This is a genomic window from Porphyrobacter sp. AAP60 (assembly GCF_001296025.1).
In the GTDB taxonomy this organism is placed as follows: domain Bacteria; phylum Pseudomonadota; class Alphaproteobacteria; order Sphingomonadales; family Sphingomonadaceae; genus Erythrobacter.
Genome location: NZ_LJHV01000002.1, coordinates 561,713 through 675,051, shown reverse-complemented (window position 1 = coordinate 675,051; position 113,339 = coordinate 561,713). Strand labels below are relative to the sequence as shown.

The following is a 113,339-nucleotide window of genomic DNA, read 5'->3' as shown; positions in this document are numbered from 1 at the left end:
CCGTTCGCCTTCAAGAAAAACTGGGGCTTTGACCCTGTGCCGCTGACTTATGGCGCATGGGCCGCACCGGGCGCACTGCCGCGCAATATCGATCCCACCGATGCCAGTTATTCCCGCAAGATCGAATTGTGGAAGAAGCTGCCTCTGCCTGTCGCCAACATGCTGGGGCCGTGGATCGCACGCGGGCTGGCGTGATGGGGGATATCCTGTTCCTTGCGCACCGGGTGCCGTTTCCGCCTGATCGCGGTGACCGCATCCGATCGCACAACCTTCTGAAAGCGCTGACGCAGCTCGGGCCGGTGCATGTCGGCTGTTTTGCGGAAGGTGACGATCGGGCAGGAGAGGGCGCTCTGGCGCAAATCGCCGCATCGCATTGCATCGCCCCGCGCACCAAGCCCCTGCCGCTCGCCGGGGTCGAAGCGGTGCTGGCGGGCAAGCCAGTAAGTCTTACAGCGTTTCACAGCCGCAAGCTGGAACGCTGGGTGCATGACACCATCGCAGCGCGCAGTATCTCTGCCATCGTCGTATTTTCCGGCCAGATGGGACAATACATTCCCGACGATTATGCGGGCCGTGTTGTGATTGACCTGTGCGATGTCGATAGCGCCAAGTTTGCCAGCTACGCCGAGGCAGGCGAACGGGTCTGGCTCAACACCCGCGAAGCGCGCCTGCTGGCGGCAGAGGAAGAAAGACTGGGGCAGCGCGCAGATGCGACGATCCTGATTTCCGATGCTGAGGCGGCGCTTTATCGCAGCCGTTTGTGCGAACCTGACAGGGTGAACGTGCAAGTGATCGGCAACGGGATCGATGCCGGTTTCTTCAACCCCGCTGGCGTCACCCCGTACCCTGTCATCGCGGGTCTGCCGGGGCCGCATTTCACATTCACCGGGCAGATGGATTATCGCCCGAACGAGCAGGCCGCGCTGTGGGTGATCGAAGCACTGATGCCCAATCTGCGCGCACGTTATCCGGGCGCGATGTTCCATGTCGTCGGGCGCAATCCCACCGGCCGGTTGATGGCCCATCATGGCACTCTCGGTGTGCAGGTGTGGGGCGAAGTACCTGATGTGCGACCCTTTCTCGCGGCCGCCGATGCCGTGCTCGCACCGCTGCTGATCGCGCGCGGCGTGCAGAACAAGGTGCTGGAGGCGATGGCGATGGCCAGACCGGTGGTGCTTACCCCTGACGCAGCGACGGGCATCGCAGCTGAGGACGATAAGCACTGGCTGATTGGGGAGGCTGATCCTGCCGTCATGTGCGCCCGGATTGAAGGCTTATTGGCCGAACCCGATGCCTGTGCCCGCATCGGCGCTGCGGCGCGGCAGTTCGTGCGCGATCAGCATGGTTGGGAAGCGATGATGGCTCCGCTTACAGGGCTTGCCGGTATCGGGGAAGGGCGCACACGCCATGCCGCCTGAACACGCAAGCTTTCCGGTTCAACGCGCTTCGGTGCTTGATCGTATATCCCCCATGTGGCGATCCCCGTTGCTGGCACTCGCGGCGGCGTGGGCCGCGTTGATCGCTGTTACTGTGCCAAGTTGGGGCGAGATGCTGCACCTGTGGTGGAACATCGACACCTACAACCATCTGCTGCTGGTGCCCTTCATCATTGGCTGGCTGGCGCTGCTGAAGGCCGGCGAACTGGCGAAAATCGTACCGGAGCCTTTTCTTCCGGGCCTCGCACTGGTGGTGGCTGGGCTGGGACTGTGGTGGGCAGGACGCGCTGCCGATATCAATCTCGTCGCCCACGCTGGCGCAGTGGGCGCGCTTCAGGGCGCGGTGATCGCCGTGCTGGGATTGCGCGCCGCATTGCTGCTCGCTCTACCGTTGGCGATGGGTGTGTTTCTTGTGCCGTTCGGTGACGAGATCATCCCGACGCTGCAATTCATCACCGCAGACATCACCATCGCGCTGACCCGGTGGAGCGGTATTCCCGCCAGCATCGACGGGATTTACATCGACACCCCCGCCGGATTGTTCATCGTTGCCGAGGCCTGTTCGGGCGTGAAGTTCCTGATCGCGATGGTGACTTTGGGCGTGCTGGTGTGCTTCACCCGTTTTGCCAGCTGGCGGCGGCGCGCGATTTTCCTCGCTGCCTGTGTGATCGTACCGATCCTCGCCAATGGGGTGCGCGCCTGGGCGACGGTTTATGTCGCGCAATATGTCGGGGCGGAGAAGGCGAGCGGGTTCGATCACATCGTCTATGGCTGGATCTTCTTCGCGATCGTGGTTGCCGCCATGCTGGGTGGCGCATGGCGCTGGTTCGAGCGTGAGCCGGAGGAATTTGGCTGGACGGCCGATGAAATGGCCGGGTGGGATTGGCTTGCTCGCTCGCAAGGCCGCAGCCTGACACCACCCGCAACCGCACTGGCAATCGCTGCACTGGCCGCGATTGCCGCGCTGGCTGCCATGCTATAGGTCGCCCGGAATGTGCGGAATTGCCGGGATCTTTCATGCCGAAACGCCCAAGCCGGTCGATCCTGTACGGGTTGAACGAATGTGCGATGCGCTTGCCCATCGCGGGCCCGACGGGGCAGGGGTGTGGACCGATCACGGGGTAGGGCTTGGCCACCGCCGCTTGTCGATCATCGATGTGGCGGGATCACCGCAGCCGATGCATTCTGCCGATGGCCGCGCGGTGATCGTCTTCAACGGCGAAATCTACAATTTCCGCGCCCTTCGCAGCGAGCTGGAGCAGGCGGGTTTCGCTTTCCGCACCAATGGCGATACCGAAGTTATCCTTGCCGCATGGCAGCGTTGGGGGCCAGACTGCCTGTCCCGGCTCGACGGGATGTTCGCCTTTGCGCTGTTCGATCGCGACAAACGCCAGCTGTTCCTTGCGCGCGACCGGTTCGGGGTGAAGCCACTTTTCACAGCAGCGCTGTCTGACGGCAGCATCGCTTTTGTCTCCGAGCTGAAAGGCCTGCTCGCGCATCCGCTGCTGCGCCGCCGCGTGAACCCGCAGGCGATCGAGGCCTACATGACCTGGGGCTATGTCCCCGATACCCATTCGATTCTCGCTGGTGTCGAAAAATTGCCGGCGGGCCATTTCTGGCTGCTGGAACATGGCCGTGCGCCGGGCCGCCCGAAGCGCTGGTATGACATCGACTTCAGGCAGCGGGAACGCGGCAGCGAAGCCGATCTTTCGGCGCAGCTCATTCACCTGATGCGCGAAGGCGTGCGGTCTCGGATGGTCGCCGATGTGCCGCTGGGCGCGTTTCTTTCGGGCGGGGTGGATTCGTCCGGCGTGGTTGCCCTGATGAGCGAGGCGAGCAGCCAGCCTGTGCAAACCTGTTCGATCGGCTTCGATGTCGCCGCCTATGACGAGACCAGCTATGCTCGGCAGGTCGCTGCGAAGTTTGGCGCGGATCATGCCGAGCGGATCGTCGCGACAGACGATTTTGCCGCCATCGACCAGCTTGCCGCGATGTTTGACGAACCTTTCGCCGATGCCTCCGCTTTGCCAACCTGGCGCGTGTGTCAGCTGGCACGAGAACGGGTAACTGTGGCGCTATCGGGGGACGGAGCGGACGAGGCGTTTGGCGGTTACCGGCGACAGGTGTTCCACCACCACGAAGAACGCGCTCGATCGGTATTGCCTGCAGGCCTGCGCAGCTCGCTGTTCGGCGCATTGGGCCGTGCATGGCCCAAAGCCGATTGGGCGCCGCGTCCCTTGCGCGCCAAGACGACTCTGCTGGCGCTCGCCGAAAGCGGCGAGGCGGGCTACGCGCGTGGGCTTTCTGTCACCACGCCCGAAGCGCGGGCTGCGCTTTATTCGGATAGCTTTGCGGCCAGTCTTGCAGGTTTTCGCGGCGAGGATGAGCTGATCGCGCTGATGCGCGCCGCACCGGGACGCTCCGGCCTCGACCGGGCGCAATATGCCGATCTCACCTTCTGGATGCCGGGCGATATCCTGACGAAGGTTGATCGCACCAGCATGGCGGTAAGCCTTGAGGCACGCGAGCCGCTGCTCGATCATCGCCTTGTGGAGTTCGCCGCGCGCTTGCCCGAAGCCATGCGGGTCAAGGGCGGCACCGGCAAATACCTGCTCAAGAAGTCGCTCGAACGCTATCTGCCGCAAGATATCCTCTACCGGCCCAAGCAGGGTTTCGTCACCCCGATCGCCGATTGGCTGCGGGGGCCGCTGGCAGGCGCTGCGCGGGGAATCGCATCGGGTAGTCTGGCGCAAACCGGATTTTTCCAGCCCAAGGCGATCACCGCGATGGCTGAAGCCCACATCGCAGGCCGCGCCGACCATTCGCGCACTCTGTGGCAATTGCTGATGCTGGAAAAGTCGCTCACGCGGCTTGGGCTGAGCGCCTAAGCCTCTGCCCCGTGGCCGAGCGCCATGTAGCCATCGGACTGCATTTCGTTCAACCGGCTGACCGTGCGCGCAAATTCGAATGCACCGTCGCCTGCCTGATACAATTCCTCCGGCGAGGACGCAGCAGTGGCGAACAGCTTCACGCGATGTTCGTAAAGCGCGTCGATCAGCTTCGTGAAGCGGATTGCCTCGTTGCGGTTCTCGGGGCCCATGCGCGGGATGCCGACGAGGATCACTGTGTGAAACGCCCTTGCAATCGCGAGATAATCAGCCGCCCCGCGATTTTCCCCGCACAGCTTCTTGAAGCTGAACACGCCCACGCCCTTCAGGCATTTGGGCACATGGAGAGTGCGCCCACCGCCCAGATCGAGTTCGCCGCTGGGCACGTGGGCTGCATCTTCCGGTTCGAAGTCGGTCAGGCGGAAAAACGCCTCGCGCACCTGCGCGGTTGCAGCATCGCCCATCGGCGCGTGCCAGGTTGCCAGTCCGCCGATCCGGTCGAGCCGGTAATCGGTCGGGCCGTTCAGGCTCAGCACGTCCATGCGGCTTTCCACCAGTTCGATGAAGGGCAGGAACAGCGAACGGTTCAGCCCGTCTTTGTAAAGATCGCGCGGTGGGCGGTTGCTGGTGGTGACGACAACCGTGCCATTCTCCATCAGCGCGGTGAAAAACCGGCCCATGATTGCGGCATCGGCAGTGTTGTTCACCACCATTTCGTCAAACGCGAGGCAGCGGACTTCTTCGGCCATCTGCTTTGCCACGGCAACCAGCGGGTCTTTCAGTTCGGCCTTGCGTGCTTCGGCAATCTTGCGGTCGACGTTCAGCATGAAAGAATGAAAGTGATCGCGGCGTTTGCCCTCGATGCCGAGCGTTTCGATGAACAGGTCCATCAACATCGATTTGCCGCGCCCGACCCCGCCCCAAAGGTAAACTCCACGAAGTTCGGCCGAGGCAGCAGCGCCCGTCAGGCGAGCGAAAAGGCCTTTTTTGGGCTGCGGTGCCTCAAGTTCGCGTTGCAATTGATCAAGCCGTTCCGCTGCACGGCGCTGGTCAGGATCGGCGCGCAGTTCTCCGCTGGCGATCAGCGCGTCATAGCGCGCCAGCAACCCGCTCACGGGCGCGGCTGCATCTTGCGCACGATGCCCGAGAAGCTGGCGACAATATCGCCCTCCTGCTCCACCATACCGCGCACGAACACCAGCTTGCCGGTCTCACGCACGATCTCGGTCACGGCGTCCAGAGGCCGTGCCGGATCGCCGCCACCCACGAATTGGGTCGAAAGCTCCAGCGTGACCGAGGGTCCGGCGTTGCCGCTGCCGATGGTGTGCATGGTAACGAACATGGAGATGTCGATCAGCGCAAGCGTCACCGCGCCGTGGATGATGCCTTGCAGGTTTTCATGCCGACGCTCGGGAAACATCCGCAGCCGCGCCCGACGTCCATTTGGCCCGTCCGGATCGACGCGGGTGATGAGTTTGCCCATCACCGCGCCGTTGAACAGTGTCGGATCCTTCAGGTTCCAGTGCCGCCAGCCGGGATTCTCCGGGTCTGGCCCATGCTCGAAAACATCGTCTGTCAAAGCCACCGGATCAGATGGTCCGCTCAGCCATCATCTTCTTGGTTTCGGCGATGGCCTTGGCCGGTGAAAGGCCCTTGGGGCATACGTTCGCACAGTTCATGATGGTGTGGCAGCGATACAGGCGGAACGGATCTTCCAGATCGTCGAGCCGTTCGCCGGTCATCTCGTCGCGGCTGTCTGCCAGCCAGCGATAGGCCTGCAGCAGAATCGCCGGCCCGAGGAATTTATCGCTGTTCCACCAGTAAGACGGGCAAGCGGTCGAACAGCAGGCGCACAGGATGCACTCGTACAGACCATCAAGCTGTTCGCGCTGTTCGGGCGACTGCAGCCGCTCCTTGCCCGAAGGGGTCGGCGTGACAGTCTGCAACCATGGCCGGATCGAGGCATATTGCGCGTAGAAATGCGTGAAGTCCGGTACCAGATCCTTGATCACGTCCATATGCGGCAGCGGCGTGATGCGGATTTCGCCCTTCAGATCCTCGATCGCCGTGGTGCAGGCGAGGCCGTTCTTGCCGTTCATGTTCATCGAACACGAACCACAGATACCTTCGCGGCAAGAACGGCGGAAGGTCAGGGTCGGGTCGATCTCGTTCTTGATCTTGAACAGCGCGTCCAGCACCATCGGGCCGCATTCGTCGAGATTGATCTCGAACTTGTCATAACGCGGGTTCTGGCCGCTGTCAGGGTCGTAACGATAGACCTTGAATGCCTTCACGCGGCCGCCATCGGCCTTGTGCACCTTGCCGGCGCTGTTGATCTTGGAGTTTTTGGGCAGAGTGAAGGTTGCCATGAACTGATCCCGTTTTGATTTGCACCCTATCTAGCGCCATTGTCCGGCCACGCAACCCGGTGCAGCGGCATCGATGTTGCGCGGTTTCGCACACTGGTTGAGCGGGGCGGTTGAATGCATCGGAGGTACCCGGAACCAACGGCGTGCCTGGGCGCTTCAGCACCATGACGAAGACGGGACAAGTATCGAAAAGCGTAAAGCCTTGGCCGCGCAAAGCCGCAGTGTTCGGCGCTTCGGGCGGGATTGGCCGGGCGCTGTGTGAAGCGCTCGCCGAAGGTGGGTGCGAAACGATTTATGCCGGATCGCGCAGCGGGGAGGGGCCAGAGGGCGGCGCCATCCGGCCCTTCGCCTTCGATCTCGCCAGCGAAGCCAGCATTGCCGCCGCCGCCGATGTGATGCGAAGCGACCCGCCCGAATGGATCATCTGTGCCACCGGCGTTCTGACATTGCCCGATGGCACCGGGCCTGAACGGACATACAAGCGGCTTGATCCGGCAGTGATGGCGCAGGTGTTTGCGCTCAACACAATCGGCCCGGCGATGGTTGCCAAGCATATGCTGGCCCTGATGCCGCGCGGTGAGCCATCTCTGTTCGCAGCGCTTTCGGCGCGTGTCGGTTCGATTTCCGATAATCGTTTGGGTGGGTGGCATTCTTACCGCGCGAGCAAATCGGCGCTCAACATGCTGCTCAAGAACTTCGCGTTGGAAATGGCGCGCACTCACCCGGAAAGCGTGATTGTCGGATTGCATCCCGGCACGGTGGACAGTGCGCTGTCTGCGCCGTTCCAGACCGGATTGCCGGACGGGCAATTGACCCCGCCGCGGCAGGCAGCGAAGAATCTTTTGGCTGTTCTGGCGGGCCTTGGCCCAGAGCAATCCGGACGGGTCTTCGACTTTCGCGGCGCCGAGGTTGAGCCCTAATCGAACAGGCCGACCGCCAACTCTGCCCATACGATCAGGAACACCAGAATCGCGAAAATCGCCGCACCAAACCGTTTCAACCGGGTGTCTAGCCCGTACCAGGCGGCTTCGATCGACAGGCTAAACACCGTCAACATCAACCCGAAGACAGCGAAATCCTCCAAGCCCCAGTTCATCTCCTTGGTCAGCAACATCGCTGCGGCAGGAGCCAGCAGCATTGCCGCCGCACCTGCCCAGAGCAGGGGGTGGAAGCGAAAGGCGGGGCGGTTTGCCGGAATTGTTGTCATGCTCTCGTCTTAGCCTGTTTCCCTGCCGCGCCAAGCATCGTTAGGTTGAGTGAGAAGCTTGCGGGGGGAGCAAATCGCGATGGGAATCAGGAACTGGTACGAAGCCAAGGTCATGCCGCGTCTGATCACCTGCGCCTGTTCGCAGGGGCAAGTGATGAAGCGGCGCGCCGCCGTCGTACCGCTGGCCCGCGGCGATGTGTTCGAACTGGGCTGTGGAGGCGGGATCAACCATGCCTTTTATGATCCGGGGGCGATTACATCCTACGCCGGGATCGATCCTCATGCCGTTCTGCTGGATAGCGCGCGGGAGGCAGCACAGGCAATGGGCTGGGTGGCAGATCTGCGACAGGGGCGGGGCGAGGCAATTCCGTTCATCGATTCCAGTTTCGATTGCGTGGTGTGCACCTTCACCCTGTGTTCGGTCGATGATCCGGCGCAGGTCATGCGCGAATTGCGCCGCATCCTGCGTCCCGGTGGGCAGGCCCTGTTTCTCGAACATGGCCGCGCGCCTGATGATGGCGTGCGCGGATGGCAGGAGCGGATCGAGCCAGTGTGGAAACGCCTTGCCGGGGGTTGCCACCTGACCCGCCCGATCGCCGGCGCTTGGCAAGGCGCAGGTTTTGCGGTCGAAACGCTGGGACAGGGCTACACGCCCAAGGCGCCGCGCTTTGCCGGGTGGATGGAGTGGGGCATCGCCCGTAAATCCGCCTGACGATAGGCGGGGCACAGAAAGGGCGGAAGCAGTTGCCTGCTCCCGCCCCGTGATCTTCTGTTAGCCAGACAGGCCCGGCTTATTCGCCGAAAGTGCGTTGCCACCAGCCACGGCGCGGCTTGCCGTCGCTGTCTGCAGACGCTTGGGGCGGCGCTTCGGCAGTCGGTTGCTCGGGCGTAGCTGTTTCAGCTTCAGGCACAGGGATTTCCGCGACTTCCGCTGCAGCCGGTTCAGCCACCTTGGCCTTGCGCGGAGCCCGCTTGCGCTTGGGCTTTTCTGCCGGAGCTTCTTCAGCAACGGCTTCTGGCTCGGCAGGGGCTTCGGCGATCGGCGGAGCTTCTGCTTCGGCCGCGGCGGCAGCTTCGGCTTCTGCGGCCAGCATCGCCTTGGTCTTGCGCGGGGCCCGCTTGCGCTTGGGCTTTTCGGCAGGGGCTTCTTCCACGGCGACCGGTTCGGCTTCAACTGCTGGGACGGTGTCGGCTTCCGGTTCAGCGGTGGTCACATTGTCATCACCGCTGTCATTGCTGCCGTCATCGCTGCGATCCTGCGGTTCGCCATCGGCGTTTTCGCCCTCAGCACCCTCGTCCGAGCGGCGCTTGCGGCCACGACCACCGCGGCGGCGACGCTTTTTGGGACGCCCTTCGCTATCGGTTGCGCCATCATCGCCATCGGCCTGCTGTGCTTCGTTGCCGGCTTGGGCGTTGTCATCACCGGCATCACCGTCGTCATTGTCGCCTGCTGCGTCGTTTTCGCCTTCGCCTTCAGCGCCGTCTTCACGGTCACCACGGCTGCGATTGCGACCGCCACGGCGGCGGCGGCGCTTCTTCTTGCGACCCGCCTCGTCATCGCTCTCGGCCGAATCGCGGCGTTCACGGCGCGCACGCGGCTCGCGCTGCTCTTCTTCCTCCTCGGCAGAATCCTCTTCTTCCTCCGGGAGCTCCTCGTCCTCGTCATCATCGATGATCGGCTCAAACTTGGGCGCCTCGGCAGGACGCGGTCCGGCGCTGGAGACGCTCATTTTCGCGCCTTCATCCTCGCCTTCGGGCACCACTTCGACAGCGACGCCATAACGCTGTTCGATCTCGACCAGATCGGCGCGCTTTTCATTCAGCAGATAGATCGCCGCTTCGGTGCTTGCCGCCAGACGGATCAGCGTGCCCTTGCCGCGCGCTGCCTCGTCCTCGATCAGCCGCAAGGCGGAAAGCCCGGCCGAAGAAGCTGTGCGGACAAGACCGGTGCCGTCACAATGCGGACAGGCGCGGGTGGTGGCTTCAAGCACGCCGGTGCGCAGGCGCTGGCGGCTCATTTCCATCAGCCCGAAGCTAGAGATGCGGCCCACCTGGATGCGGGCGCGATCATTCTTCAGCGCGTCCTTCATCGCCTTTTCGACTTTGCGGACGTTGCCCGAATATTCCATGTCGATGAAGTCGATCACGACCAGACCGGCCATGTCGCGCAGGCGCAGTTGGCGGGCGATTTCCTTGGCCGCTTCCAGATTGGTGTGCAGCGCGGTCGCTTCGATCCCGTGTTCCTTGGTGGAACGCCCGGAGTTGATGTCGATCGACACCAGCGCTTCGGTGGGGTTGATGATCAGATAGCCGCCCGATTTCAGCTGCACCATCGGGTCATACATTGCACGCAGCTGGTCTTCCGCACCGTAACGCTGGAACAGCGGGACGGGATCGGAATAGGCCTTTACCCGCCGTGCGTGGCTGGGCATCAGCAGCTTCATGAAGGCCTTGGCCGACTTGTAGCCATCCTCGCCCTCGACGACGACTTCCTCGATTTCCTTGTTGTAGATGTCGCGGATTGCGCGCTTGATCAGGTCGCTGTCCGAATGGATCAGCGCCGGTGCGACCGAGGCGAGCGTCTTTTCGCGGATTTCGTCCCACACACGGGCGAGGTAATCGAAGTCACGCTTGATCTCGGGCTTGGTGCGGCTGAGACCGGCGGTGCGCACAATCAGACCCATGCTGCGCGGCAGCTTGAGATCGGAGACCATGTCTTTCAGACGCTTGCGATCGCTAGTCGAGCTGATCTTGCGGCTGATCCCGCCGCCGCTGGTGCTGTTCGGCATCAGCACGGTATAACGCCCGGCAAGGCTGAGATAGGTTGTCAGCGCGGCGCCCTTGTTGCCGCGTTCTTCTTTCACGACCTGCACCAGCAATACCTGGCGGCGCTGGATTACGTCCTGGATCTTGTAGCGCCGACGCAGTTCCTGACGCTTGGCGCGCACTTCGTCGACCTGCTTGGCGCGGCTGCGGCCTGAACCATTGGCCCCGCCATTGCCCTTGCTGCTGCCCTGACGGCGACGTCCGCGGCGGCCCCGGCCGCGATCCTGTTCGCCGTCTTCGCCGGTTTCTTCGCCGGTTTTGTCGTCATCGCCGCTGTCGTCATCGCCGCTGTCGTCATCACCGCCATCATCATCCGACGCGCCATCTTCGATGGTGGCGACATTATCCTTGTCGGAAGTGTCGATTTCCTCGACCCCGTTTTCGGCCATGTCTTCGGCAAGTGCGCCGCCGCTTTCGTCTTCGGCGTCATATTCGTCGCCGGGGGAGATGCCTTCGTCTTCTTCCTCGGCGCGCAGGCGTTCTTCTTCTTCGGCAGCTTCGGCATCTTCAGCCAGCAGCGCGTCGCGATCAGCCTTGGGGATCTGGTAGTAGTCGGGGTGAATTTCGCTGAACGCGAGGAAACCGTGGCGATTGCCGCCGAAATCCACAAACGCTGCCTGCAGCGAAGGTTCGACCCTGGTTACCTTGGCGAGGTAGATGTTGCCTTTGATCTGCTTGTGTTCGGCAGATTCGAAATCGAATTCCTCAATCCGGTTGCCTGTGAGAACCGCCACCCGGGTTTCTTCCGGGTGGCGCGCATCGATGAGCATGCGCGTTGTCATTGAATAGTCTCCATGCGCCCGGCCGTGCCCGCAACGGGGCATCAAGGGAGCGCAAAATGTGGGATGGGCCGGCGTGACCGAAGGCTGCGCCGGAAGGGATTGTCGCGCCGGGCCCGCAAAGGGCAATCAGCGCGAAGCTCGTGTCTGCATTGATGGACGTGCGGCGCGTTGGCGAACCTTGGGCCGCGTTTTGGCCCGCAACAGCAATAAAGCGCAAGTTGCGCATCATGCTGATTTGCGGGGAAAAACGTCTCGTCACTGCATCAACCTGTTCTTGGCCGGATACCGAAGGAAACGGTGCGATCCGGCACAAGAGGCTGGCGACCATGACGCACATACGCCTGATTGCAGCCCCTCTGGCACTATCGCTAGCACTGTGGGGCAAACCCCGCAACTCTATTGCGTTTCTCCATGCCTAGAACGTAAGCAACCTGCCATAATGAGCTTTCGCACTCTGCTGCTGATCGTATTGCTGGTGCCTGCCGTGTTGCTGGGCGGGGCTGCTGCGTCGGGCACGATGATCCCCGTTCCGCAATGGGGCCGGGACTATGTGCTGCGCTTCGCGGTGGATGAAGCAGCCGACCCGGTCAAATTACCGCCCGTCGCCGGGCCTGATGATCCTGCGCGGCCGCTGGTGGTGATCGATGCCGGACACGGCGGGCGCGATCCCGGCGCGATCGGCACCGACCCGGAAGGGCGCAAGATCAATGAAAAGGACATCACTCTGGCCATCGCGATCGCCCTGCGAGACGAATTGCTGCAGCAGGGCGGCATCCGCGTGGCGTTGACGCGCGATGATGATCGCATTCTGCCACTGCCGCACCGCCCCGAAATCGCGCGGCAACTGAATGCCGACCTGTTCGTTTCGATCCACGCCGATTCTGCCGGAGAGCGCGAAGATGTCAGCGGGGCGAGCGTCTACACTCTTTCGAACGAGGCATCGAACGAGGCGGCGGCGCGCTTTGCCGCGCGCGAGAACGATGCCGACCGGCTGAACGGCATCGCCATCGACGGAGCGAGCGCGGCGGTCAGCGCGATTCTGGTCGAACTATCGCAGCAACGCACGCAGGAAAGCGCTTTGGAATTTGCCGGTCTTGTGCTGCGAGAAGGCGAGCAGCGGCTCGCCTTTGTGCCCCAGCCGCGCCGTTCGGCGGCGCTGGCAGTGCTGCGCGCGCCTGATGTGCCTTCGGTTCTGTTTGAGAGCGGCTTTGTCACCAACCGGTCTGACCGGGCGCGACTGACGACACAGGAAGGACGGGCGCAGTACGCCGCCGTTCTTGCCCGTGCGATCCGCGTCTATTTCGCGCGCCGCGCCGATACTGGCATGGACGGGGAATAGGAATGGAAACCGGCTAGCAATGTCTGCCACCTGCGTGCTAGTTGCGCCTCGCCCATGACCGAGCAGAGCCCTGTCACCGAAGCCCGCACCAACTGGGCTTACCTGCGTTACCGCATCAACCGCGATGTCGGCGGCGCTGCGGCGTGGTTTGCCGAAAAATGGCGTCAAAGCCTCTGGTTCAAGCTGATCGCGCTTGCCTTCGGGGCGGTCGTGGCGCTGTGGATCGCGGTGTTTGTCTGGCTCGCCAATGATCTTCCCGAGGCAGAGGCGCTCCTGACTTACGAAACCCCGTTGCCGACCGTTGTGCGCGGCAATGACGGCGAAATCGTCCACTCCTACGCCCGCGAACGCCGGGTGCAGCTGCAATATGCCGATTTCCCCGAGCAGCTGATCGAATCCTATCTTTCCGCCGAGGACAAGACCTTCTTCAGCCATGGTGGTGTCGATTTCTTCGGCACGGCCAATGCGGTGTTCGATTATGCCAGCAAGATGGGCTCGGGCGAGCGCGCCGTTGGCGGTTCCACGATCACCCAGCAGGTCGCCAAGAACCTGCTTCTGGGCGATGAATATTCGGTCACCCGCAAGTTGAAGGAAATGATCCTCGCCGGCCGCATCGAACAGGTGCTGACCAAGCAGGAGATCCTCGAACTCTACCTAAACGAGATTCCGCTAGGGCGGCGCAGCTTTGGCGTGCAGGCCGCCGCGCGGGCCTATTTCGACAAGGATGTCGGTGATCTCGAATTGCACGAGATGGCATTCCTGGCCATCCTGCCCAAAGCGCCGGAGCGGTATGGGCGCAAGGGTCAGGAACAGGCGGCGCTTGGACGGCGCAATTTTGTGTTGGGGCAGATGGAAGCCAATGGCTTCATAACCGGCTCTGATCGTCGGGCTGCTGCGGCCAAACCGTTGGGCCTCGTCACCCAGCGCAGCGAACGCAGCGTCGATGCTGGTTATTTCCTCGAAGAAGTGCGCCGCGAGCTGATCGAGCGATTCGGCGAAACTGCCGAGGATGGCGGCAACAGCGTTTATGCGGGCGGATTGTGGGTGCGCACTTCGCTTGATCCCGAAATGCAAATCGCTGCGCGCGACGCGTTGCGCGAAGGCCTGCTGCGCTATCACGGCGGACGCGGTTGGAGCGGGCCGATCGCCACTATCGATGTGAGCGCGGGCAATTGGGCCGGTCAGTTGGCCAGTTCACCGCTCGGCGTGAATTATCGCGACTGGCGGGTCGGCGTTGTCACCAGCCGCAGCGGATCATCCGCGCAGATCGGTTTTGCCGATGGCAGCCAATCACCTCTCAGCGGGTTGCCCAATGCTTTGAAAGCAGGCGACGTGATCGCAGCAAGCCCGCTTGGCGATGGCTGGCAGGTGCGCACCATTCCCGAAGCGCAAGGCGCATTGGTGTTGCAATCCGCGCAGTCGGGCCGCGTATTGGCAATGCAGGGCGGTTTCGATCACCGCATTTCCGATTTCAATCGGGCGACCCAAGCGATGCGCCAGCCGGGATCGACTATCAAGCCGTTCGTCTATGCGGCTGGGCTGGATAGCGGAATGACCCCTTCGACCCAGATCGATAACTCGCGGTTCTGTTACTATCAGGGCGCAAACCTTGGCGAAAAGTGCATCCGCGGCGGACGCGCCGGCCAGTTCCCGATGCGGTATGGTCTTGAACAGTCGCAGAATATCATGACCGTGCAGATCGGCATGAGCGCGGGCATGCCGAATGTCGTCAAGGGTATCGAAAAGCTCGGCATCGGCAAGTTTCCGGCCTATCCCTCGACTGCGCTTGGGGCGGGCGAGACCACCCTTGTGAAAATGGTTTCGGCATATAGCGCGCTGGCCAACCACGGGCGGCTGAACCAGCCCACTGTGATCGATTACGTGCAGGATCGCCGGGGCAAGGTCGTTTGGCGTGCCGACAACCGCGATTGTCGCGGATGTTCGATGCCGAAGTGGGACGGCAAGGCGATGCCGCGCCTTGGTATCAAGGGTCAGCAGGCGATGGATGCGCGCACCGCTTTTCAGGTCATGCACATGCTGCGCGGCGCGGTAAGCCGAGGGACGGCGACGGTGCTGAACCCTCTCAATCTGCCATTGTTCGGCAAGACGGGCACCACCACCGGGCCCAAGGATGTATGGTTCATTGGCGGCACCCAGCAGATGATCGCGGGCGCCTATGTGGGTTTTGACCAGCCGCGCAACATGGGTGGCTATGCTTTTGGCGGCACCATTTCCGCGCCAATCATCAAAAGCCTAATCGAAAAAACCAAGCCGAGGTGGTCCGATCTGCCAGCAGTCGCTCCAGAGGGCGTGCGGATGGTGCGGGTGGATCGCAGCTCGGGCAAGCGCGTGTATGATGGCTGGCCCACCGATGATCCCCGATCGGCGACCATCTGGGAAGCTTTCAAGCCCGACTCCGAGCCTGAACGTTACACTCGGCAGGACGCCATCGCTTCCAAGCGCAACGAGATCCTTGAATTGATCCGTGCCGGCCGCCGGAATGCCGAAAGCGCCGTGGTCGATCCGGTCGAAGAACGGCCGCCCAGCTTTGTCGAGCAGCAGGGCGGGGTATATTGAGCGGTTGCCGGAACCACGCTGCCGATCACGGGTTTGCCTGACATGAAACACACCATCTTGTTGGCCGCTACGGCGCTTGCTTTTGCCGCGACCCCTGCCGCTGCTGAATTGCCTGCCGGCGAAAAGGCACCCGCCTTTGCTACGCGCGCCGCCTTGGCAGGCAAAGAGTTCGGCTTCACGCTGTCCGCCGCCTTGGCCAAGGGACCGGTTGTGCTGTATTTCTACCCCAAGGCATTCACGCAAGGCTGCACGCTGGAAGCCAATGCCTTTGCCGAGGCAATACCGCAGTTCAAGGCAGCAGGCGCCAGCGTGATCGGCATGTCGGGCGACGATATCGAAACGCTCAAGCGCTTCAGCCGCGAAGAATGCCGCGATGCCTTTCCGGTCGGCGTTGCCAGCCCCAAGGTCATCGCCGCCTATGATGTTGCAATGGGCGGTTCCGGCCTATCGAACCGCACCTCCTATGTGATTGCCCGTGATGGCAAGATCGTGGCGGTTCATTCCAATGCGGATTATCGCGGCCATGTGGAAAAGACACTCGCCGCGGTGCGGGCTCTCGAAAAGTAAGGCAAGATGCACGGCGTGAACGGGCGCTCGTGCTTTACAATCGCGCCGCCGACGTTAAGCGGGGCCGACTTTTTGAGCGTGACTGAAGGATAGACCATGCGGGCCGAAGGCCAGGCATATATCAACCGGGTTGAAGCGGCGCTGGCGCTGGTGCGCCTGTCGCTGGACTGGGACCGCGCGCTGCGTCGCCTCGACGAATTGAACGCCCGTGTTCAAGACCCGACCCTGTGGGACAACCCCAAGCAGGCGCAGGCGATCAGCCGTGAGCAGAAGACGCTCGAAACCGCGATAAATACCGTCAATGAAATCGCCGCCGAAATGGCCGACGCGGTAGAGTTCATCGAAATGGGCGAAGCCGAGGGCGAAGACAGCATCGTCGATGATGGCTTGCGCACGCTGGAGCGCCTTGCCGACCGCGCAGATGCCGACAAGGTGCAGGCGCTGCTTTCGGGCGAGGCGGATGGCAACGACACCTACCTTGAAATCCACGCAGGGGCGGGCGGCACCGAAAGCCAGGATTGGGCCGAAATGCTGTTCCGCATGTATGGCCGCTGGGCCGAACGGCGCGGTTTCAAGGTTGAAACGGTCGAGTATCAGAGCGGCGATCAGGCCGGCATCAAATCGGCCACGCTACTGATCAAGGGCGACGGTGCCTATGGCTATGCCAAGACCGAAAGCGGCGTTCACCGGCTCGTGCGGATCAGTCCGTATGACAGTTCCGCCCGCCGCCACACCAGTTTTTCGAGCGTGTGGGTCTATCCGGTCATCGACGATTCCTTCGAGATCGACATCAATCCGGCAGACCTCAAGATCGATACCTACCGCGCATCGGGCGCAGGTGGCCAGCACGTCAACACTACCGATTCTGCCGTGCGCATTACCCACCAGCCTTCGGGCATTGTGGTCGCGAGCCAGCAGGATCGCAGCCAGCACAAGAACCGCGAAATCGCGATGAACATGCTGAAGGCACGGCTTTACGAGGCTGAAATGCGCGCCCGTGAGGCGGCGGCTTCGGGCGAATATCAGGAAAAGAGCGAGATTGGTTGGGGCCACCAGATCCGGTCATACGTCTTGCAGCCGTACCAGATGGTCAAGGATCTGCGCACCGGAGTGGTCTCGACGGCGCCCGATGCAGTGCTGGACGGGGCGATTGATCCGTTTATTTCGGCTGCTCTTGCCCAGCGGGTGACGGGCGAGAAGGTCGAAATCGAGGACGTGGAATAGGCATGGTTTTGGGCCGCGTTCTGGGATCGGGCGGTTTGAGCTTTGCCGCGCTGGCGCTGGCCGCTTGCGAACAGATGATGCCGGTTGCTGCTGACCGGCCCGAGACTGCGTTGGAGTTTCCTGAACCTGACCGTCCGATTGTCGAGGTCGTCTCCAACCAGTTTTCCAATGAAGATGCCCGTGACGAGCGCAACGAGGCCGTGGTCGTGATGGATCTCGCAAACATCCGCGCCGGGATGACCGTGGCCGATATCGGCGCGGGCGAGGGGTATTATACCGTGCGCCTGGCCGAGCGTGTGGGCGAGGACGGGCGAGTTTTGGCGCAGGACATCGATCCCGAAGCACTGGACCGCCTCGGTCGCCGGATCGAGCGCGAGCGGCTCGAAAACATCTCGATCAAGGCCGGAAATGCGGATAATCCGCAACTGCCGCCCGACAGTTTCGACCGGATTTTCATGGTGCACATGTACCATGAAGTCACTGAACCCTATGCCTTTTTGTGGAACATGTGGCCCGCTTTGAATGCTGGCGGGCAGATTATTGTCGTGGAAAGCGAAACCGCAGTCGGGCGCCACGGCTTGCCGCATAATCTGTTGTTCTGCGAATTCGAGGCGATCGGCTACGTGCTCGTGGAATACATTGAGCGACCTGATATCAAAGGCTATTTCGCGCGGTTCGAACGCGGCAAGGCGCGCACCAAACCCTCAGCCATCCGGCCCTGCAACGCTGGCTAGTGCCGCGTCGTCTCAATCGTTGCGGCGTGCGTAACTCGGCACTATGTGGTCAACGCAAGAATGCGCGCCATGGGACGGCGTGAAAGGGAGTTTTCATTGTTCAAGGGATTGAGCCCGATCATCTATGGCGGGCGTGAAGTCTGGCCGCTGGTCGAAGGCGGCAAGGGCGTATCGGCAACCAATCATGCCAGCTCCGGTGCATGGGCGGCAGCAGGCGGTATCGGCACAGTCAGTGCCGTCAACGCCGACAGCTACGATGAAGATGGCAACCCGATCCCGCAGGTCTACCACGGCCGCACGCGCGAAGAACGGCATCAGGAATTGATCCGCTACGCCATTGATGGCGCGACCACGCAGGTGAAGAAGGCTTACGAGCTTTCGGGCGGCAAGGGCGCGATCAACATCAATGTCCTGTGGGAAATGGGCGGGGCGCAGGCCGTGCTAGAAGGTGTGCTGAAAAATACCCGCGGCATGGTGACGGGCGTCACTTGCGGCGCGGGCATGCCGTACAAGCTCGCCGAAATCGCGGAGCGGTTCGACGTCTTCTATCTGCCGATCGTCAGTTCGGGCCGGGCGTTTCGCGCGCTGTGGAAGCGATCCTATCACAAGGTGCCGCATCTGATGGCAGCGGTGGTCTATGAAGACCCCTGGCTGGCGGGCGGGCACAATGGCCTGTCCAACGCCGAAGACCCGACCAAGCCCGAAGACCCGTACCCGCGCGTCAAGACGCTGCGCGACATGATGCGGGCCGAAGGTGTGTCCGACGATGTGCCGATCGTGATGGCGGGCGGGGTGTGGTACCTGCGCGAATGGAACGACTGGATCGACAATCCCGAACTCGGCAAGATCGCCTTCCAGTTCGGCACGCGTCCGCTAGTGACGCAGGAAAGCCCGATCCCGCAGATCTGGAAAGACCTGCTGCGCACAGTCGAGCCGGGCGATGTGCTGCTGCACAAGTTCTCGCCCACGGGCTTCTATTCAAGCGCGGTCAAGACCCCGTTCCTTTATGATCTGATGCACCGTTCGGAACGCCAGATCCCGTTCTTCAAGCGCGGCGAGGAAGAAGGCACCGTCCAGCTTGGCGAAGACGGCAAGGCGCGCAGCTTTTGGGTGAAGCCGGAAGACAAGACCAAGGCTGAAATGTGGATGCGCGCTGGTCATACCGAACCGCTCAAGACGCCGGACGGTACCATCGTCTTTGTGGAACCGGAAGCGCGCGACACGATCCGCAAGGATCAGCAGGATTGCATGGGCTGCCTGTCGCACTGCGCGTTTTCAAGCTGGAAGGACCACGACGACTACACGACCGGGCGCCTCGCCGATCCGCGCAGCTTCTGCATCCAGAAAACCTTGCAGGACATCGCCCATGGTGACGATCCCGACAACAATCTCGCCTTCGCGGGCCATGCTGCCTACCGGTTCAAGACCGATCCGTTCTTCTCCAACGGCTACACGCCGAGCGTAGGCGAGTTGGTCGAGCGGATTTTGACGGGCGATTGATCAGGCGCGCGGCATGACCTGCCGCTCGGTCGCCTTGCGGAAATGCTGGTCAAGCATCAAATCAAGCATTCCCAGCGCCATCATCAGGTAGGGCGAGGCGGTGAGGGTGGCGGTCGCGCCAGCCTCCCCCTCTTCCCGTCTCCAGCGGCGGGCATCGGTCAGTGATGAATTCGGCGGAAGCTGCTGCTTTACCTCGTCAAGGGCTGCAAGGGTCTGGATGATGATATGTGTGGCCTCGTCCAGCGTAGTGTCCTCGGCCTCGACTGCGCGCAGCAGTTTGCATTGGAATGCACGGCATGTCTGAGGGCGAGTGGAATAGACCTGGCAGGTAGCTGCTTCGAGCGCAGGGCAGGGCAAGGCGAAACCGTATTTGGTATTGTCTTCAAGCACTGAAAGCCCGTCGCGTCGGGCACCGGGCACTTCTTCAGATGCTAGCGGCCCGAAATCGAACAGCGCGCCGTTGCAACACAATCCGCATTGTGTGCACAGATCGCTGGCGATGGAAGGCCTCGTCATGGCGACCAATATGCCGCGAACCGCGCCGCTGTAAAGCAGGGCTCAGATAAGCGCAGTCAGCACCTGATCGGGCGGGCGGTGCCCGTCGGCCCACATGCGGATATTGGCGATCACCTTGTGACCCGAATCCTCGCGCCCCTCCGCTGTGGCGCTGCCGATGTGGGGTAGTGTCATCACATTGGGATGCGCGATCAGGCGCGGGTCGACGTTGGGTTCGTCAGGGTAAACGTCCAGTCCCGCGCCTGCGAGGTGGCCTGATTCCAGCGCTGCGATCAGCGCTTCCTGATCGATCAGCTCGCCGCGCGCGGTGTTCACGATGCTGCTGCCCGGTTTCATCAGCGCGATCCGGCGTGCGTCAACAAGATGACGCGTGTCATCGGTTAGCGGGCAGTGCAGAGTGAGGATATCAGCCTCGGCCATCAGCGCATCGACATCGGCAACATAGCGCGCGCCCAGCATCCGCTCCAGCGACTCTGGCAGAGGCTTGCGCCCCCAGTAGGCAATCTCCAGCCCGAAGGCGCGAGCGCGGTGGGCGACGGCTTGGCCGATGCGGCCCATACCGATGATCCCGAGCACCTTGCCCGCCAGCTTCCTGCCGAGCAGGCCCGAAGGTGCCCAACCGGTCCACTCGCCCCGGCGGACCAGCGCTGTGCCTTCACGGATACGGCGCGGAACACCGATGATCCCGGCCATGGCCAGATCGGCTGTGTCATCGGTAAAAACGCCAGGGGTGTTTGTAACAAGGATTTTCCGCGCAGCGGCGGCGGCCAGATCGATGTGTTCGGTGCCAGCGCCAAAGTTGGCGATCAGGCCCAGCCTTTTGCCTGCGCCCGCGATCAGATCGTTATCGATGCGGTCGGTCACGGTCGGCACCAGCACATCGCAATCCTGCATCGCGGCGGCGAGTTGTTCGCGGGTCAGCGGCACGTCGGCTTCGTTCAGCACCACATCGAACAATTCGCGCATTCGCTCCTCGACTGCGGGCATCAGATGGCGGGTGACGATCACACGCGGGCGTTCGAGCGGGGGGCGGGTTTCTGGCATGGGCATCGGCTAATGCCAGAGGGGCGGCGCGGTCAAGCAGCGATCCGGCATAGAGGTCTTGAATCCGCTGGCTGGGAGGCGCTATCGCTTCGGCCATGTTGGAATTCCGCAAACTTCTCGCAATGCTGATCGCGTTGGCTGCAATGTTCGCCGCGCCGCTCGCCGCGCAGGATCGGGCGCTGCCATACTGGGCTTCGCTGCGTTATGATGAAGTGCGCATGCGCGTGGGTCCGAGCGAGGAATACCCGATCGAATGGGTCTACAAGCGCAAGGGCCTGCCGGTGAAGGTGGTGCGCGTGCGCGAAGGCTGGCGGTTGGTGGAGGATCCCGAAGGTACGCAAGGCTGGATCGCATCAAGCCAGCTCAATCCGGCGCGGTGGGTGCTGGTTGCAGGCGAAGGCCTGGCCGATGTGCGGGCGGAAGGTGCTGCGGCATCCGCGCTCAAATGGCGCGCCCAGCCGGGCGTTGTCGCCGCGCTGCTGCGCTGCCGCGAGGCATGGTGCGAAGTCGATATAGCCGGCCGCAAGGGCTGGATCGCACGCGACCGCCTGTGGGGCACAGAAGCGCTGCCGGGCGACGAGTGATCCCCGCCCGGCGTTCACTTTGATCAGATCAGTTCGATTGCTACCGCAGTGGCCTCTCCGCCGCCGATGCAAAGCGAGGCCACACCCTTTGTCTTGCCCTGCGCCTTCAGCGCGCCGAGCAGGGTGACGATGATTCGAGCGCCGCTGGCGCCAATCGGGTGGCCAAGCGCAGTGCCGCCGCCGTTGACGTTGATCTTGTCGTGCGGAATGCCGAGATCGCGCATCGCGAACATCGCCACGCAGGCGAAGGCTTCATTGACTTCGAAAAGATCGACATCGTCGACGCTCCAGCCTGCACGGTCGAGCACCTTCTGGATTGCCGGGATCGGCGCGGTAGTGAACTCTGAAGGTGCCTGGGCATGAGCGGCGGTGGCGACAATCCGGGCTACGGGGGAGAGGCCTTTGTGGGCGGCCACACTCGCACGGGTCAGCACCAGCGCCGCGGCGCCATCCGAAATCGAGCTGGAGGTGGCGGCGGTAATCGTGCCATCCTTGGCGAAGGCAGGCTTCAGCTGCGGGATCTTGTCGGGGCGGCCCTTGCCGGGGGCTTCATCCTGTTCGACCACCACATCGCCAGCGCGGGTCGAGACGGTCACAGGCACCACCTCGTTGGCAAAGGCACCACTGGCGATCGCGCGGTTGGCGCGGGCGAGCGATTCGATGGTGTAGGCGTCCATGTCCTCGCGGGTCATCTGGTAAGCGTTCGCTGTGTCCTGCGCAAAGGTGCCCATGGCCCGGCCTGCCTCGTAGGCATCCTCCAAGCCGTCGAGGAACATGTGGTCATAGGCGGTGTCATGACCCATCCGCGCGCCCGAACGGTGCTTCTTGAGCAGGTAGGGGGCATTGGTCATGCTCTCCATTCCACCAGCAACGACAACATCAATCGTGCCGCTGGCAAGCGCCTCGGCACCCATGATCACGGTCTGCATGCCGGAGCCGCACACCTTGTTGACGGTGGTCGCCTGCACGCTGAGCGGCAGCCCCGCCTTGATCGCAGCCTGACGCGCCGGGGCCTGACCAAGTCCGGCGGGAAGCACACAGCCGATGTAGGCACGATCAACATCCGCACCCGCAACGCCAGAGCGCTCCACTGCGGCCTTCACGGCGACCGCGCCCAGATCGGTTGCGCTGGCATCGGCCAATGCGCCCTGCATCGCACCCATCGGCGTGCGGGCGTAGGACAGGATCACGATCGGATCGGCGGGGGAGAGCTGGCTCATGGTGGGGTTCCTTCCATCGGGGCAGAATGTCTGCGGCAGGCTCTAATGCTGCGATGCGGCATTGGCAATTGCGCGCAGGACAGGGCAACAAGCTTGTCAGCCGTGCGGCTTTGCGCGAAGACGAATGGCAAATCAAAACGCATCTATGTCTCACGGGAGAATGACATGGCCGATGATCGCCGCGAAGAACTCGAAGCCCTGCTTGCGCGCCAACGCGCCGCCTTCACCGCCTCGCGCCCCGAACCCTTGTCACAGCGCAAGGACCGCATTCGCCGCGCCATCGCGCTGGTGAAAGATCATGGTGATGAATTTGCCAAGGCGATGAGCGCAGATTTCGGCAGCCGTTCCCATGCGCAGTCGATGCTGACGGATATCGCCGCCACAGTGGGGGCGGGCAATCATGCCCTGAAGCACATCGACAGCTGGGCCAAGGCGGACAAGCGCAAGGTGCAATTCCCGCTCGGCCTGCTCGGTGCGAAGGCCGAGGTGCGGTATGAACCCAAGGGCGTGATCGGTATTCTCAGCCCGTGGAATTTCCCGGTGCAACTCGCCTTTGGTCCGCTGATGCAGGTGCTGGCCGCGGGCAACCGGGCGATGATCAAGCCCAGCGAATTCACCGAGCGCACCAGCGAGTTGATGGCGCAATTGACAGCGGAATATTTCGCGCCCGAAGAAGTCGCGGTGGTTACTGGCAGCCCTGAAGTGGCCGCAGCGTTTTCCTCGCTCCCGTTCGATCATCTGGTCTTCACCGGATCGACCGCGACCGGACGCCGCGTCATGCAGGCCGCCGCTGCCAATCTTGTTCCGGTAACGCTTGAACTGGGTGGAAAGTCGCCTGTGATCATGGGCCGCAGCGCCGATTTCGCCAAGGCGGGGGAACGGATAGCAATCGGCAAGATGCTCAACGCCGGGCAGATATGCCTCGCGCCGGATTATCTTATAGTTCCCGAAGACAAGCAGGACGAGGCCGTTGCCGGTGTAGTCGGCGCGGCCAGCGCGATGTATCCGCGCCTGCTCGACAATGACGATTACGCCTCGATCGTATCGGATCGCCATTTCGAGCGGCTGCAAGGTCTGGTCACCGATGCCCGCGACAAGGGTGCCGAGGTGATCGAGGTCAATCCGGCAGGCGAAGATTTCGGCAACGCCAACCAGCGCAAGATGCCGCTCACGATCCTGCGCAATGTCACGGATGACATGGCAGCAATGCAGGAAGAGATTTTTGGCCCGGTTCTTCCGGTCATGACGTACAAATCGGTCGATCAGGCTGTGGATTATATCAATGAGCATGATCGCCCGCTCGGCCTTTATTACTTCGGCGAAGACAAGGGAGAGCAGGAGCGTGTGCTGACCCGGACGATTTCCGGCGGCGTCACCACCAATGATGTGGTGTTCCACGTTTCGATGGAAGACCTGCCATTCGGCGGGGTCGGCCCGTCAGGAATGGGAAGCTACCATGCGGTCGAAGGCTTTCGCGAATTCAGCCATGCCCGCGCCGTTTATCACCAGCCTAAGATCGACATTGCCAAGCTGGGTGGGTTGAAACCGCCCTATGGCAAGGCGACTGAAAAAGCTGCGTCCAACATGATGAAATAAGCGGGCGCGGCCGCGCCAAGTGGGCGGCCCGCCGCAACGTATGTTCGATTTCCTGCAACACCACTAGGGACTTTTGACCGAGTCGCAGGCTTGCACCCTGCGTCCGACAGGCTTAGGGGCACGAGCGGGATTAATAGCTTGGACAACGTCGTGATCGACCTCAGCCAGTATCTGCCGATACTGTTATTCGTGCTCGTTGCCTTCGGGCTTTCGACGCTGTTCGTATTTGCGCCGATGGCGGTGTCGCGCCTTACCGGCACGCACAACCCCGATGCTGAAAAGCTTTCGGAATACGAGTGCGGCTTTCCGGCGTTCGAAGATGCGCGCAGCCAGTTCGATGTCCGGTTTTACCTCGTGGCGATCAGCTTTATCGTGTTTGATCTTGAAGCCGCGTTTCTGTTTCCCTGGGCTGTCAGCCTTGGCGAAACGGGCTGGATCGGATGGGGCGGCATGATGGTCTTCCTGTTCATCCTCGCTGTCGGTCTTGCTTATGAATGGAAGAAAGGAGCGTTGGACTGGGAATGAACACCATCGTTACTCCTCCCCAAGGTTTGCCCGATATTTCCGCGCTCACCACCGCCAAGGGCGGCGAAGTGCGCCAGCCCGATGCGAGCTATTTCACCGCTCTTCAGACCGAAGTGAATGACAAGGGCTTCCTCGTCACGTCGACAGAGGATCTGTTCCAGTGGGCGCGCACAGGATCGCTATGGTGGATGACTTTCGGCCTCGCGTGCTGCGCGGTCGAGATGATCCACGTGAACATGCCGCGTTATGATATGGAGCGTTTCGGCGCTGCCCCGCGCGCGTCCCCGCGCCAATCTGACGTGATGATCGTCGCTGGTACTCTGTGCAACAAGATGGCTCCGGCGCTGCGCAAGGTCTATGACCAGATGTCGGATCCCAAATATGTGATCAGCATGGGCAGCTGCGCGAATGGCGGCGGTTATTACCACTATTCCTATTCGGTGGTGCGGGGCTGTGACCGGATCGTGCCGGTCGACATCTACGTCCCCGGTTGCCCTCCGACTGCGGAGGCGTTGCTTTACGGCGTCATGCAGTTGCAGCGGAAAATCCGCCGCGTGGGCACCATCGAAAGGTAAGGGCTGTGGCTGTACTCCATTCCGCCCCGAAGTTCGCGTCCAACGAGGGCGTGATTGACGCGATCAGCGAAAGCATCAGCGTGTGGCTGATCGGCGCTGCCGAAACGCATGGCGAAGTGATTTTCCGCGTTCAGCGGGATTCGATGGCACGCGTGCTCGAAACGCTACGTGATGATCATGCCTATCAGCAGCTGATGGAAATCGCTGGCGCCGATTACCCCTCTCGGCCCGAGCGGTTCGAGATAGTTTATATGCTCCAGAGCCTGACGAAGAACCACCGCATCATGGTGAAGTGCTCTGCCAGCGAAGACACGCCTGTGCCGACCGTCACCACGCTGTGGCCCAATGCGGGCTGGCTGGAACGGGAGGTGTTCGACATGTTTGGAGTGACCTTCGCGGGCAACCCCGATCTGCGCCGTATCCTCACCGATTACGGCTTCGAAGGGCACCCGTTCCGCAAGGACTTCCCGCTGACAGGCTACACCGAGCTGCGCTATTCCGAGGAGGAAAAGCGGGTGGTATACGAGCCGGTCGAACTCGCGCAGGAAATGCGCAGCTTCGATTTCCTCAGCCCTTGGGAGGGCGCGGATTACGATCTGCCGGGTGATGAAAAATCACGTGGCACCCCGTCCGTTGCTGATCCCAAGGTAACCGAGAAGCCATCCGATACCGGTGCTGGTGCGAAGGCCAACGAGGCCGCGAGCAAGCCCGTCTCGCCCGGCTCCCCGGATCAGAAGAGCAGCGGCAAGGACGCACCGCCTGCGCCCGATGCGACCTCGAAGGAGGGCGGCCGATGAGCATGCAACTCGAAGAATCGCCCACCACCGATGGAGAGGTGATCTCCAACTACACGATCAATTTCGGTCCCCAGCACCCTGCTGCGCACGGCGTGTTGCGCATGGTGATGGAACTGGACGGCGAAGTGATCGAGCGGATCGATCCGCATATTGGTCTGCTGCATCGTGGCACCGAAAAGCTGATCGAGCACAAGACCTATCTGCAGGCACTGCCATACTTCGACCGGCTCGATTACTGCTCTCCGCTGGCGCAGGAGCATTCCTATGTGCTTGCCATCGAAAAGCTGCTGAACCTCGAAGTGCCGATCCGCGCGCAATATCTGCGTGTGCTGTTCGCCGAGCTTACCCGCATCTGCAACCACATGCTCAACATGGGCGCGCACATCCTCGATGTCGGCGCGTTTACGCCGAACCTGTGGATCATGGATCTGCGCGAGGATTGCCTCAACTTCTTCGAGCGGGCGAGCGGCGCGCGGATGCACAGCGCATATTTCCGTCCCGGCGGCGTCCATCAGGACGTGCCGGAAAAGTTGCTGGTTGATATCGGCGATTGGCTCGACAATCGCTTCTTCCAGCTGTTCGAAGACGCGATGAGCCTCGTGATGGACAACCGCATCTTCAAGCAGCGCAACGTCGATATCGCCGTGGTCAGCCGCGATGATGCGGTGGCATGGGGTTTCTCCGGCCCGATGATCCGCGCGGCGGGCATCCCGTGGGATCTGCGCAAGAGCCAGCCTTACGACGTCTATGACCGCATGGAATTCGACATCCCGGTCGGCACCAATTCGGACTGCTATGACCGCTTCATGGTGCGCGTGAAGGAAGTTTATGAAAGCGCGAAGATCATCCGCCAGTGTCTGCGCGACATGCCGCAGGGGCCGATTGCCTCAACCGACGGCAAGGTTTCGCCGCCCAAGCGCGGCGAAATGAAGCAGTCGATGGAAAGCCTGATCCACCACTTCAAGCTTTATACCGAAGGCTTCCACGTGCCCGCGGGTGAGGTTTATGTGGCGACCGAAAGCCCCAAGGGCGAATTCGGCGTCTACCTCGTCAGCGACGGCACCAACAAGCCCTACCGCTGCAAGATCCGCCCCACGGCCTTCTCTCACCTCCAGGCGATGGACTTCATGTCCAAGGGCCACATGCTGCCCGACGCGACCGCCATTCTGGGCGCGATTGATGTCGTTTTTGGTGAATGTGACAGATAATGGCTGACCGTACCCCCGCACCCGACACCCCTGAATTGCGCGCCCGTTGGAGCGCGTTCGCGTGGACGTCGGAGAACCAGAAAACCGCCGACTGGCACATCGCCAAATATCCCGAAGGGCGGCAACGTTCGGCGGTGATGCCGCTGCTCGATCTCGCCCAGCGGCAGGTCGGTGCGGAGACCGATACGCAGGGGTGGTTGCCGCTGCCGGTGATCGAGTATGTGGCGCAATATCTCGGGATGCCGGTGATCCGCGTGCTTGAAGTCGCCAGCTTCTACTTCATGTATAACCTCAAGCCGGTGGGCAAATTCCACGTGCAGGTGTGCGGCACCACGCCCTGCATGTTGCGCGGCAGCGACGACATCATCGCCGCCTGCAAAAAGCGCGGGATGGCCAAGGGTGAAGTCTCCGCCGATGGCCTGTGGACCCTGACCGAAGTCGAATGCATGGGCAATTGCGCCACCGCGCCGATGGTCCAGATCAACGATGACAATTACGAAGACCTGACGCCGGAACGCCTCGATGCAGTGCTTGATGCGCTGGTGGCGGGCGAGACCCCCAAGGCTGGCACGCAGGAGCCGGGGCGTCATACGTCGGAGCCTTCGGGCGGGCCGACCACCTTGAAAGAGATGGTCAGCGAGAACCACGATTACCGGGGTGAATGGTGACCGAAGTCGTCTCCATCCTCGGCGCGCTGCTGCTGGCCTTCATCGCCTACAAGGTGCTGATGGGTCTGGTGCGCGTGGGGGTTATCCTGCTCATCATCGCGGTGTTAGCAGGCCTGTGGCAATCGGGAGCGATTGGATGAACCCGGTGACGCTCGCCTTCGTCGCACTCGGTCTGACAGGTTTTGCGATTGGTGCGGTGTTGAGTGCGACCGGGCAGATCAACATGGGCGTGATCCTGATGGGGTTGGGCCTGATGTTTCAGGTTATTTCGCTGGTGCGCCTCAAGCGTGCCAAACAGCAAGGAAAGCAGTGATGCTTGGCGATAAGGATCGCATCTTTACCAACGTTTACGGCTTTCAGGATTGGGGCCTGAAGGCAGCGCAGGCGCGTGGCGATTGGGACGACACCAAGGCGCTGCTTGCACGCGGGCCGGATACGATCATCGAAGAAATGAAGGCCAGCGGCCTGCGCGGACGCGGCGGGGCGGGCTTTCCCACGGGGCTCAAGTGGTCCTTCATGCCCAAGGAATCGCGCGATGGGCGGCCCAGCTTCCTCGTCATCAACGCCGACGAGTCCGAGCCCGGTTCCTGCAAGGACCGCGAGATTCTGCGTCACGATCCGCACAAACTGGTCGAAGGCGCACTGGTTGCCGGCTTCGCGATGCGTGCGCGGGCAGCTTACATCTATGTGCGCGGCGAATATATCCGCGAGGCCGAGGTGCTTCAGGCCGCGATCCATCAGGCTTACGAAGCCGGGTTGATCGGCAAGAACGCCTGCGGTTCGGGCTATGATTTCGACGTCTTCATGCACCGCGGCGCGGGCGCTTACATCTGCGGCGAAGAAACCGCGATGATCGAAAGCCTTGAAGGCAAGAAGGGCCAGCCGCGTCTGAAGCCTCCGTTCCCGGCGGGCGCGGGCCTCTATGGCTGCCCGACCACCGTGAACAACGTGGAAAGCATTGCCGTCGCGCCGACGATCCTGCGGCGCGGGGCCTCGTGGTTCAGCTCCTTCGGGCGCGAGAACAACAAGGGCACCAAGCTGTTCCAGATCAGCGGACACGTGGAAAAGCCCTGTGTCGTCGAGGAAGCGATGAGCATCAGCTTTGAAGAGCTGATCGAAAAGCACTGCGGCGGCATTCGCGGCGGTTGGGACAATCTGCTGGCGGTGATCCCCGGCGGATCATCCGTGCCGCTGGTCCCTGCCGCGCAGATCCGCAACGCGCCGATGGACTTCGATGGGCTGAAGGAACTGGGCTCGGGCCTCGGCACGGCTGCCGTGATCGTGATGGACAAGTCGACCGACATCGTCCGCGCGATCAGCCGCCTCAGCTATTTCTACAAGCACGAGTCATGCGGCCAGTGCACCCCCTGCCGCGAAGGCACGGGCTGGATGTGGCGCATGATGGAGCGCCTACGGACCGGCGATGCGGCGATCGAGGAAATCGATATGCTGCACGAAGTGACCAAGCAGGTCGAAGGCCACACCATCTGCGCGCTGGGCGATGCAGCGGCATGGCCGATCCAGGGCCTCATCCGCCACTTCCGGCCTGAGCTTGAGCGGCGCATTCATGAGCACAACGCCCAGTTTGCGGAGGCGGCCGAGTGAAGCTGACGTCTGAAATGCAGAACGAGATCACGAACGCTTTGTCGCGAGCGGCAGCGTCGCGTGCGGCAGGTGATATCGACGCCGCCTGGAACGCCTTGCAGCGGGCTCATGTGATTTCGCAACCGGCGCTCCTTCCTCACCTGGTCGTTCACCGTGCGATGCTGTCGCTTGCGGTGGCCCAGCGCGACGGAAAGGAAGTTTCTGGCCAGTTGCTTAGGTTGGCACTTGCGCCCGTTGGGCACATGCTTGGAAGGACGCCATGGGGCAATCCGGGAAGGTCGAATGTCAGTAAGTTTGCCCGCGCACCACTGCCTGATGATGTCGCGCGGCTGTATGCCCAAGCCGGCGTAGAGGTGAAGTAATGCCTAAAGTCACCGTAGACGGTCAGGAGATCGAAGTCCCGGCGGGCGCGACTGTGCTTCAGGCGTGCGAGCTGGCGGGGAAGGAAATCCCGCGCTTTTGCTATCACGAACGGCTCAGCATCGCGGGCAATTGCCGCATGTGTCTGGTCGAGGTGAAGCCCGGGCCGCCCAAGCCGCAGGCCTCCTGTGCGCTGCCGGCGGCTGACGGTCAGGAAATCCGTACCGACAGCCCCATGGTCAAGAAGGCTCGTGAAGGGGTGATGGAGTTCCTGCTCATCAACCACCCGCTCGATTGCCCGATTTGCGATCAGGGCGGCGAGTGCGATCTGCAGGATCAGGCCGTCGCCTATGGCCGCGGCGGCTCGCGCTATCACGAGAACAAGCGCGCGGTGACCGAGAAATACATGGGCCCGCTGATCAAGACGATCATGACCCGCTGCATCCACTGCACCCGCTGCGTACGGTTCTCGGAAGAGATCGCGGGCGTGGACGAAATCGGCGCGCTGTTCCGCGGCGAGGACATGCAGATAACAACCTACCTTGAGCAGGCGGCTGCGCATGAGCTTAGCGCCAATGTGATCGACCTGTGCCCGGTCGGTGCGCTGACCTCGCGGCCCTATGCCTTCGAAGCGCGGCCGTGGGAGCTGAAGAAGACGCTCAGCATTGACGTGTCGGATGCAGTGGGGGCGAACATCACGCTCCATTCCAAGGGCCGCGAAGTCATGCGCGCGCTGCCGCGCATCAATGACGACGTCAACGAAGAGTGGCTGTCGGACAAGGGCCGCTATCAGGTCGACGGGCTGACCAAGCGCCGGCTCGACCGCGTGTGGGTGCGTCGCGATGGCCGGTTGCAGCCTGCCGACTGGGCCGAAGCTTTCGGCATGATCTCTGGCGCTTTGGAAGGCGACAAGGCCAGCATTGCGGCAGTGGCGGGCGACCTGCTAGATGCCGAGACGATGTTTGCCGCCAAGGCGCTGGTCAATGCCTGCGGTTCGCAGCTCACCGAAGCGCGCCAGACCGGCATGACCTATGACGTGTCGAACCTGGCAGCGGTGAACTTCAACTCGACCTTTGCCGGGATCGAGACGGCTGACGCGATCCTGATCATCGGCAGCAATGTCCGTTGGGAAGCCGCGCTGCTCAACGTCCGCCTGCGCAAGGCGGTGAAGGCGGGGGCCAAAGTCTACATCATCGGCCCCGAATGGGATCCGACCTATCCGGCGACCTTCCTCGGCTCCGATCTGAAGATCCTCAACCGCGTGCCCAAGGAATTGGGTGACGTCATGAAGTCGGCACAGCGTCCGGCAGTGATCCTCGGCGCGGCGGCGCTGGCCAAGGGCGCGCTTCCGGCGGCGCTCAAGCTGGTCGACAAGTTCAATCTGGTTCGTGAGGACTGGAACGGGTTCAACGTGCTGCACATTTCGGCTGCACGGATGGCGTCGCTGATGCTCGGCTTCGCGCTTCCGGGCGGGATGGGCGACATCGCCGCTGCTTCGCCGAAAGTGCTGCTCAGCCTCGGTGCGGATGAGATGGACTACGCGCCCTATGCTGGCAGCCTCAAGGTCTATATCGGCCATCACGGCGACAAGGGCGCGCATCACGCGGATATTATTCTGCCGGGCGCATCCTATGCCGAGAAGGACGGGACTTACGTGAACGCGGAAGGCCGAGTGCAGTTCGCAGAAAAAGCCGTGTTTGCTCCCGGCGACGCGCGAGAAGACTGGACGATTATGCGTGCTCTCGCCGATGCGCTGGGTGTCACTGTCGGCTTCGATAGCTTTGACCAGCTTCAAGCCAGAATGATCGCTGCCGTGCCAGCACTGGGCGAAGAAGGCCTCGCAGATTACGGCGCGCTGCCCAAGGCGAGCAGTGGCGCCAAGGCCGAAGGCGAAGTCACGGGCTACCCGGTCAAGGACTTCTACCTCACAAACCCCATTGCCCGCGCAAGCGACGTGATGCAGCGCTGTTCAGATGAACTTCTGCACGGGGCCGAGGTGAAGGAGGCAGCGGAATGAACCGTCTTGTCGACAGGGTGGTCGATCTGACCCCGGCGATCCTCATCGGAGTGTTCGTGCTTGTTCTGCTTAATGCCCTTGCCAATGGGCAGAACTTCACGACTCAGGCGTTCCACGGCAGCTTCTTGCTCATGGCTGCCGCAGCCTTGACCTATTTCCGCAGGTTCCTGGAGACCCGGCAGTGACCGCCTTCTTCCAATCTCTCGGCCTCCCTTACGAATGGGCCTGGACCGTTGCAACGCTGACCGGGATCATCGTGATCTCGCTGCTCGTAATGTTCAGCGTTGCCATGGTCATCTATGTCGACCGCAAGGTGCTGGGCGCGATCATGATGCGGCGCGGGCCGAACGTGGTCGGACCGTTTGGCCTGCTGCAATCATTCGCGGATGGTCTGAAGGTGTTCCTGCAGGAAACTATCATCCCGAGCGCCGCGAACAAGGGCATCTTCCTGCTCGCGCCGATCATCACCTTCACCGTGGCGCTGGCCGCGTGGGCGGTTATCCCGTTCGATGCAGGCATGGTGCTGGCCGACATCAACGTGGGCCTGCTCTACATCCTCGCGATCTCCTCGATGGGGGTTTACGGTGTGGTGATGAGCGGATGGGCGTCAAACTCGAAGTACCCGTTCTTCTCGGCGATGCGCGCCTCTGCGCAGATGATCTCCTACGAAGTCTCGATCGGCTTTGTGCTGGTGTGCGTGGTGCTGTTTGCCGGCACCTTCAATATGAGTGGGATCGTCAACGCGCAGCAGGGCTTCGGCCTCGGCTTCATAAACGCCTATGTCGTGCATCCGTTGCTGTTTCCGATGTGGGTGGTGTTCTTCATCTCGGCGCTGGCAGAAACCGCGCGCGCGCCGTTCGACCTGACCGAGGCGGAGAGCGAGCTCGTCGCAGGTTACCAGACCGAATATTCCTCGATGAGCTTCGCGCTGTTCTGGCTTGGCGAATATGCGAACATTTTGCTTATGTGTTCGCTCAACACGCTGCTGTTCTGGGGCGGATGGCTGCCGCCGATCGACTGGGCGCCGCTTTACATGGTGCCTGGGATCATCTGGTTCCTGCTCAAGACTTTCATGTTCTTCTTCATGTTCAGCTGGATCTGGGCGACCGTGCCGCGCTACCGCTACGATCAGTTGATGCGCCTCGGGTGGAAGGTGTTCCTGCCGATGAGCCTTGTGTTTGTCGCGGTGACCAGCGGCTATCTGATGGCGACGGGGCATTTCGGATGAGCGCGTTGTTGGCTTTGACTGCCGCCATGGGCGGGCTGATGTTCGAATGCCGTGCCGATACGGCGTCGATCGAGGTGTTCGCCCCAGCCGAAGAAGTTACAGCCGAATATCAGGGCAATGTCCTCACGCTGTACAGTGTAACTGGCGACGGCGAGGTTATCGCACCGCAAATGCGGGTGCGTCAGGTTTTCGATAGCCTGCCCGAAAGTCTTTACATCAAGCTCACATCTCCTGAATTCGATGTCGAGCTCGAAATCACTGATTATGTTGCCGAGGCAGCGACGAGCGCCATCGGTATCACTGGCAAACCCAAAACGGGCGAGCCGCAAACCATTACTGGAAACTGCACCGTGACCAAGCGCGAGGAGGCACCAGCCTCATGACCACCGTCACTCACCTCATCAAGAGCTTCACCCTCTGGGAATTCCTAAAGGCGCACGCCTTGACGCTGAAGTATTTCTTCAAGCCCAAGGTGACGATCAACTACCCTTTCGAGAAGGCTCCGCTCAGCCCCCGCTTCCGCGGCGAGCATGCTTTGCGGCGCTATCCCAATGGCGAGGAGCGCTGCATCGCGTGCAAACTGTGCGAGGCCGTGTGCCCCGCGCAGGCGATCACCATCGAGAGCGAACCGCGCGAGGACGGCAGCCGCCGCACCACCCGCTACGACATCGACATGACGAAGTGCATCTATTGCGGTTTCTGTCAGGAAGCCTGCCCGGTTGATGCCATCGTCGAAGGGCCGAATTTCGAATACGCCACCGAAACCCGCGAGGAGCTGCTTTATGACAAGGCCAAGCTGCTCAGCAATGGTGACAAATGGGAACGGGCTATCGCTGCCAACCTTGAAGCCGACGCACCCTACCGCTAGGGCGCGCCGGACGAGGGAAACGGGGTCAATTGCATTCACGGTCACGGCGCGATGCCGGGGCCAATCTTGGACTAGGGATCACATTGCCGCTTTCTGAGCTCCGACACTGTTCGGGGCGGCGGATCGGCGGAGTAACATCATGATACAGGCCATCGCCTTTTATTTCTTCGCGACAATCGTCGTCGCCAGCGCTGTGATGGTCATCATGGCGCGCAACCCTGTGCATTCAGTGCTGTGGTTGATCATGACGTTCTTCAACGCCGCAGGCCTGATGGTACTGGTGGGCGCGGAGTTCATCGCGATGCTGCTGGTGATCGTCTATGTCGGTGCGGTCGCGGTGCTGTTCCTGTTCGTGGTAATGATGCTCGATATCGACTTTGCCGCAATGCGCGCCGGTTTCAGCCGCAATGCGCCGCTGGGGCTCGTGATTGCGGGTATTCTGTTGGCCGAACTGCTGCTGGCGGTTGGCGCCTACAACGCGGGCGGAATTACACTCGGCTCACCCGATGGCAGTGCGATGCAGACGGCTGAGACGAGCAACATCGAGGCACTCGGTGCGCTGCTCTATGGCAAGTATATCCTGCTGTTCGAAATTGCAGGGATCATCCTGTTGGTGGCGATGATCGGTGCAATTGTGCTGACCTTCCAGCCGCCAAAGCCGGGCGCGCGTGCGCGGCAGGACGTCGGCAAGCAGATCCGCCGCCGGCCCGAAGATGCAACCGTGATGAAGAACCCGGAGATCGGGCAGGGGATCGACCTATGATCGGCATCGAACATTACCTGACCGTCGGCGCGATCCTGTTCGTGCTTGGCGTGCTGGGGATTTTCCTCAACCGCAAGAACGTCATCGTCATTCTCATGGCGGTCGAGCTGATTTTGCTGGCGGTCAACATCAACCTTGTGGCCTTCAGTGCCTTCATGCAGGACTTGGTCGGGCAAGTGTTTGCGATGCTGGTGCTGACCGTGGCTGCGGCTGAAGCAGCTATCGGCCTAGCGATCCTGGTGATCTATTTCCGCACCCACGGCTCGATCGCGGTTGACGATATCAACCGGATGAAGGGGTAAGCGCCGGTGGCTACGCAAATCCTTATCATCGTTTTCGGGCCGTTGCTGGCTGCCCTGATTGCAGGGCTGGGCAACCGGATGCTGGGCAATCTGGCAGCAAAATCCATTACAACCGGCGCGCTGCTATTGTCGGCAGGCCTGAGCTGGCCGATTTTCCTGGGTTTTCTTGGCGGGACTGAAACCGCCGAAGTCGTGCCTGTTCTCAAGTGGGTCGAAAGCGGCACGCTGAGCTTCGATTGGAGCCTGCGGGTCGATACGCTGACCGCGATCATGTTGGTCGTGATCAATTCGGTGTCTGCGCTGGTGCATCTCTATTCGTGGGGGTACATGGACGAAGACCCGGATCAGCCGCGCTTCTTCGCTTACCTTTCGCTGTTCACCTTCGCGATGCTGATGCTTGTGACCGCCGATAACCTCGTGCAGATGTTCTTCGGATGGGAAGGCGTGGGCCTTGCGTCCTATCTGCTGATCGGGTTCTGGTTCAAAAAACCGAGTGCGGGTGCTGCGGCAATCAAGGCCTTTGTGGTCAACCGTGTGGGTGACTTGGGCTTCATGCTCGGCATCTTCGGTACCTATCTGGTGTTCCAGACGACCTCGATCCCCGAGATTCTGGCGGCGGCTCCGGGCATGAGCGGATCGACGATCACCTTCGTCGGTATGCGGCTCTACACTATGGATATCCTGTGCATCCTCTTGTTCATCGGAGCGATGGGCAAGTCGGCACAGCTTGGCCTGCACACATGGCTGCCCGATGCGATGGAGGGGCCGACGCCTGTGTCCGCGTTGATCCACGCGGCGACCATGGTGACGGCAGGCGTGTTCATGTTGTGCCGTCTCTCACCGATGTTCGAAACCGCGCCGACCGCGCTGATGATAGTCACCGTGATCGGAGCCGCGACCTGCTTCTTTGCTGCGACCATCGGCACGACTCAGTGGGACATCAAACGGGTGATCGCCTATTCGACCTGCTCGCAGCTGGGCTACATGTTCTTTGCCGCAGGGGTGGGCGCTTACGGGGTGGCGATGTTCCACCTGTTCACTCACGCCTTCTTCAAGGCGCTGCTGTTCCTGGGCGCAGGCAGCGTGATCCATGCGATGCACCACGAACAGGACATGCGCTATTACGGCGGCCTGCGTAAGGCGATCCCGTTCACTTTCTATGCGATGCTGGCGGGGACGCTGGCGATCACCGGGCTGGGGGTCTATCACCTCGGCGTTGGCTTTGCCGGGTTCTGGTCGAAGGATGCCGTGCTCGAAGTAGCCTTTGCGCGCGGCACGGCGATTTCCACGACCGCCTTCTGGCTGGGCGTGGGCGCGGCGCTGCTGACCAGCTTCTATTCGTGGCGCCTGATGTTCCTGACCTTCTGGGGCAAGCCGCGCTGGATCGAAAGCGAGCATATCCAGCATTCGGTCCACAAGACCCCGGCCGATGCGGGCGAGGATACCACTGGCGGTTACCACCCGCATGAAAGCCCGGTGTCGATGCTGGTTCCGCTCGGCGTGCTGACGATTGGTGCCATTGCCGCAGGGCAGGTCTTCGCTCCCGCTTTCCTTGACAGCGCGGCCTTTTGGGGCGGCTCGATATTTTACAACGAGAACCTCATTCACGCGATGCATGCGGTGCCCTATTGGGTAAAGTATTCAGCGCTGATCGTGATGCTGCTCGGCTTTGCGGGTGCTTACGTGGCCTACATCGCCAAGCCCGATATTCCCGGCAGGTTCGTCGCGACCTTCCCGGCGCTGCACAATTTTGTCTATCGCAAGTGGTATTTCGACGAGCTCTATGACGCGATCTTCGTGAAGCCGGCCTTTTGGCTGGGACGGCAGTTCTGGAAGATCGGCGATGTCGGCATCATTGATCGCTTCGGCCCCAATGGCATCGCCTGGGCTGTCGAGCGCGGCTCTGTTGCCGCCAAGTCGATCCAGTCCGGCTACGTCTACACCTACGCGTTGATCATGCTGCTCGGGCTGGTCGCCGCTATCACCTTCGTTTTGCTTTAGGAGCGCGCTTCGTAATGGAAGGCCTTCCCATCCTGTCTCTGATGATGCTCGTGCCCCTGGCAGGGGCAGCCGCGTGCCTGTTTTCAGGTGGCAATGCTGCCCGCTGGATCGCGCTCGGAGCGACGCTTGTTACGTTTGTTCTGGGCGTCGTGCTGTGGTCCAATTACCAGATCGGCGGCCCGCAGTGGCAGTTCACCGAGCGGGCTGACCTGTTTGCAGGCTTCAGCTATGCACTGGGCATCGACGGGATCGCGCTGATGCTGATCGTGCTCAGCGTGTTCCTGATGCCGGTCTGCATTCTGGCCAGCTGGGAATCGGTGCAGAAGCGCGTCGGTGAATACATGGCCGCTTTCCTGTTCATGGAAGTGCTGATGATCGGCACCTTCGCCGCGCAGGACCTGTTCCTGTTCTACGTCTTCTTCGAGGCTGGCCTCATTCCGATGTATCTGATCATCGGGGTGTGGGGCGGGGACAATCGTATTTACGCCAGCTACAAGTTCTTTCTCTACACGCTGCTGGGATCGGTCCTGATGCTGATCGCGATGTTCTGGATGGTGGCCGAAGCCGGCACATCCGACATCCCGACACTGATGCAATACAGCTTCCCGCCTGGGGCGCAGACGTGGCTGTGGTTGGCCTTCTTTGCGAGCTTCGCGGTAAAGGTGCCGATGTGGCCGCTTCACACCTGGTTGCCCGATGCTCACGTGCAGGCGCCGACGGCGGGCTCGGTTATTCTGGCTGGCGTGCTGCTGAAGCTCGGCGGTTACGGCTTCATCCGCTTCAGCTTGCCGATGTTCCCCGAGGCTTCTGCACAGTTCGCATGGCTGGTATTCACCCTGTCGATGATCGCGGTGGTCTATACCTCGCTGGTCGCGCTGGTGCAGGCCGACATGAAGAAGCTGATCGCCTATTCCTCGGTCGCGCACATGGCGATCGTGACCGTCGGCCTGTTCGCTTTCAATGTGCAGGGGCTTGAAGGCGCGATGATCGTGATGCTGTCCCACGGCCTCGTATCGGGCGCGTTGTTCCTGTGCGTGGGGGTGCTCTACGACCGCCTCCACACCCGCGAGATCGCGCGTTACGGCGGGCTGGCGATCAACATGCCCTATTACGCGCTGTTCTTCCTATTGTTCACCATGGCGAGCATCGGCCTGCCGGGCACCAGCGGATTTGTGGGCGAGTTCCTTTCACTGGCAGGCATCTACCAGACGTCGAGCCTCGTGGCGCTGATATGCACCACCGGGATAATATTGGGCGCGGCCTATATGCTCTACCTCTATCGCCGTGTGGCGTTTGGAGGTCAGGTCAACGAGGATGCCGCCGCGATGCGTGACATCAGTGCCCGCGAGTGGGTGATGATGGCGCCGATTGCGGCCGCTGTGTTGTGGATGGGGGTCTATCCCGAAAGCTTCCTCGCGCCGATGCGGGCCGATATTGCGGTTCTCGATGCCCGTCTTGCAGCTGCTGCCCCGGCAAGCGATGCAGCGCTGGCTGCGGGCGCTCCGCGGGCAGAGGCGGCCAATGCGATGCCAGAACATTCGAGCGCCAAGGAGGGCGCGCACTAATGGATTTCGCTCACTCCTTTGCACTCGTCTTGCCCGAGCTCTTGCTAAGCTTCACGGGTCTTGTGCTGCTGCTGGCTGCCGCATGGGGCGGCGACAAGGCCGCGCGGCAAGTCGCCATCGCAGCGGCTGCGGGACTGTTCGTCGCCGGCTTTCTGCTGGTACCGGGTCTGCATTTTGGCACCGATGGTCCGGCAACGCTGGCCTTTGGCGGGTTGCTCAAGATCGATAGCTTTGCGCTGTTCGCCAAAGCGCTGATCTACCTCTCCGCCATAGCTGCCCTGATGGTCGCGCCTGCGTTCTTCAACAGTGCGGCAGCCGGGGTCGAACGCGGCATGCGCGCCGAATACCCGGTGCTGATCCTGTTCGCGGCGGTCGGCATGAGCATCATGGTTTCGGCCAATGATTTCATGAGCCTTTACCTCGGGCTCGAACTCAACAGTTTGTCGGCCTATGTTCTGGCGGCAATCCTGCGGCGCGACACACGTTCGGGCGAGGCTGGTCTGAAGTATTTCGTGCTTGGGGCGCTGGCCTCGGGCATCCTGCTCTACGGCATGAGCCTGCTCTACGGCTTTACCGGTGGCACGGGCTTCACCGCTGTTCGCGCCGGTCTGACTGGCGAAATGGGCCTGGGTGCGCTGTTCGGTGTTATCTTTGTGCTTTCGGGCCTTGCCTTCAAGGTGTCTGCCGTGCCGTTCCACATGTGGACGCCGGACGTTTACGAGGGTGCGCCGACACCCGTCACCGCCTTCTTTGCCACCGCGCCCAAGGTCGCCGCGGTCGCTTTGACCGCGCGTGTGGTGTTCGAAGTGTTCGGCGCGCAGGTTCCCGCCTGGCAGCAGATTGTGATGTTCACCGCGCTCGCTTCGATCATATTCGGCGCGCTCGGGGCAATCGGACAGGAAAACCTGAAGCGGTTGCTGGCCTATTCGTCGATCAACAACATCGGTTTTATCCTGCTGGGCCTCGCAGTGGCCAATGCCGATGGTGCGAGCGCGATGCTCGTTTATCTGTTCATTTATGTCGCAATGAGCATCGGCAGCTTCACCGCGCTGTTGATGCTTCGCGACGATGATGGGGCGCTGTTTGAAACCTTCGCCGACATTCGTGGCCTCTCCGTCACTCGTCCGGCGATTGCATGGGCGCTTTTGGTGTTCATGTTCAGCCTTGCGGGCATTCCGCCGCTGCTAGGCTTCTATGGCAAGTTCGTGGTGTTTCAGGCGACGGTCGAAGCGGGCCTTGTGGCCTTTGGCGCGATTGCCATTGCAGCCAGCGTGATCGGGGCGTTCTATTACATCAAGTTTGTTAAAGTGATGTTTTTTGACGCACCCTCGGGTGTTGTGACGGGCAAGAGCGGCGCTGCGCATTGGTCGCTGTTGGGGCTGACGGCCCTGATCATTTCGCCGCTGGGCTATCTGCTCACGCCTTCCTTGACCGATCTGGCCGACAAGGCCGCTGCCTCGCTGTTCCTCGCGGTTTGATCGACGCATCCGTCAACACGCTGGTTGAGGAAACAGGCTCGACCAACGCCGATATCGCCAACGCGATACGTGCGGGTGAAGCTTGGCCGGAGGGCAGGTGGCTGGTGGCGCGGCGTCAGACTGCCGGTCGCGGGCGGCAAGGCCGCGAATGGTTCGATGGAGCGGGCAATTTCATGGGGTCATGTGCCGTAAAGGTGACACAGGGCGACCCGCCTCCTGCTACGCTCAGCTTCGTCGCCGCACTTGCCGTCTGGGATGCAGCGGGCGAGGCTTTGGGGGAGAGGGACGACCTCGCGCTCAAGTGGCCGAACGACGTTTTGCTCGGCGGCGGCAAGCTTTCGGGGATCCTGCTCGAAATGGTCAAAGGCCGGGTCGTGGTAGGCATCGGGGTCAACCTCGCCCGCGCGCCCGACTTGCCCGATCGCAAGACCGCCGCGCTGGCCCAAGTCGCCTCGCCCCTTCCGCCCGAAGATTTCGCCCGAAGCCTTGCAAGACATTTTTCGGCCCGGCTTGCCGATTGGCGGATGCACGGGCTGGGCGCGACATTGGGCCGATTTCTCGGTGCCTCGATCCATGCGCAGGGGTCGCCTGTGACCGTTCATGATACTGACGGGTCGCGGCTCTCTGGCTCCTTTGCCGGGCTTGAAGAAAGCGACGGTGCCCTGCGGCTGCGCTTGGCGGATGGCAGCGAACGTGTCATTCGCGCAGGCGACATATCCTGAATAAAGGAACGCCTCCAATGTTGCTCGCTGCCGATGTCGGGAACACCAATGTCGTCTTCGCCCTGTTCACTTATGACGAGGATGGCACGCACACCATCCGCGCGCGCTGGCGCATTGCCACCGATCCACGCCGTACGGGTGACGAATATGCGGTGTGGCTGCTGCAATTGCTCGCCATCGAAGGTGTGGCGCGTGAAGCGATCACGCAGATCATTGTCGCCTCGGTTGTGCCGCGCGCCGATCATAACCTTACCGTATTGTGCCAGAAATATTTCGGCATCACCCCGATGTTTGCAGGTCAGGGCAGGGCTGCGTGGCAGTTCGAGATTGATGTCGATCAGCCCTCGTCGCTTGGTGCCGACCGCGCGCTGAATATCCTCGCGGCGCATCACAAATATGGCGGCGATTTGATCGTGGTCGATTTCGGCACGGCGACCAAGTTCGAGGCAGTGGATTTTGCCGGTGCGTACAAAGGCGGATCGATTGCGCCGGGGATCAACCTGTCGCTCGATGCGCTGGTCGGCAAGACCGCCAAGCTGCCGCGCATCGCCATCCGCGCGCCTTCTTCGCGCAGTGTCATCGGCCGCAACACCGAAGATCAGATGCTGATCGGTGTGTTCTGGGGCTATGTCGCGATGATGGAGGGCATGGTTGCACGCATGAAAGCCGAGATCGGTCGCCCGGCCAAGGTTGTAGCCACAGGCGGACTCGCCATATTGTTCGATGACGCGACCGATATCTTCGATCACGTCGATGCAGATCTCACTCTTGATGGTCTCGCAATCCTGGCCCGTCAGGCTGAAACCGCCTGACTGTTCCCAACGTAAGAGAAAATGTGAAAAACGATTTTACCCCGGAAGACGAATTGCTTTTCCTTGCCCTCGGAGGCTCCGGCGAGATTGGCATGAATGTCAATCTCTATGGCTGTCAGGGCAAATGGATCATGGTCGATCTGGGCATGACCTTTTCCGGCACAGAATATCCCGGCGTCGATCTGGTGTTTGCCGATCTCGATTTCATCGAGGAGCGTGCGAAAGACCTGCTGGGGATTGTGTTGACCCATGCTCACGAGGATCACATCGGCGCTGTGCCCTATTTTGCGGGCGAACTCGGCGTGCCGCTTTATGCGACGCCGTTCACCGCCGATCTGGTGGCACGCAAGCTCGAAGAAGCGGGCCTGCTGGGTAAAGTCGAACTCAACATTATCGAGGATGATCACGGCGAGATCGAGCTTGGCCCGTTCACCGTCAGCTACCTGCCGCTGGCGCATTCGATCGCCGAAGGCAACGCGCTGATCATCGACACACCGCACGGGCGCATCTTCCACACTGGCGATTGGAAGCTGGACGAAGAACCGATCATCGGTGAGCCTGCGACAGAAGAGGAACTGCGCGAAATCGGCGATGAAGGCGTGCTGGCGCTGGTGTGCGATTCCACCAATGTGTTCAATCCCGAACCCTCCGGCTCGGAGGGCGCGGTTCACCGTGCGCTGATGGAAGAGGTCGCGCGCCACAAGGGCAAGCGCGTCGTCGTGACGACCTTCGCCAGCAATGTTGCCCGTCTGCACACGCTGGGCGAAGTTGCGCGCGAGACCGGGCGCCAGATTTGCGTTGCCGGACGATCGCTAGACCGGATTATCGATGTGGCGCAGGACAATGGGTATCTTGAAGATTTCCCGACCCCGGTCAATTTCGATACCGCAATGGGGCTCCCGCGTGGCGAAGTGCTGATCATCGCAACTGGCGGGCAGGGCGAACCTCGTGCCGCGCTGGGCCGGATGGCGGACAATAACCACCCGATCGAATTGGCCGCGGGCGATGTGGTGCTGTTCTCGTCGCGCCAGATTCCTGGCAATGAAATCCCGATCGGCAAGATCCAGAACCAGCTGGCCGCCCGCGGGATCCAGATGGTGACAGACCGTCAGGCCTTCATCCATGTTTCCGGCCATCCGGGGCGCCCCGAACTGGAGGCGCTCTACGAATGGTTGCGTCCGCAAGTGCTGGTGCCGGTGCATGGCGAGATCCGCCACATGGCCGAGCAGGCGCGGGTCGGCAAGGAAAGCGGCATTCCATCGCAGGTGCTGCAGAAGAACGGCGACATTGTCCGCCTTGCCCCGGGCAAGCCTGGCAAGCTCGCCGAGGTGCGCGCGGGCCGACTGGTGCTGGATGGCGATATCATCGCCCCTGCCAATGGCGACGCGATCACCATGCGCCGCCGGATCGCACAAGACGGCGTGCTTGTGGTGGTGCTTGCGCGGGGTGCCAAGCCGGTGATCGAGGTAATCGGCCTGCCGCTCGATGAGGATCTGCCCGCGTTTCTGGAAGAAGCATCCGGCGATGTGCTGACAGCGATCAACCGGCTCAAGGGCAAGGACGCGCGCGATACAACGGTGATCCGCGAAGCTGCGCGGCTTGCCGCCCGGCGTGCGGCGCAGCGCTGGTCGGGGAAGAAACCACAGGTCCGCGTGGTGATGCCCGGGGCTGCCGCCTGATGCAGATCACTTCGATTGCAGCGATTTACTTCCTGTTTTTCGTGATGAGTGCCTTCGTCATGTTGCCATTCGGTGTTCGTACCGCTGATGAGGCAGGGGTGGAAAAAGTGCCGGGGCAAGCCGAAAGCGCCCCGGTCGATTTCCGGCCGGCCAAGGTTGCTGCACGGGCATTGGTGGTAGCGGCTTTGGCGACAGCCCTGTTCGTCGCCAATTACCATTATGGCTGGATCACGGTCGCAGATATCGACATTCTGCCCAAGCCGCCCGCTGCGGCGGGTTAATTTCGGAAGCGCTGGATCGCCTGAGCTAGCGCAACGTAAAGCTTGCCCATCTCCGATCCCAGCACTGTCACGCTCAGAACGTGGCCGTCGCGGGTGGACAGCATAGCTCGTAGCATCGCTTCGAAATCGTGGATGTAGCGGCTGACGTTGGCTTTGAAGGTTTCATCTTCGCCATAAAGCGCAGCAATATCCTTGGCGGTGCCATTGTCGATCAGGCGCACGGCCCGGCGGGTGAAGATGCCGCGATCGCCTTTCAGATAGGCATCCCATGCCGTGTCCGTAACCTCGGTCGAAAGCGCCGACGTGATGTCAATCGCGGCCGAATTCAGGCTGTCGGTGATCAATGCCATCCGCCGCGAGAAATCGTTGTTCACCTGTTCTTCGGCCAGCTCGCGGGCGTGGGCAACGCGCTGTTCGAGATTGCCGGTGAGCTCGTTCACTCGCACCAGCTGATCGCGCAACTGGATTGTCGCTTCCCTGCCAACGCCCGAGGCATGGGCGGCTGCCTGTTCCAGCTTGCCGATGGTCGCTGCCGCCTCGCTGCGCAGGCTGCGCTCCAGCGCCTCTACCGCCTCGCCCCCGATGGTCTGGGCAAGGGAAATTGTTTTTTCGCGCGCGCCCTGATCAAGCGTTTCGAACGCGTGGGTAATGGCGTTTTCAAGCATGCCGAGCGCGTCCCGGAGCTGCTCTTGCGAACTGGTGGCAAGCGCGCCGCTCTCCTCGGCCAGCCGTGCAAACCCGCCGCGCAAGCCTTGCAGTCGGGCGAGGGCATCTTCGCTGCCTTCGGCAAGCTTATCCTTGAACCGGGCAATCGCACCTTCGGCCGCATCAATCTCGCTGCGAGTGTTAAGTAGATATTCCGACAGATCGCTGCCCTGCTGGCTTGACTGCAGCATCAGCTGGTTGACATTTTCTGCCCGTGCTTCGGCTGCAGAGAGTGCGGTCTGGGCGGTGACGATTGCTGCTGGCAGGTCTTCGCGGGTGGCGCGGGCGCCGGACTGGATAATCTCCAGCAGGCGGATGCCGCTTTCCGTCAGGGCAGACAACCGTACTTCTGTTTCGGCGAGGGCGGCGCGCTTTTCCGCGAGTTGTTCGCCAAGCGAGCCAAGCCCCGCGGCAAGGCTTTCGCGAGCAGCTACGCCCTGCTGGCCGATAGCATCCATCAATCGTCCTAGTTCATCGAGTCTGGCGACAATCGCCTCACCGTGAACCAGCAACTCGTTGGTATCGGCAATCTGTGCTTCACGTCGCTGCGCAAGTGCATCATCCAGGGCGGAAAGGCGCTGTGCCAGCACTTCGCTTGCCTGCGCTTCGTGGGTTTCGAATGCGGCCTGGCGCTGTTCGATCTGTTCGCCCAGCGCGAGGCTGCGTTCAGCCATCTGCTGTTCGAAGTCAGCCACTTCGGCACGCAGCTGTTCGATGCGCTTCTGCGACGCAGCGCCGGTTGCTTGGTCGATTTCGTCGACCAGTCGCAATTTTTCGACCAGTCCCGCGTGCAGACTGGCGATGCTTTCTTCAAGTTGCACACGCACCGTTTCGCTTGTGGTGCGCAGTTTCGCAGCGAGCGCCTCGGCTTCTGAAGATGTCTGCCGTGCGCGTTCGCCCAGGGCGGATAGCGCCTCGGCCTCGAGCGTGTCGAGCTGCGCACGATAGGCCTCGGCGTCTGATTGCAATGCGACGAAGCGTTTGCCCACCAGCGCTTCTATCCGGCCGAGTTGATCCTCGAACCCGGTGAGGGTCTCGCCCACCCGCGTGCCGAGGCTTCGCACCTGAGCTTCGCTCGCTGTGCCGAATGTGTTGAGCCGCTCGAACCCCGACACCATTCGTTCGAGCTGTTCCTGTGCATTGCGCCCCGCGCCGCCGATCTGATTGGCGACGTCGCGCGCCGCGTTGGCGATCACCGGCAGGTCTTCGCGCAGGCGGTTCATGTTGCCCAGCGCCGTGTCGCTGGTGGCACCGATTGCATCGACCTGCGCGCCGTTGCTGGTGATGAGCGTCTGCAATTCCGCTGCGTGCGTTGAAATGCGTTCCGCCGCGATCCGGCCGAGCGATTCAAGGTCGCGCGATTGTGCGGCGAGAAATTCGCGGGCGAGGCTGAGTTCGCGGTTCACCACTTTCAGCCGTTCTTCCAGCGCAGCGCTTTCCTGGTTCATCATCGCAGCGGCTGCAGCAAAGCGGCGTGCCTCGGCGCGGGACGAGCGCATCGCAAGTAGCCACACAATTCCTATCAGTGCGACGGGCACAGACCATTGCACCAGCAAAGTCGCCCATAGGTCGGGTGCCGGGCGGGCCAGTATCGCAGGGCTATGCGCCCAGCCGAAAAAGGCAGTCCACGCGGCCGCAGCAAGGACCGCGAGCGTGGGGGCAATCCAGCCGAACCGTGTGGGTTGCTCGGCAGGCTCGGCTTCTTCGAGCCAGATCTCGCCCAGGTCGAGGTCCAATGCGTCCGGCGCGCTTTCCGCCATCCCCGCAGCCTCGCCTGCGGTGTTGTCCCCGTCGCCCTTGCGCCCCAACGCGCGCATGTGATGCTGTCCTGCCATGGCACACTCATACCACAGCCGGAATCGGGATAAACCCCGCTTTAACCCAATCGCGATTAAAGCCTGTACATGGCGTTTGATAACGGAGCCCTTGATGCAACTCTGGCGGCAGCGGCCGGCGATGATGCCGTGTTGCTGCGCGAATTGCGTGTGGCGTTCCTTGACAGCGCAAACCGCCAGCTCGATCTGCTTAAGCGCGCAAGGTGCGATGGCAACTGGAATGTCGCCGCCATGCGTCTGAAAGGCTTGGCCGCCAGTTTCCACGCCGAAGACCTGTTGCAGGCCGCCGAAATTGCATTGCACGCCGCGCCCGGTGAGCCAATGGCGATCCGCGAGATCGAAGGCGTGCTCGGACGTTTTGCTCGCGCTGCCAGGCGCTGATCCGGTCAAGCGCCGCCTGATGCAGGCGGAGCGTTGCAAAGCCGCTTGAACCCCTGAGACGAACACGCCACTCCGTGCGGGTCGAAAACCCGCCTGCGGAGACACAAAGCCATGCGTATCGGCCTGATTGCTGCTGTCACTCGCACTGCTGCGGGTGATTTGCGTGCCGAATTGCCGCTGGCCGGGCGTTCTGTGCTGGGTTGGCAGGTTGATTTGCTCCGAATGCTGGGGGCCGAGCGTATTTTGTGTCTGGCTGAAAGCGCAACGGGAGAAGTGCTTCGGCTTCAGCACGATGTTGAGAGGGCCGGTGGCACCTTCCATGCTTTGCAGGGCTTTGCTGCGATCCCGGCATTGGTGCGGAGCGAGGATGAATTGATCGTTCTGCGAGACGGGTTGGTGCCTGATCCGGCGGTCATGGCCGCGCTGGCGCAAAGCGAAACGGGCGGGCACCGGATGGTGGCCACCATCCCTGATGATCACCCGCTTGCTGCTGCGCGACCGCAGGATTTCGAACGGATTGATGCAACGCGCCATTGGGCGGGATTGCTGATAATGCGCGGGGCGCCAGTGCAGCAACTCGCCGATTTTCCTGCCGATTCCGATCCGGTTTCGGTACTGGTGCGGCTTGCCTTGCAGGCCGGGACACCGTGTCGCGAACTTTCGGCTCAAGAAGTCGCGCCGGAAACGTGGCTGCTGGCAGACTGCGCCGGTGCAGTCATGGCGCATGAACGATTGATGCTTGCCAAAGTTGCGCCTCAAAGTGACTGGCGCGCGCCATTGGTAAGCCTTGCCGGTGTGTTGGTACGCGCGCTGATGCCCCGGGGGCTGGCGCAGGGTGCTGTCATATCAGGCGCCTCCGCCATCATGCTAATCCTGACGGGTTTGTTGATGGCGGTGTTCGGGTGGGCAATTCCCGCCATCGCATTGGCCAGCGCCGGTGCGTTCGCTGCGGCTGTGGCGGCAGCTTTCGACGACATCTCCGGAAAGCTACGAACAGGAGGCGATCAACCTGACAGCACCAATGCGTTGCCGGTCGCGGTCGATCTGGCTGCGGCTGCGACCTTGTGGTTCGCGCTTTCTCCGTGGCCTGTCTGGAATGCGCTGGCGGTGTGCGGGCCGGTGGTGATCGGCTTGGCGCGCCTTGCCGGGCGTGATCGCGGTTCGACATGGGCGGTCAGCGCCAGCGACCGTGCAGCGCTGTTGCTGGTACTCGCGCTGGCTGCGGCAGTGGGTTTGTTTCCTGAAGTGCTGGCCTGTCTCGCCTTGGGGCTATTGGCAGGTTTGCTGCTGCGCGCAGGCCGTGATTGAACTAACGCGGATTTAACTATGTGGAGGTAAGCCTTTCGAGGATGGGCGAAGATATCATCGACCTTGCCGCCGACCAGGAGGTCGAGGCCCTCCTTCGGGGTGAACTCGCGCGTGAAAACCGCGCGATGTCGGCGGTTGTCCCCGTCTTGCGGCATCTGCTGGCGAGCGAGGCGCAGGCCTTGCTCAGCGATGCCATCCTTGCGCGCGTGCGCGGGATGATCCGTGATTGCAGTGCCCAGTTGATCGCCGCGATGGAAGGCCGTGATCCGGCCATTCGCACATTGTCCGAAACAAACCCGGCATTGCTTGAGCACCATGCCGATGCCTTGATGCAGAACGAGGCGTTACTGGGTTTCTGCCATGCGCTGGCGAATGAAAGCCTGCTGGCCGAACGGTTCCAGCAGCGACACGCGATTGATCCTGTTTTGACCCCCTTATTGCAGGAATTGATTGCTTCCGATGATCCAGCGACTGCCAGCCTCGCAATGCAGGTGCTGGCCGCCCAGTCGCGTTTCATCCAGACCCAGCGGCGCATGGAACTGCCCTTGGGAGAGCTACCCGCAGAGCTGTTTCATGCGGTTTTGGCGCGCAGCCTAGACAATGGATGCGCGGGAATTGCGCAACTTCAAGCCGGCTATGACGAGGCGACCAGCCGGCTCGGCTTGCTTGCCCGGCTTGTTGCGGCAATGCGGCGCGGGGCATTTGCAGCACTTTCGCTTGATCACGCGGGGCTCGCCCTGTTTGCCAGTGCTCTTGCAGCACGTAACCATCAATCGCGCGGGGAAGGGGTGCTTGCATGCCACGAAGGACAAGGCGTGCGGCTTGCACTCGCGTTGCGGGCAGCCGAGCTTTCGCTAACGGCGATTGAGCGGCAGTTCCTGCTGGTTGAACCGGCCGCACGGATGCCGCGTGCGATTGCAGCCATTTCGTCGAACCGCGCGGCAGAGCTGCTGGTTGCAGGCTCGGCAGCATGATGGATACCATGGATCGGCACGAAAACCTGCTGGGCGCATGCGGCTTAACAGACACGCATGACAGGCTGCTGAGCGCCGATGAGCCGCTTGCAGACCTGCAAACCCGCTGCGGCGGCGATTTGCCAGGGACACTGGCGATCCCCGAGTTGCTTTCACTGGTGCAGCAAGCGCGGCGTATGGGGCTGAAACTGGCGCGCAACTTCAGCGCCTTTGATGGCGATGCGCTGGTCTCCGGCTTCGCCCGCATCCATCCCTTGAGCCAGGCTGATGGCGGAGGTTGCGAGGTGCTGGTCGAAAACTGGCAGCGCAGTGCGCAGACCACGCCCGGCGACCGCGAACTTGCCGAACAGATCGATGCGATCGACAGAGCTACCGCCGAGGTTACCGCACGGCTTGATGCCATCCAGCGGGTGCAGGTTCTGAGCGTGATCGCAGCTGATGCCATGGGCCTTCAGGCGGCCGCAATCGCGCAGCCGGGGATTGTCTGGACGGATCTGGTCGATCTCAGCGCGGTCAGTCATCATCAGCCGCTCCATTGGCGACTGCTCGATGGTGCCGCTTGCCGCTTTCCCGGTTCGGATCGCCACTGGCGCATTCGTCTGATCCCGCTGGGGGCAGATGTGATCAACCCTGTCGGCTTTGAGCTGCTGCTGATTGCAGACGAGCCGCTGGTATGCGCGCCCGCCGCAGCACAGGAAGCGGTTGCCGAAACCGAAGCCTCGCCCACACGGCTTGTCGGCACGGCGCTGACGCCAGTGCTGCGCCAGCCGATTGCGCGGATCATCGCCAATGCCGAAACCATGCGCGCTCGCCTTGCCGGGCCTTTGCGCGAAGAATACAGCGATTATGCTGGCACAATTGCCAGCGCCGGACAGCATCTGTCCGCTATGCTGGATGATCTGGCCGATCTCGAAGTGGTCGAAACACCCGGCTTTAGCACCGCGCGCGAACCGGTCGATCTGGCTGATGCGGCCGTGCGGGCGGCGGGCATCCTGGGCGTGCGAGCGCAGAACCGCGATATCGCCCTGGAGGTGCATGCGGCGCGCGGCGAGGCCGTGGCTATGGCCGAGTTCCGCCGGGTGCTGCAGATCCTCATCAACCTGATCGGTAACGCCATTGCCTATTCGCCAGCAGGCAGTGTCGTTCGGATCACTGCTGCGGCAAGGGCTGATAGCCGGGCGCTGGTATGCGTGGCCGATGAAGGGCCAGGGGTCGCAGCGGATCAGGCAGAGAGGATCTTCGACAAGTTCGAACGCCTTGGGCGCGATACTGATGGCGGGAACGACAAAGGTTCAGGTCTTGGCCTGTTCATCTCGCGCCGCCTGGCCGAAGCGATGGCGGGTAGCCTGACAGTGGAGCCCGCCGAGGGCGGGGGCGCGCTCTTCAGACTGGAACTGCCAGCCGAATAGCGCGCCCCGCCATTACGGTTTAACGCTTGTCGAGCGGGGTATAATCGCGCTGCGTCGGCCCGGTATAGAGCTGGCGCGGACGGCCGATCTTCTGGCCGGGATCGCTGATCATTTCGTTCCACTGCGCCACCCAGCCGACTGTGCGGGCAAGGGCAAACAGCGCGGTGAACATCGTGGTCGGGAAACCGATCGCCGAAAGGATGATGCCCGAATAGAAATCGACGTTCGGGAACAGCTTCTTCTCGATGAAATAGGGATCGTTCAGTGCGATCTCTTCCAGCTGCAATGCGGTTTCGAACAGCGGATCGGTGACCTTGAGCGATTCAAACACTTCGCGCACGGTCTGCTGCATCACGGTCGCGCGCGGATCGTAGTTCTTGTAGACGCGGTGACCGAAGCCCATCAGGCGGAACGGATCGTTCTTGTCCTTGGCGCGCTCGATGTAGTGCGGGATCTTGTCGGGTGTGCCGATCTCGCGCAGCATGTTGAGCGCCGCTTCATTGGCGCCGCCGTGCGCCGGGCCCCAAAGACAGGCGATCCCGGCCGCGATGCAGGCAAACGGGTTTGCGCCGGAAGAGCCGGCAAGGCGCACGGTCGAGGTCGAGGCGTTCTGCTCGTGATCGGCGTGGAGGATAAAAATCCGGTCCAGCGCGCGTTCCACCACGGGGTTCACCACATAGGGTTCTGCCGGGACGCCGAAGGTCATGCGCAGGAAATTGCCGGTGTAGCTCAGCGAATTGTCCGGATAGACGAAGGGCTGGCCAACCGAATACTTGTACGCCATCGCCGCAATCGTCGGCATCTTGGCGATCAGGCGGTGCGAGCTGATCTTGCGGTGTTCCGGATCGGAAATGTCGGTGCTGTCATGATAAAAGGCCGACAGGGCTCCTACCACGCCGCACATGATCGCCATCGGGTGCGCGTCGCGGCGGAAACCGCGGTAAAACGTCATGAGCTGCTCGTGCAGCATAGTGTGGCGGGTGATGGTGTAGGTGAAGTCGTCAAGCTCGTCCTTGCTCGGCAGTTCGCCGTTGAGCAGCAGATAGCTGACTTCCATGAAGCTGGAATCTTCGGCCAGCTGGCCGATCGGGTAACCGCGGTGCAGCAGCACGCCTTCGTCGCCATCGATATAGGTCAGCGCGCTTTCGCAGCTGGCGGTCGATGTGAAGCCGGGGTCGAAAGTGAATGCGCCAGTCTGTGCGTAGAGCTTGCGGATGTCGATGACGTCGGGACCGGTGCTGCCTTCGAGCACCGAATAATCCAAGGTCTTCCCGCCCAGCTCGAGTTTCGCCAGCTTGTCTGCCACAGTGTGTCTCCTGTCCAAATTCCTTGCCTCGATCCGATCGTGCGCAGCCTGCGTCAAGCAGCCTGAGCCTCAAGCCGGGCGAGGGCCTCGTCCCGTCCCAGAAGGACCAGAACATCGAAAATACCGGGTGAGGTGGTCGTCCCGGTCAGCGCCGCGCGCATCGGCTGCGCCAGCTTGCCAAGTCCCAATCCCTGCTCCTCGGCAAGCGCCTTCGTAGTGGCTTCGAGCGCCTCGCTTGTCCAGTCGTTTTCACCCCGCAGGGCCTCGTAAATCTTGCGGAGAATCGCGCGGCCATCACCTTCCAGCAATGCAGTGGCTTTCTCGGTCATGGCGAGGGGACGTGTGGCAAACAGGAAGCCTGCACCTTCAACCACTTCGCCCAAGTTTTTGGCGCGCACTTTCAACACCGCCATGGCGCGGGTCAGCAATTCTTCATCGGCATGTTCGCCGATCCGCGCCGCTACCAGCGCGGCAAGGCGCGCATCATTGGCTTCACGCAGATAATGTCCGTTAAGATTTTCGAGCTTTTTGAGGTCGAACCGCGAAGGGCTTTTGCCGACGCCCGCCAGATCGAACAGTTCGACCGCTTCCTCGCGGGTGATTTCTTCACGGTCGCCGTGGCCCCAGCCAAGGCGCAGCAGGTAATTGAACAGTGCTTCGGGCAGAATGCCGAATTCGTCGCGGTAAGCCTCCACGCCCAGCGCGCTGTGGCGCTTGGAAAGCTTGGCCCCGTCCGATCCGTGGATCAGCGGGATATGGGCATAGACCGGATCGGGCCAGCCGGGTTGCCCGGTTTCCTTGGCGATCTCGTTCATCGCGCGGATGATCGGCAGTTGGCGGAACGCATTGTTGAGATGATCGTCGCCGCGGATCACGTGGGTTACGCCCATATCGTGATCGTCCACCACTACCGCGAGCATATAGGTGGGCGTGCCATCGGCGCGCAAGATGATGTAATCGTCGATTTCTTCGTTGCGGACTGTCACCGCGCCCTGAACCTGATCGTGAATGGTGATTTCACCCTCGTTGGGTGTTTTCAGGCGGATCACAAAAGGCGTGCCTTCCGGCGCCTCTGCCGGATCGCGATCGCGCCAGCGCCCATCATAACGCAGCGGCTTCTTCTGGGCGCGCTGCTCTTCACGCATGGCTTCAAGTTCTTCGGTGGTGGCAAAGCACTTGTAAGCATGGCCCGCTTCAAGCAACTGCACGGCGACTTCTGCGTGCCGTTCAGCACGGTCTGACTGGAAAACCGGTGGTGCGTCGTAGTCCAGACCCAGCCACTCCAGCCCATCGATGATCGCATCGATCGCATCCTGCGTGCTGCGCTTGCGGTCGGTATCCTCGATCCGCAGCAGGGTGCGGCCGCCGTGGTGGCGAGCGTAAAGCCAATTGAACAGCGCGGTGCGCGCGCCGCCGATGTGCAGATATCCGGTGGGCGACGGGGCGAAACGGGTGACAACTTCGGTGGCCAGAGCCGCGCCGTCTGTGCTGCTTTCGCTTGCCATGAGGTGATATTTCCTGTTCACTTTGAGCGGCTTGGGTGCTGGCTTTAACTGAGCCGGGCCGGTCGGGGGACAAGCCTGTGCGCGATGTGCCGATCATACCGATGGGGGACGATCCGGGCGGCAGCGATGCCGCTGGCGGAGGAATGCGGCGGCCTTGGCAAACCGCGCAGCGAATGTCCAGCGCCGGAGGCGGGGCAGGGCCGTGGTCCGCTCCCAGTATGGGGGATGCCGCGGAAGGGTTTCTGACCCGCGCCGGGTTTGATCGCGCACCGTGGCTGGCGGTTGTCTTTGCGGGCGGGATCATGGCGTGGTTCGCCCTGCCGGGGCCATGGCAATGGTGCGCGGCCATAACTGGCGGCGCGGGGATGGCTCTGGGCGCGCTGGCTGTCTGGCCCCCTGGAAGCGATGCTGACGAGACCCGCGCCAATCTGCGCCTCGCACTGGTGGCTTGCGGATTGGTATTTGCCCTAGGGATCGGTGTGATCTGGGCGCGCTCGGAGTTGATCGGGGCAGAACCGATCGCGCGGCCGATGGTGATGCGTCTGCATGGCGCCGTACTTGAACGCGAAGATCAGCCCGCCGAAGGGCGCATTCGCCTGACGCTCGCCGTGCGTGATGCGGAAAGCGGGACGGCGCGCAAGGTGCGGGTCAATGTGCCGCTGACCAGCTTTGGCGAGGACGGAGTCCCGACCGAGCTTTCCGAAGGAGCAGTTGTCAGCCTGCGTGCGCGGTTGATGCCACCTGCCAGCCCGATGTTGCCAGGCAGTTATGACTTCGCCCGCGCCGCGTGGTTCAAGGGGCTGGCGGCGACCGGCACCATGGTCGGCCGGCTTGAAGTGTTAAAGCCTGCACCAGAGGCCGGCGGGCTTGCAAGCGTGCAGCGCTGGCTCGCTGCGCATGTCCGGTCACGGGTCGATGGATCGGCGGGAGCAATTGCGGCGGCTTTTGCGAGCGGCGACCGCGGCAGCATATCCGAGGCTGACGAGGCGGCGATGCGCGATTCGGGTCTCACTCACCTGCTTTCGATCAGTGGTCTGCATGTCAGCGCGGTGATTGCGGCAGCGTACTTCATGGCGATCAAGTTGCTGGCCTTGTGGCCTGCGCTTGCCTTGCGCGTGCGGTTACCCGTTGTCGCGGCGGGCGTGGGGGCGCTTGCGGGCGTCGGTTACACTTTGCTGACGGGGGCAGAAGTGCCGACCGTGCGAAGTTGCGTGGCTGCGCTGCTGGTGCTGGGCGCGCTGGCCCTGGGGCGGGAGGCATTGTCATTGCGCATGGTTGCGGTTGCGGCGGGGTTCGTGCTGCTGCTGTGGCCCGAAAGCGCGATCGGGCCGAGCTTCCAGATGAGCTTTTCCGCGGTTCTGGCGATTATCGCGCTCTCTACCAGCGCCCCGGTTCGCAGGTTCCTCGCCCCGCGCGAGGAGCCGTGGTGGCACCGCACCGGACGCAATGTGGTTATGCTGTTTGTGACAGGGGTGGTGATCGAACTGGCGCTGATGCCGATCGTCCTGTTCCATTTTCACCGTGCCGGGGTCTATGGCGCGCTGGCCAATGTGGTGGCCATTCCGCTGGTCACCTTTGTGTCGATGCCGATGATTGCGCTGGGTTTATTGCTCGACACAGTCGGGCTGGGAGGGCCGTGCTGGTGGGTCGTGCAGCATTCGCTCGATCTGCTGATCGGCATTGCCCGCTTCACCGCTGGACAGGCTGGCGCGGTGACGTTGATGCCGCAGATCAGCGACCTTTCGATTGCATTATTCGTAATCGGCGGGCTTTGGTTGGCCCTGTGGCGCGGGCGTGCGCGGCTTGCGGGGCTGATGCCAGTGGCGCTGGCGAGCGGACTGGTTGCGGCCACCCCGATCCCCGATCTGCTGGTGGCAGGAGACGGGCGCCAGGTGGGGATCACGCTGACCGCGGATGATGGATCGCGCCGCCTGCTGTCCCTGCGCGACAGCCGTTCGACCTACACGCGGGACAATCTGATGGAGCTTGCCGGGGTTGCTGCCGATCCCGTGCCGTTGGCCGAATGGCGGCAAGCGCGCTGTTCTTCGGCCTTTTGCACTGTGACGATAAATCGCGGCGGACGGGACTGGGTGATCTTGCTGGGGAGAGGGCGCGAACGGGTTGAGGAGCGGGCGCTGGCTGCTGCCTGCCGCGAGGCCGATATCGTTGTTTCCGAAAGGTTTCTGCCGCGTTCCTGCGCCCCGCGTTGGCTGAAGGCGGACCGGCGGTTGCTGGAGCGGAGCGGGGGGCTTTCGATCAATCTTGCCGATGAAACCATCACCAGGGTTGCTGACAGACAGGGCAGCCACGGATGGTGGAAGAGCGGCGATCAACCGGAACGCAAACCCGGGTCTAAACCGACCTAGAGGGGGTCTAACAGGGGTCTAGAGTGGGTCTAGACGGGGCTAAACCACCCCTGCAGCGCACCTTGCGTGAAACAATTGTCCCGCAAAGTATTCAAACAAAAGGACAATCAGGCCGGAGCCAATGTTTCACGCCGGTTTTCGTAAAACCATTTCGTGCGTTTCATCGGTTCCGGCCCGTTTCAGCCCTTAGTGATAGCGCCGCAGCAGGCCGGCCAGCTTGCCTTGCACTTCAACCTCATCAGGGCGGTAGAACTGCGGATCATGGGCGGCGTTGGCCGGATCGAGCCGGACCTGGCCGCCTTCCTTGCGCAGATATTTCAGCGTCGCTTCCTCACCCCGAACGAGCGCGACCACGATTTCGCCATCGCGCGCGGAGTTGGTGCGCTTCACCAATGCAAAGTCGCCATCGAAAATCCCGGCGTCGATCATCGAATCGCCGGAAACCTCAAGCGCATAATGCTCCCCCGGGCCGAGCAAGGCAGCAGGGACAGGCAACGTGCTCTGGCCTTCCAGCGCCTCGATCGGGGCACCGGCCGCAATCCGGCCATGCAAAGGCAGTTCGATCACGTCATTGGCCGCTTGCGGCGCACGGGCGACTGGCGAGGGCATCGCCACCACATTGTCGCTTGCCGGAATGCTGCGGGCAGGGGTCGTATCGCCCGGCTCACGGATCACTTCGAGCGCGCGGGCACGGTTGGGCAGGCGGCGCAGGAACCCGCGTTCTTCCAGTGCGGAAATCAGCCGGTGAACACCCGACTTGCTCTTGAGATCGAGCGCTTCCTTCATTTCTTCGAAACTGGGCGAGATCCCGGTTTCTTCCAGCCGCTGCTGGATGAAGCGGATCAGTTCGTGCTGTTTGGCGGTCAGCATAGATCAAGTCTCCCTTGGTCGCATATGCGCCCGGCCTTGCAGCCCGGCACCAATCGCTCACGTGCGCCAAGAGGCACCGGCCCGGCGGGCCAAAGGTGCGTTGCGTGCACTAACATGCTCGTCATTAAGGTGAACGAACAAGGAACAATTAGGCAACCAGAAGAACAGTGTCAAGCACACCCCGGCGCAAACCCGCACGATTCAGCCATTCTGGAGGTAGAACACTGGAACGGGCGCGCCTGCGGCAACGCCGGGAGCGCCCGCTGGCCGGTCGATCAGGCAATCGGCCGCTGCCAGCGCGCTGAGAGCAGAGGAATCCTGCGATCCCGCCAACTGCACGGTGCCCCCTTTACTGACGGCGCGCAGAAACTCCCGGCGTTTGCCCACGGCAGGCAGGTCTTCGTTTGCGGGCAACATGACGCTGCGGGGCAGAGGATCAGGATCGCCCAAAGCTGCGCGGACCAGCGGCAGGACGAAGAGGAAGGTGGTCACGAAACACGATACAGGATTGCCCGGCAGGCCAAGGATCACCTGCGATCCGCGTGTTGCCACCAGCAGTGGCTTGCCCGGCTTGATCGCGACCTTCCAGAACGCGGTTTCAGCACCCCATTCAGCCAATGCCGGCTTGATCAGATCATGATCCCCCACCGATGCTCCGCCCGATGTGATCAGGATATCCGCAGCCTCGGCCTTTGCCAGCGCGGCAGCCAGCGCTGTGCGGGAATCGGGCACCGGGCCGATCCGCGTAACCTCGCAGCCCAGCGATGCGAGCATAGCGGCAATCATGGCGGCGTTGCTGGCGGGGATTTGGTGAGGAGCGCAATTTGCCGGATCAGCGGCAAGTTCATCGCCGCTGTCCATCACAACTACCCGCACGCGGCGCGGGGTCAGCACTTGTGAATGCCCCGCCGCAAGGGCAAGCGCGATGCGCGCTGGCGTCATCATCGTGCCTTGGGCCAGCACCAGATCGTCTGCGTTGAAATCGAACCCGCGCCTGCGGATGTGGCGTCCGGGCGGGGGTATTTCAGTTGCGGTGACGCTGGTTCCGGTCACATCCGCATCTTCCTGCAACAACACGCGGTCGGCGCCATCGGGAACCACTGCGCCGGTTGAGATCCGCACGCAATCGCCAGCGTCCAGTACGCCGCCATACGGCGCACCGGCGCGGCTTTCGCCTGTCAGCGTCCATGGCCCATCGCCGCCGCCAATCGCATAACCATCCATTGCGGAAAGATCGGCAGCAGGTTGCGTGCGGGCGGCGCGCAGATCGTTGGCGATGATGCGGCCCAGCGCGGCTTGTGCAGGCACGGCCTCAAGCGGCAATTGCGGCGCCAGCGCCAGCAGCCGGGCCTGTGCGTCTTCAAGGCCCAGCAGAGTGCTCAAAGGCTGGCTTTCCAGTCGCCCGATTTGCCGCCGGTCTTCTCGATCAGGCGCACGCCTTCGATCACCATGCCCTTATCAATCGCCTTCGCCATGTCATATATTGTGAGGAGTGCGATGGAAGCCGCTGTCATCGCTTCCATTTCCACCCCGGTCTTGCCAGTCAGCGAAGCGGTGGCAATGGCGCGGATGGCGTTTTCTTCGAAAGTGAAATCGATGTTGACCGCTTCCAGCCCCAGCGGGTGGCACAGCGGGATCAGATCGCCGGTGCGCTTGGCCGCCATAATTCCGGCGATGCGCGCTGTGCCCAGCACATCGCCCTTGGGCGCGTCGCCTGCGCGGATCGCTTCGAGCGCCGCAGCCGACATGGTGATCCGCCCCGATGCGATAGCGCGGCGGGCCGTGGAGGCCTTGCCGCCGACATCGACCATGTGCGCGGCGCCTTCGCTATCAAGGTGGGTGAGTTTATCGCTCATGCCGCCGCTTGTGGCGCGAGCAGCTCGGCAGTGGCACTCGCAATATCGTCAGCCCGCATCAGGCTTTCGCCGACAAGGAAGGTGCGCACGCCTGCCGCTTCGAGGCGGGCGAGATCGGCCGGCGTGTTGATCCCGCTTTCGCCCACTACCAGCGTGCCTTCGGGCATCAGCGGGGCAAGCCGTTCAGTCACGGCGAGGCTGGTGGTGAAGGTTTTCAGATCGCGGTTATTGACCCCGATCAGGCGCGATTTGAGGTGCTGCGCGGCGCGTTCCAACTCGTCCTCGTCATGCACTTCGACGAGCACATCCATGTTCTGTTCGCGGGCAGCGGCTTCGATTTCGGCCATCGCGCTGTCTTCCAGCGCAGCGACGATGATCAGAATCGCGTCGGCCCCGATGGCGCGGGCTTCAAGGCATTGCCACGGATCGACTATGAAATCCTTGCGCAGCACCGGCAGGGTGCAGGCAGCACGCGCGGCAACAAGGTAATCCTCGTGACCCTGGAAATAGGGCGCGTCGGTCAGGACGGAAAGGCAGGCTGCGCCGCCCGCCTCATAGGCGGCGGCGTGCTGCGCCGGGCGGAAATCCGCGCGGATCAGGCCTTTCGAAGGGCTGGCCTTTTTGACCTCGGCAATCAGGGCGTAACCTGTATCGGCGCGGGCGCGCAGTGCAGCCTCGAACCCACGCGGGGCGGTTTGCATGCGCGCGGCGAGCGCCAGTTGCGCATCGCTGATCGCCAGCTTGCGGGCGGCGACCACTTCGCGCTTGGCGGCGCAGATTTCTTCGAGTTTGTTCATGTTCTCACGTGGTTGAGGTTTCATTGGGCCAATGCAATCCAGCGTTGCAGCAGTGCTTGGGCGCGGCCGGAATCGAGCGCTTCGGCGGCCATTGCCGCCCGGTCGCGCCAGCTTGCTCCCCGTGCCGCGACCAGCAGCGCGCCGGCGGCGTTGAACAGCACCGCATCGCGATAGGGGCCGGGCGTGCCCATCAGCAGCGCTTTCAGGGCAGCGGCGTTGTGCTCGGCATCATCGCCTCTGATCGCTTCGACCGGGGCGTGGGGAAGGCCGGCCGCGCTGGCAGAGACCCTCTCCATGGTGAAGGCATTGCCGGTGACCACCGCAACTTCGTTGCCGCCTGCAAGGCTGAGCTCGTCGAGCCCTTCATCTCCAGAAACGATCAGCGACCGGCCGGTGCCGAGCCGCGCCAGCGCGCCCGCATAGATCGGGACATAGGCGGGCCGCGCGATGCCGATGAGCTGGCTTTCGACCTTGGCGGGGTTCGACAGCGGGCCCATCAGGTTGAAGATCGTGCGCTTGCCGATTTTCAGGCGGATGGGCTGGATGCGCGCCATCGCCGGATGGTGGTTTTTGGCGAAAAGGAAGCAGATGCCGATTTCGGCGAGGGTTTTCTCGGCCGTGCGCCCGGCGGCGTCCATGTCGAGTCCCAGCGCTTCGAGCGTATCGGCAGCGCCCGCCTTGGACGATGCGGCACGGTTGCCGTGCTTGGCGACCGGAACGCCGCAGGCCGCGACCACGAGGCTGACGGCGGTCGAGACGTTCAACGTGTGGTGTCCGTCACCGCCGGTGCCGCACACGTCGATCGCGCCTTCGGGGGCGTTGATGGGGATCAGCCGAGCCCGCAACGCCCGCGCCGCGCCTGCGATTTCATCGGCAGTCTCGCCCCGCGCCGACAGGGCGACGAGGAAGGCCTCGATATCGGCCTCGGACGGTGCGCCGTCGAGCAGGGTGCCGAAAGCGGCTTCGGCCTCGCCCTCGCTCAAAGGCGCGGTCACATCGGGGAGCACGCTCACGCCCGCAGCCTTTCGGGCAGCGCCGGTTCCAGCCCGCACACCGCCAGGAAATTGGCAAGCAGTGCATGGCCATGCTCGGTAGCGATGCTTTCGGGGTGGAACTGCACGGAATGGATGGGCAGGCTGGCGTGGCGGAAGCCCATCACGGAAGGATGATCGACGCCCGGTGTTTCAGCAAAGGCATTGGCGATTAGCACCTCCGGCACGTCCACCACCTCAAGGCTGTGATAGCGCGTGGCGATGAACGGTGATGGCAGGCCGGCGAACACCCCCGTCCCGTCATGCGTGACCGGAGAGGTCTTGCCATGCATCAGCCCGCCGCGCTGCACTGTTCCGCCGAAATGCTGGCCGATCGCCTGATGGCCGAGGCACACGCCCATCAAAGGCTTGCCCGCATCCGCGCAGGCCGCCACCAGATCAAGGCTGATCCCGGCCTCGTTGGGCGTGCAGGGGCCGGGCGAGATCAGGAAGCCTGACGCGTTGGTCCGCAAGGCTTCGGCGGCGGTCAGCGCATCATTACGTTCCACCTGCACCTCGGCGCCCAGTTCCATCAGGTAATGGACAAGGTTGAAGGTGAAGCTGTCATAATTGTCGATGACAAGAATCATTGCGCTGCCTCCGCCCGCCCGATCTTCCCGATACGAGTCACGACGATGATCGGCCCGACGCGGCCCCCATCCATACGCTCTCTTGCCGGATCCCACAGCGATGACACCGCGCCGTCGAGATAAAGCGCGTTGGCCACCTTCACCTCGTCACGGAAATAGCGCGCCAGTTGCCCGAAGCTGACCGGCGCGTTTGCAATCACGAAATGCGCCTTGCCCTTGGCGTCCACGCCGACTCCATTGCGGATGGCCTTTGACGGGCCATTGTCCTGAATATCGGGGTGCAGCTTGCCGTCCACCAGCAGCAGTGGCCCGGATTGTGTGCCGAATTGCGGACGATCCCCCACGGTGTTGAAGAAGGTGTTGCTGCCCAGCACCTGCCATGTGCCGCCCGTGCCGAAGAACACGCCGTTGGGCTTCATGTAGAAATTGCCCGTACCCTCGGCCCGGTTCAATTCGCCCAGCCGCTCGCCGTTCTGGACGTAATAGCCGATGGCCTTGAGATCATCGCCATACATCCCGCCGTTCATGGCAAAGGCGATGGTCGCGGCATCGACACTGCCGGCGAAGGCGGAAAGCGATGCGAATGGTTGCTTGTCAGCGCCCAGATTGGCCATGGCAATGCGGTGTTTTGCCGGATCGGCCACGCAGTGCGTCAGCGACGCCTGCTCGAACACCACTTCGCGGCAATCCGAAGGGCCAGCGGCCTGTGACGGCGTGGCTGTGGGCGAGGGCAGGGCTGCATCAGGGTCGGAGCCATCAAGCATGGTGCGAACCACCGGCTCGCCCGCCGGGGCTTCGGTGCAAGCAGGCGCGATTATGGCGAGGCCAGCGACAAGAGCAAAACGGCGGATCATTGACCATGCCCCGGTTCGCCCGCAACGCGCACCGCCTCGCGTGCGGCCGCGATCAGCGCGCCAGATTTGGCACGGCATTCGGCCAGTTCATATTCGGGATCGGAATCGGCGACGATGCCTGCGCCTGCCTGCACGTGCATCACCCCGTCCTTCACCACTGCGGTGCGCAGCACGATGCACGAATCAAGGCTGCCATCGGGCGCGAAATAGCCGACCCCGCCTGCATAAGCGCCGCGTGTTTCCGGCTCCAGTTCGGCGATGATCTGGCAGGCGCGGATCTTGGGCGCACCCGAAACCGTGCCTGCCGGAAAGCCTGCAAACAGGCCATCGAGCGCGTCTTTCGACGGATCAAGCTGGCCCACGACATTGCTGACGATGTGCATCACGTGGCTGTACCGTTCGATGGTGAAGCTGTCGGTCACTTCGACCGTCCCCGCTGCCGCGACCCTGCCCACATCATTGCGCCCCAGATCAAGCAGCATGAGATGCTCGGCGCGCTCCTTGGGATCGGCCAGCAGGCTGGCTTCGTTGGCGACATCCTCCTCTCGCGTGGCCCCGCGTGGGCGCGTTCCGGCGATGGGGCGGATGGTGACTTCGCCTTCTCTCACCCGCACCAGAATTTCGGGGCTCGATCCCACCAGCGCAAAGCCCGGCAGATCGAGGAAATAGAGGAACGGTGAAGGGTTCACCCGCCGCAATGCGCGGTACAGCGCCAGCGGGGGGAGCGGGAAGGGGCACGTGAAGCGCTGCGCCAGCACCACTTGGAATATGTCTCCGGCGAGGATGTAGTCCTTGGCGCGCAGGGCCATTGCCTTGTAATCCTCCGCCGCAATCACCGGCGAAAGATCGGGCAGGGCATCAGGCAGTGCGGTGTGATCGGCAGCAGGCGATGGGTGCGCAAGCTGGCTGAGCGCGGCATCGATCCTCTCGCCAGCACGCTCGACGGCGGCCTGGGGATCGCTCGCTTCCCAGATCGGCGCGATGGCGAACAGCGCATTGGTAAGCCCGTCGAACACCAGAATGACCGTGGGCCGCACGAACAGCATGTCGGGCAGTTCCAGCGGGCTATCGGCGGCGCGGGGCAGGGTTTCGACCAGCCCGATGGTCTCGTATCCGAGATAGCCGACGAGGCAGGCGAGCGCAGGCGGCAGGCCTTCGGGCATCGGGTCGATCCGGCAGGCATCGGCCAGCGCACGCAATTCTGCCAGCGCATTGCCTGCCAAAGGGGCGAAGGCCTCGCGGTCGGTGCGCCATTCGCGGTTGATTTCCGCCATTGCGCCCCTGGCCCGGAACACCAGATCGGGATCAATCCCGAGCAGGCTGTAACGCCCGCGCACTTCGCCGCCTTCCACCGATTCGAGCAGGAAATCGCCGCGCCCCGGCACGATCAAGCGCCGCGCCGCGCCTACCGGCGTGTCGCTGTCTGCTATGATCCGGCGCCAGACCAGCGCAGCGCGTCCTTCGCGCAGGGCGGCAATGGCGGCGGCGGCGTTTTCGGGCAGGCCGGTGGCAGATGCGGTCACGAAGCGATCACACCGGCGCTTATTGCTCGCCCGCCAACTGCTTGCGCAGGGCGGCAATTGCGTTGTCGTTGCGGGTCACGCCCAGTTCAGTGCGCATCGCAGCGGTCGCCTGACGGCGGTATTCGTCCGACAGGGCCGCGCCCAGCTGTTGGCGGGTTTGCTGCACCAGACCGGGTTCGGAATCGACCGGACTGGTGCTGATGTCTTCCAGCGCGACGACATACCAGCCCAGATTGCGCGGCGCTTCGAGCAGTTTGACCGAACCTTCGGCCATGCTGAACATCAGCACCAGCGGCGGCGGCAGATTACCCTGCTGCCTGGCGAGTAGCTGGCGGCGTTCCAGATCGATCACTTCGCGTTCGATGCCCGGCTTGTTTTCCGCGGCGATGGCGGCGGAAAGTGTGGTTGTGCCGCGCGCCTTGGCCATGATCCGCTCGGCTGCGGCCTTGGCAAGCGTTGCGCCCTGCGCTCGCTTCCACCCGGCGATAGCGGCTTCGCGCACCTGTGCGATCGGCGGAGCGGCGGCTTCTTCGATACGGGCGACCTCGAAGATGACGAACTCCTGGGAATCGCCCACTTGCGCCAGCTGCGGTTCGCTCTCGTCCATCTGGAATGCAGTTGCCAGAACCGGGAACAATTGCGGCACGATCTGCGCCTGCGGCTGACCGAAGGCCTGCCCGTTGGCGAGCAATGCAGGGGTGGTTTCCACCGTCAGGCCATAAGCCTTGGCAACTTCGGCCAGCGCGGTGCCGCCGTCGATCTCGCTTTCGATTTCGGCGGTAAGATCGGCCACGGCTGCGCTGCGCTTTTCCGTGGTGAGCTGTTCGGTAATTTCGGGCGTGGCCTGCGCCAGCGTGCGGGCAGGCGTGCGCTCGATCCGGTCGATCCGCGCGACATACCAGCCCAGCGTACCCTGTGCCGGGTCGACAATCCCGCCTTCGGCTGCCTTGAAGGCGGCCTCGGCAAAGGCAAAGCTGGTCGCCCCCGCCATGGTTTCACGGTCGCGCAATTCAGCCGGCGATGCGGAGAAACCGGCTTCGCGGGCGGCAGCTTCGAGCGAAACCCCGCCGCGAATCCGCGCTGCCAATGCGCGGGCCGCATCCTGCGTCGGCACGACAAAAGCGGTGACAGCGCGGCGCTCGCTTGCCTGAAACTTGGCGGCATCGCGCTTGTAACGGGCGGCGATTTCCGCGTCGGTGGGGGCGGCGTTGACCTCCAACTGGTCCTCGCCGAACACCGCAAAGCGCAGGGTGCGGCGTTCAGGGCGGATGAACTGGGTGCGGTTGTCGTTGTACCATGCGGTCAACTGCGCATCGGTCGGGTTACCGGCGGGCGCGAAGGTGGTGCTGGGGATCAGCGCGATTTCACCCTTGCGCTTTTCCAGCACCAGAGCCGCATATTGGCGGGCGATCTTTTCGGGCAGCTGCGGCACCGCCACGGCGGGTTGCAGCAATTGCTGTTCAAGCAGCCCGTCCACCAGATCGCGGCGGAAAATCGCATCATTCAGCCCGCGCTGGCGCAGCGCTGCCTGATAGGCCTGCACATCGAACTCGCCCGTCAGCCCGCGAAACGCGCCGATCTTGAGGATTTCGCTGTTCACCAGATTTTCGCCGGCACGCAGACCGTATTTCTCGGCGTAATTGCCCACGGTGTAGCGATCGATCAGCTGGGTGATGACCTCGTCCAGTCCGCCCTGAGCGATGAATTCCGGCATGGTCAGCGTGGCGTCCTGTTCGCGCACCTGTGCCAGCGCGGTGTTGGCCGCCACGGTCACATCCGACAAGGGCACGCCTTCGCCGCCCACCACCGCTGCGCGGTCGCTGTTCGAAACGCCGCCAAAGGTGGCATTGCCGCCGATGTCCGCCGCCGCAAAGGCGAGCGCCATCAAGGCCAGAAACGCAAGAAAGATCGGCAGGCCGATCTTCGACTGGAAAAAACGGCGGAAGAACGAAAGCATTGCGTATCTGACCCCATCCGGAGCTGGCGGTGGACGGGACAGCAAGCCATCCCGCTGAAGTGCCGCGAAGGTCGCGGCGCGTGGGCGCTTTATAGGCCCTGCGACCGCGCGGCAACAGGTGTCGACGTCTTTTGACTAGCAAACCGTCCTCGGCTAGCGCACGCGGCTCCGGAGCACTACAGCAACAACAGAATCACGGCTTCCGGCCGCTAACCCTCTCTTTTTTATACCTTGCAGGATATAGTCATGACCCGCCGACCCTATATTGTCGGAAACTGGAAGATGCATGGCACCCGCGCGATGCTGTCCGAAGCGCGCGCGATTGATCGTGCGGCGCAGCGCCACATGAAGGTCGAAGTGGCGCTGGCGCCGCCGTTCACGCTGATCCATCCGATCCACCGCGAAGCTGAACAGATCGCCGTGGGCGCGCAGGATTGCCACCAAGCCGAAGGCGGCGCCTTTACCGGCGATATTTCTGCCACGATGATCGCCGATGCCGGCGCGAAGTTCGTGATCCTGGGCCATTCGGAACGGCGGCAGGGTCACGCCGAAGGCGACGAAATCGTGCGCGCCAAAGCGCAAAGCGCGCTGGCGGTAGGCCTGCGCATCATCATGTGCTGCGGTGAAAGCGCCGAAACCCGCGAATCGGGCAAGGCAGTCGCCTTTGTGAAGCGCCAGCTCAAGGCCTCGCTCCCGCCCGCAGACGAGATGCCCGCAGACGTGGCCGAGCGGCTGACCATTGCCTATGAACCGATCTGGGCCATCGGCACCGGTACGGCAGCCACCACCGATGACATCGCCGAAATGCACAGCGCCATCCGCGCGCTGCTGATCGAACTGTTCGGCGATGAACAAGGGGCCGAGGTGCGCATCATCTATGGCGGATCGGTAAAGCCCGAAAACGCCGCCGAAATCTTCGCCGTTCCCGATGTAGGCGGGGCGCTGGTGGGCGGGGCAAGCCTTACTGCCGACAGCCTGATGGGCATTGCGCTGGCCGCCAGCGAGCCGTTCGACGGCTGAACCGATCTGCCGCCTGTTGGCCTGCCGTCCGGCGCACTTGTCGCGGGCGCTGTGTAGGCCTACATGGCGCGCTACAAACGCAACCGGGCGCCCTGTGCGCCCTCGCCACGAGATTATTGCATGTCCCTGTTCATCTTCCTTACCGTGATTCAGGCCCTCGTGGCTGCTGCGCTGGTCGGCGTCGTGCTGATGCAGCGTTCCGAAGGGGGCGGGCTGGGCATCGGCAACAACCCCTCGGGCGGCATCGGCGCGCGCGGTGCGGCAGACTTTCTGTCCCGCGCGACGAAGTGGCTGGCCGTGACTTTCGTGGTTCTCTCGATCGTGCTGGCTGCGCTGGCCGTGCGTGAAAGCCGTGTGGGCGGGATCTCATCGACCCTTGATCGCAACGTGGAAAGCACGGGCGGCGCGCCCGATCTGCTGGCCGATCCGGTCGCCCCTCCGGTTGCAGCGCCCGCTGATGCACCCGCGCAGACCGCTCCGGCTGCGCCTGCCGGTGATGATCCGCTGGCCGAATAAGGCCGCGGCGGGCATCGCTGCCCGGCGAAAATCTAACAGTATTGTGGATGGCGTGATTTTGCGCACCGCAATTCGCTTGCCCCGAATCCCTCCTGACGCTTAAGGCCCAACTCCCATGGCGCGGTTCATTTTCATCACCGGCGGCGTGGTCTCCTCGCTTGGCAAAGGTCTCATGGCAGCTAGCCTCGCGGCGTTGCTGCAGGCGCGTGGCTATAAAGTCCGCATCCGCAAGTTCGATCCCTATCTCAATGTCGACCCTGGCACGATGAGCCCCTATCAGCACGGCGAGGTCTATGTGACCGACGACGGGGCCGAGACCGACCTTGATCTGGGGCATTACGAACGCTTCACCGGCGTTTCCGCGCGGCAGAGCGACAATATCACCTCGGGCCGGGTTTACCGCGACATCATCGCGCGTGAACGGCGCGGCGATTACCTCGGCGCAACCGTGCAGGTGATCCCGCACGTGACCGACGAGATCAAGGCTTTCGCGCTGGCCGATCAGGGTGATCACGATTTCATCCTGTGCGAAATCGGGGGCACGGTGGGCGATATCGAATCGCTGCCCTTCATGGAGGCGATTCGCCAGCTGAGGAACGAGCTGGAACCGCTGCAGACCTTGTCTGTTCACGTGACGCTGGTGCCATACATCAAGGCGGCGGGCGAGCTGAAGACCAAGCCGACCCAGCATTCGGTGCGCGAACTGGCCAGCCTGGGTATCAAGCCCGACATTCTGCTGTGCCGCGCCGAACACCCGATCCCCGAAAGCGATCGGCGCAAGATTGCGCAGTTCTGCAACGTGCGTGCCGAAGCCGTGATCCCCGCACTCGATGCACCGTCGATCTATGCCGTGCCGCAGCAATATCACGCCGAAGGGCTGGATCGCGAAGTGCTTCGCGCATTCGGCATCTCCGACGCCCCCGAACCCGATCTGGCATCGTGGGAAGACGTCAACGACCGCTATTTCAACCCCGAGGGTGAAGTCACGATCGCCGTGGTGGGCAAATATGTCGGCCTGCAAGACGCCTATAAAAGCCTGAACGAGGCGCTGGTTCACGGCGGGCTGGCCAACCGGGTCAAGGTCAACATCCGCTGGATCGACGCCGAAATCTTCGAAGGTGACGACGAATCGCAGATCATCGCCGCGTTGGAGCCGATGCACGGCATTCTGGTGCCGGGCGGATTCGGTGAACGCGGTAGCGAAGGCAAGATTTCCGCTGTGCGCTTCGCCCGCGAACGCGATGTTCCCTTCTTCGGCATTTGTCTGGGAATGCAGATGGCCTGCATCGAGGCGGCCCGTACGGCGGGATTTGCAGGGGCTTCATCGACGGAATTCGGCGCAACCGAAACGCCGGTGGTCGGCATCATCACCGAATGGATGAGCAAGGAAGGCTTGCAGAGCCGCGCCGAAGGCGGGGATCTGGGCGGCACGATGCGTCTGGGCGCCTATCCGGCCAAGCTGAGCGCCAATAGCCATACCTCGCGCATCTATGGCGGGGCCGAACAGATTTCCGAACGCCATCGCCACCGTTATGAAGTCAACAGCGCCTTTATTGAACCGCTGGAAAAGCAGGGGCTTATCTTCGCAGGCATGTCGCCTGACGGCTTGCTTCCCGAAATTGTCGAACGGCCCGACCACCCGTGGTTTGTCGGCGTGCAATTCCATCCGGAACTGAAGTCACGTCCGTTCGATCCGCACCCGCTGTTTGCCGGATTCATTGCCGCCGCGCTGGAGCAGTCGCGCCTGGTCTGACGCGGGAACGCGTTAATCTCGGCGGTTTTTCCGCTGACGGGTGAACACGTAGTGTGGTCGGGGCGATATCATACGATTGCTTGTTAGAGGCTTGCAATCGTTTGTTTCGCAACTGTATCTTTTGAGGTCGCGTTCTTACAAACTTTGCAGATTTGCCTTGCGCGTTGTTACGGTTCCGCATTAGACCGCGCCCCATATTGAGGGTTTGATAGGGGCTTGCTGCCTAGTCAGCACTACTGCTTTTCCGCATTCGCCGGAAAGCGGACTTCGGGGGAAGGATGTCTCCTGGCCCCTGTTGACGAGCTTGTCCGATTTTGTCCGTCTTCTGCGACCCGGACGGATAGGATCGGACAGGGCGACGCAAGTCGCGGGGGCGGATCGCAAGATCCGCCCCCTTTACTTTTAATCACAGAGCAATGGATAAATCAGGCCGCGCTGGCAGCCTGATCGTCATCATCTTCCGGTGAGGGCACCGCCGAAAGCTGCGCCGTACCGCCGACCGCAATCTTGCGCGGCTTCATTGCATCGGGCACTTCGCGCACCAGATCGATGATCAGCAGGCCATCGGCCAGATCGGCACGTTCCACGCGCACGAAATCAGCCAGTTCAAAGCGGCGTTCGAACCCGCGATTGGCGATGCCGACGTGAATCAGTTCAGACCCGTCCTCGGCCTCGTCGCGCTTGCGGCCCTGTACCACCATCAGGTTCTGCTGGGCGGTGATGTCGATATCGCCCGCGCGAAAACCGGCGACGGCCAGCGTGATGCGGTAATTGTCCTCACCGCGGCGCGAGATGTTGAAAGGGGGATAATTGTCACCGGCGTTGAGGCGCGCCTGGTTTTCGAGCAGATCGAACAGGCGGTCAAACCCCACGGTGCTGCGGCGATAGGGGGTGAAATCGAAACGTGACATAGTTGCAAATCCTCTTGATCGAGCAATCTGGTTCTGTTGCGAGCCTGCCGGATGCAGCGCCCGCATGTCTGACCTTTCATTCCCCAAGACTGGCGGAACGTGGCGACAGGCTCTATCTGGTTTGTTCAACGGAGCTTTCAAGAGGGATCCATGGCCAGCCCCAAGATCGATATCTACACCAAGTTCGCCTGCCCTTTCTGCGTGCGCGCCAAACGGCTGCTGAGCCAGAAGGGTGCTGAATTCACCGAGCATGACATCACCATGGGCGGGGAAAAGCGCGATGAAATGCTCGCTCGCGCACCGGAAGCGATGACAGTGCCGCAGATTTTCATCGGCAATACCCACGTGGGCGGATCGGACGATCTCGCCGCGCTGGAGCGTGCCGGCAAGCTCGACGCGCTACTGGCGGGCTGATGACGACGATCGCGGTCTTGCAGATGACTTCGGGGATCGACCCCGAGGCAAATCTCGCTGTGATCGAGGATGCGGCAAAACGCTGTGCGAAACGCGGCGCACTTGTGCTGTTCACGCCTGAAATGGCGCTGCTGCTGGACCGCGACCGTCAGCGTGCCCGCCAGTGGATCGAGAGCGACGCGCCTGCCGCGATGATCGAGCGCCTGTCGGTGATAGCGGCCAAGGCGCATGTCGATATCGCGATCGGATCAATGCCGGTCGTCACTGCAGGCGGGAAGTGGGCCAACAGGGCGCATTATTTTCACCCCGATCTCGGCCCGCCCGTCACCTATGACAAAATGCACATGTTCGACGTCGAACTCGCCAATGGTGAGGCGTGGCGCGAAAGCGCGGCTTACGAGCCGGGCAGGGCGGTCGTTGCTGTCGAGGATACGCCGGTCGGCAAGCTGGGGCTGACGATCTGTTATGACCTGCGCTTTCCGGCGCTGTTCGGGGCGCTGGGTGACCGGGGCTGCGATGCTATCGCGGTGCCTGCTGCCTTCACCGTCCCCACGGGCGCGGCGCATTGGCACGTCATGCTGCGCGCCCGGGCGATCGAGGCGAGCGCCTTTGTTATCGCCGCAGCGCAGGCGGGCACGCACGAGGATGGCCGCACCACCTATGGCCACTCTCTGGTCATTGATCCGTGGGGCGAAGTGCTGCTCGACATGGGGGGCGAGGCGCCGGGCCTTGCCTTTTGCGACATTGATCTTGGCCGGATCGCCGAGGTGCGTGCGCAGGTGCCCGCTCTTGCCAACCGCCGCCCTGTTCCCACATCAGCGCCATGATCGTTTTCGACCTCGCTTGCGCTGACGGCCACCGCTTCGAAGGCTGGTTCGGCTCGTCGGCCGATTACGCCGAGCAGCTTGGGCTTGGTCTGATCGCCTGCCCCACCTGCGGATCGGATGCGGTGACAAAAGCGCCGATGGCTCCGGCGGTTCCGGCCAAGAGCAATGCCCGGACCGAACGCGCGCCTGCCCAGGCTTCTGCCGCTGCCGAAGCCTCGCAGCAGCTCTCCAACGCGCCTGTTCCGCCGAAGGTGCAGCAAGCCCTGGCCGCGCTGGCCAAAGCGCAGGCCGAGGCGCTCAAGGCCAGTACCTGGGTGGGCGACAAGTTCGCCGAGGATGCCCGCAAGATGCATTATGGCGAGCGTGATGCCGCACCAATCCACGGGCAGGCGACTTTGGACGAAGCCAGGGCGCTGATCGATGAAGGTGTGGCGGTAGCCCCCTTGCCGTTTCCGGTTGCTCCGCCCGAAAAGTTGAATTGAATGGTAGGACCGCGCTGCTATGAAGCGCGTGGGACCCCGTAGCTCAGCCGGATAGAGCACCAGATTCCTAATCTGGGGGCCGCGCGTTCGAATCGCGCCGGGGTCACCACTCTTGCCTAAGCCAGTGCTTTCCAGCGCCGCTCTGCATGGAAGGCCAGCGCCAGAACGCAGGCCGACATTACCAGCATCAGCGCGCAGGTTCCCGCCCATCCTCCCGAATCGTACACCGCCGTGCCCGCCGCGCTGCCGATTGCGCCGCCGATGAACATGACGACGATATAGGAGGTGGTCAGCCGGGTGCGGATTTCGGGCGCGAGAGTGAACATTGTCATCCGCCCGGTCACATCAATGGTCGGGCCGACCATGTTGACGATCAGCAGCGGCAGCAGCAGCGCCCAGATGTTGAAGCCGAAGGGATAGAACAGCGCGATCCCGGCAAACTGGATCACCGCTGCCACCAGCCGGGCTTTGCGCGGCCCGACCTTGTCTGCCCAGCGCCCCAGCCGCGGGGTGGTGAAAATGCTGATCGCCGCAATTCCGGCCAGATAACCCACATCATCGGTGCCATATCCCAGCGCGGGGCTGGTCAGGTGCAGCGCCATGGCCAGCCAACTGGCGGTGAAGATCGCGAAATTCAGCCCCTGAATCGCGGCGGAAATCCGCATATCGGGGTGCTTGGCCGCCAATGTGAAAACCGAAGCGATCAGCGCGCCATATCGGGCTTGCGGTTGCTTTGCCGGGGCCGCCTCGCTGCGCATGGCGATGGGAAGAAAAGCAGTTACCGCCGCCATCAGCGCCAGCGCGCCGACATAGACCGCGTGCCAATCGGCATATTCGGCGATGATGCCTGCGCCCATGCGCGCCACCAGAATGCCGAAGATCACCCCGGCGGTCAGCTGCGCGGTGACTTGCCCGAGGCGTTCGGGCGCGACCCGTTTCGATGCGAAGGCGGGGATCAGGTAAGGCGCGATGGTGAAAAAGCCGAGCACTGTCGATGCGGCGGTGAACAGCACGAAATCCTGTGCCAGCACCATGCCCAGCAGGCACAGCGTTTGACCCGCTACAAAAACAAGGCACAGGCGGCGGTTGGAATAGAAATCACCTAGTGGCAGCAGCAGCAAAATGCCCAGCGCCAGCGCCAACTGGTTCAGTGCCGGCACAATCCCGATCTCTGCCGCGCCGATGCCGAAAGCGCGGGCGACCTCGCCGATGATCGGGTGAATGTAATAGGCATTGGCCGTCACCACCGCGATGGTCACGGCCAAGGCCCATTCCTGCGCGCGGGTGAGATAGGTGGGGGAGGGCTCCATCGCGCGCGCCCTATCGGATCACGAAGCGCCTGTCAGCGCGCAGTTTTGCCGGGAATCGCGCGGGTGCTGGCATTCTCGTCAGGTGGACAAGGCTGGCCGGTGCGGGCTAGCAGCCGGAGCATCTGCGAAACAAAGGCCCGCCATGCACAATCAAAGCCACGAAGACCTCGCCGAAATCCGCCGCGCCGTTCGCGGGTTGTGCGAGGGATTTCCGGGTGAATACTGGCGCACCAAGGATGCGGCGCGCGAATACCCCGCGGAGTTTGTTGACGCGCTGACCAAGGCGGGGTTCCTCGCCGCGCTGATCCCGGCAGATCACGGCGGCAGCGGGTTGAGCCTTGAGGCGGCCTGCGTGATCATGGAGGAAATCCAGGCGAGCGGGTGCAACGGATCATCCGCCCATGCGCAAATGTACATCATGAACACGCTGCTGCGTTATGGAAGCGAGGCACAAAAGGCCGAATACCTTCCGCGCATCGCCAGTGGAGAATTGCGCCTCCAGGCCTTCGGCGTCAGCGAACCGACCAGCGGTACCGATACCCTCAGCCTGAAAACACGCGCTGTCAGGGACGGCGATGAATATATCATCAGCGGCCAGAAGATATGGACTAGCCGTGCCGAATATTCCGACCTGATGCTGCTGCTCGCCCGCACCACCCCGCGCGAAGAGGCGGCGAGCAAGACCGAAGGCCTTTCGATCTTTCTTGTCGATATGCAGGCGGCCCTGCAGAACGGCATGAGCGTCAAACCGATCCGCACCATGATGAACCATTCATCCTGCGAGGTGTTCTTCGATGATCTGCGCATCCCTGCCAGCGCGCTGGTGGGGGAGGAAGGCAAGGGCTTCCGCTACATCCTTTCAGGCATGAACGCCGAACGCATCCTGATCGCGGCCGAGTGCATCGGGGATGCCAGGTGGTTCATCGGGAAAGCCACCGCTTACGCCAAGGATCGCAGCGTGTTTGCCCGCCCCATCGGCCAGAATCAGGGCGTGCAATTCCCGATTGCGCGTTGCTACGCCCAGATGCGCGCTGCCGAATTGATGGTGCAGCACGCAGCGCGGGTTTACGATGAAGGTGGCAATCCCGGCGAGGAGGCCAATATGGCCAAACTGCTTGCCTCCGAAGCCAGCTGGGCTGCGGCGGATATGTGCGTGCAAACCTTCGGCGGGTTCGGCTTTGCCGAGGAATATGATGTCGAACGCAAGTTCCGCGAGGCGCGACTTTATACTGTTGCGCCGATATCGACCAATCTGATCCTGTCCTATCTGGCCGAACACGTGCTCGGCCTGCCACGGTCTTACTGAAACCGTCCTGAATCACACGGTTTTTTGCGCGGGCTGGCGCAATGCTCTTGCAGCGGCGCGGCAAGTATGATTCTGTCGCACCTTCGGCAGGGGGGATCAGGCCAGCAATGCGTAATAACGGATCGGAAAGCAGACTGAAGCAGGCTTTGGCGCTGGTTGCGCTGTTGCTGCTGGCAGGCTTTGCTGTCGCCGGACCGACCGGCGTACTGGCGTGGAGCGAAAATGTCTCCGCGCTCGAATCCCGCAAGGCTGATATTGCCCGCCTGACTGAGAAGCGTGATGCTTTGCGTAACCGGGTGATGCTGCTCGACCCCGAAGCCGCCGATCCCGATCTTGCCAGCGAGCTGGTGCGCGAACAACTGGGCGTGATGCGCGAAGACGAAGTCGTCATTACCCTCGACGACGAATAGGCTTCCGCGCCGGTCATCTGCTGATTTCGTATGCGTTCGGCGCATTCCGCTACGGCTTGGCGTTGCGCCCCTGACCAGACCTTGCCTATAGACGGATGATAGCATCCGACGCGCTTCTCCTCCCCACGAGTGCGCCACAGAGAGGAAACCTTGTCTTGGCCAAACAGCCTGCCAAGCCGTCCGCGGCAGCAAAGAAATCCGTCCCCAAAGGCGGTGATACCGATTTCACCCTCCATTCGCTGCAAGACGCCTTCGAAGCGAAGAAGCGTTACGCCGCCAGCGACGAGGAGATGATGGAATTCTACCGCCAGATGCTGCTGATCCGGCGGTTCGAGGAAAAGGCGGGCCAGCTTTACGGGCTCGGCCTGATCGGCGGGTTCTGCCACCTTTACATCGGACAGGAAGCAGTCGCCATCGGGCTCCAAAGCGCGCTCGATAATGATCGTGACAGCGTCATCACGGGATACCGCGATCACGGCCACATGCTCGCCTACGGGATCGATCCCAAGGTGATCATGGCGGAACTCACCGGGCGCGAAGCCGGGATCTCCAAGGGCAAGGGCGGGTCGATGCACATGTTCTCGACCGAGCATAAGTTTTATGGCGGCCACGGGATTGTCGGCGCGCAGGTTGCGCTGGGCGGGGGCCTCGCACTTGCCCACCAGTACAACGAGGATGGCGGCATCTGCCTTGCCTATTTCGGCGACGGTGCGGCCAACCAGGGGCAGGTCTACGAAACCTTCAACATGGCGGCGCTGTGGAAGCTGCCGATCGTGTTCGTGGTGGAAGACAACCAATACGCGATGGGCACCGCGACCAAGCGGTCGTCAGCTGAAACCGCGTTTTACCGCCGGGGCACGGCGTTCCGCATTCCGGGCATGGAAGTGAACGGGATGGACGTGCTCGAAGTGCGTGCGGCCGCCGAAGTTGCTTTCGCCCACGTCCGCGCAGGCCATGGCCCGGTGCTGATGGAATGCAACACCTATCGCTATCGCGGGCATTCCATGTCCGATCCGGCCAAGTACCGCACCCGTGAGGAGGTGCAGGATCAGCGTGACCATCACGATCCGATCGAACGGTTGAAAAAGACCCTGATCGAGAGCGGCAAGGGCGAAGACGAATTGAAAAGCATCGACAAGGCGATCCGCGCCGAAGTGGCCGAGGCGGCCGATTTTGCCGAGAACTCTCCCGAGCCGGAAGCGAGCGAACTCTACACCGATGTTCTGGTGGAGGAGTATTGAGCCATGGCGATTGAACTGAAGATGCCGGCGCTTTCGCCGACGATGGAGCAGGGCACGCTCGCCAAGTGGCTCAAGGCCGAAGGCGACCGGATCGAGCCGGGCGATATCATTGCCGAGATCGAAACCGACAAGGCGACGATGGAATTCGAAGCCATCGACGAAGGCGTGCTGTCCAAGATCCTGATCGAGGCGGGAACCGAAGATGTCGCGGTGGGCGCGGTTATCGCGCTGATCGAAGGGGAGGGGGAGGAATCCGCTCCCACCCCAGCGCCAGCACCGGCCGAAGCGGAATCGCCCGCACCTGCACCAACACCAGAAAAGGCACCTGCTCCCAAAGCAGAAAAGGCCCCTCCGGCTGAAAGCTCTGCTTCCGATCCCGCCATCCCTGAAGGCACCAGCTTGGTCAGCACCACCGTGCGCGAAGCTTTGCGCGATGCGATGGCCGAAGAAATGCGCAGCGATCCGCGCGTCTTTGTGATGGGTGAAGAAGTCGCCGAATATCAGGGTGCCTACAAGGTGACCCAGGGCCTGCTGGACGAATTCGGCCCCAAGCGCGTGATTGACACCCCGATCACCGAATATGGCTTTGCTGGCATCGGCACGGGTGCGGCGATGGGCGGGCTTCGTCCGATTGTCGAATTCATGACCTTCAATTTCGCCATGCAGGCGATTGACCACATCATCAACTCGGCGGCGAAAACCAACTACATGTCGGGCGGGCAGATGCGCTGTCCGATCGTGTTCCGCGGCCCCAATGGCGCGGCGTCACGCGTCGGCGCGCAGCACAGCCAGAACTACGGCCCGTGGTATGCCAGCGTCCCTGGCCTGATCGTGATCGCGCCCTATGATGCGGCTGACGCCAAGGGGCTGCTGAAGGCCGCCATCCGTTGCCAGGACCCGGTTGTGTTCCTTGAAAACGAACTGGTTTATGGCCGTAGCTTCGATGTGCCGGACATGGACGATTACGTGTTGCCGATCGGCAAGGCGCGGATCGTGCGCGAAGGCAGCGATGTGACCATCGTCACCTACTCCATCGGTGTCGGCATGGCGCTGGAAGCGGCAGCCATGCTGGCGGACGAGGGCATCGATGCCGAAGTGATCGATCTGCGCACGCTGCGCCCGCTCGACAAGCAGGCCGTGCTGACCAGCCTTGCCAAAACCAACCGTCTGATCGTGGCTGAGGAAGGCTGGCCCACCTGCTCCATCGCCAGCGAGATCATCAGCATCTGCATGGAGGACGGCTTTGACCACCTCGATGCACCGGTGCTGCGGGTTTGCAACGAAGACGTGCCGCTGCCCTATGCGGCCAACCTTGAAAAGCTGGCGCTGATCAACCCTGCACGCATCGTCGAGGCGGCGCGCAAGGTGTGCTACAAATAGGAGCCCTAAAGGTAGTCCGTCCGGCTGTTATCAGACCGGGCGGGCTGCCGAATAGGTGGCGCAGCTGGCCGGAGGGCCGCCTTCGTGTATCCGGGTCAGGTCGCGGGAATCACGCACGTTGAAGGCGGCGGTGTAGTTGATCGTTTTGCCTTCAAAGACTCCGAACGGGGTCAGTGATTCGTAGTCATACGAAACCTCGACGAACATTACCGCTGTGCCCTGGGCTGCGGTGATTTCCCGTCCGGTTTCGCCCATGCCGGGAAAACTGGTGCCGGTTTTGCCATCGTCTTCGAAACCGTAGGACGAATTGTGCACCTTGGCACCGCGGCACCGTTGCCAGGCGATCCATTGCCCGCCGTCGTCATTTCGCTGCAGGCTGGAAACAATCACCCGGCCGCGTTCGAAAATACGGATGTTGTCACCCAGCTTTTCCGTGCCGACAAAGGCTTCGTTGACGTCGCGTTCAAACACCTTGCGTTCGATCAGCACGTCCTGTTCACCTATGCGCGAGGTTCCGTCGGCGATTTGCATCGCAACCTGGCTTACCTGCATGTGAGTGATCACATAAAATGCGGTATCCGTCCCTATCATTCCCATGGCGAGAATGAGCGGAGCGGTGAAGGCAAACTCCACCATCGCAACGCCAGATTTGTTGTGCGCCAATTTGCGCGCAAAGCGGCGGCCCGGAATGCGGAACGGGTTTCGCATTGCAACAGTCATGGGCAGTTCCCGGTATCTGTCGAACGATCCTGTTCATCGAAAGGCTGGTTGCGCAGCACGGTCGAAGCGCTCAGATTTACGTTTTCCGGCATCCCGGCCAACCCGTACATCGGGAACAAGCGGCGATAGCTGACATTGGCGGTGTAAAGCACGGCATCGCGTGCGCCGCCGATCCCGCTTTCTCCGCGGTTTGCATCCCATTGTCCGTTGGAATTGGCATCAACGTATACTTCGTTGTTGTTGCAGACGCCGTCGCCGTTCTCGTCGGTGAACTCTTCGGCTTCACCGATGTCGCTGAAATCAAAGTGCGAAAGCCGTTCAAACGTGATCGTCGCACTAGGCGGAACAACGTTCAATATCTGCGCCCGTACCCGCGCATCAATCGCGGCTTGGCGGCTACCGGCATTCTCCAGCGTCAGGTCGCGCCCGGCCTTCTGCATCGTCCCGTGCAGCAGTGAACTGGTATATTGCGTGTGTGCCATGTCGAAAATGCCCATCACGATCAGGATCAGAACCGGCGCGACAAAGGCAAACTCGACCAGTGTGACGCCGCTGCTGTCGTGCGACAGGTGGCGCGGCGCAAGGCGGCGAAGGTGTAGGCGGCCGATCATTGGGTCAACCTCAATGCTGCGATCTTCTGCGCAATCTCCTGGAAAGCACTGGTAAGCGCGGCGTTATTGCTGGCCTGATAGGCACGGCCGGGAGAGGCGCAGCTGGTCAGTTCCGGTGTCAGTTCGGTGCCGAAGGCGACCACCCAGACCGTGATGTTTTCCTGGCGGGCAGCACGGCATGCGACCTGAAAACGCGCTTCATGGCGATCATTGAGGCCCGTGGAACCATCAGTCGTAATGCGCCGGTCCCAAGGCTCGACACCATAGGACGAATAGACCGAAGCGTTGGGAGCAAGTGCCCCGTCGGTCATAAACACGATGTGCCGTGCGATGGCATCGCCATTGGGTGCGGCTTCGTTTTCGGAGCGGAAAATGCCGCGCGGCGAAATATAGCGCGCACCCCAGATCATGCCGAGATCGTGATAGGTGCCCCCGAAGGCTACCAGTGAATCCACATATGCCCGAAGGTCGACGCGGGTCCACTCGTCCAGCTTGCGGGCTTCACGGACACAATGGGTGAACGGCCGCCAGTTGTTGTTATCGCCGCTGGCAATGTTTGCAGTGGTGGCCTGGCCGCTGCCGTTGAAACGCCGCCAGATGGCATTGTTCAACTGCGGCTTCCACTTCTGTGCCTCGTTTGTGGGAACAAGATTGATGTTCAGATCGAAGGCATTGGCTGGCACCGGGCTGAAGTTGCCAGTGTTCACCGTGTTCGCTTCTTCGATGCAGCCATCCCAGGTCAACGTTTGCATGGCGCCATTAGTGCCGGTGGGCATCTGTATGGTTCTGGTGTTGTAAAGCGAGCTGAGGTTGACGGTTTCCCATCCCACCGGGCTGCCCGCAGGGTTGTTCACACCGCAATTGCCGGTCGCGCCCGGTGTTACGCTGCAATAGACGTAATCCTGGAACTGGTTGACTGTGACCTGCTCCTGCTTGCGCACTGTTGCGCGGCACCCCGCACGGGCGCTCGAGCTGCCGCCAGACCAGACGTTGAGGCGATATTCCGGGTTAGACACTCTCCAGCGCTCAGCACCAACCGAATAGGTAACCCCGTTCATGTTGAGACAACGCGAGCGGTCTGTGGAGTCAGCCGTGAACACGCTCCAAGAAGAATTGTTGAACCGGTAATGGTCCGTGTTGCCCGAACCGAAATTGCTCGTGAAGCGCGGCACCCATTCCACCTGATTGGAACGGGTCTGCCATTGCTGCACGTTCTGGAACCGCGGCACGCGCGATTGATAGGAATGCGTATCCGCCAGATACTGGCGCGGCAGATCAAAGCCTACGTTGATGGTGTGGGCGTAAGGCACCAGTCCGTAACGGACTTGTGCGGCAGCCGAAGTCGCGGATTCAACGGTGTCGTAAAAGCTCATCACCGCGTCGCGCAGGCCGACAATCAGCGAGTTTGAAGCCTCTACGTTGTTGTTGTTGCCGTTCGTGCAGCCCGCAATGTTGTTATCGGGGCAGTTCATCGACCCGGTCACGTCGAGCACGAATACGATGTCGGTATTGGAAATGTTGATTTCGGCGCTGCAAGTCACCGAAAGGTCGAAATCGCCGAAGCCGAATGCCCCCATGATCGTGGTGGGCAGGGTGGCGCTTGCGGTGCCGGTGACAACGCCTTCGCCATCACTGGTGTAATCGCGTACGCGTTCTTCGCTTCCGAAGATCCCGTCGTCGAAGTTCTGGTCGAAGAAATTCAGGCCGATTGTCCGGTGTTCCGAAGTGAAGTTGTCATCGACCATTGCCCGGCGCGCTGCCAGTGCGCCCGCATCGCAGGCTGCCTGCATGCGCGCTGCGGTCATATAATAACGACTGGCGTCAACGCCGCCGCCCACCATGGCCAGCAACGGGAACATTGCCGCAGCGGAGATCGCAATGGTATTCGCGGCTGTATCGCACAGCAGCGAACGCAGAAACGGCCTTCTTGCCGGTGTCTTTCGTTCCATCGGATGCATATCCTTCCCCGACATCCCGCGCAAAAATGGCGCAGGAATTCCAGTTGCACCCGTCGGCCATAATCCACTCTGGTAATCGGAATACGAAGAACCATGGTTAGCAAAGGGTTAAACCTGCCCTCAGGGCTGGATTACGGCCTTGCGTCCCGTTCGGAGACAGTTTGCTTGCCAAGCATGAACCCACAGCGGTAGGCCGCGGGAATGATGCCTTTCGATAGCTCTGATCCTTTGCCACCTGAGGCTGATCTCGCTCTGGCCTGGAGCCCGCCAGCGGTGCGCGGGCCAATGGCTGCTGCGTTCCAGCTCGACCGGCGGCTCGCCAGGATTGTGGCCCGTACGACCGAGCCGATGCTGGGCCAGATGCGGTTGGCGTGGTGGCGTGATGCGCTGGGAAAGCCTGTCGCAGATCGCCCGCGCGGGGATGTGGTGCTCGACGCTATCAGCGCCGAATGGGCCGGCCGCGAAGCTGCGCTGGCGACAATGGTGGACGGGTGGGAGGTGCTTGTTACCGCCGATCAGCTCGATCGGGACGCAATCGAGGGGTTCGGAGCGCAGCGGTCAGCCATCTTCGGGGCTTTGGACGGTGATCTTCGTCCAGCAGAAGCAGAAATGGTCGCGGCTGCAGGGTTTCGCTGGGCATTGGCCGATGCTGCGGGCAGCGTTTCGGACGCTGGTGAGCGGGCAATGCTGATCGATGCCGGGTTGGGGCGCAGTGCACCGCGAGGACGGATGCCGCGCCCTTTGCGCGGGTTAGCGGTGCTGAATGCTCTGGCCGTGCGCAGCTTGCAGCGTGGCGGACGTCCGATGATGGAGGGCAGGGGTGCGCCGCTGATTGCGATGAGAGCGGCTATCTTTCTGACCTGATTAGGTATATTTACCAGGTGAGTGCAGCAACAGGGGGCAGACCGTTGCGACAGGCAGTTCTGGGTGTGATCGGCGGGCTCGCGCTTGCCGGAGTTGGTGTGGTGTGGTGGCAAGGCCGCGCCGAGATCGAAAGCAGCGCACCGCCGCCGCCGCCTGTCGAGGCGCCGGTGCTTGATCCCGATGCCCTGCCGATGGCTGATCCCGGCGATCTGCAAGGCCCGGCCCCTCCCGAAGTGAGCGAACTCAGCCGCGAAGAACAGCGCTTCTTCCGCTATGATCGCAACCGTGACCGGCTGATCACGCGCAACGAAATGCTGTCGACCCGCACTGATGCCTTCCGCAAACTGGACAAAGACGGAAACAACCTGCTCACCTTTGAAGAATGGGCGGTCACTACAGTGGAAAGGTTCGAAGCGGCCGATGTTGATGGCAATGAACGGCTGACTCCACGCGAATTCGCCGCCACTGCACCCAAGCCAGCGGCGAAAAAGCCTGCCTGCAAGTGCTGACCGCGCCCTTAAACGGGAACAGCCTCGCGTGTATCGGCGATCCAGCGGGCCAGATCATCCTTGGCACGTGAGGTGTAGGCTTCTTTGCGCACCTTCTTGCCGACATCGTGCAAGGGGGGAAACAGGCCGAAATTGACGTTCATCGGTTGAAATGTCTCGGCTGCGGCATCGCCGGTGATGTGGCTGAGCAAGGCGCCGAGCGCAGTCGTCGCGGGGAGGGGCTGCCATTCGCGACCTGCCAATTCGGCCGCGGCCATCATGCCGGCCACCAGCCCGATTGCCGCGCTTTCTACGTACCCTTCACAGCCCGTCACCTGACCTGCAAAGCGGATATGCGGCGCGGCTTTCAGGCGCAACTGGCGGTCCAAGACCTCCGGCGAATTGAGGAAGGTGTTGCGGTGCAGCCCGCCAAGCCGCGCGAATTCGGCGTTTTCCAGCCCCGGAATGGTGCGGAACAGTTCCACTTGCGCAGCATATTTCAGCTTGGTCTGGAAACCGACCATATTCCACAGCGTGCCCAGCTTATTGTCCTGCCGCAGCTGCACCACGGCATAAGGCCACCGCCCCTGCGGAAATTCAGGTGTGGTATCGAAAGGGTTGTCCAGCCCGACACCCTTCATCGGGCCATAGCGTAAGGTTTCCCACCCGCGCTCGGCCATTACCTCGATCGGCATACAGCCATCGAAATAGGGCGTGTCCTTCTCCCACTGCTTGAATTCGGACTTTTCGCCTTCGAGCAGCCCTTGCACGAAAGCCCGGTATTGCGCCTCGTCCATCGGGCAATTGATGTAATCGCCTCCTTCGTTCGATGCGGCGTTGGTCTTGTTCCAGCGCGACTGGACCCAACATTTGCTCATGTCGATGCTGTCGTGGTGGATGATCGGGGCAATGGCATCGAAGAACGCAAGCCGTTCGGCTCCTGTGGCGCGCACAATGCTGCCCGCCAGCGCTTCGGCCGTCAGCGGCCCGGTAGCAACGATGGTCAGACCGGCAGCGGGCAGGGCATCCACCCGCTCGCGCACGATTGTGACATTGGGGTGGCTGGCAAGCGCCTTTTCCACCTCGGCCGAGAATACGTCGCGGTCTACCGCCATGGCGCTGCCAGCAGGCACCCGCGCCACTTCGCCCGCGCGCATGATCAGACTGTCCAGCATCCGCATTTCATGATGCAGCAGGCCGACTGCGTTCTTGGTGTCATCATCCGAGCGGAAGGAGTTGGAACACACCATTTCGGCCAGGCCATCGGTCTGGTGCGCCGGGGTCATGTCCCCGCCGCCGCGCATCTCGGACAGGCGCACGCGCAAGCCTCGCTGCGCCAGCTGCCACGCCGCCTCGCTCCCGGCGAGGCCGCCTCCGATAATGTGCACATCGTGCATAGTCGCAATTGCGGTCATGGCAGGGCACGTAATTGCGTGTTAGCGCGCCTGCAAGCCCAACGGCTGAAACGAGGACAGGCAGGCAATGGCGAAACAGGCGCTGATCGAACAAAGACCATGGCTGCTGGCGAGTATCGCGGCGGCGATCGCGTTTTATTTTCTGCGCGATAATCCGGTGGGCGAGGGTACCTGGGGTTTGCTTGCCAAAGGTGCTTCGGTGGGTCTGCTCGCGGTCTACGCGCAGGCCCGGGTTCCGCGCGGCAAGCGGGGGCTCGACGGGTTGCTATTGATTGGCGCACTGACGCTGGCAGCGGCAGGCGATGTCGCCATCGAATTGGATTTTCTTGTCGGCGGAGCGTTTTTCACCGCAGCCCACTGTTTTGCTGTGGCGCTGTATCTGCGCAACCGCCACGCCCGCCCTTCGCCAGTGCAGAAAATGATCGGGTTAGCGCTGCTGATAGGCACGCCGCTGGTTAGTTATATCCTCAGCGGCCAACAGTTGCAGGTCGCACTTTACGCCGGTTTCTTGGGAGCGATGGCGGCGGCGGCGTGGATGAGCCACTATCCGCGCTATCGTGTCGGCACCGGGGCAGTGCTGTTCGTGGTGAGTGACTGGCTGATTTTCTCACAGCTAGGCACTTTTGATTTCGCGCCGCTGCCCGATCTTCTGATCTGGCCGCTTTACTTCGCCGGGCAGGTGATGATCGCGACCGGCATCGTGCAATGCTTGAGAGGCGAGCAGCCCGTCAGGTAGCGATTGCTGCTTTTTTAGGCACATGGAAAACGGGCAGCCGACTTGTTGATCGACTGCCCGTTTTTTGATCACCATTCGCGATTGGCTGTCAGCTGAGGGGCGGCTCGCTCGCGTTCGCCGTGTTGTTCAATTCGGCTGCGATAGCTTCTTCCGCTGGATTTTCCGGCTCTTCGGTCTCGTCGATCAGTGCCGCGCCAACGATGTGTTCGCCCTTGGCGACATCGAAGATGCGCACCCCCGACGAACTGCGTCCGGAGATAGAGAAGCCCTTGAGGCTCTCAAACCCGCCTTCCACCATGTGGCGGAAATCGATGTCGAGCCGGATCAGCTTGGCCTGATCGGTCACCAGCATCAGCTGCGATCCGTGCTTGACCGGGAAGCTTGCCACCACCGGGCCGTTGCGTTCCGGGTTGCTTTCCGGCGTTCCGATATTGGTGATACCCTGGCCGCCGCGTGATGTGGTGCGGTATTCATAGGCAGAGGAGATCTTGCCATAGCCATTTGCGGTGATGGTGAGGATGAACTCCTCGCCACCGGTCATGGCTTCGACCTGTTCGGCGGGCAGGGCGGCTTGCGCGTCGTTGTTCTTCCATGCCGCTGCACGCAGGTAAGCCTCGCGCGTTTCCATGTCGGCGGTGAGGGGATCGAGCACCGCCATGCTGACGACCTTGCCGCCCTTTTTCAGGCTCATGCCCCGCACGCCGATGCCGGTGCGGCTCTTGGTTTCGCGCGCATCGGTCGCGGCAAAGCGGATCGCCTTGCCCGAATCGCTGGCGAGGAAGATCTGCTGTTCTTCGGTCAGCAGTTGCACGCCGATCAGCCGGTCACCCGATCCTTCGACAAAGCCCATCGCGTATTTGCCCGCGGTCGGCACATTGGTGAAGGCGTCCATCGAATTGCGACGCACCATGCCCTGTTCGGTGGCGAACACGATGTTGAGATTGGCCCATGATGCCTCGTCTTCGGGCAGGGGCAGCACGTTGGTGACGCGTTCCTCGTCGCCCAGCGGCAGCAGATTGACCATCGGGCGGCCTTTGGTCTGCGGCCCGCCTTCGGGCAGCTTCCACACCTTCATCCGGTAAACGCGGCCCGTGTTGGTGAAGAACAGCACGGGGTTGTGGGTGCTGGTGACGAACAGTTCGACCACTGCGTCTTCGTCTTTGGTTGCCATTCCGCTGCGGCCCTTGCCGCCGCGCGCCTGCGCCCGGAAGGTGTTGAGCGCCGTGCGTTTGATATAACCATCATGCGTGACGGTAACGACCATCTCTTCGCGTTCGATCAGGTCTTCGTCTTCCAGACCATCCCAGGCCGGCGCGATTTCGGACAGGCGCGGGGTGGCATAAGTGGCGCGGATTTCGGCCAGCTCGTCGCGCATCACGCCATACAGCTTCACCCGATCACCCAGGATCGAGAGGTATTCCTCGATCGAAACTGCGAGGGTTTTCAGCTCGCCGCCAATTTCGTCACGGCCCAGCGCGGTCAGACGGTGGAGGCGCAGTTCGAGGATTGCACGCACCTGTCTTTCGGACAGGCGATAGGTGCCGCCTTCCTGGTCGGCATCGGGATCAATCGCCTCGACCAGCCGGATATACTGCGCGATGTCGCCGATCGGCCATTCCTTGGCCATCAGGCGGGCACGCGCTTCGGCGGGGTTCGGGGCGCTGCGGATCATCGCCACCACTTCATCAAGGTTCGACACCGCCACCACGAGGCCGAGCAAGATATGCGCACGCTCCCGTGCCTTGGCGAGTTCGAACTTGGTGCGCCGGGTGATCACTTCCTCGCGGAAGGTGATGAAGGCGGCGATGAAATCGCGCAGGCGCAGCGTTTCGGGCCGTCCGCCGCGGATCGCCAGCATGTTCGCAGGGAAGGATGATTGCGCCGGGGTGTGCCGCCAGATCTGGTTCAGCACCACTTCGGGCGTGGCATCGCGCTTCAGATCGATCACAACCCGCACACCTTCGCGCGAGGATTCGTCGCGGATGTCGGAAACGCCCTCGATCCGCTTTTCCTTGGCGGCTTCGGCGATCTTTTCCACCAGATTGGACTTGCCGACCTGATAGGGGATCGAGGTGAAGACGATGCTTTCGCGCCCTTCGCTCTTGGCACCGCGCGTGGATTCCACCTCGTGGCGGCACCGCATCAGGATCGACCCCCGCCCGGTGGTATAGGCCTGACGTGCCCCATGCGTACCGAGGATCAGCGGCGCAGTGGGAAAATCGGGGCCGGGGATATATTCGATGAGTTCTTCAGATGTGATCGCCGGATTGTCCATATAGGCAAAGCAAGCGTCGATCACTTCGCCAAGGTTGTGCGGCGGCACGTTGGTCGCCATGCCGACCGCGATCCCGCCTGCGCCGTTGACCAGCAGGTTGGGAAAGCGCGCGGGCAGAACAGTCGGCTCCTTGCGGCTGCCGTCATAGTTCTCGGTGAAATCGACCGTATCCTTGTCGAGATCGTCGAGCAGACTGTTGGCCACCCGCGCCAACCGCGCTTCGGTATAACGCATGGAGGCTGGCGGATCGGGGTCCATCGAACCGAAGTTGCCCTGACCATCGATCAGCGGCACCCGCATCGACCACGGCTGCGTCATGCGCGCCAAGGCATCGTAAATCGCGCTGTCGCCATGCGGGTGATAGTTACCCATCACGTCGCCGACGATCTTGGCGCTCTTGCGGTAAGGCTTGCCAGCGACGAACCCGCCTTCCTGACTGGCGAACAGAATCCGCCGGTGAACCGGCTTCAACCCGTCACGCACGTCCGGCAACGCGCGGGAGACGATCACGCTCATCGCGTAATCGAGATAACTCGATTTCATTTCATCGACGATGTCGATGCGTTCAAATCCGCCCATCGGTACCGGGGCGGTGGAATCGAGAATGTCGCTGTCGTCGCTCAAGGCTTGGCCCGTTTCTGCTGGTGTTCTTTGCGTGCGTTCAAAAGCCGCTGTGGCGGTGGCCCCGCAAGGCCGTTGCTTTGACCCTATCTAGTGCCCCAAGCCCGCTTGCGCCACCTTTGCCCGCGAACACAGCGCGAACAGGCGGCGTTTTTCCACATATGCCGCATCGTGAACGGATTGTCCTGCGGGCATTCAATGGGCGTTCAGCACGGCTCGTCTAGCGACAATTGCAAATCTGGGCCGAGCCGTTCAAAGGCGAGGGCAGATGTTATGGCAGCGTTAAACGCCGATCAGGCATGCGCTGCGTTAGTTCTGGAGGATGCAGTGACCAATTTGTCTTCGCCCCGTCTTCGTAACGCCGGCCTTGCCCGGCAGCTGGCGCTTGCCATCGCTCTGGCCAGTGGCACTGCCGTGTTGGCGGTTCCCGGATTTGCCGATGCAGCCCATGCCCAGAAGCGGAAAAAGGAAGAAAAGGCCGATCCCGCCAAGCCGGTCTATTCGAAGGAGTTCGTTGAGGCCTATCAGCCGGTGAGCACCGCCGTAGAGGCGGAAGGAACCGATGTCTCCGGCCTCAAGCCGCAGCTGACTGCGCTGGTTCCGCTTGCAGTTTCGCCTGACGAGCAGATCGCGGCCGGTGGGTTATTGTTCAACGCCGGGATCAAATCCAAGGACAACGCCCTGCAGTTTCAGGGCGTGGAAATGATGCTCGCCAGCGGCAAGATCAAACCGGAAGAAGCCGGGCGTTTCAACCTTGTGGCATTCCAGGTCGCGACCAGCCTCAACCAATATGAAAAGGCGCGCAATTACCTGCAGAAGGCCATCGATCTCAATTATGCCGCAGAAGGCGTCACGACGTCCGACTTGCAGATGAACATGGCTGAGCTGTATTTCAGCGAAGATCGCAATGTCGAAGGTCTGAAATATCTCAGCGATGCCATTGCGCAGCGCAAGGCCCAGGGTCAGCCGGTCGATCAGAAATGGTATCGCCGCGGCGTGTCGGTGGCTTACACCAATGAAATCGTGCCGCAGGTCTATGATTTCGCAACCGCTTGGGTGATCGACAATCCCCAACCGGAAAACTGGCGTGATGCCGTCAACCTGACGCGTAACCTCAACGACTTCGACGGCCCGGTGATGCTTGATCTGCTGCGGCTCGGCAAGAAGGTCGGCACGCTGAAGGATAAGAACGATTACATCTTCTACATCGAGGCTGCCGATGCCCGTCGCCTGCCGATGGAAGTGAAGAATTTGATCGAAGAGGCGCGCGCTAACGGGACGATCCCCCGTGGGTCCGACACCTATGTTGATGAACAGATGGGAGTCGCCAGCGGCCGGATTGCAGGAGACCGTGCGGAGCTTCCTGCGCTGGAAAGAGATGCCAACGCCGGTAACGCCCAGCTTCGCACAGTGATCGCAGCCGGAGATGCTTTTCTCAGCTATGGTGAATACGCCAAGGCGGTCAATTTTTACGAAAAGAGCCTCGGGATGGCCGGTGTTGATCGCAATCTTGCGTTGACCCGTCTCGGCATTGCCCAGATCGGCGCAGGCGATGCTGCTGCTGCGCGCGAAAGTCTGGCGCAGGTCGACGGCGTGCGTGCCCCGGTTGCGAAGTTGTGGAGCGCCTATGCTGCACAGCAGGGCGGCATGGCCGCAGCAGCACCGGCTGCGACCAGCATCTGATCCTGCATCAAGCAAACATACAATGGGGAGCGCCGGACATACCATCCGGCGCTCCCCTTTTTTGTTATGGCATGTGCCGCAATTGCAAGCTGCCGCGTGCTTGCGGCACGGGCCTGTCGCGCCTAAATGGCATCCTATGAACGATCTCGCCAGCACGCCGCAGCCCGTCCCGTCCGAAGACAGGCCCGCCCGCCAGCGCAAGCCGGACTGGATCCGCGTGCGCGCGCCGGTCAGCGAAGGTTATCACGAAACCCGACGTCTGATGCGCGAGCTTAACCTCAATACGGTGTGCGAAGAGGCAGCGTGCCCGAATATCGGTGAATGCTGGACGAAGAAACACGCCACGGTGATGATCCTCGGCGATGTCTGCACGCGGGCCTGCGCCTTCTGCAACGTCAAGACCGGGATGCCGCGCGCGGTCGATCCGTTCGAACCGGAGAATACGGCCATCGCCGCGGCCAAGATGGGCCTTCAGCACATCGTCATTACGAGCGTTGATCGTGATGATCTGCCCGATGGCGGTGCATCGCAGTTCGTCAAGGTGATCGAGGCGCTGCGTCGCAACACGCCTGACACCACGATCGAGATTCTCACGCCCGATTTCCGCGGCAAGATGCGCCGCGCGGTGGAAATGATCTGCGAGGCCGGGCCGGATGTTTATAACCACAACCTCGAAACGGTGCCCCGGCTTTATCCCAGCATCCGCCCCGGTGCGCGTTACTATGCCTCGCTGCGGCTACTTGAAGAGGTGAAGGCCCATAACCCGCTGATCTTCACCAAATCGGGCATTATGCTGGGGCTGGGCGAACAGCGATTGGAAGTCCATCAGGTGATGGATGACATGCGCTGCGCCGAAGTCGATTTCATGACGATGGGCCAATATCTCCAGCCCACGCCCAAGCACGCGACGGTCGAGGAGTTTGTCACGCCCAAGGCATTTTCAGCCTACGGTGCGATCGCGCGGGCCAAGGGCTTCCTGCAGGTTGCCGCGACCCCGCTGACCCGTTCGAGCTATCACGCGGGAGATGATTTTGCGGTGATGCGCAAGGCGCGCGAAGAAAAGCTGGCCAAAGAACATGGCCGCGCCGGAGCCAAGGCTGGCGCCTGATGCCCGGTATTCGCGAAACCCGCCGCCTGCCTTACAGCGCGGAGCAGATGTTCGATCTGGTCGCGGATGTGGGCCGTTATGGCGAGTTTTTGCCGTGGGTCATCGCGACCCGCGTACGCTCTAACACCGAGACCGAGATGGTCGCTGACATGGTGGTGGGCTTCAAGGCGATCCGGGAGAGCTTCACCTCGCGCGTCACCAAGGCCCGCCCGCGCGAGATCGCCGTGCACTACCTTGACGGGCCGTTGAGTGATCTGGACAATGTCTGGACGTTCCGCGCCGTCGATGCGACCACTTGCGAGATCGATTTCCTCGTCGATTTTACCTTCAAGAACCGCTTGTTCGAGAGGATCGCCGGGCAGTATTTCGACAAGGCCTTCCGCAAGATGGTAGAGGCTTTCGAAAAGCGCGCGTCGCAGCTTTACGGCAGCAGCAATTCGAGCGCGCAGAACGTCGCCTGACGGCGGATCTCGGCTCTGCCATCAGGGCCTTCGCCGCCATCAAAGAATTTGAGTTCCCCTTCGGGCTCGCCATCGGTGTTTCGGGTGACGCGCGCGAACACCACTGTGCCAACCGGCTTGTGCGGCGTGCCGCCGCCGGGCCCTGCGACCCCGCTGATAGCCACAGCAACATCGGCCCGCGACCGGTCTAGCGCGCCCTTGGCCATCGCCCAGGCGCAGGCAATCGAGACGGCACCAAAGGTTTCGATGATGTCACTGGCGACGCCCAGCATTTCCATCTTGGCTTCGTTGGAATAGGTCACGAAGCCGCGATCGAGCACTGCCGAAGATCCGGCGATTTCGGTCAATGCCGCAGCCACCAGCCCGCCCGTGCAGCTTTCCGCCAGCACCACCTTGCGGCCGGCGGCGGTGTTTTCGGCGACCACACGGGCGGCGAGCGCGGCGATATCGTCAGGCAGGAGGGATAGCGGCATCGGGTTTACTTCTTTGCCTGCACCGCAGCAGGTGCTGCGCCGCAAATGGGTGGGTTCTTGAGATCGGCCATTTCTGCGATGAAGGTGAACAAGCCACCGACGTTTTCGGGCGGCAACGGGGCGATAAGTGCCAGCCCGCGCTCGATCTTGCTGCAACTGTCGCCCTTGATCTCGCCCGCGATCATTTGACCGACCAGTCCGTCGACGAAGGGTCGCAGCGCTTCTTCGGGCAAGGCGGTGAGCATCGCACCCATGTCCGAATTGGCTCCGCCACCGGCATTGGCTTCATCGGCCATGAATGTCTTGATCAAGCGGAATGCGCCCGGCCAAGCCTTGTCCTGACCGCCGCGGAATGTGGCGATGAAATCCTCCCCCCCGGTGGCCATAAAACCATTGCTCGTCAGCCGGTTGGTGCAGGCCGTGCGGGCGGCATCATAGGCGATCGGCATGGCGTAAACCACTGCATCACCCAGATCGGCAGCGGCCACGCAGGCCTGCTGCTGGGCCTGCGCAGCTTGCGCAGAGGCAAGGGCGGCAAGGGCAAGGGTCGGTGCAATCAGACGAGGGTTCATGTGCTGCTTCCTTGTGGTGCAAGTGTGAGAAGGACGATGGCCTGGGCGGCAATGCCTTCGCCGCGTCCGGTAAAGCCGAGTTTTTCGGTGGTCGTGGCCTTGATGCTGACGGCGCCTTCGCCGGTGCCCATGATTTGAGCAACAGCGGCGCGCATGGCAGGGCGGTGCGGTCCGATTTTGGGGGCCTCGCAGACCAGGGTCAGATCGACATTGCCTATTTCGTAACCAGCATCGCGGGCGAGCCCGACTGCGTGTTCGAGAAACCGCGCAGAACGGGCACCGCGCCATTGCGGATCGCTGGGCGGGAAGTGTGTGCCGATATCGCCCGCACCTATCGCGCCCAGCACGGCATCGGTGATCGCGTGCAGCGCCACATCGGCATCGGAATGGCCCGAAAGGCCCATGTCATGCGGAACCTGCACCCCGGCGAGCCACAATTCCTCCCCCGCTTCCAGCCGGTGAACGTCATATCCCTGTCCGATGCGGAAAGCGGGAGCCGGGGCATTGGCGGCGGTCATGGGGTCGGCAAAATCCTCGGCAAAGGTGATTTTCTTGAGGCGTTCGTCGCCATCGACCAGCGCAACTGAACCATTGCTGGCCAACAGCACCTGCGCATCGTCGCCCGCGTCGGTTGGGCCTTTCCACGCACGATGCGCGGCAAGAATGTCGTCAAAGCGGAAGGCTTGCGGGGTTTGTACCCGGCGCAGCGCCTCGCGGTCGGCCTTGCCGCTCATCAGGTCGCCATCGGCCACCGCGATACTGTCTACCACTGGCAGCACCGGGATCGCACCCGCATAGACCTCAAGCATATTGACCAAAAGCTCAGTGACCTGCTGCGGCAAGTCTGGACGGGCCGCGTCATGAATGAGCACCCGTGCGCAAGAGCCATCATCCATCGCATCGAGCGCCTTGCGCACAGAGTCCTGCCGGGTCTCGCCGCCGGTCACAAGCCGGTAACTATTCATACCTGCAAGCGCCGCCGCCGCCGCTTCCTCGGCTCCTGCGGGAATAGCCACCACGACTTCAATCGCACCCTGGTCGAGCAAAGCCTCGACCGAATGGCGGATCAAAGGCTTGCCGCGCCAATCGCGGAACTGCTTGGGTGTGTTTCCGCCCACGCGCAGACCCTTGCCTGCGGCAACCACGATGGCGGCAAAGGGAGGAAGGGCGGGGGCGCTTGCCATAGCGGGTTTCGCTTAAGGTCTGGACGCGCTTTCGGCAATCCACTATGCGCCTGCCCAATTATTAGGCACACGACATCATGACCGCGCTTCCCACCCCTCCGGCGATCAAGCCCATTGCCATCGGCCCTGTCACAGTTGCCGAGCCCGTGCTGCTCGCTCCGATGACGGGCGTGACCGACATGCCGTTCCGCACACTGGTTAGGCGTTATGGATCAGGCCTCAACGTCACCGAGATGATCGCGAGCGAGGCCGCAATCCGCGAAACCCGCCAGAGCCTGCAGAAGACCGCATGGGACCGGATCGAAGAACCGGTGTCGATGCAGCTGGTCGGTTGCGATCCTGCCAGCATGGCCGAGGCTGCCAAGCTTCAGGAAGGCAATGGCGCAGCGATCATCGACATCAATTTCGGCTGTCCGGTGCGCAAGGTTGTCGGCCAGCTCGCGGGCAGTGCGTTGATGCGCGAAGTGCCGCTGGCGGTGCGATTGATGGAAGCCACCGTGAAGGCAGTGAAAGTTCCTGTTACGGTCAAGATGCGGATGGGCTGGGATCACGACAGCCTTAACGCACCTGATCTGGCACGGATGGCCGAGGATATTGGCGTGCAAATGATCACTGTCCACGGTCGCACGCGCAACCAGATGTACAAGGGCAGCGCCGACTGGGCTTTTGTCCGCAAGGTGAAGGAAGCCGTGAACGTCCCGGTCATCGTCAACGGCGATATCTGCACTATCGACGATGCTGCCAAGGCGCTCGAACAATCCGGCGCAGATGGCTTGATGATCGGGCGCGGCGCTTACGGCAAGCCGTGGCTGCTGGGGCAGGTCATGCACTGGTGGCGCAGCGGAGAAGCGCGCGCCGCCCCCGGTATCGACGAGCAATACCGGCTCGTGGTGGAACACTATGAAAGAATGCTCGATCACTATGGCCGCGACACGGGTGTGAAAATGGCGCGCAAGCATCTGGGCTGGTACACCAAGGGCCTGCATGGATCGGCCGAGTTTCGCAACATGGCCAATTTCATCGACGATGCCGATCAGGTGCTGGGCGAGATCGAGCGCTTCTATACCCCGTTTTTGATGCAGCAAGCAGCCTGACGGGTGCCAACTACCCCCACCCACGAGCGTGCTGCCGTATTGCTTGAGGCTGCAATGCGGCCCGACTCGGCCTCGCAGATTGCAGGGCTGATTTTCGCTCTGGTTCTGATTAATCCCGAAGGGCTGATTGTAGAAGCCAATCACGCCGCCGAAGTCTTGCTGGGCACCAGCGCCAACCGTTTGATCGGCACAAAACTGATCGATCGCATTGGCCCGATCGATGCCAGGGTCGAGGCACGTTTGATGAGAGCCGACGATGCTCTTGTCGCCCGGGATCTGGTGATCCGGGTTGGTGCGGCAGATGCTCGCGTCAACCTCACAGCCTCACCGTTGAGCGGCTATCCGGGCTGGAGTGTGGTTACACTGTCACAGATCGGCCACGATGAGGCCGCGCATCCTGCTAGCGGCGATGCGATGCTCGGCGCACCGGCAGTGCTGGCGCATGAAATCAAGAACCCGCTCGCCGCGATCCGCGGGGCGGGCCAGTTGGTGGCGCGCAAACTTCCGCCCGAAGACCAGAAACTGGCGCGAATGATCACAGACGAGGTCGATCGCATTGCCCGTCTGATCGACCGGATGCAGCAATTGGGCAGCACGCGCACCGGGCCAGTGGATGCCTGCAATCCCCACGAAGCGATCCGTACAGCGGTATCTACCATGCGGGCTGCCGGGACCGAGCGCGGCGATTTCGAGATACGCGAAGAATTTGACCCCTCGCTCCCTCCGGTTCTGGCCAATCGCGATGCGCTGGAACAGGTGTTGATCAATCTCATTTCCAATGGCCGCGATGCTGCGGTTTCGACGGGTGAGCCTGCACTGATCACGGTGCAGACCCGGTTTGTCAGCGGTCTCGCTTTCAGCGCGATCCGCAATGGCCGCGCTGTGCCCTTGCCGATCGAAATCACTATCAGCGATAACGGGCCGGGCATCGATCCCAGCTTGCGGGATCACGTGTTCGAACCCTTTGTCTCGTCCAAGCCTTCTGGCCAGGGGCTAGGCCTTTCGCTGGTTCGCAAGCTGGTGCGGGACATGAACGGCAACGTCAGCCACGAACGCGATCACCGTGCCGGGCTCACCCATTTCCGCCTGCATTTGCCGCAAGCGCAGGATGAAAGTTGATCATGGCCGCAATCGACCCCGTTCTTCTGGTTGAAGATGATGCTGCAATTGCCACGGTGATCATAGCCGCGCTGGAAGACGAAGGCTTTGCCATCGCACACTGCACCAGCATCGCAGCGCGCGACAAGTTGCTGGGCGGGCGGCGATTTTCGGTCATGCTGACAGACGTGATCCTTGAAGATGGCGATGGCCTTGCCAGCCTTGCGGCGGTGCGTGACCAAGCTGCGGACATGCCGGTGATCGTGCTGTCAGCACAGAACACGCTCGACACGGCTGTCCGCGCGAGCGAGAGCGACGCCTTCGAATATTTCCCCAAACCCTTTGACCTTGATGAACTGGTGCACGCCGTGCGGCAGGCCGTTGGATCGCGCGCACCATCGGCAGCCGATGCCGTAGATGCGCTGCCCGGCGAGGGTGAACGAATGCCGCTGGTGGGGCGCAGCCCGGCGATGCAGGGCGTCTACCGCATGATTACGCGCGTGCTGCGCAATGATCTTACCGTCTTGATCACCGGTGAGAGTGGCACAGGCAAGGAACTGGTGGCCGAGGCCATCCATCAGCTTGGTAATCGGCGCACAGGGCCTTTCGTTGCGGTCAATACCGCCGCAATCCCCGCAGATCTGATCGAAAGCGAGCTGTTCGGCCACGAAAAGGGCGCGTTTACCGGCGCTATCGCGCAAGCCATCGGCAAGTTTGAACAGGCCAATGGCGGCACGCTGTTCCTTGACGAGATCGGCGACATGCCCGCCGAGGCACAGACCCGGCTGCTGCGCGCGCTGCAATCCGGGCGCATCCGGCGTGTGGGCGGGCGGCAGGAAATCGCAGTCAATGTCCGCATCATTGCTGCCACCAACCGAGACCTGACACCGATGATCGCGGCAGGCACGTTCCGTGAGGATCTGTTCTACCGGCTGAATGTCGTGCCGATCGAGCTGCCCCCGTTGCGCGAACGGCGCGAGGATATTGCCGCACTTTCCCAGCATTTCCTCCTACTTGCTGCAGAAGACGGCTTGCCGCGCCGTCAACTGACCCCTGAGGCATTGGCCCAACTTGAAGCGCGGGCCTGGCGTGGAAACGTGCGTGAATTGCGCAATGTGGTGTACCGCCTCGCCCTGATGGCGCGTGAGGAACGGATCGACGCTGACAATGTGATCGACATCATCGGCCCTGAAATCCAGACGGCCAACCTTGTTGCCGAACAAGGGCAGGGGGGGTTCGGCGCTGCCTTGGCAAACTGGCTTGCGCTGGAAACTCCCCCATCGGGCGCGATCTATCACCGGGCGCTGGCTGCTTTTGAAAAGCCGTTGATCGAATATGCGCTGGGCCGCACCGGCGGCAATCAGTTGCGGGCCGCCCAACTGCTTGGCATTAACAGGAATACCCTTCGCAAGCGGATCGGAGAACTGGGTCTCGAACCCGACCGGTTCTCGCCGCAGTAGCGGTTTGGCAAAGGGATTGTCGCCTCGCCGAAAACACAGTCTGTCGGAATAGGCTTGCATTTTTGCCACACCATTGTTGTATGCAGGCAACGATGGATAGCCCCGCGACCAGCGCCTCAAGCCTGAGCATACGGCAGCCACCGCGCTGGTGGCGTCGCTTCGCGATTGCAGCGCGCCGGGCTAACATTTTCCTGTGGCTCGAAATTCTGGCAGTCATCGCGCTGGTGGCTGCGATTGTTGCGACTTATTACTCTTTCAATCGCTCCACAGCGTCGGACGATTTGCTGCCCACAATGCAGGTTTCGGTCCTGTTGATGGCAACTTTGGTGCCGGCGATGGCGTTGCTGGTGTTGATTGGCCGCCGCCTCGCGCTGCGGCGTGCTGCTGGGAGCACGGCGCGGCTGCATGTCAGGCTGGTGTTCTTCTTTTCAATGGTCGCCGCGCTGCCGACCCTGCTGGTAGCGGGGTTTGCCGCTTTCCTGTTCCAGACCGGTGTCGACTTCTGGTTTTCCGATGACTCCCGCGGGTTGATGGAAAATGCCAATGCGCTGGCGCAGAGTTATTATGACGCCAACCAGCGCAACGTCGAACAAAACAGTGTTATCATGGCGACCGACATGCGCGAAATTCTGGCGCGGGTGCCGATCACCGATCCCGATTTCCCCGACTTCTACCTCTATCAGGCGCAGGGGCGCGAGATCTCCGAAAGTGCGATCCTGCAACGGGTGGCGGATGGCTCGTTCCGAACGGCATTCGCCTTCAACTTGCCGCAGAACTCGGGCCATCTCCAGTTCACTCGCGCGGCGGTAGAGAAGCTGGATCAGGGTGAATTGGTCGTGGTCGTCGGCAGTCCCGAGAGGATCGAAGCGCTGGTGCCGATTGATCCGGAAAGCGGTGTCTATCTCTACAATGCGCGCACCACGGAAGAGACGATGTTCAATTCATGGTCGCGTGCGCAGTCGATTGTCGGTGCCTATGACCGTCTTACGGGGAGCGCACGGACGTTGCAGCTGCGCTTCAATCTGGCGCTGGTCGGTGTCAGTTTGCTGCTCGTAGGGTTGGCAATCTGGTTTGCGTTGCGCTTTGCTGATCGTCAGGTTCAGCCGCTCACCAATCTGGTGGGCGCGGCGCGCAAGGTGGGGCAGGGCAATTTCGCGCTGCGGCTTGAGGGGCGGACCGGCGCGGACGAGATCGGAATGCTCAACCGGGCCTTCAACCGCATGACCGCGCAGCTGGAAAAGCAGACGCAGGCGCTTGTGAGCGCCAACCGCCAGATCGATGACCGCCGCGCCTTTACCGAAGCCGTGCTGGAATCTGTCACCGCCGGGGTGATTTCGGTCGATGACAATTCGCGGGTGACGCTGATGAACTCGTCGGCGCAGGTTCTGCTTGCATCCGAAGGTGGGGCGAGCATGATCGGCCATTCGCTCGAAACGCTGGCCCCCGAATTGTGTCACATGATCGCTGACGGTAAAGAGCGCGCGATCATCACCCATGCCAAGGGCACCGAACTGCTGACGCTTGCCGTCAAGGTGGCGCCCGGAACCAGCGGGCACGTGATCACCTTTGAGGACATCACCCGCCAGCTGCTCGACCAGCGGCAAGCGGCGTGGTCCGATGTTGCGCGCCGGATTGCGCATGAGATCAAGAACCCGCTCACCCCGATCCAGTTGGCTACCGAGCGCCTGAAGCGGCGTTATCGCACGCAGGTTGGCGATGAAGATCGCGATCTATTTGACGAACTCACCAGCACGATCGTCCGCCAGGTTGGTGATCTTCGCAAGATGGTCGATGAATTCTCGTCCTTCGCACGTCTGCCAAAGCCGGTGTTCCGTGACGAGGACGCGCTGGATCTCGTCCGGCAGGCAGTGTTCCTGCAGGAAGTGGCCCATTCCGGCATTGCCTTCAGCGTTGCATCGTCCGAGCTGATCGATCGCGAAATTCGCTGCGACCGCCACCAATTCGGCCAGGCGATGACCAACGTACTCAAGAATGCTGTGGAAGCGGTGGAGGCGCGGGCGGGGGAAGCCTTGGGGCAGTACGAAGGCGAAATTGCGGTGGCGATGCGCGATGCAGGGGACGCAGTTGTCGTGACAATCGAAGACAACGGGATCGGCTTACCGTCTGACCGTGAACGCCTGACCGAACCTTACGTCACCACCCGCGAGAAAGGCACCGGCCTTGGCCTCGCGATCGTCAACAAGATCGTCGACGAACACGGCGGCGACATGAGTTTTGCCAGCACGCCCAGCGGCGGCGCCCGCGTAACACTTCGTTTTGCCCGCAACCCGCAACCCCCCGAAGGCGTAGCGCTGTGATTTGTGCTGCCCCCCTGAATCCCTCAAATCCGAAGGACTGTGCCCATGGCGCTTGAAATCCTCATCGTCGATGATGAACGCGACATTCGCGAGCTTGTCGCCGGGGTGCTCGGCGATGAAGGCTATGCCTGCCGTACCGCCGCAGATAGCACCGCTGCGCTCGCAGCGATCGATGAACGACGGCCCAGCCTTGTCCTGCTCGACGTGTGGCTGCACGGCAGCCAGATGGATGGGCTCGAACTGCTTGACGCGATCAAGCTGCGCGAGCCGAACTTGCCTGTGATCATCTTCTCCGGACACGGCAATATCGACACGGCGGTTGCAGCTGTCGGCCGCGGAGCAATGGACTTCATCGAAAAGCCGTTCGAGGCCGAGCGGCTGCTGCTGCTGGTCGAACGCGCGACCGAGACCGAGCGGCTGCGGCGCGAGAATTCCCGCTTGCGCGAAGGCAGCTGGGGCAGCGCGGAATTCACCGGCAATTCGCCCTCGATCAACAGTGTGCGGGCGACGTTGAAACGCGTCGCCAGCACCGGCAGCCGGGTGCTGATTTCGGGCCCGCCCGGCGCAGGCAAGGAAGTCGCCGCGCGGCTGCTCCACGCTTGGAGCGCGCGTTCCGATGGTGCCTTCGTATTGGTGAACTCGGCCCGGATCACTCCTGAACGCTTCGAACAGGAACTGTTTGGCGAGGAAGCCGGCGGCAAGCAGGTGCGGCCCGGCCTGCTCGAAATGGCCGATGGCGGCACGCTTTATCTCGACGAGATTGCCGACATGCCGCTCTCCACCCAGGCACGGATCCTGCGGGTATTGACCGATCAGAGCTTTGTGCGGGTCGGCGGCACACGGCAGATTGGCGTGGACGTGCGGGTGGTTTCTTCCACGACCCGCGATCTCACCGTCGAAATGGAAGAAAAGCGCTTCCGCGAAGATCTGTTTTACCGGCTCAACGTGGTGCCAGTGGCGATCCCGTCGCTGGCGCAGCGCCGCGAGGATGTCCCGGCTCTGGCCGAACATTTTTTCACACGCTATTCCAACGATCAGGGTCTCGCACCGCCGGACATTTCGGCCGAGGCTATGGCGGCGCTGCAAGCCTATGATTGGCCCGGCAATGTCCGCCAATTGCGCAACGTAGTCGAGCGCACCATCATCATGACGCCGCGCGAAAAGCTCAGCACGGTTGAACCGGACATGCTGCCGCCGGAGATCATCGGCGGGCAGATCGGAATGGCCGGTGACAGCCTGTCAGCGATCATGGGCGTGCCGCTGCGCGAGGCGCGGGAAAGTTTCGAGCGGGAATATCTTACGATCCAGATTCGCCGCTTTTCCGGAAATATCTCCAAAACCGCGAGTTTCATCGGCATGGAGCGTTCGGCCTTGCACCGTAAGCTCAAGCTGCTGGGCATGGCAGATCGCCGTGAGGATGACGATTGAAGCTTCGACAGGCGGCTGTACTCCCCTGAAATCAAGCCTTGTCGCCGCGCATTACAGGCGGCATGATGCTGGCAGGATTGTTTCCGCGCCCCGATGCGTTTTCAGTCCTTTATTTGCGGACCGCAAAGGCGGCCGCCAAAAACAAGGAGCCACAGTCATGTCCAGTGGACGAACTCTCTCTCCCCGTCCCGTTGCGCCAGCCAGTGCTGTAACAGAACCGCGCGGAACCAGTGGGGGCGCTGCTTCCACACGAGCCGGCAACTTGCAGGATGCATTCCTCAACCTGCTGCGCAAGAACAAGATTCCGGTCACCATGTTTCTAGTCAAAGGCGTAAAGCTTCAAGGCATTGTCACATGGTTCGACAATTTTTCCATCCTTCTGCGCCGTGACGGGCAATCGCAGCTGGTGTACAAGCATGCGATCAGCACGATCATGCCGGGGCAGGCGCTGGATCCGGCGCAGTTCGGCAGTCAGGCTGGCGGCAAGAAGCAAAAACTGTTGCAGGATATTTTCCTGAGCCGCGTGGCCGAGGCCCATGTTCAGGTCACTATGTTTCTTGTGAATGGTGTGATGCTGCAGGGTCGTATCGCTGCCTATGACCTGTTCTGCATGCTGCTGGAACGCGACGGGGCAGTCCAACTGGCCTACAAGCATGCGGTTTCCACCATTCAGCCCGCAGGGCCTGTCGATCTCAGCGTCGATGATGAAGACAGCGATGACGACGGGATAGACGACTGAGCTTTGATAGCGATCTTCAGGACGAAGTAACCCGCGGTGCGCGGGCGCTGGTGCTGTGCCCGGATATTCGTGCGTTGCGCTATGATCTCGACGCCGCCGAGCGGCTTGCGGAGGCCGAAGGGCTTGCGCTTGCGATTGGTGTCGTCATCGGGCATTCCGCGATCCTGCCGGTCCGCAAGATGCAGCCTAACACTCTGTTCGGTTCTGGCCAGGTGCAGAATATTGCGGTCTGGTGCGAGCAATACGAGGCGGAGCTTGTCATCGTGGATGGCGCGCTGACGCCGATCCAGCAGCGCAACCTTGAAGACAAGCTCAAGCGCAAGGTCATCGACCGGACCGGCCTGATCCTTGAAATCTTCGGGGAGCGCGCCGCGACTGCCGAAGGTCGCTTGCAGGTCGAATTGGCGCATCTCGATTACCAGCAGAGCCGCCTTGTGCGCAGTTGGACTCACCTGGAACGTCAGCGCGGTGGGTTCGGCTTTCTTGGCGGGCCGGGCGAAACCCAGATCGAGGCCGACCGGCGAATGATCCGGCAGCGGATGAGCCGGCTACGGCGCGAGCTTGATCAAGTCCGAAAGACCCGCACACTTCACCGTGAGCGGCGGGGCAGGGCGCCTTGGCCAGTGGTTGCCTTGGTTGGTTATACCAACGCGGGGAAGTCCACGCTTTTCAATCGCCTGACCGGGGCTGAGGTGATGGCTGAAGACCTGCTGTTTGCTACGCTTGATCCAACCATGCGCGCGATCGGGCTGCCGGGGGTCGAAAAGGTGATCCTTTCAGATACGGTGGGCTTTATCTCCGATCTGCCGACGCAGCTGGTTGCTGCGTTTCGCGCCACTTTGGAAGAAGTGACCGCTGCTGATGTCATCTGCCATGTTCGCGATATGGCCAATCCCAGCCATGCTGCGCAGAAAAAGCAAGTGATCGATGTGCTTGGCGATCTGGGTGTGGTCGATGCCGAAACCGGCACCAGTGCGATCCCGATCCTTGAAGTTTGGAACAAGTGTGACCTGCTGGATGCTGAATCACTTGATGAACTGCGGGAGCTGGCCGCGGGACAGGGCACCATTGCTCTTTCAGCGGTGACAGGTGAGGGCGTTGATGCGCTCGAAGCGGAATTGGCGCGGATGCTCACCGGCACTGCGCGCGAGGCTACGTTTATCCTGCCAGTGCAGGATGGACGACGGATTGCCTGGCTGCATGCCCATGGCGAGGTCTTGGCAGACGAAGACGGCGGCGAGGGTGAGGACGGCCCGGTGCGTCGCTTGACGGTGCGGCTAAACCCCAAGGAATTGGGACAATTCTCGAGCATTTCGTTCTAGAATTCAGGGCTCTATTCGGTCTTCTTGACTGCTTGCCACAGACCTTCTTGTTCATCGAGTGACAGGTTAGGAAAATCACCGCCGCTCAATTCTTCCATCGCCCGGAACCGGCGTTCAAATTTCTTGTTGGCTGCGCGCAATGCTTCTTCGGCGCTGATGCCATGGGCGCGAACAAAGTTGACGGCGGCGAACAGCAGATCGCCGGCTTCCTCAAACCTGGCGTCATCGGATGGGGCTGATTTAAGTTCATCAATTTCCTCGGCAATCTTGGCTTCAGACCCTGTAGGATCAGGCCAATCGAAGCCTGTGCGCGCGGCGCGTTTCTGAAGTTTTTGTGCCCGCATCAAGGCTGGAAGGGCGGTAGCCACGCCGTCGAGAGCGCTGGTTACACCTTTGGCCGATCGCTCATCTGCCTTCAGGTCTTCCCAGCGCGTATCGTCCATCGTTCCTTTCGCATCGCCGAAGATGTGTGGATGTCGCGCTTGCATCTTGTCGCCGATGGCGTTGGCAACATCGGCAAACGCAAAGTGGGCGGCTTCTTCAGCCATGCGCGCATGAAAGACAACCTGAAGCAGCAGGTCGCCGAGTTCATCCTTGAGGTCGCTCATGTCGCCGCGCTCTATGGCGTCGGCAACCTCGTAAGCTTCCTCGATCGTGTAGGGTGCAATGGTCGCAAAGTTTTGTGCAAGGTCCCAGTCACAGCCGGTTCTAGGATCGCGCAGCCGTGCCATGATAGAGAGCAGGCGCTCGATTGGGTGCTCGCTAGGGCTGTCGTTCATCCCGATCCTCAAGATGGATAATATATATTATGTTAAATCTAAACCAGTGTGGCGGCGCTGCCTTGGGCAATGAAGAACCACTCGACCGCAAGAAAAATCCCGCCGAAAATCGCTATCCAGAGCAACGCCATCTTGATCATCTGACCCCAACCAAGGCGGAACGATGCAAGAGCGCTCGCCGCGAGGATCAACCATGCAGCGCTGCTGACAATCGGGAGCAACAGATCGGGGTTCATGCCTTCATCTCCAGCCCGTCATATCCCACCGTCACGAACTCCGGCACTTCGCTGCAAAGCGTCTGGTAATCCATGCTTTTGTCCAGATGGCTTAGCACAACACGGCCTGCCTTGCAGCGTTCACCAAACTCGATTGCCATGCCGAGATGAGCGTGCGTCGGATGGGGATCGCGGCGAAGGCAATCGCTCACCAAGATATCGACCTTGTAAAACAGATCGATCATTTCATCCGAAATTGCACTGAAATCAGTGGCGTAACCGATAGACTTCCCATCGGCTTCAAATCGGAAGGCTGTTGTTTCACCCGGACCGTGCGCCATCTGGCACCAGTCCACACCAAAACCGGCGATCATCCTCAGCCGGTCAAGCGTGTCGATTGTGCAGATCGTCGGGTAGCCTTCCTGTCCGGCAAACACATACCCGAAACGCTGCCGCAGGCGTCGGACCGTTTCCGTTTCGCCAAAGCCTGGAATTGGCCCGGCCCGGCCATATCGAAGCACCCGCAAATCGTCGATGCCATGACAGTGATCGGCGTGGTCATGTGTCCAGAAAACTGCGTCGATGCTTCCCACCCGATTGGCAAGGAGCTGCGCCCGGCAATCCGATGAGGTATCAACGAGCAACCTTTTGCCTTCGTCGCTTTCGACCAAGATGGAGACCCGCGTCCGGCGGTTCCGGGGTTCGTCGGGGTCGCATTCACCCCAATCGCCCGCGCCATCCGGCCCGCCCAGCCGCGGCACCCCGGTAGAGGTGCCAGAGCCGAGCATCACCAGTTTCACGGTTGTGCCTTACGGAAAAGATTGAAGAAATTGGCGGATGTCTGCGCCTTCAGTTGTTCAACGTCGGTTCCGCGCAATCCGGCAATGTAGGCTGCGGTGTCGGCGACGTAAGCCGGCTCGCATACTTTGCCACGATGCGGCACCGGCGCAAGAAACGGACTGTCGGTTTCCACCAACAGCCTGTCTTCAGGCACAGTCTTGGCAACGTCTTGCAAGGCCTTGGCATTCTTGAAGGTTACGATGCCGGATAGCGAGATCGTGAGACCCAGTTCAAGTACCTTTTCGCCAAACTCAGCCGAAGCGGTGAAGCAGTGGATCAGAGCGGGAAAGGCCCCCTTCCCCATTTCATCTGCAAGGATCGCGAAGGTATCATCTTCGGCATCACGGGTATGGATGATGAGCGGCAACTGCGTTTCGCGAGCGACATCAATATGCATACGAAACAGGCGCTTCTGCGTGTCTCTGTCCGAATGGTCGTAGAAATAGTCCAGACCCGTCTCTCCGATCGCAATCACGCGCGGATGGTGGGTTGCCGCGCGCAATATCTCGCGGCCGAGATCCTTGTGTGCATCCGCTTCGTGCGGGTGAATGCCAACGCTGGCGAATACGTCTGGCTCGCGCTCCGCCGTTGCGATCACCTGATCCCATTCGCTCTGGCGGGTAGAGATATTGAGAAATGCCCTGACCCCGGCTTCCCGCGCGCGCGAAAGCACGCCGGCCTGATCATCGACCAAGCCTTTATATTCAAGGTGGCAGTGGCTATCGACCAGCATCAGTCCGCACCATCATCCTTTGCAGGGAGTTCCAGCCTCGGGAATAGCGGCATCGGCGGAGAAACAGCAAACCCACTGGTGACAAGGCGGTTGAACCAGTCGGTGTCGGCAAGCGCCGCAAAGCTGCGATCGCCTTCCGGGATGCCAAGCTGATCGAGCAGCGCGGCTGCCTTTTGCGGCACCACGGGCTGGATCGCAATGGCCAGATCACGCAAGGCGATGAACAGGGTTTGCAGCACTGCCTTCATCCGATCCGGATCGGTCTTTTTCAGGCCCCAAGGAGCTTGATCGTCGACATACTGGTTACAAGCATAGACCGCGCGAAGCCACGCCTCGATCCCGGTCGAAAATGACAAGTCGTTGAATGCGCGCGGGAGTTCCGTTCCGCAAGCAATCGTAACGGTTTGCAGCAATGCCACGTCAGCATCGGCTCGCTCGAACGCTTCGAGCTTTCCGTCCATGTTCTTCACGATCATCGATAAAGTGCGCTGCGCAAGATTGCCGAAGCTGTTTGCGAGTTCGGCATTGGCGCGCAAAACAATCGCTTCGGGCGAATAGCTGCCATCCTGCCCGAAGGCGACTTCGCGCATCAGGAAGTAGCGCAAGGCGTCCACGCCGAACACCTCGGCCAAAGCCAAAGGATCGGTTACATTGCCGAGAGATTTCGATTCCTTTTGGCCGCGGTTGAGCAGAAAGCCGTGGCCAAACACTTTTCTGGGCGCGGGCAAGCCTGCGCTTTGAAGGAAAGCCGGCCAGTAGATCGAATGAAACCGCACAATGTCCTTGCCGATCAGGTGGAGGCTGGCAGGCCAGAACGCATCCATTCCATCCGGTTTGTAATCGGGATACCCAAGGCCGGTGAGATAATTTGTGAGCGCATCGACCCACACGTACATCACATGGTTATCGCTGCCCGGCACCTTCACGCCCCAATCGAAGCTGGTGCGACTGACCGAGAGATCGCGCAGTCCCTGTTCGACAAAGGCAATCATTTCGTTCCGGCGACTTGCTGGCTCGAGGAAGCTGGGTTGCTTAAGGAGACCAAGCAGATAGTCCTGATATCTGGAAAGGCGGAAGAACCAGCTTTCCTCAACCGTCCATTCGACCGGGGTGCCTTGGGGAGACAGTTTTTCTGCCCCCTCGCCTTCGGTCAGCTCGCTCTCGTCATAATAGGCCTCGTCGCGGACTGAATACCAACCTTCGTAGCGATCGAGATAGAGATCACCCGAAGCCTCCATCGCCTGCCAGATTGCCTGACTGGCCCGGTGGTGATCGGGCTCGGACGTGCGGATGAACCGATCATAGGAGATGTTCAGGGCATCGCACATGGCCTTGAAATAACCAGACATCTGGTCAGCAAGCTCTGCCGGGCTGCGCCCTTGCTCCTCGGCCTTGCGGGCCATTTTCAGGCCATGCTCGTCCGTGCCGGTCTGGAACCGGACCTTGCGACCTTGCAGTCGCTGGAAGCGTGCAATCACATCCGCGGCAATAGCCTCATAGGCGTGGCCGATATGCGGCCGCCCGTTCGGATAGCTGATGGCGGTGGTAATGTAGAAGGGGTGCAGGTCGAGGTCAGCCATGGGCCGGTTCGCTAGCGGGCGCAGCGGCGACAAGCAAGCTGCCGATCTCGAAGGGCAAGAGTCCTGGATCGAAATTGGCCGTGGGCGCTTCTGCCGCAAGGTTCACCAGGGCGGTATGGGTTTCAACCAACTGCGTCCGGTGTTGCGGGTCTCTGGCAAGGCGCGCCGCCCTCGCGACCAGACCTTGCGCCAGATCGAGTACGGCCTGAACCCGCTCGCGGTCGGCCCTTCCGCCGATCAGGCGCGCAAGCTCGCCGCGCCGCGCATTGCCCTTTTCCTCGCCCGCAATCAGCGCGGCAATGATGTTCGCAATCGGCGCGAGATCTTGTGCGCTGAACCGCAAGGCTGCGCCGAAAGACCCTTCCGCGGCCGCAATCGCATCGGGGTCAGACCGAACGCCGGCCTGTTCAAGCATCGCGGCAAGCTGGCTGTCGTTCAACACGGGGAAACGCAGGGTCCGGCAGCGCGAACGGATGGTGGGGAGCAAGCGTGCCGGACGATGGCTGACAAGCAGGAAAAATGTGCCTGCCGGCGGTTCTTCTAGACTTTTGAGCAGCGCGTTGGCAGATGCTTTTTCAAGATCATCAGCGGGGTCGATTATAATTGCACGGCGGCTGCCCAATGTAGGGCGAGTGATCAGGCGCTTCTGCATCGCGCGGATCTGTTTGATGCGGATTGACCGGGCAAGATCGAACGGCTTGCCTTCGGCCTGCGCCTTTTCGCCCTTGTCGTCCTTGGGACCATAGGTCAGCACGATAATATCGGGGTGATCACCGGTCGGTTGTGGCACGCCGGGTTCGGCGACCAATTCCCTTGCGGCGGCCATGGCAAAGTCGCGCTTGCCAAGGCCTGCCTTGCCTGCAAGCAGCCAGCCGTGATGCATCCGCTCTCCGCCAAGTGCATCGCGCCATTGCCGCCAAGGATCGGTGTGGTTGGGCCAGACTGTCATGGATTACCCGCAGGCAATAGCGGTGCCAAAGCCTTCATGATTGCAGCATGCACATCATGCGGGTCACCAATCGCATCGATGCGAGCAAAATTATGAGGTTCGCTTACCGCCAGAGCGCGAAAGGCTGCCGCTACGGCCCGATGATATGAGGCCGGACGTCCGCCGATTGCATCGCTGGTATTCCCGTCTCGCGCAGCAAGACGGGCAGCGAGGCTCGCCTCGTCACCCTCCAGCAGAACCACCAGGTCGGGACGCATACCGGAACTGCCAAACTCGTGAAGCCCAAGGATGGCCGAGTCGCCAATCGCGCCTGCTCCGCCCTGATAGGCCCGACTAGAATCAACAAAGCGGTCGCAGATGACCCAATCGCCGCGGGCCAAGGCCGGGCGGATCAGGTGCGCAACATGATCGGCACGCGCAGCGGCAAACAGCAGAGCTTCGGATTCCGCAGTCCAGGCATTGCCCGGCGGCGACAGCAGCAGATCCCGGATCGCCTCCGCACCGGGGGTGCCTCCGGGCTCGCGTGTTGTCACAACAGAGAGGCCGCGCTTCCGCAAGGCATCAGCCAGCATCCGGGCCTGCGTCGATTTGCCTGCCCCCTCCCCGCCTTCAAATGCGATAAAAACCCCGCGCCCGCTGTTCATGAAAACAACCCGGCGATGGAATTGATGATCCGATCGAGTGGCCCGGCAGCGCCGATTTCCTCGTTTGTGAAGAGCGGGATCGTGGCAGGCGCCATGCCGGGTGCGGTGACTTCCAGAACGGCCACTTGTTCGCCCTGTGCAAGTGGTGCGCGCAATGGCCCATCATAATGGATTGTCGCGCGCAGTGGACCGTCACTGCCACGCAGCAGATTGACGCTAACCGCGCCGCGTGCGACCAGTGGAACCCGCAAGGCGCTGCCATCCTGCACCCGCGCCGTTCCGATCACTGTGCCGGGATCGAACAGTCGCTGCCGTTCAAACGCGGTGAAACCCCACTCGACATAAGAGCGCGCCAAGCGGCCACGCAGGCGGCCATTCTCGACACCGGCCAGCACCAGGGCGAGGCGCTGGCCATTGCGCTGCGCGGTGCCGAGATAGGAAAAGCCGGATTCGTTGGTGAAGCCGGTCTTGATACCGTCCGCGCCAGCAACCTGCCCGATCATGGGATCGTGGTTGATCTGGGTAATGCCTTTGTAATCGAAGCCGGTGCGCCCGATGTAGTATCCGAACTTGTCGGGATGCCGGGCCAGCATTGCCCGCGCTAGTGTAACCAGATCCTGAGCGGTGGTGAAAGTGCGCCCTTCGTCAGGCCAGCCGTTGGGCGTGCCGAAGTGGCTGCCGGCCATGCCCAGCCTGCGGGCAGTGGCGTTCATTTCCGCTGTCCATGCAGCAACGGATCCGGCTTGCCCCTCGGCCAGCACGGCCGCGCCATCATTGGCCGAGACATTGGCGATGCCAAGCAGCAGGTCATCCACCCGCACCTGTTCGCCCGCGTCCAGAAACATGGTAGACCCTTTGCGACGCCATTCGCGTGCGATGAGAGGGCTCATTGCCATGATCTGTGCCGGATCGAGCTTGCCAGCCTCGATCAGCTCGAACGCAAGGTAAAGCGTCATCACCTTGGTGACCGATGCCGGCATGAAGCGCCGGTCAGGGTTGCGGGCGTGTAGAACCTGTCCATTGCTCAGATCGACCAGCAACGCCACCGGAGCCTCTGCGGCTGCCGGCACCGCGGGCCTTGGTGGAGCTTTGACCGGCATTGCTGCCTGCGTTGGCATAGCCATCGCGCACAGGAACAGGGCAAACAGGGGAAAGCGTTTTTGCGTCATGGCCATTATGGCGAAGGCTATACTGGCGGGTCAGCCGCTTGGCGAGGGACCGGCGCGGATCAGTTCACGATTTCGTCAGCCAACAGACCCACGCTCATGGCGTAATAGCTCGAACAGTTATATTCGAGGATTGCGCGGTAATTTCCAGTCAGCAGCCACGCTGGCATGCCGGGGCCATCGGGCTGGAACAGTGACACCATGACGTCATCGGCAAGCCCGCCTTGCGCAACCACGCCAACCGCGCGCCATTCGGCCACAGTCATCCAGCGGCTGAGACGTTCATGCACCCGCGGGCATACGGGAGAGACTAACCGGGTGCGGTATGCGGTCACATCAAAGCCGGATGGTACCGCCGCTCGCACACCCCACGGTTGGCCTGCGCGCCACCCTGCGTCGCGGAAATAGTTCGCGATCGATGCGAAGGTATCGGCACGATTGTTGAAAATATCGGCGCGCCCGTCTCCATCCCCGTCGGTTGCCAGGCGCAGGTATACGCTGGGTAGAAATTGCGGATTGCCGAAGGCGCCGGCATAGCTGCCGACAAGCTGCGAGCGCGGGTAGCCTTTGTCTGCGACTTTCATCAGCGCGATGAATTCGCCCGCAAACAATTCACGCCGCCGCCCTTCCCACGCCAAGGTTGCCAGACTGCGAGACAGATCAAAATTGCCCTTTACCCGGCCATAGCTGGTTTCATGCCCGAAAATCGCGATGACCACTTGCCCCGGCACGCCATATTCACGCTCGATCCGGGCCAGTTGATCGCGATGCTGGGCATAGACCGATCGCCCGCCGCCGATCCGCGCCGCATCGACATGGGTTGCAATGTAGTTCGACATTGACGGATAGCCGCGCGTGGTGGCGCTGCCGGGTTGGCTCTGGTCAAGCTGAATGACGCGGGTGTTCGGGGTCAGCCCCGCTGTCATCCGTTCCACCGTTGCCGCACTCACACCCTCGCCAAGCGCGCGCGCCTTCAGCAGCTCGAGGTATGCGTCGAATGACAAATTGTCACCCGATGCAACCTGCGCGGCAGCCGGGGCCATGGCAGGAGATGCACCGGCGATGGAAAATACAAGCGAAACCAGAATAGCGGCAGATAGGGTGCGGGGAATCATCATGCCTTGGGATGTCATACCTTGGATGAATTCCCAACAACCGAAGTGTGGTGACTCGCGGTAAAACTCTGGCTAAAGAGCGGCGCGCAGCGGACAGGTGGCCGAGTGGTTTAAGGCAGCGGTCTTGAAAACCGCCGTAGGTGCAAGCCTACCGTGGGTTCGAATCCCACCCTGTCCGCCAAGCGTCCCAGCTTAAGCCCGCACTGTCACCAACCACGCCTTTGCTTGCAGCATCACGCCTTCGCCTTCGCGGTGATGGCGATTGAACAGAGCGAGAAGATCTGCCTTTGCTGCATCGCGGACCGCTGGACCGTGCTCCTCCAGCAAACGTCCGGCGGCCATGGATCCGAGCACGAAATCCGTCGCTTCGGCCGGGCTGGCATTGGGCCCGCCGACAGGCTGTTCGCCTTCGTAAGGTGTAACTGTCATGGCTGAAAAGCCTGCAGCTGCCAGCACCTCTTCAAGGTAGGTCAGATCCTCGAACGCGAATGGCCCTGGCGCGCGCGGGACGGCAGGCGGAATTTCGATGTGCTGGCGCACGACGCCCATCATTTCCATCATCCACAGATTGTCGCGCGGGTTGGCCCACACGGCGAGATCGATCCGCGCACCGGGTTTGAGCATCGCGCGCAGGTTGTTGAAGGCTGGGACGGGCGCTTCAAAGAACATTGATCCAAAACGCGAGAACAACCGGTCAAACGGCGGTTCGTCGAGTGTCGCGGTGGCCGCATCGGCGCAGACGAAGCGCGCGGCACTGCCCGTTGCGGCGGCACGCTCTGTGGCCCGCTCGACGAGCATGGGCGCGACATCGAGACCGACCGCTGCGCCCTCCGGCCCCACCGCTTCAGCAATGGCAAGCGTAGTCGCTCCGCCGCCGCAGCCCAGATCAAGCACCCTTTCGCCCGGCTTGTAATCCGCTCGCGCCAGCAAAGCTGCGCCGATGGGTGCGATCATGCCCTCGAACCGGTCAAGACTGGCCAGCCAGCGCGCGCCCATATCGCCCGCCCAGTCTTCGCCCTTGAGCGCCTCGGGTGCTGCCTGTGTCATGCTGTGTTCCTTCAGAAGTGCAGCGCCCGGCCATAGGCATCGAGCACGCTTTCGTGCATCATTTCGCTCAGCGTGGGGTGCGGGAAGACGGTCATCATCAGTTCCGCCTCGGTGGTTTCGAGCGTCTTGCCGACGGTATAGCCCTGAATCAGCTCGGTCACTTCCGCGCCGACCATGTGCGCGCCCAGCAATTCGCCGGTCTTCGCGTCGAACACGGTCTTGATGAACCCTTCCGCTTCGCCCAGCGCAATCGCCTTGCCGTTGCCGATGAAGGGGAAGTTGCCAACCTTGAGCTCGTAGCCGGCTTCTTTCGCCTTTGCTTCGGTCAGGCCGACACTGGCGATCTGCGGGTGGCAATAGGTGCACCCGGGAATGTTGTTGCGGTTGAGCGGGTGCGGGTGGACATCCTTGTTACCCAGTTCCTGTGCGATGGCTTCAGCGCAGGTGACGCCCTCGTGGCTCGCCTTGTGTGCCAGCCATGGGCCGGGGGTGCAGTCGCCGATGGCCCACAGGCCTTTGGTTTTGGTGCGCCCATAGGGATCGATCTGGATGAAGCCGCGCTCCATCTCGGCGAGCTTTTCGATCCCGATGTTCTCGGTGTTCGGCACAATGCCGATCGCGACAATGACATGGGTGAAATCGCTTGCTGCCGATTTGCCGCTCTTGTCTTTGATCGTTGCGGTGATGCCTTTGTCGCTGACCTTCACATCCTCGACACCCGCTCCGGTCATGATCGCAATGCCCTGCTTGCGCAGCGACTTTTCGAGGAAGGTCGAGACATCGGCATCTTCCACCGGCACGATCCGGTCGAGCATCTCGACGACGGTAACTTCGGTGCCAAGGTCATTGTAGAAGCTGGCGAATTCGATCCCGATCGCGCCTGATCCGATGACCAGCAGCTTTTCGGGCAGTTCGGTGGGGGTCATGGCATGGCGATAGGTCCACACGCGCTTGCCGTCGGCCTTGGCGAAGGGCAGGTCGCGGGCGCGGGCTCCGGTGGCGACGATGATGTGCTTGGCGGTCAGGGCTTCCTCGCCCTTTTCGCCCCTCACGGTGAGACTGTTCGCGCCGGTCAGCTTGCCCTCGCCCATGTGGACGGTGATCTTGTTCTTCTTCATCAGGTGTCCGATGCCCTGATTGAGCTGCTTGGCCACGCCGCGGCTGCGCTTGACGATAGCGGCAAGGTCGGCCTCGATCCCCTGCGCCACCAGGCCGTAATCCTTGGCGTTCTGCATGTAGTGGAAGATTTCGGCCGAGCGCAGCATCGCCTTTGTCGGGATACAGCCCCAGTTGAGGCAGATGCCGCCGAGGTTTTCGCGTTCCACGATAGCGGTCTTCAGCCCCAGCTGCGCGCAGCGAATCGCCGCGACATAGCCGCCGGGGCCGGAACCGAGCACGATTACGTCATATTCATTAGCCATTGCAGTTTCCCGTCATTCTATCTCCGTTCGCCCCGAGCTTGTCGAAGGGCTGTCCTGCTTCTGCGCCATCGCAAAAAGTAAGGACAAGGCTTCGACAAGCTCAGCCCGAACGGGTTTGGAGTGTTTGTGCAATCGCCCGCGGACGATTATCCTCACCGATCAGCACGAATTTGAAGGTGCCTTGGGCAACCTTGGTGGTGGCCTCGCCGTTGCGTTCCCGCGCGATGGCCTCGGCGGCGATGGTGAGCGAGGTGGTGCCGGTTGCGATGACATCGGCATAGACGCTGAGTTCGTCGCCCACCGCCATCGCGCCCGGAAAAGCAAAGTCGGTTGCGGACACCACCACCGCCTTGCCCTGCCCTACGCGGCTTGCGAGGGAGCCAGCGCCCAGCGCCATCTGCGCCATCAGCCACCCGCCGAACACCCCGCCATAGGGGTTGGTATCGGCCGGCATGGCTGTGACGCGGATTTGGGGGGAGCGGTCAGTCATGAGAACTGCAATCTTGATCCGAAGGTGACCATCAGCAGACCAAGGGCGCCAATCGCTAACCAAATGCGTGACGCCCATTTCACGAGCGGTCCGCGTGGCCGCCTCAGACCAAACGCCAATCTGATTGCGGCTAAGCCCCAAGCGGGAATCAACCAAGCCCCTGTACCGACCCGCGCAGCGCTTGAGCCGGACAGAACCAGAATGACCGCCGATAGAAACACCGAGGCGCTGCCGAGCAAGAACAGATAAAGTCCGGTTGCTCCGCCCGGCATGGCCTTGGCTTCGGTTGTGCTCACACCACCAGCCCCATCGGGTTCTCGCACAGCTGCTTGATCGCCTCCATCAGCTGCGCGCCGTCCGCGCCATCAATAGCGCGGTGGTCGAAGCTGCCGCTGGCATGGAGCACGGTCGCAACCTTGATCTCACCATCGACCACATAGGGCGCTTGCTGGCCCGCCCCGACCGCGAGGATCATACCCTGCGGCGGGTTGATCACCGCGTCGAACTGTTTGATCCCGAACATGCCAAGGTTCGACAGGCTCGCCGTGCCGCCCTGATATTCGTGCGGCATCAGCTTGCCATCCCGCGCCTTGCCCGCGAGCGTCTTCATCTCGGTCGAGATCGCGGCGAGGCCTTTGGTGTCGGCGTGGGTGATGACCGGCGTGATCAGGCCAGAAGGCGCGGCCACCGCCACCGACACATCGGCGCGTTCGTACCGGCGCAAAGTGTCGCCGTGATAGCTGACATTGCACTGCGGCACGCGGATCAGTGCGCGGGCGAGCGCCTTGATCAGCAGATCATTGACCGACAGCTTCACGCCGTCCGGCTCCAGCGACTTGTTCAACTGCGCGCGCAGTTCCAGCAGCGGATCGAGCCGGATGTCGATGGTGAGGTAGAAGTGCGGGACGGTCTGCTTGCTCTCGGTCAGGCGGCGGGCGATGACCTTGCGGACGCCCGACAGCTTTTCCTCGGCATAGGGCGCGCCGCCTTCGACTTCGGGCTGGGGTTTGGGGCTGGGGGCCGGTGCCGGGG

Annotated in this window: 109 protein-coding genes and 2 tRNA genes (2 of these 111 running past the window's edge); 66 read left to right on the top strand and 45 right to left on the bottom strand. The window is 62.0% G+C overall.

The features are described from left to right. The 4 genes in view from IP79_RS03780 to IP79_RS03765 are tightly spaced (at most 52 nt apart) and all read left to right on the top strand, a layout consistent with a single transcriptional unit that may run on beyond the window. Positions 1-195: the 3' portion of a FemAB family XrtA/PEP-CTERM system-associated protein gene (locus tag IP79_RS03780; RefSeq protein ID WP_054117870.1), read on the top strand. It extends 867 nt beyond the left edge of the window; the window shows 195 of its 1,062 coding nt (coding positions 868-1,062); its start codon lies off the left edge, out of view; the stop codon is at positions 193-195. After that, entirely contained in the window at positions 171-1,418 is a 1,248-nt protein-coding gene (locus IP79_RS03775) for a TIGR03087 family PEP-CTERM/XrtA system glycosyltransferase (RefSeq protein WP_233994069.1), read from the top strand. Before IP79_RS03780 ends, IP79_RS03775 begins: the two co-directional genes overlap by 25 nt. A 52-nt stretch (positions 1,419-1,470) precedes the next feature. Then, positions 1,471-2,418, top strand: a complete 948-nt coding sequence (xrtA, locus tag IP79_RS03770; RefSeq protein WP_233994068.1) for an exosortase A — start codon at positions 1,471-1,473, stop codon at positions 2,416-2,418. A gap of 10 nt (positions 2,419-2,428) precedes the next feature. Further along, on the top strand, positions 2,429-4,324 hold the full coding sequence (locus IP79_RS03765; RefSeq protein WP_054117868.1) for an XrtA/PEP-CTERM system amidotransferase: 1,896 nt from the start codon (positions 2,429-2,431) through the stop codon (positions 4,322-4,324). On the opposite strand, the gene zapE is transcribed toward IP79_RS03765, so the two are convergent. Genes zapE through IP79_RS03750 form a run of 3 tightly spaced genes read right to left on the bottom strand, consistent with a single transcriptional unit; the run spans position 4,321 to position 6,693 of the window. Next, positions 4,321-5,439, bottom strand: a complete 1,119-nt coding sequence (zapE, locus tag IP79_RS03760) for a cell division protein ZapE (RefSeq protein WP_054117867.1) — start codon at positions 5,437-5,439, stop codon at positions 4,321-4,323. The genes IP79_RS03765 and zapE overlap by 4 nt on opposite strands. Continuing rightward, positions 5,436-5,909 (bottom strand): PaaI family thioesterase, encoded by a 474-nt coding sequence (locus tag IP79_RS03755; protein WP_054117866.1) that lies wholly within the window; start codon positions 5,907-5,909, stop codon positions 5,436-5,438. The genes zapE and IP79_RS03755 overlap by 4 nt, the downstream gene beginning before the upstream one ends. A 4-nt stretch (positions 5,910-5,913) precedes the next feature. Then, on the bottom strand, positions 5,914-6,693 hold the full coding sequence (locus IP79_RS03750; RefSeq protein WP_054117865.1) for a succinate dehydrogenase iron-sulfur subunit: 780 nt from the start codon (positions 6,691-6,693) through the stop codon (positions 5,914-5,916). A gap of 164 nt (positions 6,694-6,857) precedes the next feature. Here IP79_RS03750 and IP79_RS03745 point away from each other — a divergent pair, with 164 nt between their 5' ends. Next, positions 6,858-7,613 (top strand): SDR family NAD(P)-dependent oxidoreductase, encoded by a 756-nt coding sequence (locus IP79_RS03745; RefSeq protein WP_054118024.1) that lies wholly within the window; start codon positions 6,858-6,860, stop codon positions 7,611-7,613. Here the strand turns inward: IP79_RS03745 and IP79_RS03740 are convergent. Then, positions 7,610-7,900, bottom strand: coding sequence for a hypothetical protein (locus IP79_RS03740; protein ID WP_082336979.1), 291 nt, complete (start codon positions 7,898-7,900; stop codon positions 7,610-7,612). The genes IP79_RS03745 and IP79_RS03740 overlap by 4 nt on opposite strands. A gap of 79 nt (positions 7,901-7,979) precedes the next feature. Between IP79_RS03740 and IP79_RS03735 the strand changes: the two genes are divergently transcribed. Further along, positions 7,980-8,612, top strand: a complete 633-nt coding sequence (locus IP79_RS03735) for a class I SAM-dependent methyltransferase (protein ID WP_054117864.1) — start codon at positions 7,980-7,982, stop codon at positions 8,610-8,612. 79 nt (positions 8,613-8,691) lie between these two features. On the opposite strand, the gene IP79_RS03730 is transcribed toward IP79_RS03735, so the two are convergent. Then, positions 8,692-11,508: an Rne/Rng family ribonuclease gene (locus IP79_RS03730; protein ID WP_054117863.1), complete on the bottom strand. Its 2,817-nt coding sequence runs from the start codon at positions 11,506-11,508 to the stop codon at positions 8,692-8,694. Positions 11,509-11,947: 439 nt separating this feature from the next. Between IP79_RS03730 and IP79_RS03725 the strand changes: the two genes are divergently transcribed. The 6 genes from IP79_RS03725 to IP79_RS03700 all read left to right on the top strand — a co-directional run bounded on the left by IP79_RS03725 (position 11,948) and on the right by IP79_RS03700 (position 19,449). Beyond that, entirely contained in the window at positions 11,948-12,847 is a 900-nt protein-coding gene (locus tag IP79_RS03725; protein ID WP_054117862.1) for an N-acetylmuramoyl-L-alanine amidase family protein, read from the top strand. Positions 12,848-12,901: 54 nt separating this feature from the next. Next, positions 12,902-15,424, top strand: coding sequence for a penicillin-binding protein 1A (locus IP79_RS03720; protein WP_054117861.1), 2,523 nt, complete (start codon positions 12,902-12,904; stop codon positions 15,422-15,424). A gap of 42 nt (positions 15,425-15,466) precedes the next feature. Continuing rightward, complete coding sequence (locus IP79_RS03715) at positions 15,467-15,991, top strand: peroxiredoxin (RefSeq protein ID WP_054117860.1); 525 nt, start codon at positions 15,467-15,469, stop codon at positions 15,989-15,991. 96 nt (positions 15,992-16,087) lie between these two features. Further along, on the top strand, positions 16,088-17,215 hold the full coding sequence (gene prfB / locus IP79_RS03710) for a peptide chain release factor 2 (RefSeq protein ID WP_054117859.1): 1,128 nt from the start codon (positions 16,088-16,090) through the stop codon (positions 17,213-17,215). A 2-nt stretch (positions 17,216-17,217) separates the two neighbouring features. Further along, a complete protein-coding gene (locus IP79_RS03705; RefSeq protein WP_054117858.1) occupies positions 17,218-17,949 on the top strand; it encodes a class I SAM-dependent methyltransferase in 732 nt (243 codons plus the stop codon). A gap of 69 nt (positions 17,950-18,018) precedes the next feature. Then, positions 18,019-19,449, top strand: a complete 1,431-nt coding sequence (locus IP79_RS03700) for an NAD(P)H-dependent flavin oxidoreductase (protein ID WP_054117857.1) — start codon at positions 18,019-18,021, stop codon at positions 19,447-19,449. Here IP79_RS03700 and IP79_RS03695 read toward each other — a convergent pair whose 3' ends face one another. Both IP79_RS03695 and IP79_RS03690 read right to left on the bottom strand, forming a co-directional pair. Continuing rightward, positions 19,450-19,965 (bottom strand): YkgJ family cysteine cluster protein, encoded by a 516-nt coding sequence (locus IP79_RS03695; protein WP_082336978.1) that lies wholly within the window; start codon positions 19,963-19,965, stop codon positions 19,450-19,452. Between the two features lie 42 nt (positions 19,966-20,007). After that, positions 20,008-21,015 carry a 2-hydroxyacid dehydrogenase gene (locus IP79_RS03690; protein ID WP_054117855.1) on the bottom strand — a complete coding sequence of 336 codons (1,008 nt, stop codon included), beginning with the start codon at positions 21,013-21,015 and terminating at the stop codon, positions 20,008-20,010. Positions 21,016-21,104: 89 nt separating this feature from the next. Here IP79_RS03690 and IP79_RS03685 point away from each other — a divergent pair, with 89 nt between their 5' ends. Further along, on the top strand, positions 21,105-21,593 hold the full coding sequence (locus IP79_RS03685) for an SH3 domain-containing protein (RefSeq protein ID WP_054117854.1): 489 nt from the start codon (positions 21,105-21,107) through the stop codon (positions 21,591-21,593). A 23-nt stretch (positions 21,594-21,616) separates the two neighbouring features. Here IP79_RS03685 and IP79_RS03680 read toward each other — a convergent pair whose 3' ends face one another. Then, positions 21,617-22,813: an acetyl-CoA C-acyltransferase gene (locus IP79_RS03680; RefSeq protein WP_054117853.1), complete on the bottom strand. Its 1,197-nt coding sequence runs from the start codon at positions 22,811-22,813 to the stop codon at positions 21,617-21,619. A gap of 165 nt (positions 22,814-22,978) precedes the next feature. On the opposite strand from IP79_RS03680, the gene IP79_RS03675 reads away from it, so the two are divergent. The 24 genes from IP79_RS03675 to IP79_RS03570 all read left to right on the top strand — a co-directional run bounded on the left by IP79_RS03675 (position 22,979) and on the right by IP79_RS03570 (position 43,863). After that, positions 22,979-24,409: a coniferyl aldehyde dehydrogenase gene (locus IP79_RS03675; protein WP_054117852.1), complete on the top strand. Its 1,431-nt coding sequence runs from the start codon at positions 22,979-22,981 to the stop codon at positions 24,407-24,409. A 150-nt stretch (positions 24,410-24,559) separates the two neighbouring features. Beyond that, the gene (locus IP79_RS03670) at positions 24,560-24,934 is read left to right on the top strand and encodes an NADH-quinone oxidoreductase subunit A (RefSeq protein WP_054118022.1); all 375 of its coding nucleotides are present in this window, start codon (positions 24,560-24,562) and stop codon (positions 24,932-24,934) included. Beyond that, positions 24,931-25,509, top strand: coding sequence for a NuoB/complex I 20 kDa subunit family protein (locus IP79_RS03665; RefSeq protein WP_233994066.1), 579 nt, complete (start codon positions 24,931-24,933; stop codon positions 25,507-25,509). The genes IP79_RS03670 and IP79_RS03665 overlap by 4 nt, the downstream gene beginning before the upstream one ends. Before the next feature lie 5 nt (positions 25,510-25,514). After that, entirely contained in the window at positions 25,515-26,306 is a 792-nt protein-coding gene (locus IP79_RS03660) for an NADH-quinone oxidoreductase subunit C (RefSeq protein ID WP_054117851.1), read from the top strand. Continuing rightward, positions 26,303-27,514 carry an NADH-quinone oxidoreductase subunit D gene (locus IP79_RS03655; RefSeq protein ID WP_054117850.1) on the top strand — a complete coding sequence of 404 codons (1,212 nt, stop codon included), beginning with the start codon at positions 26,303-26,305 and terminating at the stop codon, positions 27,512-27,514. The genes IP79_RS03660 and IP79_RS03655 overlap by 4 nt, the downstream gene beginning before the upstream one ends. Further along, on the top strand, positions 27,514-28,182 hold the full coding sequence (nuoE, locus tag IP79_RS03650; protein WP_054117849.1) for an NADH-quinone oxidoreductase subunit NuoE: 669 nt from the start codon (positions 27,514-27,516) through the stop codon (positions 28,180-28,182). Before IP79_RS03655 ends, nuoE begins: the two co-directional genes overlap by 1 nt. Further along, positions 28,176-28,322, top strand: a complete 147-nt coding sequence (locus IP79_RS15630; protein WP_197273724.1) for a hypothetical protein — start codon at positions 28,176-28,178, stop codon at positions 28,320-28,322. The genes nuoE and IP79_RS15630 overlap by 7 nt, the downstream gene beginning before the upstream one ends. Continuing rightward, the gene (locus tag IP79_RS15395) at positions 28,319-28,495 is read left to right on the top strand and encodes a hypothetical protein (protein ID WP_156318061.1); all 177 of its coding nucleotides are present in this window, start codon (positions 28,319-28,321) and stop codon (positions 28,493-28,495) included. The genes IP79_RS15630 and IP79_RS15395 overlap by 4 nt, the downstream gene beginning before the upstream one ends. After that, positions 28,495-29,787, top strand: a complete 1,293-nt coding sequence (gene nuoF / locus IP79_RS03645; RefSeq protein ID WP_054117848.1) for an NADH-quinone oxidoreductase subunit NuoF — start codon at positions 28,495-28,497, stop codon at positions 29,785-29,787. The genes IP79_RS15395 and nuoF overlap by 1 nt, the downstream gene beginning before the upstream one ends. Before the next feature lie 14 nt (positions 29,788-29,801). Further along, on the top strand, positions 29,802-30,149 hold the full coding sequence (locus tag IP79_RS03640) for a DUF3703 domain-containing protein (protein WP_054118020.1): 348 nt from the start codon (positions 29,802-29,804) through the stop codon (positions 30,147-30,149). Further along, complete coding sequence (nuoG, locus tag IP79_RS03635) at positions 30,149-32,164, top strand: NADH-quinone oxidoreductase subunit NuoG (protein WP_054117847.1); 2,016 nt, start codon at positions 30,149-30,151, stop codon at positions 32,162-32,164. The genes IP79_RS03640 and nuoG overlap by 1 nt, the downstream gene beginning before the upstream one ends. Then, a complete protein-coding gene (locus IP79_RS03630; protein WP_054117846.1) occupies positions 32,161-32,349 on the top strand; it encodes a hypothetical protein in 189 nt (62 codons plus the stop codon). The genes nuoG and IP79_RS03630 overlap by 4 nt, the downstream gene beginning before the upstream one ends. Next, the gene (gene nuoH / locus IP79_RS03625; RefSeq protein WP_054117845.1) at positions 32,346-33,392 is read left to right on the top strand and encodes an NADH-quinone oxidoreductase subunit NuoH; all 1,047 of its coding nucleotides are present in this window, start codon (positions 32,346-32,348) and stop codon (positions 33,390-33,392) included. The genes IP79_RS03630 and nuoH overlap by 4 nt, the downstream gene beginning before the upstream one ends. Then, the gene (locus IP79_RS03620) at positions 33,389-33,775 is read left to right on the top strand and encodes a hypothetical protein (RefSeq protein WP_054117844.1); all 387 of its coding nucleotides are present in this window, start codon (positions 33,389-33,391) and stop codon (positions 33,773-33,775) included. Before nuoH ends, IP79_RS03620 begins: the two co-directional genes overlap by 4 nt. Next, positions 33,772-34,260 carry an NADH-quinone oxidoreductase subunit NuoI gene (nuoI, locus tag IP79_RS03615; RefSeq protein WP_054117843.1) on the top strand — a complete coding sequence of 163 codons (489 nt, stop codon included), beginning with the start codon at positions 33,772-33,774 and terminating at the stop codon, positions 34,258-34,260. Before IP79_RS03620 ends, nuoI begins: the two co-directional genes overlap by 4 nt. A gap of 139 nt (positions 34,261-34,399) precedes the next feature. Beyond that, a complete protein-coding gene (locus IP79_RS03610) occupies positions 34,400-35,023 on the top strand; it encodes an NADH-quinone oxidoreductase subunit J (protein WP_054117842.1) in 624 nt (207 codons plus the stop codon). Next, positions 35,020-35,325: an NADH-quinone oxidoreductase subunit NuoK gene (gene nuoK / locus IP79_RS03605; protein ID WP_054117841.1), complete on the top strand. Its 306-nt coding sequence runs from the start codon at positions 35,020-35,022 to the stop codon at positions 35,323-35,325. Before IP79_RS03610 ends, nuoK begins: the two co-directional genes overlap by 4 nt. Before the next feature lie 6 nt (positions 35,326-35,331). Next, entirely contained in the window at positions 35,332-37,326 is a 1,995-nt protein-coding gene (nuoL, locus tag IP79_RS03600; RefSeq protein ID WP_054117840.1) for an NADH-quinone oxidoreductase subunit L, read from the top strand. Positions 37,327-37,340: 14 nt separating this feature from the next. Next, positions 37,341-38,891 (top strand): NADH-quinone oxidoreductase subunit M, encoded by a 1,551-nt coding sequence (locus IP79_RS03595; RefSeq protein ID WP_054117839.1) that lies wholly within the window; start codon positions 37,341-37,343, stop codon positions 38,889-38,891. Beyond that, positions 38,891-40,369, top strand: coding sequence for an NADH-quinone oxidoreductase subunit NuoN (gene nuoN / locus IP79_RS03590; protein WP_054117838.1), 1,479 nt, complete (start codon positions 38,891-38,893; stop codon positions 40,367-40,369). The genes IP79_RS03595 and nuoN overlap by 1 nt, the downstream gene beginning before the upstream one ends. Continuing rightward, positions 40,366-41,091 (top strand): biotin--[acetyl-CoA-carboxylase] ligase, encoded by a 726-nt coding sequence (locus IP79_RS03585; protein ID WP_233994065.1) that lies wholly within the window; start codon positions 40,366-40,368, stop codon positions 41,089-41,091. Before nuoN ends, IP79_RS03585 begins: the two co-directional genes overlap by 4 nt. A 17-nt stretch (positions 41,092-41,108) precedes the next feature. Further along, on the top strand, positions 41,109-41,903 hold the full coding sequence (locus tag IP79_RS03580; RefSeq protein WP_054117837.1) for a type III pantothenate kinase: 795 nt from the start codon (positions 41,109-41,111) through the stop codon (positions 41,901-41,903). Between the two features lie 23 nt (positions 41,904-41,926). Then, positions 41,927-43,582, top strand: coding sequence for a ribonuclease J (locus IP79_RS03575; protein ID WP_197273723.1), 1,656 nt, complete (start codon positions 41,927-41,929; stop codon positions 43,580-43,582). Further along, positions 43,582-43,863: a DUF1467 family protein gene (locus IP79_RS03570; RefSeq protein WP_054117836.1), complete on the top strand. Its 282-nt coding sequence runs from the start codon at positions 43,582-43,584 to the stop codon at positions 43,861-43,863. Before IP79_RS03575 ends, IP79_RS03570 begins: the two co-directional genes overlap by 1 nt. On the opposite strand, the gene IP79_RS03565 is transcribed toward IP79_RS03570, so the two are convergent. Continuing rightward, positions 43,860-46,385, bottom strand: coding sequence for an ATPase (locus IP79_RS03565; protein ID WP_233994064.1), 2,526 nt, complete (start codon positions 46,383-46,385; stop codon positions 43,860-43,862). The two genes, IP79_RS03570 and IP79_RS03565, sit on opposite strands and share 4 nt — an antisense overlap. 87 nt (positions 46,386-46,472) lie before the next feature. Between IP79_RS03565 and IP79_RS03560 the strand changes: the two genes are divergently transcribed. The 4 genes from IP79_RS03560 (at position 46,473) to IP79_RS03545 (ending at position 50,475) form a co-directional block, all read left to right on the top strand. After that, complete coding sequence (locus tag IP79_RS03560) at positions 46,473-46,784, top strand: hypothetical protein (RefSeq protein WP_054117834.1); 312 nt, start codon at positions 46,473-46,475, stop codon at positions 46,782-46,784. Between the two features lie 111 nt (positions 46,785-46,895). After that, positions 46,896-48,092: a hypothetical protein gene (locus IP79_RS03555; protein ID WP_054117833.1), complete on the top strand. Its 1,197-nt coding sequence runs from the start codon at positions 46,896-46,898 to the stop codon at positions 48,090-48,092. 41 nt (positions 48,093-48,133) lie between these two features. Next, positions 48,134-49,066 carry a hypothetical protein gene (locus IP79_RS03550; RefSeq protein WP_054117832.1) on the top strand — a complete coding sequence of 311 codons (933 nt, stop codon included), beginning with the start codon at positions 48,134-48,136 and terminating at the stop codon, positions 49,064-49,066. After that, on the top strand, positions 49,063-50,475 hold the full coding sequence (locus IP79_RS03545) for a sensor histidine kinase (protein WP_233994063.1): 1,413 nt from the start codon (positions 49,063-49,065) through the stop codon (positions 50,473-50,475). The genes IP79_RS03550 and IP79_RS03545 overlap by 4 nt, the downstream gene beginning before the upstream one ends. Before the next feature lie 19 nt (positions 50,476-50,494). Here the strand turns inward: IP79_RS03545 and IP79_RS03540 are convergent, their stop codons facing one another. Both IP79_RS03540 and gltX read right to left on the bottom strand, forming a co-directional pair. Continuing rightward, on the bottom strand, positions 50,495-51,781 hold the full coding sequence (locus tag IP79_RS03540) for a citrate synthase (protein ID WP_054117831.1): 1,287 nt from the start codon (positions 51,779-51,781) through the stop codon (positions 50,495-50,497). 53 nt (positions 51,782-51,834) lie between these two features. After that, positions 51,835-53,286: a glutamate--tRNA ligase gene (gltX, locus tag IP79_RS03535; RefSeq protein WP_054117830.1), complete on the bottom strand. Its 1,452-nt coding sequence runs from the start codon at positions 53,284-53,286 to the stop codon at positions 51,835-51,837. 35 nt (positions 53,287-53,321) lie between these two features. Between gltX and IP79_RS03530 the strand changes: the two genes are divergently transcribed. After that, a complete protein-coding gene (locus tag IP79_RS03530; RefSeq protein ID WP_233994062.1) occupies positions 53,322-55,652 on the top strand; it encodes a ComEC/Rec2 family competence protein in 2,331 nt (776 codons plus the stop codon). A gap of 186 nt (positions 55,653-55,838) precedes the next feature. Here IP79_RS03530 and lexA read toward each other — a convergent pair whose 3' ends face one another. From lexA to IP79_RS03485, 9 genes are all read right to left on the bottom strand, one after another. Continuing rightward, entirely contained in the window at positions 55,839-56,522 is a 684-nt protein-coding gene (gene lexA / locus IP79_RS03525) for a transcriptional repressor LexA (protein WP_054117829.1), read from the bottom strand. A 201-nt stretch (positions 56,523-56,723) separates the two neighbouring features. Further along, positions 56,724-57,905 carry a molybdopterin molybdotransferase MoeA gene (locus IP79_RS03520; RefSeq protein WP_054117828.1) on the bottom strand — a complete coding sequence of 394 codons (1,182 nt, stop codon included), beginning with the start codon at positions 57,903-57,905 and terminating at the stop codon, positions 56,724-56,726. Further along, complete coding sequence (moaC, locus tag IP79_RS03515; protein ID WP_054117827.1) at positions 57,902-58,378, bottom strand: cyclic pyranopterin monophosphate synthase MoaC; 477 nt, start codon at positions 58,376-58,378, stop codon at positions 57,902-57,904. Before moaC ends, IP79_RS03520 begins: the two co-directional genes overlap by 4 nt. Beyond that, complete coding sequence (gene trpC, locus IP79_RS03510; RefSeq protein WP_054117826.1) at positions 58,375-59,175, bottom strand: indole-3-glycerol phosphate synthase TrpC; 801 nt, start codon at positions 59,173-59,175, stop codon at positions 58,375-58,377. The genes moaC and trpC overlap by 4 nt, the downstream gene beginning before the upstream one ends. A gap of 20 nt (positions 59,176-59,195) precedes the next feature. Then, entirely contained in the window at positions 59,196-60,188 is a 993-nt protein-coding gene (gene trpD / locus IP79_RS03505) for an anthranilate phosphoribosyltransferase (protein WP_054117825.1), read from the bottom strand. Then, positions 60,185-60,796 carry an anthranilate synthase component II gene (locus IP79_RS03500; RefSeq protein WP_054117824.1) on the bottom strand — a complete coding sequence of 204 codons (612 nt, stop codon included), beginning with the start codon at positions 60,794-60,796 and terminating at the stop codon, positions 60,185-60,187. The genes trpD and IP79_RS03500 overlap by 4 nt, the downstream gene beginning before the upstream one ends. Then, entirely contained in the window at positions 60,793-61,650 is an 858-nt protein-coding gene (locus IP79_RS03495) for a phosphodiester glycosidase family protein (RefSeq protein ID WP_054117823.1), read from the bottom strand. Before IP79_RS03495 ends, IP79_RS03500 begins: the two co-directional genes overlap by 4 nt. Continuing rightward, complete coding sequence (locus IP79_RS03490; protein WP_233994061.1) at positions 61,647-63,173, bottom strand: anthranilate synthase component I family protein; 1,527 nt, start codon at positions 63,171-63,173, stop codon at positions 61,647-61,649. Before IP79_RS03490 ends, IP79_RS03495 begins: the two co-directional genes overlap by 4 nt. 19 nt (positions 63,174-63,192) lie before the next feature. Next, on the bottom strand, positions 63,193-65,130 hold the full coding sequence (locus tag IP79_RS03485) for a peptidylprolyl isomerase (RefSeq protein WP_054117822.1): 1,938 nt from the start codon (positions 65,128-65,130) through the stop codon (positions 63,193-63,195). Between the two features lie 246 nt (positions 65,131-65,376). Here IP79_RS03485 and tpiA point away from each other — a divergent pair, with 246 nt between their 5' ends. The 3 genes from tpiA (at position 65,377) to IP79_RS03470 (ending at position 68,419) form a co-directional block, all read left to right on the top strand. Next, entirely contained in the window at positions 65,377-66,150 is a 774-nt protein-coding gene (gene tpiA, locus IP79_RS03480) for a triose-phosphate isomerase (RefSeq protein WP_054117821.1), read from the top strand. 126 nt (positions 66,151-66,276) lie between these two features. Continuing rightward, on the top strand, positions 66,277-66,666 hold the full coding sequence (gene secG / locus IP79_RS03475; RefSeq protein WP_054118014.1) for a preprotein translocase subunit SecG: 390 nt from the start codon (positions 66,277-66,279) through the stop codon (positions 66,664-66,666). Between the two features lie 115 nt (positions 66,667-66,781). Then, a complete protein-coding gene (locus tag IP79_RS03470; protein ID WP_054117820.1) occupies positions 66,782-68,419 on the top strand; it encodes a CTP synthase in 1,638 nt (545 codons plus the stop codon). 425 nt (positions 68,420-68,844) lie between these two features. Here the strand turns inward: IP79_RS03470 and IP79_RS03465 are convergent, their stop codons facing one another. After that, on the bottom strand, positions 68,845-69,330 hold the full coding sequence (locus tag IP79_RS03465; protein WP_054117819.1) for an Hsp20 family protein: 486 nt from the start codon (positions 69,328-69,330) through the stop codon (positions 68,845-68,847). A gap of 150 nt (positions 69,331-69,480) precedes the next feature. Here IP79_RS03465 and grxC point away from each other — a divergent pair, with 150 nt between their 5' ends. The 4 genes from grxC (at position 69,481) to IP79_RS03445 (ending at position 71,162) form a co-directional block, all read left to right on the top strand. After that, on the top strand, positions 69,481-69,744 hold the full coding sequence (gene grxC / locus IP79_RS03460; protein WP_054117818.1) for a glutaredoxin 3: 264 nt from the start codon (positions 69,481-69,483) through the stop codon (positions 69,742-69,744). After that, on the top strand, positions 69,744-70,571 hold the full coding sequence (locus tag IP79_RS03455; RefSeq protein ID WP_054117817.1) for a carbon-nitrogen hydrolase family protein: 828 nt from the start codon (positions 69,744-69,746) through the stop codon (positions 70,569-70,571). The genes grxC and IP79_RS03455 overlap by 1 nt, the downstream gene beginning before the upstream one ends. Continuing rightward, entirely contained in the window at positions 70,568-71,053 is a 486-nt protein-coding gene (locus tag IP79_RS03450) for a DUF1178 family protein (RefSeq protein WP_054117816.1), read from the top strand. The genes IP79_RS03455 and IP79_RS03450 overlap by 4 nt, the downstream gene beginning before the upstream one ends. 32 nt (positions 71,054-71,085) lie before the next feature. Continuing rightward, positions 71,086-71,162: transfer RNA gene (locus IP79_RS03445), tRNA-Arg, on the top strand. A gap of 7 nt (positions 71,163-71,169) precedes the next feature. Here the strand turns inward: IP79_RS03445 and IP79_RS03440 are convergent. Continuing rightward, positions 71,170-72,363, bottom strand: a complete 1,194-nt coding sequence (locus IP79_RS03440) for an MFS transporter (RefSeq protein ID WP_054117815.1) — start codon at positions 72,361-72,363, stop codon at positions 71,170-71,172. Positions 72,364-72,505: 142 nt separating this feature from the next. Here IP79_RS03440 and IP79_RS03435 point away from each other — a divergent pair, with 142 nt between their 5' ends. The 4 genes from IP79_RS03435 (at position 72,506) to IP79_RS03420 (ending at position 76,700) form a co-directional block, all read left to right on the top strand. Further along, positions 72,506-73,669 carry an acyl-CoA dehydrogenase family protein gene (locus IP79_RS03435; protein WP_054117814.1) on the top strand — a complete coding sequence of 388 codons (1,164 nt, stop codon included), beginning with the start codon at positions 72,506-72,508 and terminating at the stop codon, positions 73,667-73,669. 107 nt (positions 73,670-73,776) lie between these two features. Further along, entirely contained in the window at positions 73,777-74,079 is a 303-nt protein-coding gene (locus tag IP79_RS03430) for an FtsB family cell division protein (RefSeq protein ID WP_054118013.1), read from the top strand. Positions 74,080-74,234: 155 nt separating this feature from the next. Next, positions 74,235-75,320 (top strand): pyruvate dehydrogenase (acetyl-transferring) E1 component subunit alpha, encoded by a 1,086-nt coding sequence (gene pdhA, locus IP79_RS03425; protein WP_054117813.1) that lies wholly within the window; start codon positions 74,235-74,237, stop codon positions 75,318-75,320. A 3-nt stretch (positions 75,321-75,323) separates the two neighbouring features. Beyond that, on the top strand, positions 75,324-76,700 hold the full coding sequence (locus IP79_RS03420) for a pyruvate dehydrogenase complex E1 component subunit beta (RefSeq protein ID WP_054117812.1): 1,377 nt from the start codon (positions 75,324-75,326) through the stop codon (positions 76,698-76,700). 30 nt (positions 76,701-76,730) lie between these two features. Here IP79_RS03420 and IP79_RS03415 read toward each other — a convergent pair whose 3' ends face one another. From IP79_RS03415 to IP79_RS03405, 3 genes are read right to left on the bottom strand one after another with little or no spacing between them, the layout of a single operon-like run. Further along, complete coding sequence (locus tag IP79_RS03415; RefSeq protein ID WP_054117811.1) at positions 76,731-77,420, bottom strand: TadE/TadG family type IV pilus assembly protein; 690 nt, start codon at positions 77,418-77,420, stop codon at positions 76,731-76,733. Continuing rightward, the gene (locus tag IP79_RS03410; protein WP_054117810.1) at positions 77,417-78,031 is read right to left on the bottom strand and encodes a TadE/TadG family type IV pilus assembly protein; all 615 of its coding nucleotides are present in this window, start codon (positions 78,029-78,031) and stop codon (positions 77,417-77,419) included. Before IP79_RS03410 ends, IP79_RS03415 begins: the two co-directional genes overlap by 4 nt. Further along, a complete protein-coding gene (locus IP79_RS03405; RefSeq protein WP_197273721.1) occupies positions 78,028-79,980 on the bottom strand; it encodes a pilus assembly protein TadG-related protein in 1,953 nt (650 codons plus the stop codon). Before IP79_RS03405 ends, IP79_RS03410 begins: the two co-directional genes overlap by 4 nt. A gap of 210 nt (positions 79,981-80,190) precedes the next feature. On the opposite strand from IP79_RS03405, the gene IP79_RS03400 reads away from it, so the two are divergent. Beyond that, on the top strand, positions 80,191-80,853 hold the full coding sequence (locus IP79_RS03400) for a squalene/phytoene synthase family protein (RefSeq protein WP_156318059.1): 663 nt from the start codon (positions 80,191-80,193) through the stop codon (positions 80,851-80,853). Positions 80,854-81,124: 271 nt separating this feature from the next. Here IP79_RS03400 and IP79_RS15900 read toward each other — a convergent pair whose 3' ends face one another. Beyond that, complete coding sequence (locus tag IP79_RS15900; protein WP_197273720.1) at positions 81,125-81,319, bottom strand: hypothetical protein; 195 nt, start codon at positions 81,317-81,319, stop codon at positions 81,125-81,127. A 51-nt stretch (positions 81,320-81,370) separates the two neighbouring features. Beyond that, on the bottom strand, positions 81,371-82,756 hold the full coding sequence (gene trmFO / locus IP79_RS03390; RefSeq protein WP_054117806.1) for a methylenetetrahydrofolate--tRNA-(uracil(54)-C(5))-methyltransferase (FADH(2)-oxidizing) TrmFO: 1,386 nt from the start codon (positions 82,754-82,756) through the stop codon (positions 81,371-81,373). Positions 82,757-82,823: 67 nt separating this feature from the next. Here trmFO and IP79_RS03385 point away from each other — a divergent pair, with 67 nt between their 5' ends. Further along, positions 82,824-83,492, top strand: a complete 669-nt coding sequence (locus tag IP79_RS03385) for a lysoplasmalogenase family protein (RefSeq protein WP_054117805.1) — start codon at positions 82,824-82,826, stop codon at positions 83,490-83,492. Between the two features lie 88 nt (positions 83,493-83,580). On the opposite strand, the gene gyrA is transcribed toward IP79_RS03385, so the two are convergent. Beyond that, positions 83,581-86,391, bottom strand: a complete 2,811-nt coding sequence (gyrA, locus tag IP79_RS03380; RefSeq protein ID WP_054117804.1) for a DNA gyrase subunit A — start codon at positions 86,389-86,391, stop codon at positions 83,581-83,583. Positions 86,392-86,715: 324 nt separating this feature from the next. Here gyrA and IP79_RS03375 point away from each other — a divergent pair, with 324 nt between their 5' ends. The 3 genes from IP79_RS03375 to IP79_RS03365 all read left to right on the top strand — a co-directional run bounded on the left by IP79_RS03375 (position 86,716) and on the right by IP79_RS03365 (position 89,640). Further along, positions 86,716-88,071 (top strand): hypothetical protein, encoded by a 1,356-nt coding sequence (locus IP79_RS03375; protein ID WP_197273719.1) that lies wholly within the window; start codon positions 86,716-86,718, stop codon positions 88,069-88,071. Between the two features lie 136 nt (positions 88,072-88,207). After that, positions 88,208-89,179: a lipoyl synthase gene (gene lipA / locus IP79_RS03370; RefSeq protein ID WP_054117802.1), complete on the top strand. Its 972-nt coding sequence runs from the start codon at positions 88,208-88,210 to the stop codon at positions 89,177-89,179. Continuing rightward, positions 89,179-89,640, top strand: coding sequence for a type II toxin-antitoxin system RatA family toxin (locus tag IP79_RS03365; protein WP_054117801.1), 462 nt, complete (start codon positions 89,179-89,181; stop codon positions 89,638-89,640). Before lipA ends, IP79_RS03365 begins: the two co-directional genes overlap by 1 nt. On the opposite strand, the gene IP79_RS03360 is transcribed toward IP79_RS03365, so the two are convergent. Genes IP79_RS03360 through IP79_RS03350 form a run of 3 tightly spaced genes read right to left on the bottom strand, consistent with a single transcriptional unit; the run spans position 89,601 to position 91,869 of the window. Next, the gene (locus IP79_RS03360; protein WP_054117800.1) at positions 89,601-90,113 is read right to left on the bottom strand and encodes a CinA family protein; all 513 of its coding nucleotides are present in this window, start codon (positions 90,111-90,113) and stop codon (positions 89,601-89,603) included. The two genes, IP79_RS03365 and IP79_RS03360, sit on opposite strands and share 40 nt — an antisense overlap. A 5-nt stretch (positions 90,114-90,118) precedes the next feature. Beyond that, positions 90,119-90,685, bottom strand: coding sequence for a hypothetical protein (locus IP79_RS03355; RefSeq protein ID WP_054117799.1), 567 nt, complete (start codon positions 90,683-90,685; stop codon positions 90,119-90,121). After that, a complete protein-coding gene (locus IP79_RS03350; protein ID WP_054117798.1) occupies positions 90,682-91,869 on the bottom strand; it encodes a bifunctional 2-C-methyl-D-erythritol 4-phosphate cytidylyltransferase/2-C-methyl-D-erythritol 2,4-cyclodiphosphate synthase in 1,188 nt (395 codons plus the stop codon). Before IP79_RS03350 ends, IP79_RS03355 begins: the two co-directional genes overlap by 4 nt. Positions 91,870-91,946: 77 nt before the next feature. Between IP79_RS03350 and dusB the strand changes: the two genes are divergently transcribed. The 7 genes from dusB (at position 91,947) to hflX (ending at position 101,328) form a co-directional block, all read left to right on the top strand. Then, positions 91,947-92,963 (top strand): tRNA dihydrouridine synthase DusB, encoded by a 1,017-nt coding sequence (gene dusB, locus IP79_RS03345; RefSeq protein WP_054117797.1) that lies wholly within the window; start codon positions 91,947-91,949, stop codon positions 92,961-92,963. A 3-nt stretch (positions 92,964-92,966) separates the two neighbouring features. After that, a complete protein-coding gene (locus IP79_RS03340) occupies positions 92,967-94,082 on the top strand; it encodes a two-component system sensor histidine kinase NtrB (protein ID WP_233994060.1) in 1,116 nt (371 codons plus the stop codon). Between the two features lie 2 nt (positions 94,083-94,084). After that, on the top strand, positions 94,085-95,521 hold the full coding sequence (locus IP79_RS03335; RefSeq protein WP_054117795.1) for a sigma-54-dependent transcriptional regulator: 1,437 nt from the start codon (positions 94,085-94,087) through the stop codon (positions 95,519-95,521). Positions 95,522-95,613: 92 nt separating this feature from the next. After that, positions 95,614-97,839 (top strand): sensor histidine kinase, encoded by a 2,226-nt coding sequence (locus IP79_RS03330; RefSeq protein WP_156318053.1) that lies wholly within the window; start codon positions 95,614-95,616, stop codon positions 97,837-97,839. Positions 97,840-97,884: 45 nt separating this feature from the next. Further along, on the top strand, positions 97,885-99,267 hold the full coding sequence (locus IP79_RS03325) for a sigma-54-dependent transcriptional regulator (RefSeq protein ID WP_054117793.1): 1,383 nt from the start codon (positions 97,885-97,887) through the stop codon (positions 99,265-99,267). A gap of 157 nt (positions 99,268-99,424) precedes the next feature. Next, on the top strand, positions 99,425-100,006 hold the full coding sequence (gene hfq / locus IP79_RS03320; RefSeq protein WP_054117792.1) for an RNA chaperone Hfq: 582 nt from the start codon (positions 99,425-99,427) through the stop codon (positions 100,004-100,006). A gap of 50 nt (positions 100,007-100,056) precedes the next feature. Then, a complete protein-coding gene (gene hflX, locus IP79_RS03315; RefSeq protein WP_233994059.1) occupies positions 100,057-101,328 on the top strand; it encodes a GTPase HflX in 1,272 nt (423 codons plus the stop codon). An 11-nt stretch (positions 101,329-101,339) separates the two neighbouring features. On the opposite strand, the gene mazG is transcribed toward hflX, so the two are convergent. The 9 genes from mazG to IP79_RS03270 are packed head-to-tail and all read right to left on the bottom strand — an operon-like array spanning position 101,340 to position 109,349. Further along, on the bottom strand, positions 101,340-102,107 hold the full coding sequence (mazG, locus tag IP79_RS03310; RefSeq protein WP_054117790.1) for a nucleoside triphosphate pyrophosphohydrolase: 768 nt from the start codon (positions 102,105-102,107) through the stop codon (positions 101,340-101,342). Positions 102,108-102,145: 38 nt separating this feature from the next. Then, positions 102,146-102,343: a hypothetical protein gene (locus IP79_RS03305; RefSeq protein ID WP_054117789.1), complete on the bottom strand. Its 198-nt coding sequence runs from the start codon at positions 102,341-102,343 to the stop codon at positions 102,146-102,148. Beyond that, positions 102,340-103,122 (bottom strand): MBL fold metallo-hydrolase, encoded by a 783-nt coding sequence (locus tag IP79_RS03300; RefSeq protein ID WP_054117788.1) that lies wholly within the window; start codon positions 103,120-103,122, stop codon positions 102,340-102,342. Before IP79_RS03300 ends, IP79_RS03305 begins: the two co-directional genes overlap by 4 nt. Then, entirely contained in the window at positions 103,119-103,895 is a 777-nt protein-coding gene (locus IP79_RS03295; RefSeq protein ID WP_054117787.1) for a TatD family hydrolase, read from the bottom strand. Before IP79_RS03295 ends, IP79_RS03300 begins: the two co-directional genes overlap by 4 nt. Next, positions 103,895-105,475, bottom strand: a complete 1,581-nt coding sequence (gene metG, locus IP79_RS03290; RefSeq protein ID WP_054117786.1) for a methionine--tRNA ligase — start codon at positions 105,473-105,475, stop codon at positions 103,895-103,897. Before metG ends, IP79_RS03295 begins: the two co-directional genes overlap by 1 nt. Further along, a complete protein-coding gene (locus IP79_RS03285; RefSeq protein WP_054117785.1) occupies positions 105,468-106,424 on the bottom strand; it encodes a hypothetical protein in 957 nt (318 codons plus the stop codon). The genes metG and IP79_RS03285 overlap by 8 nt, the downstream gene beginning before the upstream one ends. Continuing rightward, positions 106,421-107,068 (bottom strand): dTMP kinase, encoded by a 648-nt coding sequence (gene tmk, locus IP79_RS03280; protein ID WP_054117784.1) that lies wholly within the window; start codon positions 107,066-107,068, stop codon positions 106,421-106,423. The genes IP79_RS03285 and tmk overlap by 4 nt, the downstream gene beginning before the upstream one ends. Next, positions 107,065-108,243: a D-alanyl-D-alanine carboxypeptidase family protein gene (locus IP79_RS03275; protein WP_233994058.1), complete on the bottom strand. Its 1,179-nt coding sequence runs from the start codon at positions 108,241-108,243 to the stop codon at positions 107,065-107,067. The genes tmk and IP79_RS03275 overlap by 4 nt, the downstream gene beginning before the upstream one ends. 53 nt (positions 108,244-108,296) lie before the next feature. Then, on the bottom strand, positions 108,297-109,349 hold the full coding sequence (locus tag IP79_RS03270) for a lytic murein transglycosylase (RefSeq protein ID WP_054118011.1): 1,053 nt from the start codon (positions 109,347-109,349) through the stop codon (positions 108,297-108,299). Positions 109,350-109,440: 91 nt separating this feature from the next. Here IP79_RS03270 and IP79_RS03265 point away from each other — a divergent pair. After that, positions 109,441-109,530, top strand: a tRNA-Ser gene (locus IP79_RS03265). 11 nt (positions 109,531-109,541) lie between these two features. On the opposite strand, the gene IP79_RS03260 is transcribed toward IP79_RS03265, so the two are convergent. From IP79_RS03260 to IP79_RS03245, 5 genes are all read right to left on the bottom strand, one after another. Further along, on the bottom strand, positions 109,542-110,396 hold the full coding sequence (locus IP79_RS03260; RefSeq protein WP_054117783.1) for a class I SAM-dependent methyltransferase: 855 nt from the start codon (positions 110,394-110,396) through the stop codon (positions 109,542-109,544). Positions 110,397-110,407: 11 nt separating this feature from the next. After that, positions 110,408-111,817, bottom strand: a complete 1,410-nt coding sequence (gene lpdA, locus IP79_RS03255) for a dihydrolipoyl dehydrogenase (protein WP_054117782.1) — start codon at positions 111,815-111,817, stop codon at positions 110,408-110,410. A gap of 100 nt (positions 111,818-111,917) precedes the next feature. Next, the gene (locus IP79_RS03250) at positions 111,918-112,307 is read right to left on the bottom strand and encodes an acyl-CoA thioesterase (RefSeq protein ID WP_054118010.1); all 390 of its coding nucleotides are present in this window, start codon (positions 112,305-112,307) and stop codon (positions 111,918-111,920) included. Continuing rightward, a complete protein-coding gene (locus tag IP79_RS15385) occupies positions 112,304-112,603 on the bottom strand; it encodes a hypothetical protein (protein WP_156318051.1) in 300 nt (99 codons plus the stop codon). The genes IP79_RS03250 and IP79_RS15385 overlap by 4 nt, the downstream gene beginning before the upstream one ends. After that, positions 112,600-113,339: the 3' portion of a 2-oxo acid dehydrogenase subunit E2 gene (locus IP79_RS03245; protein ID WP_054117781.1), read on the bottom strand. 700 nt of this gene lie beyond the right edge of the window; 740 of the gene's 1,440 nt are visible here — the last part of the coding sequence; its start codon lies beyond the right edge, outside the window; the stop codon is at positions 112,600-112,602. Before IP79_RS03245 ends, IP79_RS15385 begins: the two co-directional genes overlap by 4 nt.

Bases quoted from the DNA above. Each gene is read 5' to 3' on its own strand.
- xrtA (WP_233994068.1), top strand. From the start codon at position 1,471: ATGTGGCGATCCCCGTTGCTGGCACTCGCGGCGGCGTGGGCCGCGTTG.
- IP79_RS03765 (WP_054117868.1), top strand. From the start codon at position 2,429: ATGTGCGGAATTGCCGGGATCTTTCATGCCGAAACGCCCAAGCCGGTC.
- IP79_RS03750 (WP_054117865.1), bottom strand. From the start codon at position 6,693: ATGGCAACCTTCACTCTGCCCAAAAACTCCAAGATCAACAGCGCCGGC.
- IP79_RS03745 (WP_054118024.1), top strand. From the start codon at position 6,858: ATGACGAAGACGGGACAAGTATCGAAAAGCGTAAAGCCTTGGCCGCGC.
- IP79_RS03740 (WP_082336979.1), bottom strand. From the start codon at position 7,900: ATGACAACAATTCCGGCAAACCGCCCCGCCTTTCGCTTCCACCCCCTG.
- IP79_RS03735 (WP_054117864.1), top strand. From the start codon at position 7,980: ATGGGAATCAGGAACTGGTACGAAGCCAAGGTCATGCCGCGTCTGATC.
- IP79_RS03730 (WP_054117863.1), bottom strand. From the start codon at position 11,508: ATGACAACGCGCATGCTCATCGATGCGCGCCACCCGGAAGAAACCCGG.
- IP79_RS03725 (WP_054117862.1), top strand. From the start codon at position 11,948: ATGAGCTTTCGCACTCTGCTGCTGATCGTATTGCTGGTGCCTGCCGTG.
- IP79_RS03720 (WP_054117861.1), top strand. From the start codon at position 12,902: ATGACCGAGCAGAGCCCTGTCACCGAAGCCCGCACCAACTGGGCTTAC.
- IP79_RS03715 (WP_054117860.1), top strand. From the start codon at position 15,467: ATGAAACACACCATCTTGTTGGCCGCTACGGCGCTTGCTTTTGCCGCG.
- prfB (WP_054117859.1), top strand. From the start codon at position 16,088: ATGCGGGCCGAAGGCCAGGCATATATCAACCGGGTTGAAGCGGCGCTG.
- IP79_RS03705 (WP_054117858.1), top strand. From the start codon at position 17,218: ATGGTTTTGGGCCGCGTTCTGGGATCGGGCGGTTTGAGCTTTGCCGCG.
- IP79_RS03700 (WP_054117857.1), top strand. From the start codon at position 18,019: ATGGGACGGCGTGAAAGGGAGTTTTCATTGTTCAAGGGATTGAGCCCG.
- IP79_RS03695 (WP_082336978.1), bottom strand. From the start codon at position 19,965: ATGACGAGGCCTTCCATCGCCAGCGATCTGTGCACACAATGCGGATTG.
- IP79_RS03690 (WP_054117855.1), bottom strand. From the start codon at position 21,015: ATGCCCATGCCAGAAACCCGCCCCCCGCTCGAACGCCCGCGTGTGATC.
- IP79_RS03685 (WP_054117854.1), top strand. From the start codon at position 21,105: ATGTTGGAATTCCGCAAACTTCTCGCAATGCTGATCGCGTTGGCTGCA.
- IP79_RS03680 (WP_054117853.1), bottom strand. From the start codon at position 22,813: ATGAGCCAGCTCTCCCCCGCCGATCCGATCGTGATCCTGTCCTACGCC.
- IP79_RS03675 (WP_054117852.1), top strand. From the start codon at position 22,979: ATGGCCGATGATCGCCGCGAAGAACTCGAAGCCCTGCTTGCGCGCCAA.
- IP79_RS03665 (WP_233994066.1), top strand. From the start codon at position 24,931: ATGAACACCATCGTTACTCCTCCCCAAGGTTTGCCCGATATTTCCGCG.
- IP79_RS03655 (WP_054117850.1), top strand. From the start codon at position 26,303: ATGAGCATGCAACTCGAAGAATCGCCCACCACCGATGGAGAGGTGATC.
- nuoE (WP_054117849.1), top strand. From the start codon at position 27,514: ATGGCTGACCGTACCCCCGCACCCGACACCCCTGAATTGCGCGCCCGT.
- IP79_RS15630 (WP_197273724.1), top strand. From the start codon at position 28,176: ATGGTGACCGAAGTCGTCTCCATCCTCGGCGCGCTGCTGCTGGCCTTC.
- IP79_RS15395 (WP_156318061.1), top strand. From the start codon at position 28,319: ATGAACCCGGTGACGCTCGCCTTCGTCGCACTCGGTCTGACAGGTTTT.
- nuoF (WP_054117848.1), top strand. From the start codon at position 28,495: ATGCTTGGCGATAAGGATCGCATCTTTACCAACGTTTACGGCTTTCAG.
- IP79_RS03640 (WP_054118020.1), top strand. From the start codon at position 29,802: ATGCAGAACGAGATCACGAACGCTTTGTCGCGAGCGGCAGCGTCGCGT.
- nuoG (WP_054117847.1), top strand. From the start codon at position 30,149: ATGCCTAAAGTCACCGTAGACGGTCAGGAGATCGAAGTCCCGGCGGGC.
- IP79_RS03630 (WP_054117846.1), top strand. From the start codon at position 32,161: ATGAACCGTCTTGTCGACAGGGTGGTCGATCTGACCCCGGCGATCCTC.
- IP79_RS03620 (WP_054117844.1), top strand. From the start codon at position 33,389: ATGAGCGCGTTGTTGGCTTTGACTGCCGCCATGGGCGGGCTGATGTTC.
- nuoI (WP_054117843.1), top strand. From the start codon at position 33,772: ATGACCACCGTCACTCACCTCATCAAGAGCTTCACCCTCTGGGAATTC.
- IP79_RS03610 (WP_054117842.1), top strand. From the start codon at position 34,400: ATGATACAGGCCATCGCCTTTTATTTCTTCGCGACAATCGTCGTCGCC.
- nuoK (WP_054117841.1), top strand. From the start codon at position 35,020: ATGATCGGCATCGAACATTACCTGACCGTCGGCGCGATCCTGTTCGTG.
- IP79_RS03595 (WP_054117839.1), top strand. From the start codon at position 37,341: ATGGAAGGCCTTCCCATCCTGTCTCTGATGATGCTCGTGCCCCTGGCA.
- nuoN (WP_054117838.1), top strand. From the start codon at position 38,891: ATGGATTTCGCTCACTCCTTTGCACTCGTCTTGCCCGAGCTCTTGCTA.
- IP79_RS03580 (WP_054117837.1), top strand. From the start codon at position 41,109: ATGTTGCTCGCTGCCGATGTCGGGAACACCAATGTCGTCTTCGCCCTG.
- IP79_RS03570 (WP_054117836.1), top strand. From the start codon at position 43,582: ATGCAGATCACTTCGATTGCAGCGATTTACTTCCTGTTTTTCGTGATG.
- IP79_RS03565 (WP_233994064.1), bottom strand. From the start codon at position 46,385: ATGCGCGCGTTGGGGCGCAAGGGCGACGGGGACAACACCGCAGGCGAG.
- IP79_RS03560 (WP_054117834.1), top strand. From the start codon at position 46,473: ATGGCGTTTGATAACGGAGCCCTTGATGCAACTCTGGCGGCAGCGGCC.
- IP79_RS03555 (WP_054117833.1), top strand. From the start codon at position 46,896: ATGCGTATCGGCCTGATTGCTGCTGTCACTCGCACTGCTGCGGGTGAT.
- IP79_RS03550 (WP_054117832.1), top strand. From the start codon at position 48,134: ATGGGCGAAGATATCATCGACCTTGCCGCCGACCAGGAGGTCGAGGCC.
- IP79_RS03545 (WP_233994063.1), top strand. From the start codon at position 49,063: ATGATGGATACCATGGATCGGCACGAAAACCTGCTGGGCGCATGCGGC.
- gltX (WP_054117830.1), bottom strand. From the start codon at position 53,286: ATGGCAAGCGAAAGCAGCACAGACGGCGCGGCTCTGGCCACCGAAGTT.
- lexA (WP_054117829.1), bottom strand. From the start codon at position 56,522: ATGCTGACCGCCAAACAGCACGAACTGATCCGCTTCATCCAGCAGCGG.
- moaC (WP_054117827.1), bottom strand. From the start codon at position 58,378: ATGAGCGATAAACTCACCCACCTTGATAGCGAAGGCGCCGCGCACATG.
- trpC (WP_054117826.1), bottom strand. From the start codon at position 59,175: ATGAACAAACTCGAAGAAATCTGCGCCGCCAAGCGCGAAGTGGTCGCC.
- IP79_RS03500 (WP_054117824.1), bottom strand. From the start codon at position 60,796: ATGATTCTTGTCATCGACAATTATGACAGCTTCACCTTCAACCTTGTC.
- IP79_RS03495 (WP_054117823.1), bottom strand. From the start codon at position 61,650: ATGATCCGCCGTTTTGCTCTTGTCGCTGGCCTCGCCATAATCGCGCCT.
- IP79_RS03485 (WP_054117822.1), bottom strand. From the start codon at position 65,130: ATGCTTTCGTTCTTCCGCCGTTTTTTCCAGTCGAAGATCGGCCTGCCG.
- tpiA (WP_054117821.1), top strand. From the start codon at position 65,377: ATGACCCGCCGACCCTATATTGTCGGAAACTGGAAGATGCATGGCACC.
- IP79_RS03470 (WP_054117820.1), top strand. From the start codon at position 66,782: ATGGCGCGGTTCATTTTCATCACCGGCGGCGTGGTCTCCTCGCTTGGC.
- IP79_RS03465 (WP_054117819.1), bottom strand. From the start codon at position 69,330: ATGTCACGTTTCGATTTCACCCCCTATCGCCGCAGCACCGTGGGGTTT.
- grxC (WP_054117818.1), top strand. From the start codon at position 69,481: ATGGCCAGCCCCAAGATCGATATCTACACCAAGTTCGCCTGCCCTTTC.
- IP79_RS03455 (WP_054117817.1), top strand. From the start codon at position 69,744: ATGACGACGATCGCGGTCTTGCAGATGACTTCGGGGATCGACCCCGAG.
- IP79_RS03450 (WP_054117816.1), top strand. From the start codon at position 70,568: ATGATCGTTTTCGACCTCGCTTGCGCTGACGGCCACCGCTTCGAAGGC.
- IP79_RS03440 (WP_054117815.1), bottom strand. From the start codon at position 72,363: ATGGAGCCCTCCCCCACCTATCTCACCCGCGCGCAGGAATGGGCCTTG.
- IP79_RS03435 (WP_054117814.1), top strand. From the start codon at position 72,506: ATGCACAATCAAAGCCACGAAGACCTCGCCGAAATCCGCCGCGCCGTT.
- IP79_RS03430 (WP_054118013.1), top strand. From the start codon at position 73,777: ATGCGTAATAACGGATCGGAAAGCAGACTGAAGCAGGCTTTGGCGCTG.
- IP79_RS03420 (WP_054117812.1), top strand. From the start codon at position 75,324: ATGGCGATTGAACTGAAGATGCCGGCGCTTTCGCCGACGATGGAGCAG.
- IP79_RS03415 (WP_054117811.1), bottom strand. From the start codon at position 77,420: ATGACTGTTGCAATGCGAAACCCGTTCCGCATTCCGGGCCGCCGCTTT.
- IP79_RS03410 (WP_054117810.1), bottom strand. From the start codon at position 78,031: ATGATCGGCCGCCTACACCTTCGCCGCCTTGCGCCGCGCCACCTGTCG.
- IP79_RS03405 (WP_197273721.1), bottom strand. From the start codon at position 79,980: ATGGAACGAAAGACACCGGCAAGAAGGCCGTTTCTGCGTTCGCTGCTG.
- IP79_RS03400 (WP_156318059.1), top strand. From the start codon at position 80,191: ATGATGCCTTTCGATAGCTCTGATCCTTTGCCACCTGAGGCTGATCTC.
- trmFO (WP_054117806.1), bottom strand. From the start codon at position 82,756: ATGACCGCAATTGCGACTATGCACGATGTGCACATTATCGGAGGCGGC.
- IP79_RS03385 (WP_054117805.1), top strand. From the start codon at position 82,824: ATGGCGAAACAGGCGCTGATCGAACAAAGACCATGGCTGCTGGCGAGT.
- lipA (WP_054117802.1), top strand. From the start codon at position 88,208: ATGAACGATCTCGCCAGCACGCCGCAGCCCGTCCCGTCCGAAGACAGG.
- IP79_RS03365 (WP_054117801.1), top strand. From the start codon at position 89,179: ATGCCCGGTATTCGCGAAACCCGCCGCCTGCCTTACAGCGCGGAGCAG.
- IP79_RS03360 (WP_054117800.1), bottom strand. From the start codon at position 90,113: ATGCCGCTATCCCTCCTGCCTGACGATATCGCCGCGCTCGCCGCCCGT.
- IP79_RS03355 (WP_054117799.1), bottom strand. From the start codon at position 90,685: ATGAACCCTCGTCTGATTGCACCGACCCTTGCCCTTGCCGCCCTTGCC.
- IP79_RS03350 (WP_054117798.1), bottom strand. From the start codon at position 91,869: ATGGCAAGCGCCCCCGCCCTTCCTCCCTTTGCCGCCATCGTGGTTGCC.
- dusB (WP_054117797.1), top strand. From the start codon at position 91,947: ATGACCGCGCTTCCCACCCCTCCGGCGATCAAGCCCATTGCCATCGGC.
- IP79_RS03335 (WP_054117795.1), top strand. From the start codon at position 94,085: ATGGCCGCAATCGACCCCGTTCTTCTGGTTGAAGATGATGCTGCAATT.
- IP79_RS03330 (WP_156318053.1), top strand. From the start codon at position 95,614: ATGGATAGCCCCGCGACCAGCGCCTCAAGCCTGAGCATACGGCAGCCA.
- IP79_RS03325 (WP_054117793.1), top strand. From the start codon at position 97,885: ATGGCGCTTGAAATCCTCATCGTCGATGATGAACGCGACATTCGCGAG.
- hfq (WP_054117792.1), top strand. From the start codon at position 99,425: ATGTCCAGTGGACGAACTCTCTCTCCCCGTCCCGTTGCGCCAGCCAGT.
- mazG (WP_054117790.1), bottom strand. From the start codon at position 102,107: ATGAACGACAGCCCTAGCGAGCACCCAATCGAGCGCCTGCTCTCTATC.
- IP79_RS03305 (WP_054117789.1), bottom strand. From the start codon at position 102,343: ATGAACCCCGATCTGTTGCTCCCGATTGTCAGCAGCGCTGCATGGTTG.
- IP79_RS03295 (WP_054117787.1), bottom strand. From the start codon at position 103,895: ATGCTGGTCGATAGCCACTGCCACCTTGAATATAAAGGCTTGGTCGAT.
- metG (WP_054117786.1), bottom strand. From the start codon at position 105,475: ATGGCTGACCTCGACCTGCACCCCTTCTACATTACCACCGCCATCAGC.
- IP79_RS03285 (WP_054117785.1), bottom strand. From the start codon at position 106,424: ATGACAGTCTGGCCCAACCACACCGATCCTTGGCGGCAATGGCGCGAT.
- tmk (WP_054117784.1), bottom strand. From the start codon at position 107,068: ATGAACAGCGGGCGCGGGGTTTTTATCGCATTTGAAGGCGGGGAGGGG.
- IP79_RS03275 (WP_233994058.1), bottom strand. From the start codon at position 108,243: ATGGCCATGACGCAAAAACGCTTTCCCCTGTTTGCCCTGTTCCTGTGC.
- IP79_RS03270 (WP_054118011.1), bottom strand. From the start codon at position 109,349: ATGATTCCCCGCACCCTATCTGCCGCTATTCTGGTTTCGCTTGTATTT.
- IP79_RS03260 (WP_054117783.1), bottom strand. From the start codon at position 110,396: ATGACACAGGCAGCACCCGAGGCGCTCAAGGGCGAAGACTGGGCGGGC.
- lpdA (WP_054117782.1), bottom strand. From the start codon at position 111,817: ATGGCTAATGAATATGACGTAATCGTGCTCGGTTCCGGCCCCGGCGGC.
- IP79_RS03250 (WP_054118010.1), bottom strand. From the start codon at position 112,307: ATGACTGACCGCTCCCCCCAAATCCGCGTCACAGCCATGCCGGCCGAT.